Genomic DNA, 112,227 nt, shown 5'->3' on the forward strand with positions numbered 1-112,227 from the left:
GTCCCAGCTCAGTGGCGGCCAGTCGTGCATAACTCTGACGTGAGCGGGCGCTCATCAGATCAACGCCATCCGCGAACAACACCCCGCTTTGCCTGTCCAGCACCTGCACATTGAGTTTCATCGCCGCGGAACCTGCCTTTACTGATCCCATGCCGCGCAGACACCATTGCAGTGTGCCGACTGACACGAGCAGCTCGCCATGCTCACCCGACTCACAGACCACATTCGGCGTCACGCGGGGCGCCGGTTCGGCGGCGAAAGGGGAAGCGGGTTCGGGCACGGTGTCCGGCTCAGCCGTCTGGCGCTCAACCGCAACGATGCCGGCCACATCCTGCATCGGCATGGCACTCTCAATCAGCAGAGCAAAGGCGGTTTCGGGTTCCGCCATCTGACACAGATATTCATTGGCATCCCTGCCCGGCGGGAACACCACGCGCAGCGGTGTGATCCCTTTGGCAACCAGTGCTGACGCCAGTTTCACCGCCGCCTCATTGCCTGCGGTATCGTTATCAAAGGCGATCAGCACCTGCTTAATGTTGTGCTGTTCAAAGACCTGCCAGTGATCAGCGGTGACACCATGTACACCATAGGCCGCCGTGACATGGCGCTGCCCCGCGACCCAGAACGACATCGCATCAATGAGTGATTCACACAGGATAAGCGTTTTGGACGCACCCAGCGCCGCTTCATTCCAGACGCCGTGATGGGCCCCCGGCAGGTACAGATGGCGAACAACCGATGCCCGCAGATCATCACTGATCATGCGCCCGTACAGTTCGTGGATTTGCCCCTGTGCATCCATCACCGGCACAACCAATGAACCGCGCAGGTGCTCCCGCCCGTTCTCCCGTAGCACCCCAACAGCCTGTAAGCGGCGGCGGATCTCTGCCCCGGCCTTGTATTTGCTGGGCGGCAGGCGGTAAGCGAGGGTTCGGTTGGCAAAACCCAGCTTAAAATGACTGACCAGCTCAGGATGATTGAGCCGCCGTCTGGACAGATACGCCTGGGCTTCTGTCGCATTCAGCAGCGTATGGTGATAAAACTCAACCACCCGTGACAGCAACCCCTGTTGGCCGATGGCATCACTGGCCAGCTCTTCCGGCTGTACCAGCGGCTCAACCGCCGGATTGTGCCCCAGCATCGCCTTTAAGCGTTCGGCGGCATGGCGCAGGCTCAGATTTTCGGTTTTCATTACCCAGTCGATCACCGATCCGCCCGCACTGCAACCAAAACAGTGATAGAGATTCTTCGACGGAGTGATCACCATCGAGGGCGTTTTTTCTTCATGGAACGGGCACAGCACCGTCATATCTTTGCCGCGCTTAAACAACTGCCGTCCCTGCTGCTCAATGATGGCAACTAAGGAGACAGCGGATTTCAGGTGCTGTAATTCTGCGTCGGGAATGCGAGCCATATCTTAATCCTTTAAAACTGCGTCAAGATTCATATTGATGATATATATAGTCCCTTATATGATACTATCCGTCAAGCGATAAAAAAGGGAGGCTTATAGTGATGTCAGTTACAGCAACTTTGGAATTTCCTATGAGCTTTTCTGATAAATTAGCGGCTTCCCGTAAAGAGCTTGGTTTTACGCAACAACAGATGGCTGACAAGATTGGGATGCACGTTTCACAGTACAAGCGCTATGAGGCGGGCACTTCTCAGCCCACGATTGATGTATTCAGACGGATTGCATTAGCGTTGAATGTCAGTGCGGATATGCTTCTTTTCGAACCGGATGAACGTGGCCCTGATGATCGCCTTAAACTCCAGTTTGAAGCACTTTCGCAACTAGACGAGAAAGAGCGGGAAGCTGTTGAGACAGTGATTAGCAGCATTTTACATATGCACGATGCTAAACGCTGGACAGTGAAGAACAACTAAAGAAGAGACAGAGCTAACGCGGTATTGGGATGCTGAGAACATCCCGACACCGCTAACCACAACCAACTATCTAGGAGTTGAACATGGCTAAGGCGCATTCTAGGCAAAACCGTGCAGTAAATAAAGCGACGAAAACAGAACGTTATTACACCGTGGGATACGTGCCGCAAAATGACAAGGCCAAAGCCCCGCCCGCAATCCATCTTAAAGGCCAGTGGCTTAAGGCGGCTGGGTTTGATAAGGGTTGTACCCTGACCGTGAAGATTATGGATGGCTGTCTGGTGCTTATTCCTGACAGTGACGAGACCCGCACCATTAAGCAACAGTACCAGCGCCAGCAGGATCAGCTCAGTGAAATTAAGCTGAGAATGCGGGAACTGCTTGGCGACTACAATAGCAACTAAGGGCAGGGACTGAGCGGCTCTTAAAAAAGAAGAAAGCCGGAAGATCATGGGGATCTTTCCGGCTTTTTTTGTTCTGACTAACAATGAGTCAAATATTAATCCCACCTTTCATCTACATAGGGAGTAATACCGTCTATTGTCAAAAAATCTGCATTACACAATAAATAAAAATCTTTGTTGATTATTTCGATAGATGTAGAACTATCGGTGCTACTAATTTGAGGCGAACAAATAAAATTCACTTTATTTCCTTTGCTTTCAAATGAATTTATATTTGACATACTTAAAACTAAACTTATCGCATTAAACCCTTTTTCATCCCATTTTTTAGGATATACGAAAGGGGGTTTTTTACATATAAAACAAAGCTGTATCGATGAATGATGATGAAAGGTATAACTAATGAATTCAACATTATTTATGTCAAACTCATTATTAAACATATATTTTATTTGCTCATTTCTTATCGCATTACTAAACCACATAATTACTTCCCTATAGGAAAATTATAATGACCATGAGTACCAGGAACACTACCTGTATCCAATACTTGCCCAGTTATTTTATCAACTGGTCTAACATTAAAATGAGGTTCAGCTCCATGTAAAGGAGTTGCTTTTGCGTGCCCCAAACTATGTTCTTGAATAACTATTTCTGCACCGTTTTTATCTTTAAAGTGATATTGTCGAGTTTGAACTGGAGTACCATTAGCATTACGAACAGTACCCCCGAATCCGTCTCCCAAATCAACCCTTGAGGTTTTAAACGGATGCTGGCTATTTGGTATTCCTGCATCTCTTTTAGCTTCCCGTAATGCGTCTCGGCGGCTTGGCCCCTCATAAGTAGTTTTCTTGTTCTTAAGCAGCGCATCACAATCTTTACCCGCCAATCCAAAAGGATCAACCCAAGACAATGGATTATGCACATAGCCGTAAGGATTTACACCTCCTGCCAGCCCAATGGGGTCACTCGAGATATACTGCCCGGTCTCCGGCGAATAATACCTAAACCGATTGTAGTATAACCCGCTTTCCTCATCCTCATACTGGCCTAAAAACCGGAAGTTGCACTGAACATGGTGATCCGGATGATGGGACGGCACGCCGCCCCGGTTTTCGGCTTTGCCCCAGGTGCTCAGCCGCTGGTTCCAGATCAGTTCGCCCTGTTCATCCAGCAGCTCCCGCACCGTGCCCTGATGGTCGCTGATGGCGTAGTGCAGTTTGCCCCGCTCAACACGCGCCGCTGGCGTTAATGAACCGGGTTCATAGAGCCAGCGCACGCGTTTGTCTTCCCGCCTCGTGCCGTCCAGCTGGTACGGCACTTCCTCAATCAGTTGGTCCCCGCTCCACAGGTAATCGTAGCCACCCAGCGCTGCCGGATTTTCGGGCAGATCCGGTTTACCGTCCAGCCACAATTTTAAATTCGCCGAAGTGAGTTTTCCATCACGTTCTTTGATTTTACGAATTCGCCGGCCAAAAGGATCGTAGCAATACTGCCAGCGCGAGCCGTCCGGGGTTTCACAATGGGTAAGCTGGTTTTGCGTATCCCAGCGGTAACGCCAGACTTGAGGGCGGAAGCCGTCATATTGTTCAACTTTTTCGATTAACCGGCCGTTGTCATCATAACGATAATGTGTATCGCCCCGCTGCACCACCCGTCCGGCCTGCTGGCGTTGTGTGAACTGTTCCATCGCGCCCTGCGCATCGACCGGCAAATGTTGGCGCAGGTTGCCGTTGGTATCATAACTGAATTGCTCTTCATTTGAGCGGAATCCACTGAATTGGGTGTTCAGGATCTGGTCGTTGGTATTGTAACGATAACGGGTTTGCCCCCAGCGACTGTCGTCAATGACCAAAACGTTATGGGCACGGTCATATTGCCAGCTCCGGTTGACGGCAGTCGCCTGAGGCGGAAAGTGCGGATCGTTTTGTGACAGTGCTTCCTGGAAAAAAGCGCTGTCCCGCCCGGCTGACTGATGGGCTAGTAAGCCGGTTGCGGTGTAGCGGCTGGCGAGGATAAACCCGTTGGCACTTTCGCGCACCGTTTCCTGCCCCAGTGCATCGTGCCGGAGTGTCAACGGTGCATGCTGGCTGAACTGAAAATGATTGAGTGCCCCCGACAGCGGGTGATAGCCGAAGTGCAGGGTGTGACCATCCAGGCTTTCACTGACCGGGCGCCCCGTCAGGTTGTCCCATTCGCGGGTGATTGTCCGACCATTAATACGCTCACAGATCGGCAGGCCAGTGGTCTTGTCATACTCATATTCCACCACCGCATCGGCATTGGTGGCTTTCACCAGTTGATGCCGCTGGTTGTATTCGTAAGTGGTGGTGTCCTTCAGTACCGGTTGATTTTCTTCCGGCTGCCAGCTTTCCTGCCTGACCAGTAACCCCGCCGCCGAATAGTGCCAGCGGAGTTGCTGACCATCGGGGTATTGTACCTGTGTGCGACGTCCCAGTTTATCGTACTGATAATCAAGGGTGCGTCCGGTAAAATCGGTTTCGCGGATAATCTGCCCGGCCGCATCCCGTTCATAACGGTAAGTTTCGCCGGTGGAGGCCGTGACTGAATTTAAGCGGGTCAGGCGGTCATAGCCAAAACGCAGCGTCGTGCCATCCGGCCGGGTGACTTGCGTCAGCAGGTCAAATGCGCCGTAAGTGTAGCGTGTGGTGCGGCCTTCGCCGTCAGTCACCGCCACCACCCGCCGTTCACTGTCATAGGTCAGTTGCTGCGTGGTGCCATCCGGCAGTTCGACATCGGTCAGGCTGCCATTGAAGCTGGCATGGGTCTCGCTGTAACGGTAGCGGGTCTGTTGTTTCAGGGCATCGGTGAGTTGGCGCAGGCGACCCAGTTCATCCAGTTGTAAGCCGGTCGTCTGGCCGTCCGGCGTGATAACTGCGGCCAGCCGTTGTTGTTTATCGTAGGTATAGTGCCACTGGCGTCCATCCGGCAGCAGGCACTGGCGTAACTCCCCCTGTGTACCGTATTGGTATTCCTCCCTGTGCCCCAGTGGATTAATCAGCGCCGCCAGATTACCCTGCTCATCATAGTGGAATTGCCAGCGCTCGCCGGTCGGCAGAACACTTTCGATAAGCTGCCCCTGTTCGTCATAACCGTAAGCAAAAATTTCACCGGTTGACAGCTTTACTTCCGTCAGCGCACCATCCGGGTTGTAATCGAAGGTGGTAACATTGCCAGCGGGATCTTCTTCCCACAGTTTCTGGCTGTTGTGCCACTGGCGGCGGGTGATCCTGCCTAATGGATCAATTTCACGGAAAACCAGTCCATTGTGATCGTAATGGTGCTGCGTTTCCCCGCCCTCAGCATCCCGGTAGGTCGTGATACGCAACCGATCATCATAGTGAAAACTGTCACACCAGTAACCATGAGGCGTACTCGTTGTCAGCACCCGCCCGTGTTCATCATAAGTGAGGTTAACATCCGTCTGGTCGGTATCACGCCAGCGGGTCATCTGCCCCTGAACGTCATATTCATGCCACAGGTGATTGTGCTGGAAGGCATCACATTCATTGAGATAGCCTTGCGGATCATAATGACAGGTAACCAACCTCTGTTGTTTGTGCGGTTCAAGGTAATCGATGGTCTGGAGTTGCTGATCCTGATAACCCAGCACCAGGCGGAAACCATCAGTGCGCGTAACCTCAACTGGCTTTGATTGTTTATCGTAGATAAACTGGATAGCATTTTGGCGGCGATCGGTGATGGCAGACAGTTTGCGAATATTTCCAACGGAATGATTAAAATGGTAAATAAGCCGGGAGCGGCGATCGGTCAATTGCAGTTCGCCGTTCAATTCACCGGTCAGTACGTAATGAGGGATATGCTGGTTACGGGCGAGCACCGTGTTATCCGGTGTACTGAAATCATAGAGCACGCCGTCAGTATCGGTGAAATTCACTTTGCCCTCGGACAAGGCTAACTGGCATGACCAGTCATCCGCCCATTTCGGCCCAAACAGGCCGCTGTATTTGGCGGTGGAGCGATAGGTACGGGTCAGGGTAAGCGGCAATAATCCGGGAATGGCAAGCACTGGCCAGACTTGCAGGAAGTCGCCGGTGGCCATATCGACAGGCTCACCTTTTGTACTACACGTCCCGGTGCAACTCCCTTCCTTATTGCTGGACTGGTTGTCAACGGTCTCTTTTTCGGCATTTTTAGGTTTTTCAGGCGTGGGATTAGCCCTTTGCTGAGACTGGCCTTTGATTTTAGCCCCCGATGCTTCGGCGGCTTTGGCGGCCTCACTGTTTTTTGCCGCCATGACACCTGCTTCTGCGACTTTCGCGGCCTCACTGTTTTTTACCGCCCTTGCCCTTGCCCTTGCCCCTGCTTCTGCAACTTTCGCTATTTTGGGAGTTTTCGTCACTGAGCCGGCAGCCCCTGCGCCTTTTACCGGGCCAATAAGCATGGCAATATCAAATTCTGTACCGCCCACCCGTTGCCCTGGGGTATCCAGCGCCATTTTGTACTCATCCAGATTAAACTGGTTTGCATTCGTGCGGTTGGTATCCGCGACTTCGCCTATCATTTTAGCTTGCTTTTCGGCGTCACTATTGCCAAAGATTTTCCCCCAAAAAGCTAACGAATTTGCCGATTCGTCCATCTCACGGCTGGCGTTCAGCATACCACCCTGAACAGCCATTTCTGCCAGTCCAACGGCGGTATTACTGGCAGATTTGGCCACTCCTTTACTCTGCTCAATGGAGTCCCATCCGCTGGCGGTTGACAGATCTTGTTTGGTTTCTTTGGCTTTATCTACGACAGCGTTTCCCAACGCTTTTCCCATCGCTTTCAGGATTTCCCATCCCCCCATTTCGGGTTGATTTTCCGGTGTGAAAGCAGGATTCGCCTCATGAGGCGGATGAGCTGCCTGAGGTGCCTGCCCGACAATTTTCCCTATCGTGTTGCCTTCCCCCGTCGGGCTGTCATCCCGTACCTTTTGGGGTAACGGGGAGTTCGGTTTGGGCGGTTCAATAGGGGTATCAGGCGCTTTCGGGCTGGTCGATTCTTCTGCCTGAGTATCTGCACTGGCTTCGTTTTTTTCTGTCATGGTTTCCTTCCTTATGCCCCGTTCATCCAAAATTTATCCCCGTGGCGCAACACCAGTTTATTGCCGGCTCGCACCGTTTTGGTATGCTCCTGCGGATGGCATTTACCACCAACCGTGCCACTTTTAACACCGTTCGCTACACCGGGCTGGTCACCCATCGTGGTCGGCACAAAACTTTTGGCAAACACCACCACGGGCTGGCCGTTGGCACGCACAGAGGGAACAGGCGAGGAGCTGTCGGCCAGTTTCGCCACGACCGGGTAGGGGATCGGCGGCGTAGAAGAACCCATCGGGGTTTTGCACACATCCGGCAACATGCCGACAATCATCCAGTCACCTGCGGTACGGGCGGTGTAGTTATCAGCCATCTTTTTTCTCCTCTTCCCGTGGTGCCAGTTTGAGCAACGGCGCATCCGGGTTAATTTCAAACCGCGCTTCGGCGACCCGCACCGGCAAATCAGCCTTGAAACTCAGCCGGCCGGTCAGGTACAACGTTTTGGCATCACTATCGATAATAAGGGTGTCCGTGCGCATCGGCACCGGTAGCAACATGCCGTTGTGCATTCGCAGCAGGATAAACGGGCGGTGTCCCGGTAAGCGGATATGCAGCGTACCGTCGGGAGTCAGGTTGCTCAGGGTGAGCGTGATATCGGTCGCCGGCCAGTCAATCTGTTGGTCAGCCGGTGCGCCGTTCCAGTAGCCAAAATCAAAATCTTTCGGCAGATAAGGATGACGATGGGCCAACCAGTCATCATCGTAAGTGCCTGCCAATGCGCGGCGGGGCAGCCACGGGCGACCAATAAAGCCCATTCCCTGTGGCTGGCAGGTGAGTGTATCGGACGGTAACGTACCATTCAGTTGGGCCGTAAAATGCTCCGCAGTGAATGGTGCATCCGGCCGGGTAATACGGGGGGCCGGGTAATGGGTAAGCTGTTTAGCTTCGGCATACCACGGGATGATAAAACCGGTTCCCAGCGGATTGGTTTCGCAGGTGGCGTGGGCAAGTGGCGCTTTTTCACCGTCAGGATGCTGCTGGCGTTGTTCTGGGGTCAGACGGTCACTGTCCCTGATACGCTGGCTCGCTTCATCATTGGTGTAGATTTTGCATTCACCGCCAAAGGCGTAACGGTAATCCAGCGGCAGGGAAGTAAAGGGTTTCGGCTCACTCAGTTGCCAGTGACCACCGTCATCGCGGATAAATTCCCGTTCCCCGCTGACGGTGAGGGCTTTATCGAGCAAAGTTTGCCCTTGTTTGTTTTGCACCTGTAACCGCACCGGGAATTCAGTGCAGGGCTGGCCTTGCGGCGCATACGCTGTGCCGTTGACAATCACGTCACAGCGCGGTTTAAACGGGGCGAGGTCGCTTTCCTGCAACACCTGTGAAGCGTTCATCGTGCCGCGATATTCATCCTGTAAGCACAGTGGTGGCGCAGGCAACAGTTCAGCACTGTACTCCCCCTGTCCGGCAGGGATGAACTGGTAGCCGATTTTCATCACTGCGACATGATGTTCGGCGTCATCCACATCGAGCATCGAATAATTCATGACCGCAAACGGGGTCAGGTTACGAAATTCCATCTCAGGGTGTCCTTTTAGTTCAGATCGATATCTTTACCGGTGATTTGTACTGCCCCGCTGGCCTCAAATTTGAACTCACTGCCCTGTATTGTGATTTTGCCGGCACTGTCCATGCGCAGGACACTCGCGCCGCAGCGCAGTTCAATCACATCCCCGGCCGTGATGGAGAGGGTATTGCTGACGTTGACCTGCTTGTGCGTCCCGACCGTGATAATGTAGTCCTTGCCTGTGGTGAGTTTGCGCACTTCCTGCACCGTTTCCGTGCTGTTCAGGGTGACGGTCTCCGCTTTGTTCTCATGGATCTCGATGGTCTGGTTTTTCTCCACCGTTTCGCTGTGGTTGGCGAGCACATGGGTATCGCGGTTATTGAGTACCAGAGTCGTCATGTCTTTTTGTGCATGAAGCGACAACCGTTCACTGCCTTTCGCATCCTCAAACAGCAGTTCGTTGTAACCCTCGCCTTTATGGGTTTTGGAGCGGAAGGCCATCTGGGTTTTGCTGCCCGGTAAGGCACCCGGCGGAAGGTTGCTGGCATGGTAGGTGCGACCGGTGACGATAGGTTGATCCGGGTCGCCGTGCAAGAAATCCACCACCACTTCCTGCCCGATACGCGGGATAGCCAGCATCCCCCAGCCTTGCCCCGCCCACGGTTGGGTGACGCGGATCCAGCAGGAGCTTTGGTCATCACTCTTGCCATAGCGATCCCACGGGAATTGCAGGCGCACCCGCCCGTACTGGTCACAGAATATTTCTTCGCCGGCCGGCCCCACTACCTTGGCGATTTGCGGGCCATCGATGACGGGTTTGGGTAACGGCGCCGGGCGCCAGTGCTGGTTCTGGCGGATAAAGTAGAAGTGGCTGTTCAGCGTGGTGCCGTCGCCTGCGCTGCCCGTTTCCAGTGCCTGCGGCTGGCTGCCGCTGTGGCGGGTGGAGACGGTCTGCCATGATTGGTTCAGGTCTAAGCGGGGATGATTATCGAGGATGAACAGTCTGCCCGGTTGCAGGGCTATCGCATTGCCGCTGCCTTCTCCGGTCATGGCGTTGCTACGCAGCGCTTCAAGACGGTAGCGGGTGAAGGCCTTGCCGTGCGCCTCATCCTTGAAACGCCCCGGATAATCGTAGTGTTCGTAGTAGAGCTGTTGCAGGTTTTCGTCCCGTATCTGCTGATGAAATTCGGCTGGCCATGCGGGATTTTTGAAGGTGTAATCCTTAAGTTGCACTTGAGCCGGACGCACCTGGGCGCTGTGGGTCAGGCTGCTGACCGCCGGTTCACCCAGCGTGCTGCCCTCGCCCGGTTGATAGGGCAGGCGGATGCCCGGTGGCACCGAGCCGCAGTCATCGGCAAACACCAGCGTGTTACGCCCGTTGCTGCATTCGAAGAAGTAGAAAATCCCCTCTTCCGCCGTCAGCCGTTGCAGGAAATTGAAGTCACTTTCCTGGTACTGTACGCAGAATTCGCGCTCCGGGTGCGGGTGGCGCAGGTTGAACACCACGTCGCGGATGCTGTGCTCTTTGAGGATATTGGTGATGATGCCGGTGATATTGAGTTGCTGGAAGATACGCGAGTTCTGGCGCAGGGTGGTGCGCCACAGGTCGGGGCGGATGCTCATCCGGTAGGTGGTCTGGTGCAGGCCGGTGTTGCCTTGCTCAAAGCGGGTGACGATGCCCGTGACGCTGCGCTGTTCAACACCATTGAGCAGGACAGTGAGCGTTGCCGTGCGGTCAAGCACCAGCGGAAAGTCAATGGCGGAGTCGGCACTGGCCAGCCCCACTTCCAGCAGGAATGGGCGCGAGAAATGTTCGTCCAGACTGAAATCGGTGACGACAAAGGTTTGCGCCGGTAATCTGCCCGCCGTCAGGGTGAACAGCAGGCCGCTGGGGTCGGCTCCACCGCCCAGCCCCAGTATTTGGCCCAGTTGTTGCAGGATTTTTTCTGCCCCCAGATTACCCGCCACGGCTTTGGCGGCCAGCCCCGGCGCACCGAGTGCTTTGCTGGTCCCGCTGGCAAAACCCCCGCCGGGGAGCAGGCTGCCAGTACTGAGACTACCGAGTGATTTACCTGCCCCGCCGGCAAAGCCGCCGCCGCTGATCAGGCTGCCGGCACTGAGACCTTTGAGAACTTTGCCTGCCCCGCCAGCAAAGCCGCCACCGCTGATCAGGCTGTCGGCACTGAGACCCCCGAGTGCTTTGCCTGCCCCGCCGGCAAAGCCGCCCCCGTTGATCAGGCTGTCAGTACTGAGACCGCCAAGTGCTTTGCCCGCTCCGCCTGTCAATCCGACCTTGCCGGCAATTCCGCTCACAGAATCGAGCATAGTGGCGGCTTTGCCCACCCCATCCGGTAATCCGACTTTGCCGGCTATTCCTGTGACGGAACGGAGGAGATCGCTGGCGTTACCGCCTGCATCCGCTAACCGTTCTTTAGCCTGTTTTGTTATTGCGTCCTGTCCCTGTTCTAACAGCGTTTTTCCTGCCTGCAATGTTGTGAGGGGCTTTTTCTCTTTCTCTGACACGGTCTGTCTCCCTGAAGTCATGCCGATGGAATATAAAATGGCAATGGGCTTAACAGGCACATCGCCATATTCGGCAGGAAAGAGCTTATTCTGCGCACCTGCTTTTTCAGTCTGACAATAAGCTGAAAATAGGGCGCTTCCTGTTTTGAATAAGGCAGAAATGTCCGGTTAAGCCAGAATGATTTGTTCCGTTCGTGATAAAAAAATCTGCCGGAAATAATAAGGAATGGACAATTAAAAACCAAATAAAATCAAGTGGAGAAAAAAGGCGCTTTGTACAATCACAGCGTAAAAAGTTAAAAACATTGCCGTTGTAAAATAAATTTTCGCAAGATTCACTCTGGTGAGTGCATCATGCTGCGTGATTTCGTGCCAAAATCGAGGGGGTTTCTGTAACATGATGAATTATAAATAAAAAAATTAGGTCTAGTTTTTAGAATAACCCTGATCATTTCTATTTTGTGAGCTTATTCACAAAAAAGGTTATTTTGGAAAAAGATTTTGGCGAATTCAACGGCAAAGGGCATCACTCCAATAACTATCCCAATCCAACTTCAAGATGCGTGTTATATTTTCCCGCGCAGCGGGGAAATATAAGGCCTCGCGTCGTCTTGCGGATTGCAACTTGAAGTTTATCGAGTATAAACCTTATCTTTGATGAAGTGTTAAAGATCAATTTAAACACTTGTTATTAGTTTTCAGGAATTAACATACCCCTGATTGTAAGGATTAAACAAGTTATAATAACTCAAATTAATTATTTTTTGTTATTATAATTTGAGAAGGTTTTCTTAAATTGCTCAATGGCAGAATCCTGATTATCGAAACTTATAAAATAGGAAGATTGCCATTTTTGTGTTTGCATTGCTTGTTTTGATGCAGGGAATACCCATTCAGGATAGACCCGAATACCTCTTTTACCTGCTTTAGTTTGACTTGAGAAAATCCCTTGTTTTATCAAAATATGTGAGTCAAACAGAAAAAGACCTTTTCGATGTTCCGAAAAAGTCGCTATTAGACAAAAATCAATACCATCACTTTTTTCAAAAGGCATTATTTCTGCATCTGGCGTCGGCCTTTTCCAAAGAGTGACAAATTGCCCTTGTTTATTCGGCGTTGTTTTAGCTTGACGAAAAACTATCGATTTACCATCCAGTTGAAAACGCATAGCACTATAATCACGGCTTTCTGTTTCGAGGCAGGGAGTGGACGTTAATTTGTACTCAAAAGGAAATAGAAGATACTTCTTTATTTCAATAAAGGAATTGGGTTGATTATTTATATTTTGTTTTAATGATGACAATTTGTACTTCCTTTCTCTTCTTTATGGTATATACCAATCCAACTTTAAGATGCGTGTTATATTTCCCCGCTGCGCGGGGAAATATAAGGCCTCGCGTCGTCTTGCGGATTGCAACTTGAAGTTTATCGAGTATATAAAATAAACTCCCTATCCAAAAGGAAGGGAGTTATGTATTGGCGAGAATAAGATTATTTATTCAAGATAAAGTGTCAAAGCCATACCTGGTTTTATCTCTCTGACTTTGATGTTTTTATTCCAATTGATCAAATCATTAAGATTTACACCATGACGTTTGGCGATGCTGAAAAATGAATCACCTTTGCGCACTTGATAGGTGACTGGGTTGCTGTTATCGATTTTCAGCACTTGCCCGATCTTGAGCCGATCAGCCGTTTTTATGCTGTTCAGTCTTTGTAACTCTCGGTGAGTGGTCTTGAAGCGCTTTGCAATCGCTGACAATGTATCTCCGGCACGAACGGTATAATGACTTTGTTGCTGTAATTTGTAGGTATTGTGTTTAACCGCCAGGTTGATGTCATTCAAGACGTTTTTATTTGCCAGGGACGCCTTAAATTGATTAACGTTCTTCCTTGGTAGCATGATGTAATGCGGTCCATAAGGAGACGTCATACCTTGTTTATAGCCCGGGTTATATGCCCTGATTGATGTCAATGATAGCCCAGATAGTTCGGCCGCTTGTGACAACATGATCTGTTGCCCTACTTCAACCTTTGCCAAAGCGTGTTGGTTGTCAGGCTTAGGAAGTTTGAAACCAAACTGTTCGTTATGGCGAATGATATTACTCAGAGCCAATATCTTGGGAACATAGTGCATTGTTTCCCGTGGCAGTGACAGCGACCAGAAATCTGTTGGTTTTCCTTGTGCTTTATTGTCTTTGATTGCACGTATAACCCTGCCTTCGCCACTGTTGTAAGCGGCAATGGTCAAAAGCCAATCCCCATTGAATCGTGTGTTGAGATATTCAAGCATATCAAGAGCAACGGTTGTTGATGCCGCAATGTCACGGCGGGCATCGTACCATTTATCTTGTTTCAGGCCATAATGACGGCCAGTACTTGGGATAATCTGCCATAATCCTGCCGCCTTGGCGTAGGAAGTCGCATGGGGGTCAAAGGCACTCTCCACGATGGGCAGCAATACCAGCTCCATTGGCATATGTCGATTATCAAGCTGCTCAACTATCCAATAAATGTACGGTTCTGCACGCAATATTACATTTTGGATATGGCCTTTGTGTTTCAAATAGTAACTTTGTTGTTCGCTCACCCTGCTATTATCAGGAATTTCCATCTTCAACTCATCGCGAATATGTCCCCACAAATCTTGTTGGGCTGTCGGACTCACCTTCCAGTTTGCAGGATCATCTGATTCTGCAATACCGTTTGCTTTCTGATTCGTTGAAGACATCTTCTGTGCTTGTTGCTGGGAAGGAGCCTCTGTTTGCAGACTCGATTGACACCCAGCAAGAAGAACAGAGGTGAACAAGATCGTTTTTGTCTTCATGTTCTTTTCTAATGCCTGCCTAAAAGGTGAGCAATAATACTGGCCTATTACGTGGAAGACAACCCAATAAAATTAAAATCGATCTTTATAAGCCCTTAATCGCTGAAAAATAGAAGAAAGTGGCGTTGAATTAGGTTTGATACCGATATTTTTTTGTAAATCAATATCGTGGCAATTTAAGAAAACATTGATTTTTTTCTCTGTTTGTAAATCTGTTGGGATTGTTGCTTGGTTATTTTCACGTAATTTAAGCGTTTCTTGATAATAATCGTGAATAATCTGATTGTCAGGTAATACTGTTTTTGCAAATTTCATATTCGCCGCCGTGTATTCGTGAGCACAGCAGATCAACGTATCATTGGGTAATGATGAAATTTTTTCCAGAGAGGAAAACATTTGTTTGGCTGTACCTTCAAACAGTCGTCCACAGCCGCCAGAAAACAGCGTATCTCCACAAAACAGATAGGGAGCCTGATAGAATGCAATGTGACCAAGTGTATGTCCTGGTAGTGCTATGATCCGGAAAGAAAAATTTCCTATTTCAACGGTGTTCTCTTCATGGACAATCTGAGTAGCTCCTTTGTTTTGTGTCTCCTCAGAGCCATATACAGGTAATTCAGGGTATTGTTTGAGTAGCCCGGGAACACCGCCAACGTGATCATAATGGTGGTGTGTCAGTAGAATCGCAGCCGGAATAAGTTGATTTGCTGCTAGAATATCAATCACAGGTCGTGATTCAGCAGGATCGATAATGGCACAATGTTTGTTTTCATCACAAAGTAACCAAATGTAGTTATCTGAAAGGGCGGGTATCCTGATAAGCTCCATTATATGCCTCATTTTTATAGTAGGTTTATAAGTAGGTTGAAAGGAAGATGACATGCGATCAGCACGTTCAATTAAGCAAATAGCCCTCCCTGCTTCTTGGGCCGCATTACCGTGGGGAGAATATTACCGCGTCGCTCTGGAACGTCAATTGGAACCGTGGTGGCCCAAAATCTTTGGTTTTCATTTAGTGAAAATCGGCAACTTAAGTGCCGAAATTGATACTCGTTCCTGTTTGGTCAGCCATCAAGTCAATATAGGGTTACAAGGGCAAAATATGAATGTCATTACTGATCCCTGTTACCTCCCTTTTGCAACTAAATCTGTCGATGCTTGTTTGTTGGCGCATATGTTGACTTATAGTATTGATCCACATTGGCTTTTGAGAGAAGTCGATAGGATCATGATAGATGATGGTTGGTTGGTTATCAGTGGTTTTAATCCAATGAGTATATTAGGTTTCAAGAAAATGATTGCTCCGGTATATCGTCGGCAATCTTGCAAAGCTCAAATGTTTTCAACGCTGCGTCAATTGGATTGGCTGCGTCTTCTTAATTATGAAGTTATCCATCATGCCAACTTCCATGTTTTACCGTGGCAAAGCGGAACGCGTTTTGATAACTCCTGCATGTCAATATTGGGTTGTCTGAATGTAATTATTGCCCGCAAACGGACAATACCGTTGACATTAAACCCCATGCGGGCAACATTGATGAAACCAAGATTCAGTAATGCACTGGGGGCGGCGAAAAATATTCACCGACACGATGAGTGGGAGGGTTAATTTTCGCTTTCGATATAGCCATCATCCGTTTGAGTAGGGTTATTCGCGGCTGTGCGAGCCAGCTCATCACACCGTTCATTTTCCCGATGTCCGGCGTGGCCTTTGACCCAGCGCCAATCAATGTCATGCCGCGAGATAGTTTTATCGAGCCGCTGCCAGAGATCGACATTGACGACGGGAGATTTGTCTGCTTTTTTCCAGCCGCGTTTTTTCCAGTTATGGATCCATTGAGTGATCCCTTGACGCACATATTGGCTGTCTGTCGTCAAGATTACGGTACAGGGACGTTTGAGCGCTTCCAATCCTATTATGGCTGCCATTAATTCCATGCGGTTATTGGTTGTGTGAAAATAACCGCCACTCAACGTTTTTTCTTGCTGTTGGTAGCGGAGTAAAACGCCATATCCGCCAGGACCAGGATTGCCGAGGCAAGAACCATCGGTGAAAATTTCTACCTGTTTGTTCATTTTTGGTAGACTCTTCCTATATTATCTTTAATCAAAAATCTAAGTCTGACACAAAAAAACATTATGAGCACTGCTATTACCCGCCAAATAGTCCTCGATACCGAAACAACCGGTATGAACAAGTTAGGTGTTCACTATGAGGGACACAACATCATTGAAATTGGTGCCGTGGAGGTTATCAATCGTCGTCTGACAGGACGCCATTTTCATATTTATATCAAGCCAGAACGCTTAGTTGATCCCGAAGCGTTTGAAGTTCACGGTATCAGTGATGAATTTTTGCAGGATAAACCGAAATTTGCTGATATCGCTGATGAATTTATTGAGTTTATCCGTGGTGCTGAGTTGATTATTCATAACGCAACGTTTGATATCGGCTTTATGGATTATGAATTCAGTAAATTGAATCGAGATATTCCACCCACTGCAGAGTTTTGTACCATTACAGATAGTTTGGTATTGGCGAGGAAACTTTTCCCTGGTAAACGTAATAATCTCGATGCGTTATGTGACCGTTACCATATCGATAATTCAAAACGTACTCTCCACGGGGCATTACTCGATGCCGAAATTCTGGCTGATGTTTATCTGTCAATGACAGGTGGTCAGACATCATTGGCTTTTTCGATGGAAGGAGAAACGTCAGGCAGTACGCAGGTTGCAGAAATCCAAAAGATTACTCGCCCACAGGCAGGGCTGAAAATTGTTTATGCTTCCGATGAAGAATTAATTCAGCATGAATCTCGTTTGGATTTGGTGGAAAAGAAGGGGGGAAGCTGTCTTTGGCGTATAAAACCTGAGCAGATACATTGATAAACTGCGGCAAAATGGTGGTAAATGCATAGTTGAGGCTAAAAAACGTGCAAGCAAACTATTTTGTTATAAAAAGCGATTGACGGATTTTATCGTAACCCGTATTATCCACCCCGTTCTCAACCAGAACACCACGCGGTGCGGTAGTTCAGTTGGTTAGAATACCGGCCTGTCACGCCGGGGGTCGCGGGTTCGAGTCCCGTCCGCACCGCCAGAATTTATAAGCCCTGAGTTTTTGACTCGGGGCTTTTTGTTTTTTTACAGAACATCTTCAATCCATTTATAAAAATACGTTGTCCCTGAAAATTCTCCGTTGGAATCGATGACAAAATTGGGGATCTGCCCGACTTCAATAAAACCACATTTTCGATACAGTGTAGAAGCTGGATCGTAAGTGCGGGTGTCCAATACCAGTAAATGACGTTGATATTGTTTCGCCAGGCGCTCAAGTTCATTCATCAACTTTCTACCAAGCCCACGCTGGCGGTAAGCGGTATGTACCATCAGTTTTTCCACGTCGGCACGGTGCAGTCCATTCTTTTTCTTGCAGAGGGAAAGTTGCACTGAACCTGCGATATTTTCACCTTCCGGTGCGACAAGGAGTATTCGATGACCTGATATAAGATCTGCTTCGACATCTTGCCAATATTGTTCTGCTTCGTTTTCTTTCAATGGCGCAATAAAGCCGATAGAGGCATTACTTTCGACACAATTATGTAGTAATTGGATCAGCTCATCGCGTTTTGTATTGATGGAATCTAATTGTATGATGGCTGGAGTTAATATTGAATCAGGTATAGGTTTTGTCATTTGTTATTGATTTTAGAGTAAGAGGTAGTTAAATACCGTACAATAATATTTTTTCCATGTATATGAAAATAAATGAATATGTCAATAATAAAATGAAGCAGAACTGTTGAAATAATTTTATCTTAATCTGTTTTTCCCTTATTTTTTTCGAAACAATTGGCTGTTGAAATCGCATTGGCTACGATTTACTCGAACTTATCCAGTAATCAAAATGTATACCAATCTAACTTCAAGATGCGTGTGATTTCATATAGTGTTGTAAATTGCAACTTGAAGTTTAATGCGTATATTACAAATGAATTTCGTTTTTTATGATGAAATTATCAAAACTACTGTTCTTTGAAGTCAGTAAACGTTCGGAATTACAGGATGTTATTACTTTTGCATCATAAGCCCAATTGGGCCGAAAAACTCGCCTTTTTGACCTTGATTAACCTATTGAGTATCGTGTCTAATACGTAGTTTTTTATTGCGCAAGTCACGCTGGGAAATCATTCCTTATTTGCGCAATAACACCTTCAGTTGTCCGCTTTATCTCGATAGGGCACCAAAACAACGAGGTAAATCAAAGAATTATTGTCAAGGAGAAATTAAGATAGTTCTCCTTATCATCTGGCATTAATTTCTGGTATTAATGATTGCGGTTTGTATGCTGCGCTGCGAAAATTAGTTCTTAGTTCACTAACGCTTTTATCCGACTTGGAGTAAAGAATGACCACTCGTAAAACCCTTGCTAATGCTATCCGCTTCTTGAGCATGGACGCTGTGCAGAAAGCAAAATCAGGGCATCCTGGCGCACCAATGGGAATGGCTGATATTGCCGAAGTGCTGTGGCGTGATTATTTAAACCATAACCCTTCTCATCCTGGCTGGGTTGATCGTGACCGTTTCGTGTTATCCAATGGCCACGGCTCCATGCTGATATACAGTCTTCTGCACTTGACGGGTTATGATGTTTCTATTGACGATTTGAAGAATTTCCGTCAACTACACTCTAAAACTCCAGGCCACCCAGAATATGGCTATACTCCGGGCGTAGAAACTACGACTGGCCCATTGGGACAGGGTATTGCCAATGCAGTCGGTTTTGCGATTGCAGAACGCACACTGGCAGCGCAGTTCAATCGTCCGGGGCATGATATCGTCGATCACTATACTTATGTATTCATGGGTGACGGCTGTATGATGGAAGGCATCTCCCATGAAGTTTGCTCTTTGGCGGGTACACTGAAACTGGGCAAATTGATCGCATTCTATGATGACAACGGCATTTCTATCGATGGTGAGGTAGAAGGTTGGTTCACCGATGATACCGCAGCACGTTTTGAAGCCTATGGCTGGCATGTTATCCGTGGCGTAGACGGCCATGATTCTGACGCGATTGCGGCGGCTATTGAAGCCGCCCGTAAAGAGACAGGCAAGCCATCCCTGTTGATGTGCAAAACCATCATCGGCTTTGGCTCACCAAACAAAGCAGGCAAAGAAGAATGTCACGGTGCCCCGCTGGGGGATGCTGAAATTGAAGCAACCCGTAAGGCACTGGGGTGGGAATATCCTGCGTTTGACATTCCTCAGGGCATTTACGCTGGCTGGAACGCCCAGGAAGCAGGCAAGGTTAAAGAAGCCACTTGGGAAGAGAAATTTGCTGCCTATGCACACGCTTATCCAGAACTGGCTGCTGAATTTAACCGGCGTACCCGCAGTGAGTTGCCAGCGAACTGGGAAGCTGAGTCCAAGGCATTCATTGAAAAGCTGCAACAGAACCCGGCTTCTATTGCGAGTCGTAAGGCATCACAAAATGCACTGGAAGCCTTCGGTAAAGTTCTGCCAGAATTCATGGGTGGCTCTGCTGACTTAGCACCAAGTAATCTGACCATATGGTCTGGTTCTAAGCCTTTGAACGATGTGCAGGACGGTAATTACATTCACTATGGTGTGCGTGAATTCGGTATGTCTGCCATCATGAACGGTATTGCATTACATGGTGGTTTTGTGCCTTATGGCGCAACATTCCTGATGTTCGTGGAATATGCCCGTAATGCTGTACGCATGGCGGCTTTGATGAAAGTGCGTAGCATCTTCGTTTATACCCACGATTCCATCGGGCTGGGTGAAGATGGCCCAACTCACCAACCCGTCGAACAAATTGCCAGCCTGCGCGTAACGCCAAATATGAGCACATGGCGTCCATGTGACCAGGTTGAATCTGCGGTGGCATGGAAATATGCCATTGAGCGCAAAGATGGTCCAACTGCATTGATCTTCTCCCGTCAAAACCTGGCACAACAGGATCGTACTACTGAGCAATTAGCGAATATCGAGAAAGGGGCTTACATCCTGAAAGATTGTGCAGGCCAGCCTGAGTTGATCCTGATTGCTACGGGTTCCGAAGTGGAATTGGCGGTGAAAGCGGCTGAGCAACTGACCGCTGAAGGTCGTCAGGTTCGTGTGGTTTCTATGCCATCAACCGATGCTTTCGATAAGCAAGATGCAGCATATCGTGAAGCCGTATTACCAGCGGCCGTTTCTGCCCGTGTTGCCATCGAAGCGGGTATCTCTGATTACTGGTTCAAATATGTTGGTATCAATGGTGCTATCGTCGGTATGAATACTTTCGGTGAATCTGCACCTGCTGATATTCTGTTCAAAGAATTTGGCTTCACGGTTGAAAATGTAGTAGCCAAGGCAACGAATTTGTTGAAATAACCGGCAAATAACCCATATTAAGCGCATTCGTATCAATTTTAGAGCGAATGCGCTCTTTTTTTGTTCGATTTTTCCTCCATCATGTGACGAATGACGCTTGCCATCACTCTTGTTTTCTCGTAATCTGCTTCTATAGTGGCTGAACCGTTTCAGTTAACTGTGTGATTTAGTTTATAAAATGTCTTGTATGTCACAATCTGGTTAATTTTGTGATGAATTATCAGTACAAGCAGACATTGCTCAGTTATCCTAAGCGGTTGCGTAACTACAGAGAAATTCAGGGAGTAACATGACTATCAGGGTAGCGATTAACGGTTTCGGGAGAGTTGGGCGCAGCGTGTTGCGTGCTCTTTACGAATCCGGGCGTCAAGCTGAAATTTCAGTGATCGCTATCAATGAGTTGGCAGATGCACAAGGCATTGCTCACTTATTGAAATACGATTCCAGTCATGGGCGTTTTGCATGGGATGTACGCCTGAATAATGATTTACTGCAAGTAGGAGAAAACAGTATTCGGTTGTTTCATCAACCGAATATCTCAGCCCTGCCGTGGAAAGCGCTGGATATTGATATTGTACTTGACTGCACGGGTAAATATGGCGAGCGGGCAGACGGAGAGTCTCATCTCGCGAGTGGGGCTAAAAAAGTCCTGTTTTCACATCCAGGGGGAAATAATCTGGATGCGACCGTGGTATATGGTGTCAATCACCATTCATTGGTTGCCGAAGATCGTATTGTTTCTAATGCATCCTGTACAACAAACTGCATTATTCCAATCATCAAAGTGTTGGATGATGCGTTCAATATTGAATCAGGTACGGTGACAACCATCCACGCATCAATGAATGATCAACCCGTGATTGATGCTTATCACTGTGATTTACGTCGAACCCGGGCGGCTAGTCAATCCATTATTCCTGTTGATACAAAACTGGCTGCGGGGATCACACGTGTTTTTCCTAAATTCAATGATCGGTTTGAGGCGATTTCTGTTCGGGTGCCCACTATCAATGTGACGGCCATTGATTTAAGTGTCACCGTCCGCTCGGCAGTGAATGTTGAAGATGTGAACCAGATCCTGCAAAAATCAGCGGTCAGGGAGTTTCGTGGTATAGTGAATTACACGGATTTGCCGTTAGTTTCAACGGATTTTAACCACGATCCCCACAGTGCTATTGTGGATGGCACACAAACGAGGGTGAGCGGGAAACACCTGATTAAAACCCTGATGTGGTGTGACAATGAGTGGGGCTTTGCCAATCGTATGATTGATACGACGCTGGCAATGGCCGCAACCGGTTTCAAATAATCATTTGTTGTGTCACAAACGGCACACAGCAGAAGATTGAGTAATTTTATAAAGAATCAATGAGAGGATTCACCATGTCTGTAATTAAGATGACTGATTTAGATCTGGCGGGTAAACGTGTCTTGATCCGTTCTGATCTGAATGTGCCTGTAAAAGATGGCAAAGTTACCTCTGATGCACGTATCCGTGCATCTTTGCCGACGATTGAGGCTGCGTTGAGTCAGGGAGCCAAGGTCATGGTTACTTCTCACCTGGGACGTCCGACTGAGGGGGAATACAACGAAGCGTTCTCACTGCAACCTGTCGTTGATTATCTGAAAGAAGCACTTTCTTCTCCTGTTCGTCTGGAAAAAAACTATCTGGATGGTGTTGACGTGGCAGAAGGCGAACTCGTTGTTCTGGAAAACGTTCGCTTCAACAAAGGTGAGAAAAAAGACGATGAAATGTTGTCGAAGCAGTATTCTGCACTGTGTGATGTGTATGTAATGGATGCTTTTGGTACTGCACATCGTGCTCAGGCATCCACTCACGGCGTTGCCAAGTTTGCTCCAATTGCTTGTGCTGGTCCGCTGCTGTCTGGTGAGCTGGAAGCTTTGGGTAAGGCACTGCACAATCCTGCTCGTCCAATGGTGGCGATTGTGGGTGGCTCTAAGGTTTCAACCAAACTGACTGTTCTTGATTCACTGACCAAAATTGCCGATCAGCTGATCGTCGGTGGTGGGATTGCCAATACGTTTGTTGCCGCAGAAGGGCATAATGTTGGCCGTTCACTGTACGAAGATGATTTGATTCCTGAAGCGAAAAAACTGATGGAAAGCTGTGACATCCCGGTTCCTACCGATGTTCGTGTTGCGACAGAATTCTCTGAGACCGCGCAAGCGACGCTGAAATCGACCAGCGAAATTAAAGATGAAGAGCAGATCCTTGACCTGGGTGATGCTTCTGCCGAACGTCTGGCTGAAATCCTGAAAAGCGCCAGGACCATTTTGTGGAATGGCCCGGTCGGTGTGTTTGAATTCCCTAACTTCCGTAAAGGAACCGAAATTATCGCCCGTGCAATTGCTGAAAGTGATGCTTTCTCAATCGCAGGTGGCGGTGATACCTTGGCGGCAATCGATCTGTTCGAAATTGCTGACAAGATCTCTTACATCTCTACTGGTGGTGGTGCTTTCCTTGAGTTCGTTGAAGGCAAAAAACTGCCAGCCGTTGTGATGCTGGAAGAACGTGCTAAAAGTAATTAAGTTGTGATAACAGGCAGCATTGGCTGCCTGTTCAATGTCAATACAGGACCACGTAACATGTCTAAAATTTTTGATTTCGTAAAACCGGGTGTCATCACTGGTGATGATGTTCAAAAAGTCTTTGCCATCGCTAAAGAAAACAATTTCGCGTTGCCAGCGGTTAACTGCGTTGGTACTGATTCCATCAACGCAGTGTTGGAAACGGCGGCAAAAGTACGTGCTCCGGTCATTATCCAGTTTTCCAACGGTGGTGCCTCTTTCATTGCCGGTAAGGGTTTGAAAGCAGAAGGTCAGCAAGCGGCGATTATTGGTGCTATTTCGGGTGCTCACCACGTTCACCAGATGGCAGAACATTATGGTGTGCCGGTTATCCTGCATACCGACCATTGTGCCCGTAAACTGCTGCCATGGATCGACGGTCTGCTGGATGCGGGTGAGAAACACTACGCGCAGACTGGCAAACCGCTGTTCTCCTCTCATATGATCGACCTGTCAGAAGAATCTCTGGAAGAAAATATCGAGATTTGCAGTCAATATCTGGCACGCATGGCAAAAATCGACATGACACTGGAAATCGAACTGGGTTGTACTGGTGGTGAAGAAGATGGTGTTGATAACTCCCATCTGGACAGTTCTTCCCTGTACACTCAGCCGGAAGATGTGGCCTATGCGTATGAGAAACTGAACGCTATCAGCCCACGTTTCACCATCGCGGCTTCTTTCGGTAATGTTCACGGTGTATACAAACCAGGCAACGTTAAACTGACGCCAAAAATTCTGCGCAACTCACAGGATTACGTTTCTGAAAAATTCAACCTGCCACACAACAGCCTGGACTTTGTCTTCCACGGTGGCTCAGGCTCTACCGCAGAAGAGATTCAGGAAGCCGTGAGCTACGGTGTAGTGAAAATGAATATCGATACCGATACCCAATGGGCAACTTGGGAAGGTATTCTGAATTACTACAAAAAGAACGAAGGTTACCTACAAGGCCAGTTGGGTAACCCAGAAGGCGCAGATAAGCCTAACAAGAAATTCTACGACCCACGGGTTTGGCTGCGTGCTGCTCAGGCTTCTATGGTTATTCGTCTGGAGCAGGCCTTTAAAGAACTGAATGCGGTTGATGTGCTGTAATAAATTGTTATTTATATGAAATTTATTATTTATACTCGATGAACTTCAAGTTGCAATCCGCAAGACGACGCGAGGCCTTATATTTCCCCGCGCAGCGGAGAAATATAACACGCATCTTGAAGTTGAATTGGTATAGTTTATGTAAAAGCTGGCTAAGTTCTTTTTGAATTAGCCAGCTCAACTGAGTATTTCCCCACCTGTTATTTGACTTATCAACGTGCAGAACATTTGTTTAATCAAGCAGGGTTAGGCAAGTTACGCTTTCATAATCTTGTTCAACCACGGCACCATAAAGGCCATAATCACGGCGACAATCAGTGTGGCAATCCCAATTTTGCCAAATACACCAGTATAAATTGGCAGGGTTTGCAGTGGATCCGTCACGCCTTCCGGTGCGGCAGTAAAGGTTGCTACATAACTCCCCAATACTGATGCCGTAGCTTGTGACAGGAACCACATGCCCAGGATAAAACCAGTCAGGTAGCTAGGAACAAACGTTGCCACCATTGCCAATCCCAATGCACTAATCATTAACTCCCCGATGCTCTGGAACAGATACACCAGTACGATAATCCATGGGGATGTAATACCACTCTCATCGGCAAATAAACCAGAGGCGGCGGCGGTCAGGAAGCCTAGGGAGCATAAGAACATGCCGAAGGTGAATTTTGTTGGCATGGAAAAATCTTTACCTTTGTTACCCAGTTTAGTGTAAACCACGGCCAGGATAGGGCTGACGATGATGATCCAGAATGGGTTCAGTGCTTGAAAACTGATGGGATTGATATTAAAACCCAGAATCTGGTGGTGAACGTTATTGATGGCGAAGAAGTTGAGGGAGGTTGGCATCTGGTTATACAGGATAAAGAACACGATAGCCTGAAGCATCAGAATAAATGCCACAAACATTTTATTGCGACCGACTCTGTCTTGTTTGAATGCCTGCCAGAAGAAAATCACCACAACAATGGTGGAGATCGTCATGAGGGCAATATTGGCAATTTTGATGTTGTGCAATAACCATGTACAAATGCCAATCATAGTGACTGTACCAATCAAGACCAAAAATAAGGTGGTATAGCGCAAAGGGGCATGGTCTGGCTCTGAACCGATGTTATGTACTATACGACGGCAGGCGATATAAACCAGCAGGGCAGTAATCAGACCGATACCACAGATATTGTAGGTGACTGCATAACCATATTTTTCGGCAATAACGGGGGCAAAAGAGAGGGAAACCAGAGAGCCAAGATTGATGGACATATAAAATAGCGTGAATGCACCATCCAAACGTGGGTCTTGCGGCTGGTAACATTTTGCCAGCAGACTGGCAGGGTTAGCTTTGAAAAGGCCATTACCGACAGCGACGGTTCCCAAGGCATAAAAAATCAGCTCAGGATTTATGATGGAAAGGCCAATCATAAAATAGCCTATTGCCAGTATGATAGTCCCTAAAACAATGGTACGTTTTGTCCCCAGTAAGTGATCACCAACATAACCACCGATGGAAATCAGGCCCGTAGACCAGCGCAGTAAATGCACCAAAAGTGATAAATGATTGTGCTTCTGAAAAACCGAGCTGTTGAACGAAGTAAACAGCCAGAATGCCTTGAACACCGTAGTAGCCAAATCGTTCCCACAGTTCTACAAAAAATATCATGAAGAAAGGTTTGGGTTGATCCCATAAACCGATCGGCGCGGTTTTACTCATAGTGATGCCTCTGTTTGCTATCATTAGATGGGCAATACACTCAGATAAAAATATATTCAGATAATTATACTGTTGTTAACATATTTGTAACTTAAATGTATCACTTAGGTTGTGATTTTGTTTATTTATTCAAGGTGATCGTAAAACAAGGGAGGTTAATGTACTGGTATGACATCTTCTCAACGATTGATCACACTAACTAAAAAGAGTAATACCAGATCTGGCAAAATATTCACCAAATTAATATCAAAAATTATTAATAAGGGAGTTTTGTGCTCGCAAATAAATCAATTTGCTTGTCATTCAATCTCTGTTGTTTGTTATTTGTTTAAGAGAGGTAGATGAAATAAAAATGATTATGAAATTGAATTTCTTTTATTTATATATAAATTTTTAATTATGTATTTTGAAGTGAGATTGAGGATTTTCAGACTGAAATTTTTGGCCAATATTCAGTGCTAAGTCTATACCAATCCAACTTCAAGATGCGTGTCATATTTCCCCGCACAGCGGAGAAATATAAGGCCTCGCGTCGTCTGGCGGATTGCAACTTGAAGTTTATCGAGTCTATTAAATATCCATTAAAAAGATATTGATAAGAATTGAGAGATGAAAGCTCTTTGTTAAGGAGCCTTCATGTCAGGAGGTTGTGTTAAGAATTTTTCTGTTTTAATGCGCTGTTTTTAAACAACGGCTGCCATATTTTTATCCATCACTGGATGAAAATTACGCTTAAAGTAAATAAGGCCATGACCTTCTTCACGAACAAGGATCTGTTTTATTTCCACCAGATAGACATAGTGAGTACCGACTTCCTGTACTTGCTTAATACATCCCTCTAAATTGGCGAGTGCCCCTTGTAGCAAGGGTTGTCCCAGTATGCCAGTTTTCCAGATATCCCAATTAAAGCGCTCTTCCATGCTGATACCCGTCATGCCCGCGAAATGGCGTGCCATCAATTCCTGTTCATGATCCAAGATATTGACACACAGATGACCATTTTCCTGAAATACCGGATTCATGGCGCTATCGCGATTAATACATACCATCAGAGTCGGAGGCGTATCTGTCACTGAGCACACCGCCGTTGCAGTCATACCGCAACGTCCCGCAGGACCATCCGTGGTGATGATATTCACCGCAGCGGAAAGGCTTGCCATCGCATCCCTGAAACGCAAGCGATGTTTATTTTCTACAGACATACTAGCTCCTGCTCCTGATTTATTTCAGCAGCTTATCTAACAGGTTAATATCACAGTTATTGTGTAAGTGGGGACGGGTCCAACCCTTCACATCATAGTCAGAAAGGCAGCGATCGACCAATGCCATCATTTTCTTCATATTGCCGGAACCATGGGCGTGACGCAGGCATTGCAGGCGAATTTCGTCCTGACTGCCGGCATAATTGATTTCGTATAATTCATGGCGACCACCGAACTCACTGCCAATGGCATCCCACATTAATTTCAAGATTTTGATCCGTTCCACATGATCAATACCATTTGAGCCACGGACATATTTTTCAAGATACTTATTGATCTCAGGATTATTCATGTCACGCACACTGGATGGCAAATAAATCAAGCCGCTGGTGACATTGCTTTCAATAATATTCTTGATTTTTGTGTAAGCCATGGGAGCCATCACGCGATAAGTCTGAATTGCTTGAGTATCAGGCAAATAAGCGCCATTTTCCCACGGCTTGGCTTCTGCCCACATCGCATCTGTCAGTGACCAGAACAGATTGCGCCATGCAACGACTTCTCCCAAATCAGCCTGAACACCGCGGAATTCCACCACGCCAGTGCATTCAAGGCTTTTTTGCAACAGTGCCGTCATGAAATCGAGCTTAACGGCAAGACGTACACAGGCTTGCATGGGGAACAGCCGCGCAAAACCACTTTGCACCGCCCAATTACGGGCGCGATCAAAATCGCGATAAATTAACACGTTTTCCCACGGAATTAATACCTTATCCATGACCAGAATGGCGTCATTTTCATCAAACCGACTGGAAAGGGGGTAATCAAAGGGGGAGCCAGTTGCACCGGCCACCAATTCATAAGAGGCGCGGGAGATTAATTTCACGCCATCGGCATCCATTGGTGCAACAAACATAAGGGCAAAATCAGGATTATCTCCCATAACTTGTGCAGAGCCAAAACCGATAAAATTATAGTGCGTCAGGGCTGAATTGGTGGCAACGACTTTGGCACCACTGACAATAATTCCGGCATCTGTCTCTTTTTCTATCTGGATAAAAACATCTTTGACCTGATCTGCGGGTTTATGGCGATCAATAGGTGGATTAACAATCGCATGATTGAAATAGACACAGCTTTCCTGAATGCGCTTATACCAGATACGGGCATTGTCAGCGAATTGTCCATAATATTCAGGATAAGCACCCAGTGAGCAGCAGAATGCCGCTTTATAATCGGGTGAACGCCCCATCCAGCCATAATTTAGGCGTGACCACTCAGCAATAGCATCGCGCTGCTGGCGGATATCATCAGCGCTGGTGGCGAAACGGAAGAATTTGTGCGTGTAGCCACCACTGCCGGTATCGGTATCCCAGCAGAGTACATCGTGGGTTTCTGGGGCATGAAGGGCATCATACAGTTGACCGATTGAAGCAGCCGCATTGCGGAAAGCCGGGTGTGTTGTGACATCTTTGACCCGTTCACCATAGATGTAAATCTCGCGGCTATCCTGAAGTGAATTCAGGTATTCTTTACTGGTAAATGGGCGTTTATGATCAGCACGCAAATTTTCTAGTCTCATAGCAACCTCATGCTCCAAAAAATCCCCTTATTTTGATTTGTTATCCATATGGGGGAGTAGGTGTTAATTTTATGTTTATTTCACTGTTTGATTGAAGCGATTAAACGGCTCTTTTTGAAGAGACTTTCGGAGGATTTACTGGTACTTTTCGATAAAAGCAGGGAGTTTGTTGCGTAAATGTGACCGGCTTTGTGTTTTGGTAATCATTATTTTTTGCTTGCTTATCCCAATTACATAGTTGGCTATGTTTCTGATAGCTATTTCTTTTGTAATCGCCATATCTAATTGTTGGTTTTCCAATAACGCAGAAAGTACAGGTGATGAAGCTGCAGTGATCTCTATTTTCAATTCAGGATGTTCAGTCAGACAATAAGAAATAGCTTTGTGCAATTTTGTAATACTGAAATCGTTAGGTACACCGAGCGTAATTTTGCCTCTCAATTGGATATTTTTCACCAGGGCGAGAGCGTGAGTGCTTAAATTAAAAACAACACGAACAATATCCAAACTATTTTGATGACAGGATGTGTTGGGCTGCTTTAAATTTAATCTAACTGAGGGTTATTTTCGCTCCAATTGTGTTCATAAAACGTTCTACGCCCTCGCCCTGTTGTATAGACCTATCAGTGGGCGTATTGTTGAACAAGAAAATATGGGAGTAGCTAACATTCCTTCATTTCTTGGCGCTGCTCGTGATGTTTCTTATTTTTTGAACAGTATAGGATTACATGATGCAACATTACAAAAAATCATGTCTGATGAAGGATTGTTTGATGCTGCGAATGATCCTGGTCTTGTTCAGCAAGTAAAAGAAAGATTGGATAGCATGTTAGTTGAAATTTATTCACGAAAAGAACAGGAATTTGAGCAAATTAGAAATCAGTTAGATCAGTTCTATGCTACAGATGTCTTATATACATCTTCTGTTGGAAAATATACCAGGGAGTTCTTAAAATAACATACTCCCCCAGTTAAATCTGGGGGAGTATGTTGTCATATTTTTAACTAATATGAGGCTGGATTTAAATGTTTATGATAGTTGCGCCAATATTTCTGGTTATATTTATTGGGTATTGTTTTGGGCGTTTGCGTCCTGATAGTGGGCTTTCCGATAAATTAATCAATGATTATGTACTCTATATTGCACTCCCTGCCTTATTGTTTCTTGCCATTGCTCGTGCAGATATTAGTGAACTGCAACAGTGGGGTTTTATTGTTGCCACTCTTGCTGGTATTTGTGTAGTGTATGTTTTGGGAATGTTGGCGGCAAAAATCATGGGGGTTGGTTTACCACAATCATCGATTCTAAGTATGGGGGCATGTTATGGTACAACTGGATATATGGGGGTTCCAATACTGATTGCGGTTTATGGTGAATCCGCCGCGCTTCCTGCCGCTATTGCTACAATACTGCATAATATTCCTGCTATCATGGCTGTTATTATTTCTTACGATATTTTTTCTACCCGCCAATCAGGTGGAAGAATATCCATTAACCAAAGTTTCGTTGGGGCATTAAAGACGATACTGAGCAATCCCTTGACGATCTCAGTGGTTGCGGGATTGATCTTTGTTTGTTTTGGTATTCCCGTTCCGATATTTTTACAAACATTTGCTGAATTTCTTGGCAATGCCGCAGGTCCAACAGCCTTGTTCGCCTTGGGATTGGGGTTATCTCGGCTTAAGGTCAAAGAACATATCAACGGAGAAGCGTTAAAACTGGCTATACCGATGTTGTTACTCAAACTGGGGATACAGCCGTTGATGACGTTTATCTGTGCTTACTATCTATTCGGTATGCAGCAGGCAAATAATATTTGGCTGATTACCGCGATTGTCATGGCTGCACAGCCTATAGGAGCGGGTGTTTATGTTTTTGCTAATAAGTATGGTTTTAAACAGGAAATTATTTCTTTTTCCATTATCATTTCTCTGCTTATTGCATTGGTAACAATACCAACTATTTTACAGTTGCTGCCTGCGTGACTTCAGACACTTAGTACTACAGCCGTAAGAGATTTTATCAGCATTAACGTATTGTTTTTTTAGTGATGTCTGTAGTGCTAAAGTGATAACTGGTATGCCAATAATTTTGGCGGTCGTATATTCAACGCGTTGAATACGTAACTTGAATTTAGAGGTGTTCCCGCCAGACACTCGGTGAACACCCCACTAACCGATTAAAAAATCGGGTGAAGTAAGCAGGATCTTTAAATCCAAGCTGATACGCTATCTCAAATACGGGACTATCACTAAACAGCAATAACCGTTTTGCTTCCCGCAGTAGTCGGTCAAAGATCAGCTTTTTTGGTGGTCGATTGGCAAAGCGTCGGCACATATCCTTTAGGCGTGATTCTGTAATTCCCAATTTTTCTGCATATTCTGGCACGGCAAGATGCTGGTGATAGTGTTGATCAATCAATCGGTTAAAGCGCTGAAACAGTTTCAATTCTCCTCTGACACCACCGCAATGATGATCGTCAAGGGGAATACTACGTAGCAAAAAGGTAAACAGAGATTGAGCCAGGAAAGTTAGTGCTTGTTCTCGTCCGGTGAATTGGTTGGCAGACTCACGCCCAATCAGTGCCCAATAATGGTTGAATGTTTCCAATTCATCATATTTATCCGCGACGGAAAGACAGATAGCCGGAATATCAACCAGTTCTCGATGGGTGGGATAAAGTGAACCGAGCAATGGAGTGATCAGCTCCTGACGGACGGTCAGTACATAACCATCCGTATCTTCCTGCGTAAAAAAGGCGTGGGGAACAGAAGGTGGCGTCAGGATAAACAGAGGGGCTTGTACGGAATAATGCTGTGCGTCTAATTGCAGTTCGATTCGTCCTGTCACCAGATAATGGAGTTGGAAAAAACCGTTATGGCGATGCGCCTGCATATTACGCCCGAAAAATGCCGCCATATGACCAAAAGTTTGGTAGTGAACATCATCCGATCCCCGAGTTTCGTCATAGTCCTTGCTGATATCGATATTAGTGATGATGGATTTATTGGCTTTGGGCACATTGGATACAGTCATCAATTTCCTCCTGTATCTTATTGTTGGCTAAGGTATCAATAGTTGCTCGTTATTTATGCGCTTGCCTGTGGCCGTGAATGTTTCATCGGGATCAGAAAAACGATTAACGCACCGATGATGAGTAATCCGGCTACGAAATAAAGCCCGGTGTTAAAATGCCCTGTTTGATCTTTTAACCAGCCGATCAGTAAAGGACTGACGGCAGACCCCACATTACCCGTAGCATTGATCACCGCGATCCCCACGGCGCGGGCACGCAAGCTAATCGATTGATCTGGCGTTGTCCAGAATATCGCCATAGCGGTAAACGATCCGGTGGAAGCCATAATGATCCCCAACAGTTGCACTATGCTGTTATTAGTCAGTGAAGTTAAAATCCAACCTGCGGCGGCAAACAGGTAGGGTAAGGCTGTGTGCATTTTGCGTTCTTGCCAGCGGTCTGAGCGGCGGCTCCAGTAAACCATGCCCAAGATCGTGCAGAATTGTGGAATGGCAGTCAAAATGCCGATCATCACATGGCTGCTGCCCTGATTGAAACTTTGCATAATCTGTGGCGTCCAGATATTAATGGCACTTAAGGTGTTGGTCAGGCAGAAATAAGCGAAGGTGTACATCAATACCATTGGGGTAAAAACTTCGCGCCATAAGCGGTTTTTTTGTGGTTGAATCTGTTCATTGGGCTGGGTTATAGAAAGCTTATCGTTTTCTATCATCTCGTGAAGGCACTGCTTATCTTCACGAGTTAACCATTTGGCCTTTTCTGGTGAATCATCCAGATAACACCAGACAGCAAAACCAAGTAAAACAGAAGGGAAGCCTTCCAGCAAAAACAACCACTGCCAACCACGCAGATCCCAGATGCCATCCATTGCCAGAATATAACCGGAAATGAGTGAACCAAACGCCATCGTTACGGGCATGGCAACCATAAACAGCGCATTGGCACGCGCACGATAATAGGCCGGAAACCAATAAGTCAGATAAACCAAAATCCCCGGCAAAAAGCCTGCTTCCGCAATGCCCACCAGCATCCGCAGGATATACAGGCTCGTGGGACCCGTGGCAAACATTGTGGCGGTGGAAGCGATCCCCCATAACACCATGATGGTCGCAATCCAGCGACGGGCTCCCACAATACTCAACATCACATTGCTGGGAATGCCGAAAATAACGTAAGTGGTGTAAAACAGCGTAGCAGCCAAACCGAACATGGTGGATGTTAAACCGAGATCTTTTCCCATCGTCAAACCAGCAAACCCAATATTGATTCGATCCAGAAAAGAGAAAACAAACAGGACAAAGAGAAAGAGGATCAGGCGTCGGAATAATTTATTGATGACACTTTGCTGTTGGGCGGTCAGTTTTTTAGGTTGATGGGGGGGATTTTCGGATTTTGGTATAGTGTCAGGTGAAATGCTCATCGCTGTTTCCTTGTTTTGTGAGTGGCTTGATTTTCCTTTGGGCGGGGATTTGAAATCTATTAGTTATATGTGCTTGTTTGCTCAGAGATTAGGAACTTCAATTGCTATGGCTGGTGTCGTGATCAACATCAGCCATTCCGGGGCATTGTTTTTTGTCGATGATTAGCTGATTATTTGCCGAAATGCTTTGCCAAAGCATGGGCTGCTCCGGTTAATAGGATGGTATCAACCCCTACGGCAACGAACAGCGCCCCCAAATTAAGATAATGTTTAGCTGCATCGACATTGGTCATCAAAATGCCGGCAGCCTTGCCAGCAGACTGGATTTGAACAATGGCTTGGTCGATGGCAGCCTGAACTTCAGGATGTTGCGGGTTACCGATGTGGCCCATATCCGCACTGAGATCGGCCGGGCCGATAAACACACCATCAACGCCTTCGACAGCCGCTATCTCCGGTAGGTTTTGCAGGGCCTCACGGGTTTCTGCCTGTACTAATACACAAATTTCGTCATTAGCACGGGACAGATAGTCAGGAATGTGGTTCCAGCGGGAAGCGCGTGCCAGAGCACTGCCTACGCCACGAATACCCGTGGGGGGATAGCGAGTCGCCCTGACCGCGTCACGCGCTTGCGCCGCATTTTGAATCATCGGGAACAATAACGTCTGGGCACCAATATCCAGCAACGGTTTGACGATCACCGGATCATTCCATGCCGGACGAACAACCGGCTGGCTTGGGTAAGGGGCCATGCCTTGTAATTGGGCAAGAATGGTGGAAATCTCATTGGGCGCGTGTTCACCATCAATCAACAGCCAATCAAATCCTGTTCCTGCCAGTATTTCCGCGCTATACCCGCTGCATAACCCAAGCCATAATCCGATTTGTGGGTGCCCTGCTTTCAGGGCATGTTTAAATTTATTTGTTAGCTGATCCATGGTGTTACCTCGACAGATTTAAACAAAGTGACAGCTAATTGACCCTAACACGCCATAATCCACATGAAAGGTATCACCTTTACGTGCCGGGACTGGACGGGTAAAAGATCCAGCCAGAATAATCTGGCCTGCTTCAAGTTGAACACCATGTGGTGCCAGTTTATTGGCAAGCCATGCCACACCATTGGCGGGATGATTGAGAACTGCGGCCGCCACGCCGGATTCTTCAATCACACCATTACGGTAGAGCAGGGCACTAACCCAGCGCAGATCCAGTTCATCTGGCTTGATCGGCCGCCCCCCGATAATCACCCCACCATTGGCGGCATTGTCAGAAATCGTATCGAATACCTTGCGTGGACGCTGCGTTTCGGGATCGATGTTGTGACAACGGGCATCAATCAGTTCCAGGGCGGGAATGACGTAATCTGTTGCGTTATACACATCAAACAGCGTACAGTTCGGGCCTCGCAAGGGTTTTGCCAGCACAAAGGCCAGTTCGGTCTCAATACGGGGCACAATAAAGCGTTCACAAGGAATATCACCGCCGTCTTGAAAAAACATATCATCCAGCAGGGCACCATAATCCGGTTCATTAATCTGTGAACTGGCTTGCATGGCTTTGGAGGTCAGACCAATCTTATGTCCCTTGAGAATTCGGCCCTCCTTGATTTTTAAATTCACCCATTCACGTTGAATGGCGTAAGCATCCTCGATCGTTATCTCTGGATAGTCCAATGAGATTTGTCGGATTTGCTCACGGCTTTGCTCTGCCTGATGTAAACGGCGTGCGGCGCGTGATACGATTTCTTGCTGTAGCATAGGGGTTAAGCTCCTTTCGCTTCCAACCCGCCAAAACAGAGGTATTTCACTTCCAGATAATCCTCAATACCGTAACGTGAACCCTCACGTCCCAGCCCCGATTGCTTGATCCCGCCAAATGGCGCGATTTCGTTGGAAATCAAACCTTCATTGATACCTACCATGCCACTTTCCAACGCTTCCGCTACACGGTAAATTCGGCCAATATCACGGGAATAGAAATAAGCAGCCAGGCCAAATTCAGTACTGTTAGCAATGCGGATAGCCTCGTCTTCATCACGGAATTTGAACAGTGGTGCCAGAGGGCCGAAGGTTTCTTCGTGAGCAACTAACATGAATTCAGTAACATCTGTCAGTACCGTTGGCTCAAAGAACAACCCCCCCAGCGTGTGGGATTTTCCTCCCGTCAGGATGCGTGCGCCGTTGGAAACGGCATCACTGATATGCGCCCGTACTTTTTCTACAGCCGCCTGATTAATCAGCGGGCCTTGCTGTGATGCGCTATCAGTGGCTGGCCCAACCCGAAGCTGTTTGACTGCATGAGCCAGACGTTCGGCAAAAACCTCATAAATCCCTTCCTGTACCAGAATACGGTTGGCACACACACAGGTTTGCCCGCTGTTACGGAATTTCGCCGCCATTGCGCCCGCTACCGCCGCATCAAGATCGGCATCATCAAACACGATAAAAGGCGCATTGCCACCCAGTTCGAGGGAGAGTTTTTTCACCGTATCGGCGCTTTGTGCCATTAATAACTTGCCAACCCGCGTAGAGCCGGTGAACGAAAGTTTGCGCACGATAGGGCTTGAGGTCAGCACTTCACCAATGGCTTTGGCATCCATTCCCGTGACGATATTGAAGACACCAGCCGGAATGCCCGCCTGTTCCGCCAGGACGACTAAAGCCAGCGCAGAAAGGGGCGTTTCAGCCGCAGGTTTCAGAACCACCGTACATCCCGCCGCCAGTGCAGGGGCCACTTTACGGGTGATCATCGCATTGGGGAAATTCCACGGTGTAATAGCCGCAACGACGCCAATCGGTTGTTTGATGGTGGCGAGACGGCGGCCCGGCATTGGCGAAGGCAATGTTTCGCCATACATGCGTTTGCCTTCTTCCGCAAACCATTCGATAAAACTGGCACCGTAAGCAATTTCGCCCATTGCCTCGGTGTGGGGTTTGCCTTGTTCCATGCTCAGTATTTCTGCTAAGGCGGTTTGGTTTTCCATCACCAGATGGAACCATTGCTTGAGCTTTTGGCTACGCTGTTTTGCTGTCAACGACCGCCATGCAGGCAGGGCATTCTGGGCGGCTTCAATGGCAGACTGTGTCTCTTTGGCGCCCAGGTCACTGACATTGGCAATGATCTTATCATTGGCCGGGTTAATGACTTCAAAAGTCGCTTTATTTTCTGCATCAACCCATTGACCGTTGATATAGGCCTGTTGACGCAGCAATGGTATATCCAGATGATTCGTCATAGTTTCTTCTTCTCACTAAAATCGTTACTTTTTTGTTTTAAACAGGCTATGAATATTATTGGATTTATAATTCAGCTCCGGATCAAGTTCTTCCATCGTGAAAGAGAGGCCCAGATAACGCTGTGCCATCAATTCACTGAAATGCGCCTTGATTAAATCAAACAACATTTCTCCGACTTTTTGTTGATCCTCAAGGTTGCGTCCGGCACCTATTTTCAGTGTCATATGAACGAAGGCGTAATCCTGCTTCCCATCCGCCATTTGCCAGGTATCCAACCAAATGGCACGGCTGCGGATACCGCCCAGCGGAAAAATGCCTGTATCCGCCAGCGCCTGATTCACTTTAGCAAATAATGCCGGCAATCTGGCTTCATCACGGATATTTTCAGTACATTCAGCATAAAAATGTGGCACGGTTTTCTCCTGTCAGGCATCCGTTTTCTTTTGGTTAACAAAATAATCCGGCAGCGGGAAAACCGCGTTAACCTGCCCCGTCCCGGAACTGGCAAACAATTCCGTCAAAAATTCCACCTTGCCGTCATACTTGTCCCATCCGAGCAGTCCCAGCAACATCACGGTATCATGCATGTTGCCTTCTCCCCGGCAATATTGCGCATATTCCGGTAACATTTTGCAAAATTCCTCGAACTTGCCTTCTTTCCAAAGCTGCACGACACGGCGATCCATCTGCTCATCGAACTCACGGGTATAGCTGTTCATGCCTTCTTCGGCCCGTTGATCGTCAATGAAACTGTGTGACAGCGAACCGCTTGCCAGTACCGCAACCGTGCCATTGTATTTCTCAATCGCCCGTAAAATCGCTTCTCCCAGTTTACGGCTGTCGTCAAACGCATGGACAGTACAAAAGGCAGAAATTGAAATGACCTTGAAATGGCGGTCGCTGTTCATATAACGCATGGGCACCAACGTGCCATATTCCAGTTTCAGGCTTGGGATCTCGTGTGACTGAGCACGAACGCCCATCTGGCGCGCTTCTTCTGCAATCATTCTGCCTAACGCCGGGTTGCCGTCATACTCATAGGTCATATCGCGGATAAAATGTGGCAACTCATTACTGGTATAGATGCCGGAAAAATGGTCGGAACAGTTAATATGATAGGCGCTGTTAACCAGCCAATGCGTATCGAAAATAATAATCGTATCAACGCCCATCTCACGGCAGCGCCGGCTGATCTCTTTGTGCCCGTCAATAGCGCTTTGTCGGCAACCGTGATGCTTGCCTGGCAATTCAGACAGGTACATAGAAGGGACATGTGTAATTTTCGCTGCTAACGCTAACTTTCCCATAAACCCTCACCTGGTTATCAGGATGGCAGTTATTCAAGCACCCCAACGAGGAATTGGGTGCTCTCCCATTGAGATGCAAACGTTCTTCACTTCGGCAAACACGTCTAAACTGTATTCCCCACCTTCACGCCCGACACCGGAAGCTTTTATGCCACCAAATGGCTGGCGCAGATCGCGAACATTCTGGGCGTTGACAAACACCATGCCAGCTTCAATGCCACGTGCCAGACGCAAAACTTTGCTGACATCCTGTGTCCAGATATAGGAGGCAAGGCCATATTCCACATCATTGGCCAGACGCAGCCCGTCTTCTTCGCTCTTAAACGGCAGCAGACAAGCGACAGGGCCGAAAATCTCTTCCTGTGCCACCCGCATACGGTTATCCACATCCGCTAATACGGTAGGGCGCAAGAAGTGGCCATTTTTTAGAGGGGCAGGTAAATCGGCAGGTTTATCGGGACCTCCGGCCAGCAGCGTGGCACCTTCTTCGATCCCCAACCGAATATAATTGGAGACTTTTTCCCAGTGTGGCTGGCTTATCAGGCTGCCAACCTGGGTTTGCGGATCCTGGGGAGCACCGACACGTAGCCGATTAGCGCGTTCAGCAAAGCGTTTGACGAATTCGGGGTAGATACTTTCCTGGATAAAAATGCGGGAACCCGCCGTACAGCGTTCACCATTGAGAGAGAAAATGGTGAACAGGGCGGCATCCAGTGCGCGTTCAATATCTGCATCCTCAAAAATGAGGACAGGGGATTTTCCGCCTAATTCCATAGAGTATTTTTTCAGTCCGGCATTTTGCATGATCAGGCGACCCGTTGTGGTCCCGCCGGTGAAAGAGACCGCGCGCACATCATGATGTTTTACCAGCGCATCCCCTGCGGTGTTACCGTAGCCCTGTACCACATTTAACACCCCGGCCGGAATGCCGGCTTCCAACGCCAGTTCGCCCAGACGGTTGGCTGTCAACGGGGAAAGTTCGGACATCTTCAAAACCGCCGTATTTCCCAGCGCCAGACAGGGTGCGACTTTCCACGTCGCCGTCATAAAAGGCACGTTCCACGGGGAAATCAGTGCGCAAACGCCAACCGGCTGGATTAATGTATAGTTGAGCATGGTGTCATCGACGGGATAAGTGCGCCCGTTCATCTGCTGACAAATTTCAGCGAAAAAACTGAAATTCTGCGAAGCCCGTGGGATCAAGACATTTTGTGTCTGATGGATGGGAAGACCCGTATCCTTGGTTTCCAGCTCAGAAATAGCGGGAACATTTTGGTCGATTAATTCACCCAAACGGCGCATCAAACGGGCGCGTTCTTTCATTGGGGTATTTGCCCATTTGGGGAACGCTTCTTTGGCCGCCGCAACGGCTTGGGTAATCTCTTCCTGCCCGCCGGATGCAACCTCAGCCAGCACCTCACCTGTTGCAGGATTAGTCGTTGTGAAATAGGTTTTGCTGCCGATATTCTTGCCATTGATCCAATGGTTAATCATGGTCATGACAAACTCTCCTCATATTCTTGCGGGCTGACAATGCGATTGACCAGGCGCCCGACTCCTTCGACTTCCACGATAACTTCATCCCCGGGAACAACGTTGGACAACCCTTTGGGGGTTCCGGTGGCGATCATGTCGCCGGGTTGCAATGTCATAAAATCGCTGAGATAGGTGATTAAGAAAGGAATGTCGAAGATCAAAGCGGCGGTTGTACCTTGTTGACGGAGTTCACCGTTCACCCATGTTTTCAAGGTCAGATTATGCGGATCAGCGATCTGCTGCTTATCTATGATCCACGGACCGATTGGGGTGAGCGTATCGCGGCTTTTTACCCGCAGGTTAGGACGATAGTAATTTTCCAGATAATCACGAATGGCGTAATCGTTACAAACGGTATAACCCGCAACGTAGTTCATGGACTCTTCTCTGGAAACTTTGTGAGCAGGTTTACCCATCACGACAACCAATTCTGCTTCATAATGCATATATGCCACATTATCAGGACGGACAGAAACCTGACGGTGTCCGGTTAAGCTATTGGCTGCTTTGATAAATACCAGTGGCTCTTCTGGTGGCTTAAATTCCAGCTCTGTTGCGTGATCGGCATAATTTAGCCCCAATGCGAACAGTGTGCCGCTGGCGGGGGGAAGCCATATAACCTCTTCACCGCTGACCGTATTTCCATCTGGCAAGAAGACATTTTCCTGTGCGTCAACGGTAACAGTGAGATCCTGACCCTGATAATGAATTCTGGCGTATCTCATGCCTGACCTCCTGCCGATACAACCGTATTTTCTAAGTCAGGGAAGTCTTTGGCCTTGACCGTGACCTTATCGGCAGGATGAAGAGTAACGCGCTGATGAGGCGTTCCCAATAGAATTGCATCACCCTCGTTTAAGGTGGCGAATTCGCTTAATGCTGCCAATAATTCAGCGGCTGAACGGACGAGATCTTGAGTAGACCAACGATCAACTTCCTGGCCGTTGATTTCAGTCACAATATCGAGTGATTCTACCGAGCTGATCCTGGTCATTTGGCCTATCGGACAAAAACCGTCCCGACATTTTGCTTTAATGGCAGGACGGTAGAATGACGTTTCAGGCAGGCTAACTTCGTTTGCCAATGCGTAACCAGCAATATACTGTTCGGCATCCTGAACAGAAACTTTGCGGGCTGTTTTTCCAATCAACAGCGCCAGAGTTGCGCCGCTTTGTACCGTTTCCCCGACAGGATGCGGAATAATATCCCCTGAATTAATCACGGTATTGCGGGGTTTGATAAACCAAATAGGCGTTTTGGGGGGTGTTTTATAAGGTTCTTGGTTAAATGCCTCATGCCAGAAACGGATCTGGCTACTATGATTGAGGGCAACGGCAAAGACAGTGCCTTTCATGGACAGCTCCTTGAAACCTGAATGACGTGTTGCAAGATCACTTATTAATATATTAATAAGCCATGTATTGGCAATCTTCAATATGTTAAGAGGATTGTTAGTTTTAATTGTGATCTATGTAACAACACTTTATTGTTGATCATTTTTACTACATAAAGATCAGCCTGTTATATTTTTAATCAAGGTCATTTGGGATTGGATTTAACTTTTAATTAACTTTTTGCGGATGGGATGATTTTATTTATTTGTTAATGTTGAAATCTTTCCCCTTTGTGGATGATTTTGAGCGTGTTAGGCTTTTTGGTGTTCATGTTGTCTGTAATAAATAGCATGGGCGTTAAACTTATAAAGAATGACTGGCGATTAACTAAAGAGTCACTTTTACTTATGCATGAATCCTTGACAATTGCATTGCTTCAAGCGAGAGAAACCGCTATGGGTTTTTTTCGGCCTATTTTGAAGAGCTATAATTTAACTGAACAACAATGGCGTATTATTCGTGTACTTGCGAGTAGCCGTTCTATTGATTTTCATGACTTAGCTTGTCTTACTTGTATCTTGCGTCCAAGCCTGACAGGTATTTTGACACGTATGGAGCGTGATGGACTTATCTTCCGCATGAAGCCTATGAATGATCAGCGTAAGCTGTATGTTTCTTTGACTCCGGCAGGCCAGGAACTCTATGAGCAGGCAAAAGGGCAGATCGCTGAGGGATATAAGGCGATTGAGAACGCTTTTTCTCCAGAAAAATTGGCCCAACTTTTAGGGCTATTGGATGAATTTATTACTATCGGGAACCTCTCTCAAGCAGATTTGGATGAAGAATGCAAACTGTAGGTTGAAGGTTTATTAATAAGTTAACAAATCAAGAAATCAAGCGCAGTGCCAAGTACAGTATAAAGGCCGCCGTAATGAATTGCATAAGCGCATTGATGCAGTATATTGCGGCGGCTTTTCTGTATCAGTCGAATGGCAGTGTCATCATTTAGCTGGAAGAATTGTCTCCTGTTATACCCCCACTATGCCGACAAAACAATTTTCAGTGCTTTCTCTTGAGCTGCATTACCAAATATTTCATAAGCGGTCTCTATTTCACTCAATGGGTAATGGTGAGTGACCAGCTTTTCAGGTGCAATTTTGCCGGATTGAACACTTTTCAGCAGCATGGGAGTACTGCTTGTGTTTACCAGTCCAGTAGTAATGGTAATGTTTTTTATCCAGAGGCTTTCCAGATGCAGGTCAACAGATTTGCCGTGGACACCAACATTAGCAATGAATCCACCCGCTGCAATGATGTCCTGACATATTTTGAAAGTTGCGGGAATACCCACACACTCAATGGTGACGTCTACACCAATACCGTCAGTCAGTCTGTTGATGGTTTCTACGACGTTTTGTTTTGCCGGGTTGATAACCGTGTTAGCCCCAAGCTGCCGGGCAACACTAAGGCGGTTATCATCAGTATCGATCATGATGATATGTGCCGGAGAGTAAAATTGTGAGGCCAGTAATGCTGATAGCCCGACGGGACCCGCACCAATTAGGGCGATGGTCTGGCCCGGCTGGACCTTGCCATTGATAACACCCATTTCAAGACCTGTTGGCAGGATGTCACTGAGCATTAATGCCGCGTTTTCATCGACACCGTCTGGCAGACGATGCAGGCTATTATCAGCATGAGGAATACGCACTTTTTCTGCCTGTGTACCATCAATTTTATGCCCCAGGATCCAGCCACCCTCTTTACAGTGCGCATAAAGCTGGCGTTTACAATAGTTGCAACTCCCGCAGACGGTGATACAGGAAATAATGACCTTATCACCGACTTTGATATTGCGGACCGATTCCCCAATTGATTCAACGATCCCAATACCTTCATGACCCAATGTTCGGCCTTGCTCGACAGTAGGAACATCTCCTTTGAGGATATGCAGATCTGTACCACAGATGGTGGTTTTGACAATACGGACGATAGCATCTGTTGGTTCAATGAGTTGGGGTGGTGCTTTTTCTTCCCAGCGTTTTTTTCCGGCTCCATGATAAACAAGTGCTTTCATATAACCCCCTTCACAGGTAGTGGTTGTGATTTTATGGTGTTAAGAATGACAGTAACTCAGAGCACACGATTGACGTTATCTGTTGCCTAAAGTTTAGCAGATGTAAACATTTTCGATTTTCAGAGTACTCTCAGAGTCAGTCGTGAAATAAAATATGGCGAATATGTGCAGGAAAACGTTCGTATTTGAAACATGATTAACGTTTTTTCAGATAGTACAAAAACAGCACAAAACAGTAGGGCTATGGTGAAAATTATCAAGTAAGGTTGGTTTTCTAAACAGTAAATTATCAATAAACCTAACTGACAAAGTGACGGTTCCTCATCCAGCTTTGATAACTGATATAAGGAAAGCCAACATGATGTTTAATGAAGCCAGCGGAACAAGCAAATTAAAAGGTAAGCGTGTTGTTGTAACAGGCGGAGGACGCGATTTTGGGCAAGCAGTTTCTGTTTGGCTGGCGCGTGAAGGGGCATATGTTGATCTCTGTGCCCGTCAGTTAGCCAGTGCGGAAGCAACCTGTGAGATTATTCGCCGTGAAGGAGGCATCGCCAGAGGTTATCAATGCGATATGAGTAATGCTCACTCCGTTAGCGATTTTGCTATTCAGTTGCTACAAGACAATCAACCTATCGATATTTTGATCTTAAGTGCAGCTCAATGGCTGGAGGGGCGGTTAGGGGAAGGTGACAATGACGCCGATATTGTCAGTACGGTGAATTCAGGTATAACAGGTTCTATCTTGCTGACCAAAGCGCTATTGCCGAGCTTGCGTCAATCACAGGGTGCCGATATTGTTGCTATGGTATCGGTTTGTGGTATTCCCCAATTTACCGAATCTGTCGCTCATCCGGCATTCTTTGCCGCCAAACATGCCATGAGTGGCTTTAGCCAGAATTTAGCTCATCATTTAAGCAAAGAAAATATTCGCGTGACCGGGCTTTATCCGCCTGACTTTGAACTTAATGGTTTTGATGAAGTTCTGGATAACCAGAAAAAAATGGGGGGGCAATTGCTTAATGGCCGTTCAGTATGGGAAACCATCCGGTTTGTTATCACCCAACCCCGTCATTGTCACATTAAAGCTATTTATTTCCAAGGTCCGACTTTTCAGGATTTTGAATAAGTGGTGATCAATAAGCAGGTGTAATAATTTGGCGTGATTCATAGGCTTGGTTAGCATAACGATCACGCCGTTTTTTCACCTAACGGTTAGATTAACTCGCCTCTTTCAGAAAATCGTAGTTCTCTGTCCCCAGATATTCCAGCTCTCCATTTGGCAACCAGCGTACTTGCTCACCAGTGCGATAAAGCCATTTATCCTTGGTATATTGAACAAATGGATTGGTAATCAGCTGTTTTTCTGCCAATGCTGATTGCTCCAAATATTTATTATTCAATTCTGGCCCGGAGAGATAAAGTTCGCCCTTTAACCCCATTGGCACCATCTGTAATCGTTCATTCAACACATAGACTTGGATGCCTGATATTTCAGCAGATTGTGATTGTCCGATTGCCTGTTGATAATGTTTCCGTATCACATCGTTCACCCGGGGATTGTGTCGTTCTGACCTTGTGTCGCCTGATTGTTGTGGACTACCGTATTCCAGTAATGTCTGCGCCTGATCAGGTGTTAGCAAAGAAAACTGTGATATTGGCGTTTCGGGATGAGACAGGGCATTAACCAACAATTGCTGGAATTGTTCACCTAACGCTTTGATTTGTTTTGCATGGAAAAGGTTAGGATGGTAGCGGATACGAAAAGCCCAATGCCCCTCTTCCAGATGATATTCCAGTATCCATTCTGTAACGGCTAAATCGTTATTGAAACGACTACCGTAATGGACCTCACATCCGTCTAATTCCAGATCGAGATCCTTAAAACTGGCCTGATTGATACCGACATTGAGATTATTGATAAGATTGGTGGGCACAGCTTGGAATATAGGCAAACTTGACAAACGCAGATCAGGCTGCACCTTCAATGATGCACTATAATTTAACGTGGCCTGATAGAGAGAATTAAAACTATCCGTCTCATTAAAACGCAGAGGGAAAACAACGGCATTGATTTGTGCACCAAGCGAAACAGACTCCCCGCCGGCGACTGCAACGGGATAGATAAGGTGAGCGTCACCCGTTCCGGTATACTGGGCCACTAATGTTGCCCATAACGTTTTAAATACGAGGAACGGTTTACAAGGGGATAAAGATTTTGAGAGGTTCTCCCAATCTTCCAATGAAAAATTGAAACGAAATTCATTAGGTAATTCAGGTTCACCTATCGCTTGTTGAGGCAAATAGGGTAATGGATTACGGGTAGTCATGCCTGACAGGCACTTTTTCCAGTATTGTTCGGGGTTATATTTGCCCAACAACTGTAAAAGTTGATGATCTTGTACAAATTTTTCTGACGCTTGTTGCAGCGTCATGGGGGAATGGCGCAGAGGACGTTGGTTGTACAGATCAGCGATATTATGAAAAAACTCTTCTATCCCCTGCCCGTCACCGATGATATGGTGCAGTACAATGAATAAGTGAAATTGCTGTTTTGCCTCTTTGAGTAAACCAAAACGAACGACTGGCCCTTTTCTGAGGTCAAATGGCCGCAGAGCAAACTGATTCAATTGTTCTTCATTATTAGAAAGGTAGGTAAACTCAATATTATCTGAGCCTAATACCCAATATAATTCATCATTTTTTTCTTCAATCCGATATTTGAATAAAGGATAAATATTAATAAATTCTTGCAGAGCCAATTTTAATCTACTTTCATCTAGATTTCCTTTAATGCTCTGTTCTATAACGATATTGTATTTAGGTGATTGAGGTTCAAGAACCCATGATTTCCAAAAAAAATGAATAAATGGAGAGGCTAGAATCTTATCCATGTGAGTACTCCGCTATGATTCTAAATTATATTCAATACAGCTTGATATATTCGATAAACTTCAAGTTGCAATCTGCAAAACGACGCGAGGCCTTATATTTCCCCGCTGCGCGGGAAAATATAACACGCATTTTGAAGTTGGATTGGTATATCTGCTTATTGAGCATACTCAGCCTGTATTTTTGTTAGATGAAAAAACAGCTAGTTAAATCCATTCCAATAATGAAGCTAATCACTATTGCAGGAAGTCATTTATTGACATTAAATGTCATTGTTTCGGGACATTCTAATAATTTGATTATTTTGTCTGGCAAAGGAGGGGATTTTTTGTCAGTGCATTGATTTGTAATAAAATTATCCATTGATGCAGTTGTGCCATTATTAGCTATTTGTTTGGAAAGGATACCTATAGATTGAAAACAATTAAAGATTATTTTAAGTAAATCAATATCCATAAAATATTAAGAACTAGAATTTTAGGCGCGGCTATTTAATAGCGATGCTGATCATGATAGGCGTGATCAATATGCCTTATTTACCCGCGATGGTGAAACGGCTCATCAGTTCAATGAAGACGTTCAATCTGGTATGGTCGGTGTGAATATCCCCATCCCAATACCGATGGCATTTCATAGCTTCGGTGGCTTGAAGTGTTCCATTTTTGGGCCACTGAATATACATGGTCATGACGGGGGGCGCATCTATACCCGCATGAAAACCGTCACTAGCCGTTGGCCCGCCAGTGTGCGTTTAGAACATCACGATAGCCATTTTGTGATGCCGACGATGGAGTAGCTATGTCATGAAAAACAGAGCAATAAAGACGAAGAAAATGACGATGGCTCAAGCCTTGGTCAAATTTCTCAACCAGCAATATATCAATGTTGATGGGGAGGAAGCCCCCTTTATTCGAGGTGTGTTCACAATATTTGGTCACGGTAATGTGGTGGGATTAGGGCAGGCATTGGAGCAGGAGCCTGGGCATCTTCGTGTTTATCAGGGCTGTAATGAACAGGGGATGGCACATATTGCAACGGGATTTGCTAAACAGAAAAAACGTCGGCAGATATTTGCCGTCACCTCTTCTGTTGGGCCTGGCGCGGCCAATATGGTGACGGCTGCCGCAACGGCAACCGCGAATCGTATCCCATTACTGTTGTTGCCGGGAGATACCTTTGCTTGCCGCCAGCCAGATCCCGTTTTACAACAGATTGAACAATATGGTGATGGCACCATGAGTACCAATGATTGCTTCCGTCCAGTATCCCGTTATTGGGATCGCATTTCGCGCCCGGAGCAGTTGATGACAGCCCTGCTCCACGCCATGCGGGTATTGACGGATCCGGCAGATACGGGGGCTGTCACGATCTGTCTTCCGCAAGATGTTCAGGGCGAAATATGGGATTATCCAGATTACTTCTTCCAGAAACGGGTTCACCAAATTGAACGTCGTCCAGCTTCTCAGGTGCGCATTCAAGAGGCAATGGCACTGATTCAGCGCAAGAGAAAGCCGCTGTTAATTTGTGGTGGTGGCGTACGTTATTCCGACGCTCATGGAGCTTTCCGCCATTTTGCTGAAACCTTCCATCTCCCATTTGCTGAAACGCAGGCGGGAAAAAGTGCGATTGTGGCTGCCCATCCACTGAATTGTGGCGGCATTGGCACGACAGGTTGTTTGGCGGCGAATCAGCTGGCTAAAGAAGCCGATTTGATTATTGGTGTTGGCACCCGTTTTACCGATTTTACGACGGCCTCAAAGTCACTGTTCCAACACCCAGAAGTGGAATTTCTTACCATCAATGTTGCAGAATTTGACGCCGGCAAGCTGGATGCCGTAGGTGTTCTGGCGGATGCCAGAGAAGGACTCAATGCCATTGCACAGGCTCTGTCAACAACAGCATGGCGTTCGGCGTGGCAGCAAGAAATTGTTCAGGCGAAAGCAGCCTGGCAGCAGGAATTAGAACGATTGTTTTCCATTCAATATCAGGCTGGATTCAAGCCAGAGATTGCGGGGCATTTGGATGAAAAATTGGAAGAGTACAGTGCAACATTGCAAACCAATCTGACCCAAACCCGTGTACTTGGCTTGATGGATCAGTATCTGGAACCCAATGCCATCATTGTGGGGGCTGCGGGTTCTCTGCCGGGCGATTTACAGCGCGTTTGGCAACCGAAATTGCCTGATACTTATCACCTTGAATATGGCTATTCCTGTATGGGATATGAAATTGCTGCATCATTGGGGGCAAAACTCGCGTGTCCTGAACAGCCGGTTTACGCAATGGTTGGTGATGGTTCCTATTTGATGCTGCACAGTGAATTACAAACGGCTATTCAGGAAGGTATTAAGATCACTGTGCTGCTGTTTGATAATGCGGGATTTGGTTGCATCAATAACTTACAGATGAGCCAAGGCATGGGGAGTTTTGCCACGGAAAATCGTTATCGCAATCCGCGAAATGGCCGGTTGGATGGGGGGTTGATACCGGTGGATTTTGCCAAGAATGCGGAAAGCTACGGCTGCAAAAGTTATCGAGTGTATGATGAACAACAATTAATTGCTGCGGTGCAGGATGCGAAGAAGCAGCCCTGCGCGACATTAATCGACATTAAAGTATTACCCAAAACCATGACGCATGATTATGAATCATGGTGGAGGATAGGAACCGCGCAGATTGCTGATAATCCAGATATTACCGCATCAGCGGAAAAAATCAGGGACTATGTGGAGAAAAAAGTGCGTCAGTATTAGTTGCGATACGGGATTTATTGATCAGAGTTATTTGAGGGCTGGGCGAAAAAACCACAACGTACACATATGTACAAAGGAGCATTCATGTTCAATATTGCATTATTTGGCGCTGGACGAATTGGGCAGGTTCACGCGCTTAACATCGCTGACCATAAAGAAACTTGCCTCTATTCTGTGATAGATCCACATCTGACAAGTGCCAAGGCATTGGCACACCACTATCAGGCTAAAATACAGACCACTGAAGAAGCGATGTCAGATCCTGCTGTTCATGGCGTCCTGATTGCATCAGCAACGGATACCCATGCCGATCTGATAGAACTGGCTGCCCGACACAATAAAATGATTTTCTGCGAAAAACCGGTTCATCTTGATCTGGCACGGGTTCGTCAATGCCTGGCGACGGTAAAAGCGTGTCAGGTTCCTCTGATTGTCGGGTTTAATCGCCGCTACGATCCGCAGTTTCGTCGGCTGAAAAACCTGTTTGATGCCGGAACCGTTGGCAAGGCAGAATCGCTGCTTATTATCTCCCGTGATCCTTCTCCTCCACCCGCTGAATATGTGCGTGTATCGGGTGGTATGTTCAGGGATATGACCATTCATGACTTAGATATGGCTCGTTTTATCATTGGTGAAGAACCATGTGCTATTTATGCTCAGGGGAGCAATCTTGTCGATCCTGCTATAGGTACGGCGGGCGATATTGATACCGCGTTTATTGTGATGAAATTTCCATCGGGGGCAATGGCGACCATCACTAACAGCCGTCGTTCTGGATATGGTTATGATCAACGATTGGAACTGCATGGTGAGCAGGGGCTCCTGACCGCCGGAAATATCAAGGAAAACAGTGTGGCGTTCTGGGGGGAAAACGGTTGTACCACCGCCAAGCCTGTGCATTTCTTCTTGCAGCGTTATCGTGAAGCCTATATTGCGGAATGGGATCATTTTGTTGATGTCATGGCTGGCAGGGCAATACCTGAGACGAGCGGTATCGATGGAGAGCGGGCTTTATACCTCGCAGACAAGGCGCTCGAATCCCTGCAATCCGGTAAAGAAATCAGGCTATAACGATAAATTACAACAACAAACACTGTTGGAACATTTATTTCATAAAAGTCATCCTGTCTGTTCCAGCAGTCATAACTGTGGCAGACCGTTTTGTACCCAATAGATTTCAGGGAGGTATATGTCAGCTTTTCTTTCTTTTATGGGTTTTACCTTATTGGTCGCCGGATTTGCTTATTACAAAACGCGAAACAAAAACTTAAGTGATTCCACCGAAGGCTATTTTCTTGGCGGACGTTCCTTGACCGGAATATATATCGGCAGCTCCATGCTACTCATGAATCTGTCTACAGAACACTTGGTCGGCTTGAATGGGCTGGCGTTCAGAACCGGATTTATTGTTATGGCCTGGGAAGTGATTGCGGCTTTAACTATTGTTCTATTTGCTATTTATTTTTTGCCGAAATATCTGAAATTAGGCATTTCGACTATCCCAGAATATCTTGAGCGCCGGTTTGATAAAAACACGTTGCTGATCACATCCATCCTATTTTTGGCGATGTATGTGATCTCACTATTACCGATCGTGCTGTATACAGGCGCTATTGCCCTGGACAATCTGTTTCAGGTTTCCCGGGGTTTTCAGGTTGATAAAACCACGGCACTCTGGATTATGGTTTGGGGCGTAGGCGGATTGGGGGCAATTTACGCAATCTTTGGTGGGATCAAAGCAATTGCAGTTGCCGATACCATTAATGGCGTAGGCTTGATGGTGGGCGGCTTGATGGTAACGGTGTTTGCCCTGTTGTATGTGGGGGATGGCAGCGTATGGAAAGGGTTAACTGATGTCTATCAGACTCATCCAGAGAAGTTTAATTCCATCGGCAGTGAAGATTCACTTGTTCCATTCTCGACCCTGTTCACAGGACTACTTATCTCCAACATGTTCTTTTGGTGTACTAACCAATCCATTGTGCAGAAATCATTGGGCGCTAAAAATCTGGCGGAAGGGCAAAAAGGCGTAATGTTATGTGCTTTATTTAAGCTCATTATTCCTTCCATTATTATCTTACCAGGGATAATTGCATTCCATATTTTCAATGGCCAAATAGATAATCCAGATAATGCCTATCCAGCGTTAGTGCAACTGGTATTGCCCAAAGTGCTGGTTGGTTTCTTTGCCGCCGTGGTTGTGGGAGCCGTATTTTCGACATTCAGCGGTGGTCTCAACTCTTCCGTAACATTATTTACCGTCAATATTTACAAGCCACGGATCAACCCGAATGCCACTGAAGCACGGGCTGTGACAGTCGGTAAATATTTAGGCATCGGGCTTGCACTGACAACGATGCTCATTGCCCCACTTGTCGCTAACGCACCTGATGGCTTGTTCTACTTGATTCAGCAGCTACAAGGGATCTTCAATGCCCCGATCCTCAGTGTCGTTCTGGTTGGGCTGATGACAAAACGGGTTCCCCCGATTGCTGCAAAACTGGGGTTGTTGTTTGGTATGTCGGCTTACATCATTTGTCACTTTATCCTGGACTTTAATATTCACTTCTTCCACCTGATTGGCATTCTGTTTGTACTGAATATCATTTTCATGTTGACGATTGGGTATTTTTTCCCTGCCGAATCTTATCAGGAGGTGTATACAGAACAGGTGGATATTACCCCCTGGGCGATGGTTAAACCGGCAGGTTGCCTTATTACACTGATTGTTGTTTCCATGTATGTTTTCCTTGCCGAGAACATGCCAGCTTATGTGATGGCGCTCTACTATGTATTTGCCGCCAGCATATTGGGTTACGTTTTCTACCAGATAGGCAGGGCGTTATTTAAACATCCGGTAGTGGCAAGTACATCAGACAAAACAGGCGCATCGGAGAAATAAAAACTGATTTTCCCTATAACGCGTTCAGCAAAATAGCGTATCCGGTAAGAGGTGAATCAATGGAACAGCATAGAAAGTTGGATGTGATTTGCATGGGACGTATTGCGGTTGATCTGTACGGTCAACAAATGGGTTCCCGTCTGGAAGACATGGCAAGCTTTGCAAAATACTTAGGGGGTTCTTCCGGGAATGTTGCCTATGGAACAGCGCGTCAGGGATTAAAATCTTCAATGCTGGCAAGGGTGGGTGATGAACACATGGGGCGCTTTTTACGTGAAGAATTGGAGCGGGTGGGTTGTGATACCAGCCATTTGATCACCGATAAAGAGCGGCTGACGGCTTTGGTTTTACTCGGCATTAAAGATAACGATACGTTTCCGCTGATCTTTTACCGTGATAATTGTGCTGATATGGCGATCACCCGAGATGATTTCAGTGAAGACTATATTGCATCTGCCCGTTGTCTGGCGATCACCGGAACTCACCTTTCTCATCCACAAACGCGTGATGCTGTTTTGACTGCACTGACTTACGCCCGCCGCAATGGTGTCAAGACGGTTATGGATATCGATTATCGTCCGGTATTGTGGGGACTGACTTCATTGGGCGACGGTGAAACTCGCTATATCGCCTCAAAGCAAGTGACAGCACAATTGCAGGAAGTGCTCCCCTTATTTGACTTAATTGTGGGAACCGAAGAAGAATTTCATATTGCTGGTGGCTCTACGGATACTGTCGAAGCTTTGTGTCGAATACGGACACTGACGGCTGCAACATTGGTTTGTAAGCGGGGAGCATTAGGGTGTTCGGTCTTCACTGCCAATATTCCTGATACCTTAGACAAGGGGGTCACTGTCCGGGGCGTCAAGGTAGAGGTTTTGAACGTTTTGGGGGCTGGGGATGCCTTTATGTCCGGTTTATTGCGTGGCTATCTTAATAACGAAAGTTGGGAACAGGCTTGCACTTATGCCAATGCTTGTGGCGCTTTGGTTGTTTCCCGTCATGGATGTGCGCCCGCCATGCCAGATAAAATGGAGTTGGATAACTATTTAATGCGAGCAACTTTAATGCGAGCAACGGAAGTACGATGTCCAGATCTAGATCCACATCTCAGTCACCTGCATCGGGTTAGTCATCGTCATAAACAATGGGATGAATTATGTATCATGGCATTTGACCATCGTATCCAGTTTGTTGAAATGGCACGCCAGGTGAATGCCAGTCTCGATCGCATTCCGCAACTGAAAAAACAACTGTTCCGTGCCAGCCAGGAAGCCAGCACAGAAGCCCACTTGGCAGGAAAAGCAGGGATATTATGTGACAGCAGTTTCGGTCAAGATGTACTGAATGCTGCAACAGGGAAAGGGTTATGGATTGGTCGTCCGATTGAACTGCCCGGCTCCCGACCACTTTGCCTCGAACACGGTAATATTGGTTCCCAGCTGGTTAGCTGGCCGCAGGAACATATTGTGAAATGTTTAGTGTTCTTTCATCCAGAAGATAGTCACCCATTGCGTCTGGAACAGGAAAAAACGATACACGAAGTTTATGCCGCCTGTTGTCAGTCTGGTCATGAATGGTTGCTGGAAGTTATCTTGCCAGTCGATATGCCCCATTCTGATGGGCTTTATCTGCGAGCACTCCAGCGTTTTTACAATCTTGGTATTAAACCGGACTGGTGGAAATTACCACCGATGCAATCTGCAACCTGGGACCAAATCGCTGCATTAGTTGAACAGTATGATCCTTATTGCCGTGGGGTTGTGATCCTTGGCCTTGATGCACCGGAAACAATCTTAAAGGCCAGTTTCAATGCAGCGGCGGGTAAATCTATCGTCAAAGGTTTTGCCGTTGGCAGAACGCTGTTCGGGCAGCCGTCACTACAATGGCTGGCGGGAGAAATAGATGATGAAACGCTTATCCAGAAAATAAAAACTAACTATCACAACCTGATTAACAACTGGCGTCAGCGTGGATAGCGGAATAACAAAGCTAAAGAACATCCCTTTTTTCATCTTACAGGAGGAGCCTCATGGCTGTTCAACTTGGCATCAACCCCTTGACCTGGACTAATGATGACTTGCCGTCTCTGGGGGCAGAAACACCGTTGGAAACTTGCCTGACAGAAGGGCGACAGGCAGGGTTTGCCGGTTTTGAGCTGGGCAATAAATTCCCTCGCCAGGCACAGATTTTAGGTCCCATTCTGGCCGCTCATGATTTAAAACTCGTGTCTGGCTGGTATTCCGGTGAACTACTAACACGTAGTGTTGAAGAAGAGATTGGCGCAGTTCAGCCGCATTTGACTCTGTTGCGGGAATTGGGGGCTACTGTGATGGTGTTTGCCGAAGTGAGCTATTGCGTTCATGGTAATCAGGATAAGCCAGTGCATCTCCGACCACTGTTTCCGGCAGAGCGTTGGCAGGAATATGGTGAAAAACTAACAGAATTTGCCCGTTATACTCAGTCACAAGGCGTACAGGTTGCGTATCATCATCACATGGGAACGGTGATTGAAAGTGCAGAAGACATCGATAGCCTGATGGAAAATACGGGTGAAGAAGTGGGATTGTTATTGGATACCGGGCATTTGACCTTTGCGGGGGATGATCCGTTAGCTGTGGCAAGACGTTGGTGCTCACGTATTAATCATGTGCATTGCAAAGACATTCGTCCAGACGTGTTAAAAGATGTCAAAAACCGGAAAACCAGTTTTCTTGATGCGGTATTAAGTGGTGTTTTTACCGTACCAGGAGATGGCAGCATCGATTATCCCGCTATTTTTGCGATCTTGAAAGCGAATAACTATCACGGTTGGCTGGTGGTTGAAGCAGAACAAGATCCCGCTGTTGCCCATCCACTGACTTATGCCACGCTGGGATATCGCAATTTGCATAAATTTGCCAAAGAAGCGGGATTCATTTAAACGCGGAGATTGGGGGAGGTTAAATGTCTCAACTACTGTCAAAATACCACGCACCAAATCAGAGTAAACGGACGCAACATATTACGCCGGAAACAGCAAATTGGGGATATGTTCATTTTGCTGTTTATGAACTGAATGTAGGGGAAACTATCACCTTACCCGCTTCGGAAAATGAAACGTGTTTGGTGCTGGTGGCAGGAAAAGCCACGGTAGTGACGCCTCAGCAACGGTTTGAAAAAATAGGGGAGCGCATGGGACCATTTGAGCGCAAAAAGCCTTATGCCGTCTATGTCGCACCTCATGAAACGATGGAAATCGTTGCCGAGACTCGACTTGAACTGGCGGTATGTCAGGCGAAAGGAAAAGGCAGTTATCCCACCCGTTTAATCGCCCCACAAGATATTGGGGCTGAACAGCGTGGCAATGGTCATAATCGACGCTATGTTCATAATATCCTGCCAGATGATCAACCGGCGGAGAGTCTACTGGTTGTTGAAGTCTATACCGATGAAGGATGCACCAGTTCTTACCCTAGCCACAAGCACGATACTGACAACGAGCCGCAGGAAACTTATCTGGAAGAAACATACTACCATCGCCTGAATCCACCACAGGGTTTTTGTGTCCAGCGAGTCTATACTGATGACGGCTCGTTGGATGAAACAATGGCGGTTTATAACAAGGATGTGGTGATGGTGCCCAAAGGGTATCATCCCGTGGCGACCATCGCGGGTTATGACAGTTATTACTTAAATGTTATGGCTGGCCCGACACGTAAGTGGTTATTTACCTGGGAAAAAGATCATCAATGGGTTAATGGCAAAGAATATGCAGAGAAACATGCTGGCCGTTAGATATTGCTCCCCATTTGGGGAGCAATATCATAGATGCATTATGCTAAACGCGCTTACAAACTGATTTGAATAACCCATAGGCTAAACTTGCCAGCAATAGTGAATTAATTGCTGGAACACCCCATTCTGCCTCCAGACCAACCACGCTGCCGATAACACTGGCAATAATGGCAGCCCAGCCGATGGTTGGTGTTTCAGGCGGAAGTGCGCCTTGTTCTCGGCTCTTATCTAATATCTTGCGATGGGAACGCAGAATATAGTAATCAACCAACATGATCCCAATAATGGGCGGGAAAACAACGCCCAACACAGTCAGGAAATCCACAAATCGTTCCAGGATACCCAGAATAGAAAGTAGTGTTCCAAGTATGCCAATAACGACGGTCGTTGGAGGATAACGGAGTTTTTTGCCAGTAATACCCTCTGCGGCGCTGATAATGCCTAATGATGAAGAATACAGATTCAAGTCGTTGACCCTCAACGTGGAGAAAACGACAACCAAAAGACCTGCGCCGCCTGCCACTTGCGACATAATAGTGACAACATCTGACGTATTCAGGGCCTTTGCGATAAGGATCGCCAGGCCATTAATCACAAATTCTCCTGCAATAATGGTCAGCAAGGTGATCCCCAAAACATGCTTGCCTGATTTGGTGTAGCGAGTCAGATCAGGCGTCATCAAACTTGCAACAATTGCACCACCTACGACGATCGTGATACCTGCACTGATGGTTAAGGCATCACCAGAATGAGGTAATTTGATAATTTCATGTAGCTGTTGACCCGTATTACCTGACAGTACGGTAGTGGAGATATAAGCAACCAGCAAAATAAACAGAGGAACAGCGATCCTGGCGGTAAAACGTAATGCCTTAAAGCCAAAGGCGACCAGTGTTGTCAACAAAGTGCCGGAGAAAGCTGCTGACCAAGCAAACCCGAGTCTATCGCCGGAGGCAAAATTAAGGGAATGGGCGAAAATGGCGTTTTGGATACCAAACCAGCCTAATAAGCTGATTGCAACTACGAGGCCAATTAATACAGATCCTATGCGGCCAAAACCACACCACCGGGCTAACAGGCTGCCGGATAAGCCTTCGCGCATTCCCGCAAAACCGAGTCCAAACGTGACAATGCCAAAGATCAGGCTGCCGATGAAAATAGCAATAAAGGCATCGATCAAAGCCATAGAGTCACCGAGTACAGCTCCAAGCATAAATTGATCTAATGCTGTCAACATGCCCATATGCACAATAGCCACGCTTAACAGTGATACACGTTGTGTTTGTGGTACTCGCTTTAGTGGGCAGTGCTCAATTTTTAATACTCCCATCATTTTTGACTTCTTTAGAGAAATAGAACGCCTTTTTCAATTAGACGTTCTGGTATATAGCTATCTAATTGTAAGTGTCTGCAAAACTCCTCAAATTGCTGGAGTGAATGAACGTTCGCTTTTTGATAGATGTTATAAACTCTATTTTCTATCGTTTTGTGGCTAACGTTGTATATTTGGGCAATTTCCTTATTTGAGCGTCTTTGCAGCATGAAGAAGATAATATCCAGCTCACCACGAGTAAACAGGTTTGTGGTTGCTTCTGTAGTGAGTGTGCTGGGTTTGTGGCGATTAATGTATTTTAAGGGAGAGAAGCTACTTAATGGTTTAGCATTCCAGACTATCCCGATACATTCTTTTTCATCGTTATATACGGGAAATTTTTCACTGATGAAAGGAGCCAAACTGTTTTTCCCGTACCAATAATGTGTTTCGATAATGGAAACTCTATCTTTTGCTTCCTCGGTTCTCCGGTCATGCTCTTTGAGATCTTGTGAAAATTGGTCGTCAGACCAATCAGTTGGAAATTCACAGTCTAACTTACCTTCAATATCAAAGTATTCTGGTGTGTTGGTGTAAAGATAAGCCGCTTTATTCATATAGATATGTCTGGAATCCAAATCCTTAATACCCCAAGGATCGCTGAGATGTTCCATCATGGCAATTAGCCCCTTGAAATAGGGTTCATTATTTTTATAGGATAAACTCATCTCTATCTCAAATAATTGTTAGTTTATTCATTGTCAATAAGGACGTTTGTATTTATATATTTCTACTTGTATTGATTCCATATTCATCAAGGTTAATTTTCCACGGTAATTGTTAAGTTGAAATTTAAAATATCGCTGCAAGTCATGTTTCATCTGTTTTTGTCTGCTTTGGTGCTATTTATTATCTATTTTTGCTCATCTTTCCAAAAAGATAACTTACCCGATTAATATTTTCTATACTAATCCAACTTCAAGATGCGTGTTATATTTCCCCGCGCAGCGGGGAAATATAAGGCCTTGCGCCGTCTTGCGGATTGCAGCTTGAAGTTTATCGGGTATATATTAAATGATTCTACCCAAGAAAAAACTGTTATCACTTTTACTGTTCAATAGCAAGAGTGGTTTTCACCCTTTCCTGCGCTTACAAAAAGAGTTTAGTCTAAAAAATAATATAAATTATATAGTTATAAATTTCCGGGCGTGAGTATGTATAAGAAGAAAAAAATGGAACACCTGAGAAAAAACTTGCAATATTTACTCGATTCCAGAGGGGAAACAAGAGTATCGCTCTGTGAGCAAACAAATCTTAATCGTACGACTATCTATAACATCTTAGAAGATAGGGTTCAAAACGTTCACTCTTCCACAATACAAAAAATCTCCAATTTCTTTGGCATATCATATAGTGAAATAGAATCAACTGATATCGCAGAAAAAGAGCGTTTGGATGGAACCATTTCTTATGAAGGGAATATGAATCCCTGTGCTGTTCCGTTATTTATGCAATCTGAATGTATTACTTCTGAATTTTTGGTCAGTAAGATAGGCTCCCTGATGGTTGGACGGCAACTGACTTATTATTTTGGTACAGGGCCTAATATTGTTGCCGTTTTACTTGAGGATGATTTATCAGGCAAACATAATTCAGGAGATTTATTAATAATCAGGAGAGGTAATTACACGAGTAACAATCCAAAGCTATGTTTCGATCCAAAACTGCAACAGTTTCATATCAAAGAATCGAATAGAGAGAGTTTGGATAATTGGATAATCATTGGAGACATAATGGAAGAAAGGTTCGGATATGGAGAAAACGGCCTTATCACATAGATGTATCATATGAATATTTATACAACTTAGCGCTTAATAACCATGCTATACATAAGGTAAATAATATTCTTGATTTTTTCCTTGCTGTTAAGAACAGATATATTCTGATTTGAATAATATTTAACAATATCAATGGGTTAATTTTATTTATTTGTTTTTTTGTTTATTCATCCTTAAATAATGACACACGTATTCACCATTAAAATCAACATTTGTGTTTTTATGTGTTGATTTTGATATTTGTCTGGTGTATTAATTTCATCATCAAAACATAAGATAAAATTTATACTTTGTCTGGACGTTAGATTAGAGAGACTCTTCTCCTTCTATGTGGACAAATTATTTTCATTATTTTGAATTAAAATGTTACTCGCCCACACCAGGGAAATGTTAGTTCGTTTTTTAAACTGTTTTTTTGAATTAAAATAGAGTAGCCAGTCTCTTAATCGAAGATGTCTGATTAAGAGACTGGAGCTATCATTAAGCCAATATACGACAGGCTAATGTAGCAATAACTTGCAAGGTGTCTTATGCCAGAGGCAGGTAAATATCAGTGACGGCTTCGGCTTCAGTCACAGCTGGGAACAACTTTACGCGTTCAAAAAAGAGCGGGAAATCCCGAACTTCCTGATTGTGTTCCGATAACCAATTTGTATACAAATGATTGACTATGGAGGTGATTCCCTCATCTGAGCCTGTGTATCTAATATAAGCACATTTTCCTGATGGGATTGTTTTTAATGCAATTCTTGCATTCTTAACCGCAAACTTTGGTGAAACTTCTACACACAAATCAAACTGATATTCTTGCGGGTCAATGTTTGCGGGATCTGCATAAACAAAATTAAAAGTTCGGTGACGCTCTGGGGATAACTTATTCGTTATTCTCCACGCTTTGAACGCCCTAATTGTATTGCCAATATTTGATGATGAACCTTTATGTTCCATAACTGCCACGGTGGTTTCTGGAAAATTGACGATTTTTACTTCAACAGGAGATAATTTCTCATTCATCATTTTAGTCCTAATATTATTTATGATTTGGTAGTGTCTGTGCCAGACAGACCAATCAGGTTTTTTTCTGAACTCAATAGGACTTTGACCAACTGAACTTTTGAACGCCCTGGAGAATGCCTCCGGACTTTCATATCCACATGCAAGAGCAATATCTATTACTGAATCATCGTTATACGCCAACTTATAACTCGCTCTTTTCAATCGAATTTGCCTGATATATGCAGCAGCACCGATACCATAAGTTGCAGAAAACAATCTGTGAAAGTGATATTTAGAACAAGCTGCAATGTTACTCAAACTTTCTCCATCTATATGTGTATCGATATGTTCATCAATGTAATGAAGAAGGGCATTCAATCGTTGTTTAATCATCGCCATATATCCAACCTATCTGGTACAAGGAGATGTTATATAGTTTCCTGTAGCAGGACATGATGATTATTGCTGACTTATATTTTTCATGGATGTTCCTGCCAATAAATAGTCTCTCTTCGAGGTTTATTTATTGCACCATATTTAGATACAAAACAGGAAAAAATAGGAAACAAGCCAATAACAAACATGACCATTTTAAATTAATTCATTGATTTAAAAGGAAATTATTTTTCTGGATTGAAATTGATAATGATTATAGTATTGATAAGTATTACCTGGGGTTATCATATTTCTTGGTTATCTTGACTATGCGAAATTTTTTTTCACAGCCATAGAGATATCGTTAATGAATTTAGATTAACCCTCTTACGAATATGTTTATTTTTCCAATAACATGAGAATGGAATCACATGATGGGTGCTACGATTGATAAGGACAATATATCTACCGATCCGTTGTCTTCTGCCCTTGACTGTTGTCGATTATTGTTGCAGTTGATTAAAGGTGAAGCTCAAGAAACGCCTTCTTTATCCTCTGATAGCAAGCTGAAATTTGCAGTCAAAGAATACGGTAAAATACATAATGTTGATATGGCATTATGCCGTTTAAAATTCCATAAGCTGACACCAAAACAGTTACCTTTGGCCTTTCGAGACAAGCAGGGAGGATTTGTTGTATTAGTACGCCTCTCTCCTGATCAGGCTCTGATCCAGTCTCCTTATTCCGCTTCACCTGAAGTACTTCCTATTGATGAGCTTGAAGCCAGGTGGAGTTGCGAAGTGATCCAGCTGCGGGAGGGGTGCCACAGGTTCGATGTTTCCTGGTTTATTCCTGCCTTTATTCATCACCGCCACCTCCTCGGTGAGGTGCTGATTTTCTCCCTGATGCTGCAACTACTTGCTCTTGTTGCACCTTTGCTTTTCCAGGTCGTGATGGACAAAGTGTTGGTACACAGGGCATTGTCCACCCTGGATGTGCTGGTGATAGTGCTAATCGTGGCAGGGGTGTTCGAGGTGATACTCCGAGGATTACGTGAATACTTGTTCGCTCATACCGCTAACCGCATCGATATTGCCTTGGGCGTTAAACTCTTCCGGCATTTGCTGGGTCTGCCTCTGCTCTACTTTAAGCACCGTCAGGTAGGCTCTATCATCACTCGGGTGCAAGAGCTTGACAGTATTCGTGACTTTTTGACTGGCTCTATGCTGACCTTATGTGTGGATGTTGCATTCACCTTTGTCTTCTTCGGGGTAATGGCCTGGCTGTCATTGCCTCTGACTTGCGTAGTGTTAGCGTTATTACCACTCTATTTCTTGTTGGCCTGGCTGAGTTCAAAACCGCTGCAACAGCGGATTGAACAGCAGTTCCAGACTGCGGCCTGCAATACCTCCTTTTTGAACGAATCCGTTAGCGGTGTCGAAACCATCAAAAGTCTGGCGGTGGAACCCAATATGCAGCGGCGTTGGGAATCCCAGACCGCAAATATGGTTGAAGCCAGTTTTCGTACTCAGGTTCTTAATAGCTTCGTCAGCCACGGAGTGATGTTGCTACAGAAGGTAACGAGTGTCGGGATTATCTGGTTAGGGGCGAATATGGTTATTGCTCTGGAACTCACCATTGGTCAGCTAATCGCGTTCAATATGATGGTGTCACACATCAGCCAACCTATCGCTAAGTTGATCGACCTGTGGCAGCAGTTTGTCCTGACCAGAGTCGCTGTTGACAAACTTGGCGACATGCTCAACCTGCCTGTTGAGCAGGTACAGGGAGATATTTATCCCCGGAAGCCGCTCAACGGTGATTTACAGCTGCGTAATCTGGTGTTCCGTTACCAACCCGACCAAGAGCCTGTACTGAAAGGGATAACTCTGCATATCAGGGCTGGCGAGTCTTTGGGAATAGTCGGTCCTTCCGGCTCAGGAAAAAGTACCCTGGCCCGCCTGCTACAAAGACTTTATGCGCCAGACGGAGGAGAGATCTTGCTCGATGGCATTCCTCTACATCAACTCAATCCCACCTGCCTGCGTAGCCAGATCGGGGTTGTGTTGCAGGAGAATTACCTGTTCAAGCGCAGTGTGCGCCATAACATTGCACTCAAGGATCCCACCGCTTCGTTGGAGGAAGTGATAGCCGCTGCCAAATTAGCGGGTGCTCATGATTTTGTCCTTCAGTTGCCTCTGGGTTATGACACCGTGCTGGCTGAAGCGGGTAGCTCTCTGTCCGGGGGGCAGCGCCAACGCATTGCTATCGCTCGGGCATTGATGGCTAACCCCAGTATCCTGATTTTTGACGAGGCGACAAGCGCCCTTGATGATGAGTCTCAAGCCTTAATCCAGGCCAATATGGCTGAGATTTCCCGGGGACGCACCGTTATCACCATTGCTCACCGCTTGTCTACAGTGCGTGATTGTGACCGCATAATCACGTTAGAACAGGGCCGGATCACTGAATCGGGCAGCCATCACCAGCTGCTGGCTAAGGGAGGTTGCTACGCCAGACTGTGGCAGTTGCAACAGGCATTACGCAAGGAGGTGGTGTGATGTCGTTCAAGCATCTGAAAACCGTATTTTTGGCCTGGCGTCAAGAACGTTGTGCACCCGAGGCACCGAAGCGTACCCGTGACGAGTACGAGTTTCAGCCTGGCTATCTGGAGATCGTCGAACGCCCTCCGGCACCTTGGGCAAGGCTGACGGCGGGGGCACTGACTCTGTTACTGCTAATCGCTTTGATCTGGTCAATGGTTGGTCGTCTGGATATCCATGCTAATGCTGTGGGGAAATTACTTGTATCCAGCAATTCGAAGGTGATTCAGCCTGTTGAGGCTGGCGAAATTGCCGAGATATTGGTTCGTGACGGCCAGAAAGTAAAAGCGGGAGATGTACTTATTAAACTCAACACCCTGGGCGTTGAAGCTGAATTGAAGGAGTTGCAGGAGCAGATTAACGTCAAACAGTTGGAGCAGACGAGGTTACAGGCCCTGCTGACCGATGCCCCTATCGAAAATTTTGTCGTTCCGCAAAATATCCCGCCAGCCCAGGCCATGCAAGCGAGGGAGCATCTGGCGAGTATCTGGAAAGAAGTGATTGCCAATCTAAACGGTCTGGCTGGCGAAATGAAGGTTAACCAGGCGAACCAGTCCGCCCGTCGTGCCGACATCTCCGCGTTGGAGCATCTTGCAGCCAATATCAAGGTACGTCTTGAAGCGCACCGGCTCCTGGCTGCCAAAAAGCTGCTATCAAAAGTTGAGCTACTGGGGCAAGAGAAAGAAAGGCTGGAGGTAGAACGTTCTCTTTCTCAACAACATGCCGAATTGGCTGTCCTTGAAGAGCAATATCAGGGATTGCAGGAAAGCCGAGAGCGCTATCTGGCGAAGATCAACCGTGAATATTATGACCAGTTGAATGAAGCACAGGCCGCAATCGCTGTTATGGCACAGCAGTTAATTAAAACGCGTGAAAGGTTGCGCTTGTATACCCTGCGGGCACCGGTTGATGGGGTGGTGCAGCAATTGGCGATCCACACGCTGGGGGGCGTCGTGCAATCGGCCCAACAACTGATGGTGATCGTACCTGATGATACCCTGTTTGAAGCCGAAGTGATGGTGTTGAACAAGGATGTGGGATTTGTGCACGCAGGTCAGCCGGTGGAAATTAAGGTCGATGCTTTCCCTTATACCCGTTATGGCACCGTACGGGGCAAGGTGGCTCATGTCTCTAAGGATGCAGTTAAGGATGAGCAACTGGGGCTGGTATTCCCGGCACGGGTTCGAATGGAACGAACCTCTGTTGCAGTGGATGAGCGTGAAGTCCCATTACAAGCAGGTATGAGTGTTACCGCCGAAATCCGTACCGGGGATAGACGGGTAATCGACTACCTGATCAGTCCGCTGCAACAGTACCAGTCCGAAGCCTTGAAGGAACGATAATGCCAGCTATCGAATCTACCCGATTAGGGTCATTTAGCGGAGACGAGTCCACAGTCGTAGATAGTGGTCTTTTGGCTCTGGCCTACGCCGCCCGCCATTTCAATGTGGCAGTGGAGCCGAAGTTATTGAGTCACCGTCTCGCCCGTACCCAGGGGAACACAGACTACCAAGACCTTTGCCGTTGTGCCCAGTGGATCGGATTGAGGGCTCGCTATATCACCACAGATATGAGCCGTCTCGAACACCTTCCCCTGCCTGTCTTATTGGATACAGAACAGGGTTGGTTAGTACTGGAAAGGGTTGAAGGTGAGTTTGTTGTCTTGTATCAGCCAGACTTGAGTAAAGAGAAACATTATCCCCGGACTATTCTTGCTGACCATTGGCAAGGCAGGGTTGTGTTACTGGCGGAGGCAGTCGAGCAACCGAAACGACAGAAATTCGGCTTTAGCTGGTTTATACCTTCCATTCGTAAACATGCCGCCCAGTTTAGAAACGTGCTCCTCGTGTCTTTGATGCTACAGTTGATTGCCTTAGTCACCCCTATGTTGTTCGAGAATGTGATCGATAGGGTTCTGGTCAGTCGCAGCCTGTCAAGCTTACAGGTGCTGGGATTTGCCATGCTTATCCTGGCCGTGTGCGAGCCTGTTTATCGTTTTCTCCGCTCCTGGCTGTTCGCTAATCTTGCCAGTAAAGTCAATTCTGAGCTTTCCAGTCGTCTCTATCAGCATTTAATCACCCTGCCATTGGATTATTTCCGGCAGCGTCAAACGGGAGAAATCATCGCCAGAGTGCGCGAAATGAGCCAGATACAACAGTTTCTTACCGGTTCGGCACTGACAATGGTACTGGATTTGGCCTTTGTCGGCTTGTTTGTGGCGGTGATGTTCTTCTATGCCCCTGAGCTAACATGGCTGGTGCTCGGCTCTCTGGTGCTCTATTTCCTGTTCTGGATGGTTGTTGGACCTGTGCTGCGTACCAGGGTATTGCGGGAATATGAGTTAAGGGCTGACAACACGGCTTTCCTGATCGAATCAGTGACCGGCATTGAAACGATTAAGACCAGCGCTACTGAGGCGGGTTTCTCGCGCCGTTGGGAGCGCCAGCTATCTGCGTTTGTCCGTGCCTCATTTCGCGCCAAAGTAGTAGGACTCCTCGCCGGACAGGGGATAGGGCTGATCCAGAAACTGACCTCCGCCCTGCTACTGTGGTGGGGAGCTATTATGGTGATGGAGGGAAAACTCAGTCTGGGGGAGCTGGTGGCCTTTAATATGCTGTCGGAGCACGTTACCCAACCGATCCTGCGCTTAGCTCAGGTCTGGCAGGACTTTCAACACACTTTAATCTCATTGAACCGGCTCGGTGACATCCTCGATGAAGAGGGAGAAAACGGTAGCGGAGGTCTGGCTTCAATCCCCAGATTACAAGGAGGGGTGAGTTTCAGAGGTGTACGCTTTCGCTACAGCGAGGAAGGTCAGGAAGTATTGCGTAACCTCAATATCGAAATGAGTCCCGGTGAATTTGTTGGTATTACAGGGCCATCAGGTTCGGGTAAATCCACCCTGACGCGGTTGTTACAGCGCCTTTATATTCCCCAGCACGGACAAGTATTAGTGGATGGCATCGACTTAGCGATTGCGGATCCGGTGGAGCTGCGTCGCAACATGAGTGTCGTACCACAAGAGAGTTTGCTGTTTTCAGGATCGGTCGCAGAAAACATCCGTCAATGTCGACCGCAAGCCAGTGAGGCTGAAGTGATTCAGGTAGCAACGTTGGCTGGGGCAGACGAGTTTATTCGCAGCTTGCCACAGGGATACAACACGCAGGTTGGTGAGAAGGGCGTGCTCTTGTCTGGTGGACAGCGTCAGCGTATCGCTCTGGCCCGGGCCTTGCTAACGAATCCAGGCATTCTGCTGCTGGATGAGGCCACAAGTGCCTTGGATTATGAATCGGAAGCAGCGGTGATAGCTAACTTGCAGCACATTGCTCAAGGCCGCACTGTGATCAGTGTTGCTCATCGCCTAAATACCTTGCGCCATGCTGATCGGATTTTAGTACTCGATCAGGGGCAAATCGTTGAGCAGGGCAGCCACGAGCAATTGCTCGCCTTAGACGGGCTTTACGCCCGGCTGTGGGCCTTGCAGATGAAAGAAAAAGTAACCCCGTAAAGATCATCAGTAGGATTTTTTTATAAGGAGAATTGTCATGCCCAATAACAGCTACCTATCGCTGCTTGTTTCCGCTCAGGCGATACCCCGTCAGGGTAGCGCGAATATCCGGCAGTTTGCTATCAATCCTGAATTATTTGCAAAATCCAACACTATCAGTGCCGAGACACTGGTCAGAGCAGGGCGGCTTCCGGCAGAGGGAGATGCCAAATTGGTGAAAATTAAGTCAGGCTTATATGAGATTGAATACGCGGATCGAAGCCCGAATGAGATAGCCGGGAGTGATGCTGACAGCGTGCCAGCCTATTTCCTTGGCTACAACGGTGCAAACCAGGCTAATACGTTGCCAGCTTATGTAGATATTCCTAAGTATGCAATTCCGGGAAGTTTTCTGTTCACGGGATCGTTGTCAGGCTGTTCACTGGTGGTGACCGATCTTGATGCTGATACTTACCGGGTCTATCACGACGGACGGGTCAACAGTTCGTTGCTATATGATAACGTGGTCATGGCAGTGGACTTTAAGGATTATCAGGTAGCAAACACCGCCGAAGGTCTCGCAGCGGCATACATGCAATACGTTGAGGGTAAATGGCAATTGGTATTCCAGCGCCAGGAGTATCAACGGGACGGTCTGAATATCTGGCCGACATTGCGTCGTGGTGAGGAACCCCTATTGATTCAGGACGCTGACAGTCAGACGACTGAGCGTAGCAAGGCCCAATTCGCCACTTATCGTGAGAAGATCCATCAAAAACTGAAAAATGCGGCCACACACTTTAATGTGTCAGTTGAAGGGATCTCTGAGGGTGTATATGAACAGGGAGAATTTTCTCCCCATCATCCGGCAATTGCTGGATGGATTGGGTTGCGTGACCGGGTCCAGGTTGCGATCGGAGCAGATACTCAGCCGTTGGTGGATAGCCGGAATAAACTCTATGAAAATCGAAGAAAAACCAGAGACCGTTCTGAGATTTCTCGGATTGATGAAAAGATAAGGTATATCAATATCACGCTGGATCACTACAAGGAGCAATACGATTCAGTTTTGCGTGAGGTGTTTTCCGTGGAACAAAGCTGGTTATGGCAGCAGATCAAGTCCAAAAACGGTATAGATGCGGTAGTGCGGATTGATGATACCTCTATCCAAGGCGGCGGGCAGGAACGCGATTATAACGTGGGCGAGCGTTATGCTATTGCCGAAGCTTACCAGCGAAGTGGGCCGATGAGTCCTGAATTTTCCGATGGCTTGCAGAACGTTCAGGATACGACTATTCCAGGTTTTAACGATGGAATGTCAATCCTGGAGATGAAAAAACTGTTTCTTGACAGCCCGCTTACCCCTAAACAGCGAGGGGCTTTGAGCGCTCGCATCACTGAAGTTAGCCGGGCTGAATATATCGACAAAATATTGAAACAGACAGCGGTGTTCAGCGAGGACTTTCAGCGTGCCGGTAGCAGCTTCAGTCGTCTGATACCCCAAGATTTTTATCTGTCATTGGTTGGAGACGCATCTGGTGGTCGCTGTTATCCCCTGGTCAGAGCTATGGCGGTAGCACTAGCCAGCGGGGGTGAAGCACGTATCAATAGTCTGGTGGAAAAACTCTTCTTTGCCGCAGCTTCCCCTCAGGCAGGCAGTTCCACGCTGCTAAAAAACAGTCTGGTCAGGCTGCACTTTAATGTTGAGGCCAGTCAAGCGTCAAAAGCGCTGGAAGAGAAGGTTACCTTGTCTAAGGTTGTTTCTTTGTTGCAGGAAGCGACTGGAACTTCGACGTTCGCTCTCAATACCCAAAACCATGCCATGATGGTGGGGAGTACTGTCGGCGCTAAAGGGCATCGTTACTATTTCTATGATCCCAATTTCGGGATTTTTGCATTCGATAACTCAGCCAATTTTTTACGTGCTATGGAAAAACACTTAGTGAAGCGTGGCTTGGCTGTTCACTATAGTGCGTTTGGTAGTAAGTCTGCGCCTACCTTCAATCTGGTGGAGATCGATCCTGTCAAGATGGCAAGAGTACCCGTAGACAATGGCTTAGATGTTGCTGATTTGACCCGTCCTGACGAACTTGCCACTGTGATAGAACAACGCCAGTGGGTCAAGCAAGCCGTCAATGCCCAAGTGAACATTGACGAGGATACTCAGTTACGCACCGCATTGGCTACCCTTGATAGTGAACAGTGGGGAGCAAAATTCGATAAGGCCATGACAGCGCTGGCTCAGGAAAATAAGCTTGACTCGCGTTGGATGCCAGTCATTGGCAGTATTGAGGAACAAGGGGAGGGTCGTTACAGTGTCCAATTCATCAATCGCGATCACCTGGAAGAGACGCGTTTGGTGAGCAGTAACGATGCCACTTTTTTCGAATTCCGCCATTTCGTCGATGAACATATGCTCACGCTGGGCAAGCATTTTAACCTTGAACGCGGCCAGTTACGATTCAATGGCGTTGGCGGTGAAGCAGCTCCGGTTGATGGACTGAATGCCGGATTTGCAGTACAGACGCTAATCCAGTGGTTTGCCGACAAGAAGCGCAATGATGCGGCACACGGGAACGCTTCGCCTGATCTGGCCACGGCACTCAAGATCCATAGTTACCTGAACTACGCCCAGATGATCCACGCAGGCGTGAACGATGTCACCAACGTAATCAAGTTGGTGCGAACGGCATTACGCGGTGAAGTGATAGTTGCTGAAACCTCGCTCAATCAGTTTTCTTCAACTCTGGCTCATACTGCCAATGAAGGCATAGGTGTGCTGCTTGGTGGAGCCTTGGTTGGGTTGGATGCCTATGAGCTAGCCCATGCCGAAACGGATACCCAGAAGGCCGTGTTCGGAACCCAGCTGGCGTTCGATTCGGCCAGCTTCGTGACAGGTACTGCCGGGGTGGGTGCCGGGCTGGTTGGTGCCTCGACGGCCTCAGCTGTACTGGGTGGTGCCGGCGTGATCCTTGGCGGGCTTGCCGTGGGCTTTACTGCGCTGGCGCAAGCGTTTGGTGCCGTTGCTGAGGATGCAAAAGCGGTGGGCCGTTACTTCGATATGCTCGACAAAGCCTACAAGGGCAATGGTTACCGGTATGACAGTGAGAAAAAGGTGCTGATACCATTAGCCGGGGCTGTGATTAAAACGTTGGATCTGCGCAATAATCAGATTGATTTTGACAGCCAGTATATTTATCGCACCCATTCAGGCTCTACTGGTTCAGGAAAAATCAATTATTTCTTCTGGATCGGCGATTTTCCCAGGATAGTTCATGATCGCAGCCAGGCGATTGAAGTCCGTAGCGGCATCGGCTACAAGGATGTCTCTCATAAACTCGAGCACAGTGACAGTAACGTATTAATCCTGCCGGGGACACCTAAGTCCTTCATCAAGTACGAATATATGCAACTTCCCGGGGCAACAACGCGGCATGATACGGGTTTTGATGTTATTCGCAGACTCGAAGAGGATAAACGCTTCGATTACGATTTCTACATCTTCCCGGGAGAAGCAACGATCCGCAGGATCCATCAGGAGTATGTAGCAACACCGATCGAAGTCGTGCTCGATCAACACGACAGGAAACTGATAGTGCCTGAGCTTCCTAAAGAACTGCACGGCTATCTGCATTACGAGATTAAAGGTGCCGGTGGTGAATACCTGATCGGGTTGAATGAAGGCACCAGTGTGAAGCTCATCAGTGACGTCTCCAACGCGGATGGCAGCAGCAATGTTCCGTCGCGCTGGATCATCGATAGCAGCCAACTCGCCAGTGATACTCTCAGCGTCTCGAAGAGCCGATTGGTAGTCGGTGGCGTCGTGGTCGAACTCGATCCCTCTCAGAATGGTCAAATATTGGTAGTCAACGGCAAAAATGAAGTGAGTGAAGTCGATTTTTCCAATCTGACAACGCAGGTGATAAGCGAAGATGCGGGCAAGTGGCAAGTGCCCGGCCAGCAAATTGAGCAACATCTCAATTTGCTGGCCAAGGCGCATCAGTTGCACGGGCAGTATGTGGTAGTGGAGAACTACAATCACAACGGGCATGATGTTGGTCGGGCTTTCTATGACGTCTCCAGGAAGCGGATGCTATTCACCGATACTCCTCACGAGCAAGCTAAACATGCCCAACTGGGGGCGGTGATGGGTGACTATGCTTATTTCTACGACGCCGATAACGCGGTCGCGTGGCGGGTAGACATTGCCACTGGACAAGTTAACGCGCAGTTTGAGCCATGGTTCAACCAGAATGCAGGCAGGATTAGTCGGTTATGGCAAGAAGGTGATGCAGTCTACCTGGCGCGCCGTTATCAGTTGGAGGAGAGAGAAGCTGAGTTGAGCTACCGGATCATCGGTGACCGCATGGAGTTAGTTAGCGTGGTGGGTGATGATAAGTTACTCCGGCTTTCGGCAAACAGAGATCGGCATAGTGACGAGCTTAAGACTATACTTCGAGGTTACGAGAGCAATAGCACTCAACGTGAGACTTCGGTGTATACACTGGGCGCGCGGCTGATCCAACCGACCAGTGCCGAGTTGGTCACCCTATTCGGTACGGATGCGGCTGGTGTGGCCCATCGCTACTGGGTACGCACCAGCGATGGAACACTGATTAAACCTAATCTGGCACCACCGAAAGAACAAACCTTGTACTTTAAAGAGCATGAACAGACCCGCAGTGCCTGGCAGATCCCGGCTGACCTTGTGTTAGCGGGCACGATTTCCCGTCCCGCAGGTACGGAAGTGTTCTTCTTCTACAGTAAAGAGCAGAATGCTTTGTTCCGTCAGGAAGGCCCAGGTCAGGCTGTTCTTGACGCTAATCAACCCACTGCCTTGCGCATCAACACACCACCGTTAGCCAACGTAGTCAACCTGAATGGTAACCTGCTTGCCATCACTGAGGATGGACGTGTAGCGCAACTTGATGCATTGGGACAGCTCAACTACGAAGCGGTTAACGAGCATTGGCTCAAGGGGCGTACACACTGGTGGCAGGATCTGGCTGGTGTCACAAATGGTGGGACCACTCTGGCGGTGTTTGGAGTCAAGGGCACCGATGGCAAAAGCGTGTTGCCCGTGTGGTATCACAATGGAAAAGTGGTCGTGGCTTCAGCAGCACTACAGGATAAATCGCTACAGTTCCTGGGATTCGACGCTGATGGCACCGTTGCGCGGCTCTTTGAACCGGAAAGTGGTAAGTTATATCACCAACCTGCTATGACTACGAATGCATTGGCTACTGCCTTTGGTTCTGGCCTTGTACTTAATGCTTCGGCACAACTTCCCGTTGCCAGTGAGTTGACACCTGAGTTGTCTCTTAAGGCAGCACAACCGGTCGATGCCGGAATGCGTCTGATCACCGTCAAGGGTGAGATATTGGTACGAGCTAATAATGGTGAATTGCGGTTAGTTGGTGTTGATAAAGAGTGGCATCAGAACAATGCGGCTAATTTGTCACAGGCACTCACTGAACTTGCCGCTCGGTGGAATGCCAAAGGGGTACTGACCTTACAAAATAACAATATGCAAGACTGGTTTGATGTTGATAGCGGTCAGGTATTTTCAGGCAAGGGCATTCCCGTCTCAGGTAATCTGCGCTTCCTGGGAATCGACGCCAAAAATAAGGCGGCATATGTGTATAACCCGATGACTCAGGAGTTATACCAGAGCGATAGCCTTGGGGTAAAAATGCTCAATAAATCCATTGGAATAGGGAGAATCAGGTCATCCCTATTACTTCAAGGCGGTGAGAACAGTGATAATCTAACGTTACCGATCATCGATGGTGTCGATAGTCTGGTGCTGTATGGCGGAGCCAATCATGATACCTATCGATTCAGCAAAGAGATGTGGACTCACTACCGTACAGTGATCATCGACAATGACGATCCGGAACAGTCTTTAGATCGTCTGATCTTACCGATAGCGAATCCGAAAAGTATCCTCGTTAACCGACGCGATGATGATCTGATGTTGACTGACTCCGGTAATGGAACAGCATTGGTGGTGCGTCAGGTATTTGGTAACCAGGCCAAATCTCATCAGCATTTGCATATCAATTTTGAAGGGACTTCGTCGGCGATTAATGTGGCACATCTCGTCGAGAGCATGAGTAAGCAAGGAGATATGTTGATGGATTTATCTTGGGCCAGTAGGCAACCAAATCCAAATATTGCTGCTCATACCGTCACTACTGTTTCAGAGGCGGAAAGCCCGAGTCTGGTGAAGTTGAGCGAGGCGATGGCTTCATTCCCTGATATGGGCGGTGTTTACGAACACCTACAGCAAAATATACAACCGGCTAAGGCCGAACAGCCGCTTTTGTTGCCTAACTCCAACTCTGTCATAGGGTAAGAACGAGAAATAACAGGAGAGGCTAACTGTCTCTCCTGTTGCTATCAGGTCATGCTCCCAACGATCAGATATTGTGATAAACCCCCCCGCTTTTTATTGATCAACGTTTTTGCCTATGGGCGGACGGGAGCATCATTGGCAATATAATATTTTGCCTGGCTGCGTGGCAGAGGAGAAATTCCCCTGATTTTATCAGCAATCTTTTCAGCCATCATGATTGTCGTGGCATTTAAATTACCGGTAATAATGGTTGGCATAATAGAGGCATCGATAACACGTAGATTTTCAATGCCATGCACGCGTCCTTGACCATCCACGACCGCCATTTCATCAGTCCCCATTTTGCAACTGCATGATGGGTGAAATGCAGTTTCGGCATGTTCACGAATAAAAGCATCTAACTGCTCATCTGACTGATTTTCAACACCGGGACTGATTTCACGCCCACAATAGGGTGCCAGCGCAGGTTGTGCCATAATTTCCCGTGTAATACGAATAGCTGCGCGGAATTCTTGCCAATCCTGTTCTGTTGACATGTAGTTGAATAAAATACTGGGATGCAGACGCGGGTCTCGTGACTTAATTTTCACCCGACCACGGCTTTGGGAACGCATAGATCCGACATGAGCCTGAAAACCATGTTGATTGATGGCATTACTGCCATTGTAATTAATGGCAACGGGCAGGAAATGAAATTGAATATTTGGCCAGGCAAATTTTTCATCAGTACGAATAAAACCACCTGCTTCAAATTGATTGCTGGCACCAATACCTGTTCCTTTGAATAGCCATTCAGCGCCAATTTGAGGTTGGTTATACCATTTCAATGCCGGATAAAGAGAAATGGGTTTGAGGCATTCATATTGCAAGTACATTTCAAGGTGATCTTGCAAGTTTTGCCCAATGCCTGGCAAGACATGCACCGCAGAGATACCAAGTTCGTTTAATATTTCTTCGGGACCAATACCTGAACGTTGCAAAATCTGTGGAGAGGCGATCGCGCCAGCACAGAGCAAAACTTCTTTACGTGCTTTTGCCCGGGTTAAGGTTGCGCTATTACCTTGATAAAAATTGACACCAACGGCGGTTTTGCCTGCGAATTCGAGGGTATCAGTCAACGCATGAGTCATGATAGTGAGATTGGGGCGTGAACGTGCTTGATCCAGATAGCCACGGGCTGTGCTGGCACGGCGTCCTTTAGGGTTCACGGTGCGATCCATCGGCCCAAAGCCTTCTTGTTGATAGCCATTCAGATCGGCAGTACGTGGATAACCCGCCTGAACACCTGCTTCTACCATTGCGTGAAAGAGTTCATTATTTTCTGCTTTGGGTGTCGTGACACTGACAGGCCCGTCTGCACCATGATAGTCATTTGCGCCAATATCTCTTGATTCCGCTTTGCGGAAATAGGGAAGACAATCAAGATAAGTCCAGTCTTCCAGCCCAGATTGTGTTGCCCAATGATCAAAATCCAGTGCATTGCCACGGATGTAGCACATGCCATTGATGAGTGAAGATCCACCCAGCCCTTTACCGCGTCCACATTCCATGCGTCGGTTATTCATATGGGGTTCGGGATCGGTTTCATAAGCCCAGTTATAACGGGTTCCCTGCAAGGGATATGCCAGCGCCGCTGGCATTTGAGTACGGAAGTCGAATCGGTAATCGGGTCCACCTGCTTCCAGCAGCAGGACCGATACATTGGCATCTTCCGTTAAACGAGTTGCAAGCACGTTACCCGCTGAACCAGCACCGATAATAATGTAATCAAAAACCATTGTTATCTCCTCTGTTTCAGGCGTGGATTAAAATAGGGATTCAAAATTGCCTAATTCCACCTGTATTGATTTGGTTTGTGTGTAGTTTTGTAGTGTGACCAGCCCATTTTCCCGGCCAACACCAGAATGTTTATAGCCACCGACAGGCATGGCTGCCGGAGATTCTCCCCAGGTATTGATCCAACAAATTCCGGCTTCTAGCTGGTGGATCACGCGATGTGCGCGGGAAAGATCTTGAGTGACTAATCCTGCGCCCAGGCCATAATGGGTGTTATTGGCTCGGACAATGACTTCATCTTCCGTTTCATAAGCCAGGATAGACATCACTGGCCCAAAGATTTCTTCCTGTGTAATCAACATATCATCGGTACAGTCACTGAATACTGTCGGTGCAACAAATGCCCCTTTCGCCAATTCGCCTTCCATCAGACGTTCGCCACCACAAAGCAGGCGGGCATGGCTGTTTTTACCGCTTTCGATATAGCGTAAAACCGACTCCATATGTGGAAAACTTACCAACGGACCAAAGTTAGTGCTGGGATCAAGAGGTGAACCTATTCGGATGCGTTTAACACGCTCAAGAATTTTTGTTTCAAATTGTGAGAGTAATGCTTTGGGGACAAAGACGCGTGTCCCGTTTGTACAAACCTGACCTGAACTGAAAAAGTTTGCCATCATGGCAATATCAGCCGCACGATCCAGATCGGCATCATCAAAAATGATCAGCGGAGATTTGCCACCTAATTCCATCGTGACTTCTTTTAAAGTTGAAGCGGAAGCATTTGCCATCACTTTTTTGCCGGTCACAATACCGCCGGTAAAAGACATTTTGGCGATTTGAGGGTGAACAGCCAGATAATGTCCGACTTCATGGCCGGCTCCGGTCAAGACATTGAAAACACCATCTGGCAAACCGGCTTCGGTATAGATTTCAGCCAACTTCAAAGCGGTAAGGGAGGTGACTTCACTCGGTTTAAAAATCATGGCATTGCCGGCAGCCAGAGCGGGGGCTGATTTCCACAGGGCAATTTGGATCGGGTAGTTCCATGCGCCGATGCCGGCTACGATGCCCAATGGTTCACGGCGTGTATAGACAAAAGAAGATTCACGTAATGGGATCTGCTGACCCTCAAGGGCTGGGATCAGGCCCGCATAGTATTCCAGCACATCGGCACCTGTGACGATATCAACCTGCCGGGTTTCAGAAAGGGGTTTGCCGGTATCCCGTGTTTCCAATTCAGCCAGTTGATCATTGCGTTCACGCAGGATATTCACCGCCTTGTGTAAGATCCGTGACCGTTCCACCGCAGTCATGGCTGCCCAGATTTTCTGTCCTTTATGGGCGCTTTCAACTGCTAAATTAACATCTTGTTCTGTTGCAGACTGAAATTGAGCAATAACTTCACCATTAGCTGGGTTAATTGCATCAAAAATGGTGTTATTAGGATCGGTACTATCAACGTAAGCACCGTGGATATAAAGTTTTTGTAATCCAAAATGGGTCATAGATTCTCCTTAAGAGTCCTATCCATGAGGTGATAAGTCAGCACTTATCAGGTGCTCCGAGTTTATGTTCGATATAATCAATAGTAATTTTGAATGCCGCTGCTATATCAAAAGGCTTACTGCTTAATGCTCTTCGTAGCCAGATGCCGTCAATTAATGCAGCAAGACCTTGTGCGGCCAGCCGTGCCTCTGCTGCCAGCATGGCACGTTTAAATTCAACACAAAGATTGGAATACAAACGGCGTTCATTGATTTGTTGTAGCCGGTACAGATTGGGTTGATGCATACTACTGGCCCAAAATGCTAACCAGGTTTTCATTGCCGCGCTATTGATCTGGCTGGGATCAAAATTCCCTTCGACAATGGCTTTCAATCTTTGTACAGGCGTTGCATTATCGAGCAGTCGTAACCGACGTGCTACTGCCATTTCCAGTTGATGTAATAGATGGCGCATGGTCGCTTCCAATAGCCCGTTTTTATCCTTGAAATAGTGGCTGATAATGCCGTTAGAAACGCCTGCTTTTCGGGCTATTTGCGCAATAGTGGCTTCCTGCATTCCAACGTCATTAACAACGATTAATGTTGCATCAATGAGTTGTTGTTTTCTTATCGACTGTATTCCAATTTTTGGCATGATTTTATGCTCAGAAGATCAATCATTCGGGGAGTATTAAACTTTTTTTTAATTGAATGTTCAATCAAAATTAAATATGTTTTATTACAATAATTTTACAATGAGGGAGCGGTTTTGTTTAAGATATCTTAAATTTTATATTTAACTCAAAAGGTTATATGGATTATGCTTTTCATCTGTTTTAATGCTATTAATTTCAGGAACTGCCTATGAATACCCAAGACAGTCCAAAAAATACCCAGAAGGACACACTGAATTCTGTCGTTTTTTTCACCTCTGCCGGACTGATTATTGCATTTTCTCTGTTCACTTTTTTTTTCACAGATGCCACCAGTGCCTGGATAAAAAATACACTGAACTGGGTGTCTAAAACTTTTGGTTGGTACTATTTATTGGCCGCGACACTTTACATTGTGTTCGTTGTTTTTGTTGCGGCTTCCCGTTTTGGGTCAATCAAACTGGGACCGGAACAATCTAAACCGGAATTCAGTTTGCTGAGTTGGGCAGCAATGCTGTTTGCTGCGGGGATCGGCATTGATTTGATGTTTTTCTCGGTGGCTGAACCTGTCACGCAATATATGCGACCGCCAACGGGTCAAGGGGAAACCATTGAAGCAGCTCGTCAGGCGATGGTGTGGACGTTGTTCCACTATGGCCTGACGGGCTGGTCTATGTACGCCTTAATGGGAATTGCACTGGGATATTTTAGTTATCGTTATAATTTGCCCCTGACTATCCGCTCGGCACTTTATCCTATTTTTGGTGACCGCATTAAAGGGTTCATCGGTCATACGGTGGATATTGCGGCAGTAATAGGGACCATTTTTGGCATTGCAACGACGCTGGGAATTGGGGTTGTGCAGTTGAATTATGGTCTGAAAGTCCTTTTCGGATTACCGCAAGGATTGGGGGTTCAGGGAGGACTAATACTGTTGTCTGTGGTAATAGCCATTATCTCCGTGACTTCCGGCGTAAACAAAGGCATTCGGTTTTTGTCTGAATTGAATGTCCTGCTGGCTCTTGGCCTGGTTTTGTTTATTTTATTTATGGGCAATACTGAATTCCTGCTTAACGGATTGGTGCAGAATATCGGGGACTATATCAGCCGTTTTATGGGGATGACACTGAACAGTTTTGCCTTCGAACACCCAACGGAATGGATGAATAACTGGACACTGTTTTTCTGGGCATGGTGGGTGGCCTGGTCGCCGTTTGTCGGATTGTTCCTGGCACGTATTTCCCGTGGCAGAACCATTCGTCAGTTTGTTATGGGAACGTTAGTCATTCCATTTGTTTTTACCCTGCTGTGGTTATCGATTTTTGGTAACAGTGTATTGTATGAAATTATTCATGGTAATCGCCAGCTGGCTGAAACCGTGTTACAACACCCAGAACAAGGTTTTTATCGTTTGCTGGCACTTTATCCGGCATTTACGTTTAGTGCTTCTGTTGCCACCATTACCGGACTGCTGTTTTATGTCACATCGGCTGATTCTGGCTCATTGGTGTTAGGGAATTTCACTTCTAATCTAAGTGATATCAATAATGATGCACCGAATTGGTTACGTGTCTTTTGGTCGGTGGCGATTGGCGTATTAACGTTAGGTATACTTATGACGGATGGTATTTCTGCGTTGCAAAATACCACAGTCATCATGGGCCTGCCTTTTAGTTTTGTGATCTTTTTTGTGATGGCGGGACTATATAAATCTTTACGGGTAGAGGACTTCCGTAAAGCCAGCTCATTGCAAAATACCTCCCCCACGCTTGTGCATGATAATGGTTCATTGAACTGGAAGCAGCGTCTGAGCCGTATGATGCATTTCCCCGGTACAAAAAACGCTCAGCGAATGCTGGATATGGTGTGCCGTCCGGCGATGCAGGAGGTGGCTAAAGAGCTGGTGGTGCGGGGCGCGAAAGTTCAGTTTAATGCATTACCGACCGAAGAGAACAAACGGCTGAATCCATTGGAATTGGTTGTTGATTTAGGTGATGAGCAAAATTTTGTCTATCAAATCTGGCCACAACGCTATTCTGTACCCGGATTTACCTATCGAGCGAGAGCGGGTAAGTCTCACTATTATCGGTTGGAGACTTTTCTGATGGAAGGAACGCAGGGTAATGATTTGATGGATTATACGAAAGAGCAAATCATTAGCGATATTCTCGATCACTATGAAAAACATCTGAACTTTATTCACTTAAACCGGGAAGCCCCTGGGCAAACACTGATTTTTCCGAATGGGTAAGTAACCTCTGTCAGTCAGGCCTGATATCAGTATTCCACTGGACTCAGGCCTTACTCTACAAGATAAACAACAAAACCTTTGTCATGGAGACCTTTTTCACGTTCCAAATCGTGGTGATAGGTTTATATAAAAAAGCGGGCTTCATCATGTTCAATCCTCATCACGAATGGGTGTTTGTGCATACAAAAGATCTGCGGCACGATGGCAAAGTTCTGTAAATATGGCGATTTCACCTTGGGACATATTAGACGCCACAATATCAGCCATATTATGTCTGCTGGACTCGGCCCTCTGCAAAAATGTTAGCCCCTTTGGACTTAATTTGGTGACCAGTTCGCGTTTATCGTTTTCCCCCGCTTCTTGTTTAATAAGCTCTTTATCTTTTAACAATCGCAAAATTTTAGACATTTTAGAGCGGGTAAAGCCGAGCTTTTCGCCAATTACAGTAGGATTCATCGGCTGATATTGTCGAAGTAAATATAGAGTATCATACTGTGCCCATGAAATACCTTCAGGGTTTGTGATGGTTCTTCTCGCGACAAGAACACACTGAAGCCTACTCAATGCATTTTCAAAAGGTGTGACGGTAGTGTCATTATCTGTCTTCATGTGTTTTTTTATAACCTGAGTATTAAATAAGAAACCAAGCTAATCGCCTGTTCCATAAATAAAAATGATTATTTATGGAACAGGCTTGTAAATATCCACTTATTTACAATTAAGAACAGCCAAAATCAAGAGAAAATGGCTTCTCGGTTAAGAACATCCTCATAGTCATGTAATTCTTTAATTTTACCGTTGTTTAATTTAAACACATTAATATATAAACAATGGAAATCTTTTTTATGTGGCAATGTCTTACCATTCAGTCGATATTCGACGATAAAAATATCAGGATTATCTGTTGAGTACAGTTCTACATCCTGAACAGAAGTAAAAATCAGAGGCGCCTGGCCAAAACTTGCTGAATAATGCTCAAGTATCTGTGACTGGCTCTCAATTGTATCTCGACTGGTACGGAATGGTAACTTCAGAATACCATCATCACAAAATAGAGCGGCAAGTTTTGTGGGTGACTTTTCTAAAACTGCTTCTATATATTTATCGAACACAACGTTAAACATCATTTCTCCTTAGTATTTTACATGTTGCTGACTTTCAGGTTGATATGACGGGATGATTGCTTTATCCATAAAATAAGAAATTAATTTTGAGAAAGTTTTCACATTAATATCTGGAAAATCGAAACCTAAGGTTTTAAGGGCCTCGCGTGTACTCTGATTGTTGTAGATGTTATTACCAATATTCAGCGCATTTTCTTTAAAAAGGTGGATCACTGAACCCAGTGCCACCTCATCGCCATTGACAACCCTTTGTTCGAGTTTTTCTAACCACGCTGATTCAGAAACTGGTGTGATGTCATGCCCTGTCTGTTTAATAGCCAGATATGCCGGGGTAAAATCAGTACCTTCCGGATGAAATAAGTGGAAGTTCTGTTGCTCATGTATCTTATTAGCGGTTGATAAGGTCACAATAGCCTGACTGACGAAATCGACCGGCAATAGATCTGTACTCAGCAATTCAGGGTAGGGTGCAATTCCCATTTGGATAAAGCTTTTAATTTGCAGCCATAAAAAATCATCTGCTTGACATGCCCCGGTCACACTGTCACCTGATATACGCCCTATCCGATAAATATTGATATCAACACCTTGATATCTGGCTTGCTGTACATACTGTTCAGCCACCCATTTACTTTGGGTATAACCGATAGAGAGTGAGTGCGGGTAGTCCGGGAGGCTATCTTCTGTTATTGGCTGTTGAGGATAGTCCGGTGCAAATACGGCAATAGTCGAAATATACTCCAGCTTCTTACGCTCATGGTGACAACAAAAATCAATGATTTCTACGATACCATCGACATTCGTTCCCTTAACAGAACTGTACGGGAGAACAAAATTAATATGAGCTGCGGCGTGATATATTTTAGAGACTCTTTCTGATAATGACTGATATTCTGCCTCAGTTAAATCAAATTTCGCCTTGGCAATATCGCCCACCACAATTTCAACGCGTGAAAAATCAATGTCATGGTCAATGCCATAACAATGAGCATTTTTTATGATACGGCTCAATCCGGCACGGTTATCGGTGGCCCTGACTAAACAAATGATTTTACCCGTTAGTTGTTGCAGTAAGGCGCGAAGCAGATAGATACCTAAAAAACCGGTAGCACCGGTGAGTAAGACCTCATCGCTTTTTGAGGGATTTAATTGTCGCGTATACGTCCAATCATGCGGGAAGAAAGCATCGTTAATAAATGGACTCTGTATTTCATCATCTGATTTTTTATCATTATTCAGATAGGTATCAACCGAAGCGGCCATATCACGTAAGGTCGGGGTACTAAATAGTAATTTGAGCGGAAAATCGACATTAAATTGTTTGCGTAGTAAATATACTAACTGTGTAGCTAACAGTGAATGTCCGCCGATATTGAAGAAATTATCGCCTAATTTAATCGACCGGTTCGGAAAAACTTTTTGCCAGAGTAATTTTACTGTTTGTTCGGTTGAGGTCAGCGTCTCTTCAATGCCGTTTTTTGCAAAATTATCCGACATTTTCGTTATTTCAATGTGATGCAGTGCTTTTCGGTCAATTTTACCGCTAGGGGTCGTTGGAAGATCAGGCAAAAATACGAACTCATTTGGGATCATATAATCCGGTAGATAGCTGCGTAATCGAGTTAATAGTTCAACACGTTCTAATGGCACTGTTGTGATTATAAAAGCCACCAGCATCTTGTTGCCGGCTGATATTTCTTTTCCAATAACCGCGGAGACTTTCACTTCATCCAATGAATTGATAACGGCTTCTATTTCTGATGGTTCAATGCGAAATCCCCTGATTTTTAATTGATTATCCAGACGACCAAGGTATGTGAAGGCGTCACTGGATTTTAGTTTTATGAGATCACCCGATTTATAAGCCTGTTTGCTCAGTGCACCTGGCCAGTTTTCGGTTAAAAACCGTGCTTGAGTTTCATGATCTTTGTTGTGATAACCTGGAGAAAGGAAATCACTGATAATCCAAAGTTCGCCTGCGACACCGGCAGGAACCATACGTCTGTGTTCGTCCAATACAAGCATAGTAAATCCGGGCAGTGGATATCCTATTGATGCACTGTCTCCCCACAAAGAGATATCTGCCGGCATGACATAAGCAGAACAAACATGACTCTCTGAAGGGCCATAAAGGTTAATCAATCTTCGGTTGGCATTAAACATATGTTTGATATCAGCAGTGAGAACCAACTGTTCACCTGTTGAATAGACTTCATCAAGCATTGATAGCCGGGCTTTATTCGAGGCGGTTAATTGAGCCAGATGTTGAAGTGCCACATAGGGAAAATAGGCTCTGCGGATCCCGTTTAACTCAATGACATTTTGCAAATGATGCAGATCCTGACGCTCCTCTTCATCTGCAATATATAACTTTCCGCCGGTACATAAGGTGCCGAATATTTCCTGTACAGAAACATCGAAAGATAAAGACATATAATGAAGTGTGCAATCACCTTCACCACACAGAGTGATCTCTTTTTGCCATGTAAGAAGATTGGACAGTGTCTTATTCAGTAAGCGTACTCCTTTGGGTTGTCCCGTTGAACCGGAAGTGTAAATAACATATAGCTCATCTTCTGGCTTTCGTTGCACTGATTGCCAGTTAACATCCTGTATAAATACCGTTTCATCTAACACGATTTTGTGGATGGTCGCAGATAATGTTGTGACAAACTCACTGATGGTTACAATACAATCCACCGCTGCGTCCCGGAGCATATATTCAATCCGTTCCTGGGGATAACTGGGGTCAATGGGAACATAAGATGCCCCTGTTTTCAAAACGGCCAGCAGAGCTGCAATAGCGTCTTCATTTCGGTTTAGCAATAAACCGACCCGTGAACCCACACGGAGGGTATAATGTGTATACATGAATTCAGCGAGCTGGTTGGCGCGATGATTTAACCATCCATAAGTCCGGTGACCGTGACGTGTTATTAATGCAATATTGTTCGGATGCGTTTTTGCATATTCCTCTATCTCATCAATAAAACATGGGATGTTTATGTCAGCGAATGAGGTACTTGAACGATTGACGATGGACAGTTGTTCATCTTGAGTGAGTATTTCAACTTCATCTAAAGTTTTTTCACCCCGTTCCCCCATACATAAAGCGGTTTGCCTGTAGAGTTCCAGCCAATATTGAATGGTGTTGCCTTCGAAGAGTCCGGCATTAAATTCCATAATTAAACGATGGGATGTACCCGTTTCGACAAATAGGGTTAAATCATATTTAGCGGATTGAATATACTGTTCGGTGACGTTTATTGAGTAAGGGAAATCCTGAAATGCATCATTAATGGTATCAAGATTGACAAGTAATGTTTGAAAAACAGGGTTATCTAAGCCAAAGTTCTGGCCTGTATCTGCAACAATGTCAGTAAACGGTAATTGCTTATTAAAATGAGCCTGAATAAAGCGGTTACGAACTGATACGGCAAACTGATTCACGGTACTACCTGAATCTAAATGAGATCTGAATGGTAGAGTATTAACCAAATATCCCACCGTTTCTTCAAATTCACTGTTATCCCGCAGCGCAAAAGGGATACCAATGGTGATATCTTTTTGACCCGATAAACGATACAGCAAAAACTGCCAGCACAGGGTCATATACATGAAAGGGGTCATTGCAAGATTTTTTGCCTGCTCAGATATTTTCAATACATCATCATGGCTAAGTTGCAAATGACGATAACCTGCTTTGGTTCCTTTGCACTCCTTCCTGGGGTAATCAGTGGGGAGGTCTATCATAGAAGGGTACGGAGTAAGTACTTTCTTCCAATAATCTTTCATGGTGGCAATTTCAGGTTTAGCTAATTGCTCTTTTTGCCATTGGGTGAACTCCAAATAATCAGCACTGATTTTCCGATAATGAAACTCTCTGTTTTCAGCCAAATGAGCATAACATGCGAGAATGTTCTTGATAAAAATAGTCACTGATGGTGCATCAACGATAATATGATGAAAACAACACGCCAACCAACATCGTTTTAATTCTCCTGTTATCAAACAGATATCGAATAACGGCCCTTTTGCCAAATCATATTGTTTTGACGCCATTTGTTGAATAACGTCTTCTGGATGATTCACTTCAGTGATAGTTTTGTGCGTAATATGAATGTCATAGGGGGGTTCTATGACTTGATACAGCTGATCTTGAGTAAACGTAAAATGTGTGCGTAAAACAGGGGTGACGTTGACAAATTGAGTAACGGCTTTTTCCAGCAAATGGTGATCTAACTGAGTCCCTACTTCTATAAGTAATGGAATATTGTAACTTTCGGGTTGGTTCAGTACCTGATCAAGTAACCATAACCCTTTTTGTCCTTGTGTACTGGGTAGGTATGTTCTGTTATCCCATGTATCCTTGACTGTTTTGTTCAATGATTCATTGTCCATTTCTGCTCTCCAAGTCGTTTCCACCAAACTGAGCGGCTAATTTTCCGACACTATCCACTGAAAACACATCGGCAGATGAAACATGAATACCAAGTGTTTTACTGACCAGAGAGGCTAATTTGATTAGATGAAGAGAATTTATTCCCTGTTCCCAAAACGAAGTTGCGGGATCAAGGTTCTTATAACCCGTGATCTCTTCCCATATTGAGAGAATTTTTGATTCTACGTTGTCATCTTGTTGCTTGTGCATCTCATCAGCAATAAGCTGAACCATTTGATTTCGGTCGCGTTTACCATTTTGATTCATTGGCAAAGCATTAACATGTGTAAACCGTTCTGGAACCATATAGGATGGCAGCCTTGAATGCATAAATTCTCGAAGATCGGTGCTGGATAGCGAACCTGACTGACTCAGATAACAGGCATGTAACAGAGGCTCATTATCCGTCTGCTCTATGGTGACAATGACATCTTCTATTTGAGGATGTGAACGTAGTGTATGTTCCACTCCGGTGATTTCGACCCTGAAACCCCGAATTTTACACATGTGATTACTGCGTCCCAGTAATGTGATATTGCCAGATTTATCTCTTTTAGCCTGATCATTAGTGCGGTAATAGCGCTCATGATTGCCATTAAGGGCCAGCCAGACAAAACGGTCATGGGTTAATTCAGGATCTGAATATCCTTCCGCAAGCCCTGCGCCGCTGATGCAAAGTTCCCCTGGTATATCTGGCGCACAGATTTCTAAATTATCATCCAGTACGACCATATTGACGAGAGGCAATGGGTAACCAACAGGCACTGGCGAATCAGCATCAGGTCTCTCATCGGGTAACACCTGATAAGCAGAAGTAAGCGCTGAATTTTCCGTACATCCCATTCCATTGAATATGCGCCCCTTACCTGCTTTGGCTGCAATTGAAAACAGTTTGGGGTTAACAAAATCACCTGAAACGACGACACAATCAGGTTTATGTAAAGTATCAGGAGAAACTTCTACAAATAGCCGGAATAGCCCACCGGACAAGAAAAGAATAGAAATATGCTGATGACTAATGATGTTATCGATTTCGACCAAATCAGGAGCCTCTTTTGGATAAACAACGAGTGTGGCTCCGGTCAGAAGACTTATCCAAATTTCATTGGCGCTGGCAGCAAATGACAGCGCTGCAAGTTGTAAATAACGATCCTTGTCTGTATTACCTAACTGGCGGATAGGGATTGCAAGGCGGGTTAATCCACAATGACGGATAATCACACTCTTTGGTTTACCTGTAGAGCCTGATGTCAACAAGATCATCACAGGGTCTGTCGCCACTAACGTTTCGGTTAGGGTTTCAAATTTTGTGGGTATGTCATCTAACTCGCGGGTTTGTGAAAAAAGGGTTTTTACAGAGATAATTGGATAATTTACTTGTGAATTAATTAATTGTGAACTGTTTATTTTAAATTCGGCGCTTTCAGCGTTATCAGCATCTGAAATCAGTAAATTGATGTCAGCAGCCTCGATGCAATCTGTTATGTACTGTTCTGGGCTATTATTGTTAAAAGCATTGCTTAACGGAACAATAATAGCACCCAGACGAATTACCGCTATCAACACCAGATATAATTCCAGGCTGCGAGTTATCTTAATGGCTACTTTATCTCCCTTTTTTATCTTCATTTTTTGTAAAACAAATGCTATATGGGTTGATTGCTCCCAAAGTTCACGATATGACAATGTTTCTGAGTTAAATATTAACGCAGTTTTATTTGGATATTTATTGACTATTTCACTCAGAACATTTGGTATAGTACGCAACTGTTCAGTCTGTTTTTTGATCATGCAGAAGGCCTCATCATATTTAATATAATTTAAAGTAATGACGATATATTAAATAACTGTTTTAAGATATTTTGGAAAAATGATCTTGATCAATGTACGTTCATTTTTAATTTATTTTTGTTGCCTAATATGCTGATGAAACAAAGTCTACAATGGAATCCTAAAATCAGTCAAATGATTTCCATAATGAAACCATATCATCATTATTTTGTTGCGAGTTTTTATTTAAATCCTTTAAAAACATAATATTATGCTTATTATTATCAATAACTTTACTTGAGTAGTTGACAAAGTGCAGGTGAGTTATGGATGATTAACGTCACACGTTCGATTTATCTATTGATATAAAATCGTATCTATTGTGATGTCAGAGTTTATCGTTTTTATTTAAACACAAGCTAAGGCTGTACTTATTTTACTCTTGCTTTCTTTAAAGAAAACGCCAGTACGCTGCTTTTATTATTAATAGATAATATGCTTTCGATTGTGAATTATTAATTTACCCTTCATTAGAAGTGGAGTATGAGTCAGATGGATACATTAGAAACTCTCAGTTCTCCGTGGCAACAACCGATCTGGAACAATCCGGAAACATTGTCCACCATAAAAAAAGAGTTATTGGGATTACCGCCATTAATTAATCATAAAAAATTGATACATTTTTATAAACAATTGGAAAAGGTTTGGTTACACAAAGCGGTAATAATTCAAATTGGTGATTGTGCTGAACGGATTATCGAATGTGATCAACAATCGGTTATTCCGAAAGTTGATTTTTTACATGACTTATCAGACATTTTTTCTACTTTGCTGAATAAGCCTGTGATCACAGTTGGCCGCATAGCGGGCCAATATGCAAAACCGCGTTCGAATGCAATTGAAAAATACCGGAATACGACGTTACCTGTATGGCGCGGTGACTGTGTAAATAGCCCGGAACCTGTTTCGGATGCCAGAATAAATGACCCTAAACGGATGTTAATCAGTTATCACGCAGCGTCACAAACCCTGTCTACGATTGATAATTACATCCGAAGTAGGCCAGATATGAATTTACAGGTCTGGACAAGCCATGAGGCTCTGTTGTTGGACTACGAATATTCTCAGTTGAGAACCACACCGGACGGGCGGCGATACCTTGGCAGCACCCATTGGCCCTGGATTGGTATTCGTACCCTTGATTTAAATAGTCCTCACGTTGAGATGTTATCAAATATAGATAATCCGGTAGCATGTAAAATCAGCGATAAAGTCTCCCCTGATTTAATCACGGGATTATGCAAAAAACTCAACCCTCAAAAAATCCCCGGGCGACTGACATTTATCACCCGTTTTGGCCATAAACATATTCATAAACTCACTCCTCTCATTGATGCTGTACTGGAGACCGGTATCCCCGTGCTTTGGATGTGTGACCCCATGCATGGAAATACAACAAAAACAGCGAATGGAAATAAACAACGAATTTTTGAAGAGATGGTGGATGAAGTTACTCATTTTCAAATCCAGTTAGCCGAACGCCATGCTTGTTGTGCTGGCATTCATTTAGAAACGACGGCTGAAGATATCGCTGAGTGTTTTGGTTGCGGCTTCCATCCTAAAGAATCTGAATTATCAAACATTGTATGTGATCCACGATTGAACAAAAAACAGGCAATTAAACTTATTCAACAATGGGCAATTAATCAGGAGGCATTATGACTTTTGACAAAAAGTATGTTGCAGTAATTACCGGCGCATGTGGTGGCATCGGTGAAGCCATCGCCAGACGATTGGCAATAAAAGGAATAACCTTAGCACTTATTGATAAACAGGCAGAGGCGTTACAACCTCTGGTGGACAAACTTCGCTATGAATATCCTCAATCTATTATCGGTTTTCCTGTGGACGTGACCGAACCTCAACAAGTTGACAGCGCATTTCTTGCCATTAGAAATCAACTCGGACCCATCGGCTATTTGGTGAATGGCGCGGGTGTATTACACCATGCTTCTGTTGAAAACACAGATATTGATGGATGGAACCGTAGCTTTGCTGTTAATGCGACGGGGGTATTCAACGTCAGCAAAGCCGCAGTCGGTTATATGAAGGAGCAGAAAAAAGGCAGCATCGTGACTGTTGCTTCAAATGCCGCACGAGTACCCCGGGCAATGATGGCCGCATATTGTGCCTCAAAAGCGGCTGCCCAAGCCTTTACATATGCACTTGGGTTAGAAGTGGCTCCATTTGGGATCCGGTGCAATGTTGTTGCTCCTGGTTCAACAGATACCCCCATGCTACGCAGTATGTGGGGAAATGAGGCTGATAAAAACTGCACATTGTACGGTAATCCAGAGCAATTTCGCATTGGTATCCCATTACACAAGATTGCTGCACCAGACGAAATTGCCGCCGCGATTTGTTTCTATCTAAGTGAAGAATCCAGCCAAACGACATTGTCGACTTTGCTGGTCGATGGCGGTGCCGCATTAGGTAGCTGTTAATGCATAGCAAGCAAGAGATATAACATGGAAAAGATATTATCGTACCCATTGCCAGGCTATGTTGATTTACCCAAATCTACAGCAAATTGGCTCCCGGATCGTCATCGCACAGCTTTGTTGATCCATGACATGCAAAAATACTTTGTAAATTTTTTTGAAGCCGGAACAAGCCCGATAAAGGGTGTAATGAGCAACATCTGCATGCTATTGAGTGTGGCCAGAAATTTTAATATTCCTGTGTTCTATACTGCCCAGCCCGGCAGTATGACCTCAGAACAACGTGGATTATTAAAAAATATATGGGGTGAAGGCATGCAAGCAACCGATGAACATCGGGAAATTATTCCGCTCCTGACACCCACTAAAGATGAAACCGTACTGACTAAGTGGCGTTACAGTGCATTTTTTAAATCTAATCTGCAACACCATTTAAGGGATTTGAAGCGCAATCAACTGATCATTTGTGGGGTCTATGCCCATATAGGATGTCTGACTACGGCTATTGATGCTTACTCACATGATATCGAAACCTTCTTTGTATCAGATGCTGTGGCTGATTTTTCAGCGGAAAAACACCATCTGGCGTTGAAGATGGCAGCGGAAATATGTGCCGTAGTGGCATCGACGGAACAAGTCATTGCAAATCTAAGAAAATAACATGTCAGGGAGACTAAAAAGCCTGACAAGACAAATTCTAAGGAGAAATGATGTTGTTGAAAGAATTACCGCAGGGAGAGCTGCAATCAGAGGATGCGAAAAATCTCTTTAGCCATTTAGTGACGGCGGATAAACCTTTTGCATGTATTTATCGCCCATTATCCGATGCTAAGGACTCATTTTTATTATTTGAGGGGAAAATAGAATACAGCCATTCACTCTCAGCTCTAGAGCCAATTTCGTTGGAGCCTACGCTTTCATTGAAATCAGACCGTTTAGGCGTAGCAGGTATAACATCGCCTGAAAAGCTGAATGTTTCTCAATTAATTATCATTCCATTCAATCAGATTGCCGAAAAAGGGTTTGCATGCCATAACGACAACGAACCTGTCATTATCATGAATATTGAAACACAAGCCCGTTACCAAATAGATAACTGGGGATTTATTGAGAGTGGTAAGCCAATAAAAGCCGCTAATATACATTTCGATATCACAGACAAGGCTTATAGCCAGATGGTGGAACAGGTGATCAACGATGAGATTAGTGCCGGAGAAGGCAGTAATTTCGTTATATCGAGAAGTTTGGAAGGTGATATTGAAGACTTTGCATTGGAAGATGTACTCGCGCTATTTAATCAATTACTGATAAACGAATGTGGTTCTTATTGGACATGGGTTGTTTATACCGGTGACCGCTATTTTGTTGGTAGCAGCCCGGAGCAACATATTTTGGTGGATGGCAAAGAGGTTGCCATGAACCCAATAAGTGGCACGTTAAAATATCCAGAAAAAGGGATAGAGCAGGCTTTATACCACTTCGTTAACGACAAAAAGGAACAGAATGAACTCTTCATGGTCGTTGATGAAGAACTGAAAATGATGAGCCGCATATGTGACAGTGATATTACGGTGAGCGGTCCCCAGTTAAAGATGATGTCCCGGGTTGCACATACGGAATATTTTATCCGTGGCTCAACATCACAGACAATTCAAACTATCCTGAAAGAGTCTTTGTTCGCCCCAACGGTTACCGGAAGCCCTGTGCAAAATGCGTCTCAGGTCATTAAACGCAGGGAAAATCGTGGTCGTGGTTATTACAGTGGTGTTGTCGGCATGATTGGTGTTAAGAATAATCAACGCTATCTGGATTCCACTATATTAATCCGGGCGGCAGATATTACGAAAAAGGGGCATTTCCGATTGACATCAGGGGCCACAATTGTTCGTGATTCAGCGCCGGAAAATGAAGCTGAAGAAACCAAAGCAAAATTGAGTGGTTTAATGCGTTCTTTTTTTGATGAGAAGAAAAATATTAATTCAACCAATAATACCCCATTATCTGAACATGTGTTGAGTAATATCACGGCAATATTGCAGCAGCGTAATCATAAAGTTTCTTCTTTCTGGTTAGGCGATGCTAAAAAAATAGTATTGGCGCCCAATTTTCTTCCCTCCATTACGCTTATTGATATGGAGGACTCATTTACTGAAATGATTGCCTATCAGTTACGTTATATCGGGCATGATGTAACGATCGTTTCATGGTCTGAGACGGATGCGCGTTTGCCGCAATTAATGAGTTCAGGTAAAACAGATATTCTGTTTATTGGCCCGGGACCAGGAGACCCGAATGCTGTCAGCCATGACAAGATAGCAACCGCACGGGCACTGATTGCAAATCGTCTAAAACAGAATTTACCACTAATTGGAACCTGCCTGGGGCATCAACTTATTTGTGCTGAATTTGGCTTGCCCATCAGACGGCTTCCAAAAACACGGCAAGGAACGCAATATAAAATAGCCATTGAGAATATAATCTGTCATATCGGGTTTTATAATAGTTTTGCCGCGATGCACAAATTACCGCATTGGTTTACGCCAAAATACAATCGATTGGTTTATCTTGAACGATTAGGTAAGCGTGAAATTATTGCATTGAAATCTAATAATGTGGCATCAATACAGTTTCATAACGAATCTTTTTTAACTACCGATGCATTTTCTATTTATAATTGGATGATTAATAATGCTATAGGTGATGCAGATAAAGTGTTATAAAATAACATACCGTAAGGCTTTGTTGGGACAATCTATGTAATATGCTAAAAATACACTTGGTTGTCCCGCTTAATGAATGGAGTACTTTATTTTTTACCGGTTTTATTTAGCGACAATGCTGACGTAAATGATCAGCGGTCAATGAGTTACCCTCTTCAAACATCGCCTGTGGTGTACCGCTGAACATCACCTGACCACCATCAGTCCCTGCCCCTTCGCCTAAATCAATAATCCAGTCTGCTTCTGCAATAACTTCTATATTGTGTTCAATGATCAAGACAGAATTTCCCTGCTCGACGAGGCGGCGAAACAACGTAACAAGGACTGCGACATCAGAAGGATGAAGACCGGTTGTCGGTTCATCAAAGACATACACATCACCTTTATTGTTAAGGTAAGATGCCAGTTTCAGTCTTTGACACTCTCCCCCGGACAGGTGATCAAGCGATTCACCGAGGCGCATATAACCCAACCCAACATCCTGAATGCGCATTAATGTTGGATGAATTTGACTGTCGCCTTCAAAAAAATGTGTTGCCTGAGTAATACTTAGGTTCATGAGTTCAACAATCGTTTTTCCTTTATATTTATAATCTAAGGCTCTTTTATTGAATTTTTGCCCCTGACAGGCTTCGCAAGGTAAGGATATCGAATCCATAAAAGCCAAATCGGTTTCAATCACGCCTAACCCTTTACACTCTGGACATCCGCCCTTAGCATTTGGAGAAAACCATGATTTATCCACATGATTAGCCAGCGCAAAGCGCTCTCGAATGTGTTCAAAAACCCCGCTCCACGATGCAATATGGGAGCGTTTCGAGGTATGAATGGGTTTTTGGTCGATAACAACAGCATTTGGACATTGAGGGACAACCTCTCCCATAATTAAGGAGCTTTTTCCAGAACCCGCCACGCCGCTGACAACAAGCATTATTCCCAGTGGGATCTCGATAGTGATCTCTTTAAGATTATGCAGTGTTGCGTTCCTGACAGAGATATAACCAAGCGGCTTTTTGGGATTTTGATTAAGGCGGGTTGTTTGAGACAGGTATTTTCCTGTTAATGTGTCAGAGGCACGTAACCCAGTCAGATCACCCTGATAAGTGATAGTTCCTCCGTTATCGCCTGCACAGGGACCTAAATCAATGACATGATCTGCGATTTTAATGACATCAGGGTCATGTTCAACCATCAAGATAGTGTTGCCCTTGTCACGTAATTGCTGGATCAGGGTATTAAGTTTAGTGATATCAGCCGGATGTAAGCCGGTACTGGGTTCATCAATGATATAAGTCATCCCGGTGAGGCTGCTGCCTAAGTGTCGCACCATTTTTAATCGTTGTGACTCTCCACCTGATAATGTTGGGGTCGGACGGTTAAGATTCAGATATCCCAGACCGACAGAGCACATGGATGCTAAACGTTCTTTTAAGGCACCAATGAGCGTACTCACGGAAGGATCAGCCAATGTAGCGATAAACTGGCCCAGCTCGATAATCGGCATATCGACACAATCACCGATACTTTTGCCTTGAATTAAGCATGACAGGATCTGTTTATTAAGCCTCTGTCCATGGCAGACAGGGCACTGTTTCATTGCAACAATGTTCCGAAATTCTTCACTTTTGTATTCTTTGTTATCTTTCACAAGATAACTGCGCGTGAATCTGGGAATGAGTCCTTCAAATCGGGCAGATTTAGGCCAGTCAGGGGATGGGGTCGCCGGCGCGATGTTATCCGCGTAAAGCAAAAGCTGGCGTTCTTCTGCCGAGTAATCAGCGATTTTCTTATTATTATCAAACAAACCAGAATGAGCATATCGGCGCCACCGCCAGGTTCCTGGCGCAAATGAGGAATATGCAATTGCCCCTTCATTCAGAGATTTGTCTTCATTCAGCAGTTTTTTTACATCTATCGTACTGGCAATGCCCAGCCCTTCACAATTGGGGCACATACCTGATGGGTGGTTGAAAGAGAAGACATTGGAATACCCGACAAAGGGCTTACCGATTCGGGAAAACAGAAGGCGCAACAAAGTGTAAATATCTGATGCTGTACCCACTGTCGAGCGTACATTTTCCCCAATCCGCTTTTGGTTAATGATAATTGCGGTGGTCAGGTTATTTATCTCATCGACATCAGGCTGGCCATAGTACGGTAACCGGTGCCGGATATAAGGCGGAAAAGTATCATTGAGTTGTCTTTGGGATTCCGCTGCGATTGTACCGAATACAAGGGAGCTTTTACCTGAACCAGAAACACCAGTGAATACAGTGATGACATTCTTAGGAATACGCAAATCAATGCCTTTAAGGTTATTTTGCCTCGCACCACGAATTTCAATAGTGTTTTGTTCATGACTTCTCATTTCATTTATCTCCTTTGCGCACCAATATCAGGGAAAACAGAGTGATAAGCCCACATCCGATTAATACGATAGATATAGGAAACAGAGACACCGATTGGCCAAGACCGGTTAAAAATGCCGTCAAAGAAGCCGTTCCAAACTGAAGAGCACCGAGGACAGCAGAGCCTGCCCCTCTTACATCAGGAACGGCGGTTAATGCCAGACTCGCGGCATTGCCAAAAATTAACGCCATTGTAAACATAAGCATCATGAAAATTGCTGTCGTTAACACAAACTGATAGAGGTTGAGATAATTTACAACCAAGAGCAGACACGCTAAGACGAAGGTGGTTACAACACCAATGATGACAAGCGATTTGGCACCGATCCGCCCAACCCACCGCGCACTCAGTATGCTGCTGAACATCATAATGCCGGCATTAATCGCAAACACAATGGAGAAAAATCCGGGGGTGAATTTGAACATAGACTGGTATATAAAAGGTGATGCTGAAATATAGGCAAACAGTGCCCCAAACGTGGCGGAGAAGATTAATGTATATCCCATATAGGTTCTGTTTTGGAACAGTTTTAAAAACGGCTTAGCCAAACTGCTTTTACTCTCGCCAGATTCTGATTTATCCGGCAAACTTTCCGGCACATAAACGAACGTTAAGAGGGTAATTATCAGAGAAATAAGCGCCATAAAGACAAACACAACCTGCCACGGGAAATAAGCAGCCACGCCTCCTATCAATGGAGCAACTATTGGTGCTGCCCCTTGTATTGCCAGAATCAGGTTGAAATAGTAGGCGGCTTTGTTACCAAAACTGAGGTCGGAAACAATGGCGCGTGTCAGGACAATACCGGATGCGCCTCCGGCACCTTGAAAAAAGCGGCTAGTGATTAACATTTCAATGCTTGAAGAGAATGAACAGGCAATTGAGGCTACAGTCAGCAAAACCATACCGCCGAGTAAAAGTTTTCTCCTGCCGATGGCATCCGACCAGGGACCAATGATTAATTGTCCAATAGCGAGACCAGCCATAAATGAGGTTAGACTTAATTGAACACCCGCCTGAGTCGTGATTAGTGCGTGTGATATGGCGGGAAATAAAGGAAGGTACATGTCGGTTGAAAGAGCGCCAATGGCACTCAACATTCCCAGAACCAGAACAAGTTTGAATGCCAGTTCACCTTTTTGGTTAGATGGAATAGTTTGATCTAAATAACTATTATTCAGTGTGTTTTCTGATTTTTTCACTGTTGTTCATCTCATATAATAAACAGATTATGAAGACTATAACACCATAGAAAATGATTTCAAAATGGAAATCATTATATTAATGTAGTTGACAGATTTCATTCAAAATTGAATTCTGTTTAATTTTTTATTTGATGTGTTTTTGTAATAACTGAATGTTATATATTATATTTTATGATTTACAAATGCCGTTTATTTCGTGGCGTAAACATCTTATAAAGACTATAGCACTATGTAAAATAATTTCGTAATGGAAATTATTTTCTTATCCTATAAAGGTATTTGAGAAATCAACGCATTGAAGTTTTGCTGAAAAATTAACTAGAATTTCATGATCTCTTTCTGTATATTTATACAGTTGTTTGGCATGGGGGATCAGATGCGCAAAATCATTCATATTGATATGGACTGCTTTTTTGCCGCCATTGAAATGCGGGATAATCCGTCACTTCGTCATGTTCCCATTGCTGTCGGGGGAAGTGCTGATCGCAGGGGCGTAATTAGTACGGCAAATTATCTTGCCCGCCGTTTTGGGGTGCATAGTGCGATGTCCACAGCGATGGCATTAAGACGTTGCCCGCAATTGAAAGTTATCCCCGGCAGGATGGCGTATTATAAAGAAGTATCCCGACATATCCGTCAAATTTTATCCCGTTACACTGAGTTGATCGAACCTCTTTCTTTAGATGAAGCTTATCTGGATGTGACAGATTGCCGTTATTGCCACGGCTCTGCCACGTTGATTGCCCAGGAAATCCGTCAGGCCATTTTTGATGAATTGCAGTTAACGGCCTCCGCCGGTGTGGCACCAGTGAGGTTTTTAGCCAAAATAGCCTCTGATATCAATAAACCCAATGGACAATATGTTATCTCTCCTGAACAGGTTGAAACTTTTGTTAACTCGCTGCCATTGCGCAAAATTTCCGGTGTCGGAAAGGTCACGGCTAAACGTTTGTCAGACCTGGGGTTGGAAACCTGCTCTGACGTGCAACGTTACGATAAGCTGGCACTCATAAAAAGCTTGGGTAAGTTCGGTTTGGCGCTCTGGCAGCGTTGCCACGGCATTGATGAACGACAAATTACGCCAGAACGCTTGCGTAAATCCGTTGGGGTGGAGAAAACCTTAGCGCAGGATATCCATGAGTGGCATGAATGTGTTGAACTGATTGAAAAACTTTATCCTGAGTTGAAAAAACGGCTGGAAAAGGTAAAACCCGATCTCCATATTGCCCGTCAAGGTATTAAATTAAAGTTTGACGATTTTCAATTGACGACACAGGAACATGTCCATCCGGTATTGGATAAACGCGATTTGATTCAGGTAGCCAGACAGGTTTGGGAAACTCGCCGGGAAGGGCGAGGTGTCAGGTTAGTTGGGCTGCATGTGACATTACAAAACCCACAACTGGAGCGTCAGCTTTTATTGGCGTGGTGAGGTGCAAAGAACGAAGTCTCCCCTACAAACAGCAAACAGAACAGATAGCAGGGGAGAACCAATATATTTTCTATTATTCTTTAACCGGAATAGCTTTCAGAATTGCAGTGAGTAACTGCCAATATTGACCAACACTCTTAATGTGAACTTTCTCGTCAGGGGAATGGGCACCCCGAATGGTTGGGCCGATAGAAACCATGTCCATATCAGGATACGGTTTTTTGAATAAGCCACACTCTAAACCCGCGTGGATCACCATGATATTCGGCGTTTTATCGAAGAGTTGATGATAAGTTTCACGGACTAAATGCATGATTGGAGAATTGGCGTCAGGTTGCCAGCCCGGATAGCTGCCACTTGCCACGGTTTCTGCTCCAGACAGTTTTGCCAGGGAATGCAATATTTCAGTAACATAAACCTTGCCACTTTCGATCAGTGAACGAATCAGGCAGATTACCTCTGCTTTATCTTCGTCCATCGTTACAATGCCTACGTTCAGTGAGGTCTCTACAATACCTTTGGCGACATCACTCATACGAATAACGCCATTAGGCATGCTATTGAGCATGGATACCAGGCGAATCTGGCAATCTGTTGTTAGTGCCTGTGATGATGTTTCGGTTTCATCCAACAACAGGGTGAGGTTTTTTTCAACGACAGCGTATTCATTTTTCAATGTTTCCAGATAGCTATCTCTCAATTGATAGAGTTTTTCAACTTTATCGGCGGGAACAGCCACCACGGTAGAACCTTCACGCGGAATGGCATTGCGCAGGGTTCCGCCTTGCAGATGTATTAATTTCAGTTCCAACTCATCGGAATACGCCGCCAGAAAACGCACCAGTAATTTATTGGCGTTACCCAATCCCAGATGAATATCGCCACCAGAGTGACCACCTTTTAATCCTTTAATAGTCAGTTGCAGCGTTTTATAGTGAGTTGGCAGAGTTTCACGGGTCAGTGATAAAGTTGTGATGAAATCAATACCCCCCGCGCAACCCATGTAAATTTCGCCTTCTTCTTCTGAATCGGTGTTGATCAGAATATCGGCTTGCAACCAGCCGGATTTCAGGCCAAATGCACCATCCATACCCGCTTCTTCGGTCATGGTCAGTAAGACCTCTAATGGACCGTGTTTAACGGACTCGTCCGCCAATACCGCCAGAGCAGAAGCCATGCCGATACCGTTATCCGCACCCAAAGTTGTACCATCAGCCGTCACCCAATCATCCTTGATATAAGGACGAATCGGATCTTGTGTGAAATCGTGTTGGGTATCGTTATTTTTCTGTGGAACCATATCAAGGTGTGCCTGAAGTACGACAGCTTGACGATTTTCCATTCCTTTTGAGGCGGGTTTTCTGATTAAAATATTGCCTGCTTCATCCCGTTCTACATGGAATCCTTTGTTTTTGGACCACTCAATGATATGGGCGGTGAGTGCTTCTTCATGATAGGAAGGGTGGGGGATGGAACAAATTTGGGCAAAAATATCCCATAATGGTTGCGGGGATAATGTTGATAATTCGGACACGGCGAATCTCCTATAATTGCATCTTAGTGAGAAGAAAAGAGTCATGTTTTGACACATCAGGGCGTTTTGTCATCGGCATTGACCTACTATCCATGCGAAATTTGAGAATATCATTTTATTGTCAGCAATGGGCAGTCAGAATGAGGGCTTACCCTGTTTTTACTGGTTTTTGTCGGTTCAAATCACTATAATCCCGCGCAACCTTTTTGCCGCAAAAAGCACTTTTCTGAAATATTCTTTAGTTTCCAGGATCTAATTTTATGAGTGAAAAATATGTTGTAACGTGGGATATGTTGCAAATACATGCCCGTCAATTGGCGCAACGTTTACTTCCCGTAGAACAGTGGAAAGGCATTATTGCCGTTAGCCGTGGTGGCCTTGTTCCGGGCGCGTTACTGGCTCGTGAATTGGGTATTCGCCATGTCGATACTGTCTGCATTTCCAGCTATGATCACAATAATCAACGCGAGATGAACGTATTGAAAAGGGCGGAAGGTGATGGTGAAGGGTTCATTGTGGTTGATGATCTGGTTGATACCGGAGGAACTGCTCAGGCAATTCGTGAAATGTATCCGAAAGCGCATTTTGTAACGATTTTTGCCAAACCCGCCGGACGTCCTCTTGTGGATGATTATGTTGTTGATATTCCCCAAAATACATGGATTGAACAGCCATGGGATATGGGCGTCGTGTTCGTTCCGCCTATTTGTGAGAAACAGTAAGATTTTCTTTTGTCATGACGAAAAAAAACCTTTCAGAATCGTTGTTTAAGCCCCGGCTTAAACAACGTGAGACGTCTACACTGGTAAAATATATTCGCCCACAATCTGTAACTGCCAGTGCTGGTAAGTTGGGTGGGGAGCGCCGCGAGTGCTGGTATCGCATGATTAATTGGCTCGCTTGGATCTGGAGGGGAGTCAATCCGCTGGAAATTCAAGATGTTCTCAGCCGGATTGCGGTGACAGATGCCGAGCGCAGTAGTGAACATTTGTTGGATACTGTGGTCGGCTATCGTAAAGGAAACTGGGCATTTGAGTGGTCCCAGCAGGCAATGTACTGGCAACAGGAAGCATTGCATACTGAGGATACAGAAAAAGCCGGAGCATGTTGGTTAAAGGCTGCAACGCTATACAGTATTGCGGCTTATCCTCATTTGCGTGGTGATGAACTGGCCGATCAGGCCATTGTGATGGCTAATAAAGCCTATGAAAATGCCGCCCGTTTTTCTGATTATGAATTGAAAAAACTGGAATTCCGGCTGGAAGGGGGCAAAAGTGTGACTGGATTATTGCACTTTCCTGCCCATGTACCGGGACCTTATCCAACAATATTAGTTTGCGCCAGTCTGGATAATGTACAGAGTGATTGCTGGCGGTTATTCCGTGAATACTTCGCACCTCTTGGTTTTGCCATGTTAACGGTGGATATGCCTTCTGTGGGGTATTCCGCTAAATTCGCATTAACGCAGGATACATGTGCACTTCATCAACAAGTTTTACAACAGCTAAACAGCGTACCGTGGATTGATCATACTCGTGTCGGCGTATTTGGTTTTCGTTTTGGGGCAAATATCGCTGTCCGCCTTGCCTATCTGGAACCGAAACTGATTAAAGGCGTATCGGTGGTAGGTCCGATTGTCCATGAATTACTGCATGATGAAAAATTACAGCAGAAAATCCCGTCAATGTATATTGACGTGTTAGCCAGCCGCCTGGGAATTTATCATGTTGATGAAAAGAGATTGCGTTCAGAACTGGCTTGTTATTCTTTGAAAAAACAGGGTTTATTGGGCCGTCGCTGTTCTGTACCCATGTTTTCGGTGTATTGGGAAGATGATATTTTCAGCCCAAGAAAAGATTCGAAGTTAATTGCCCTGTCATCAATGGATGGCTCATTGCGGGCTATTCCTGCCACGTCAGTTTATAGTGGTTTTAATAAGGCATTACACGAAATAAGTGTATGGTTGAAAGATAAAATTTTATAAAACGAAATTTATTACTTGATATTTTTTAATCATTTGATACAAAGGTGTCCTGTATATAAGGAGACCTTTGTATGACTTTACCTGCAAGTTATTCTAAAAATAGGTTGTTGAAGCGTTTTTCTGCATTAGGGCCGTATGTACGTGAATTAAAATGCCAAAATGGTTATTTTTTCTTTGATTGTTTAGCCGTTTGTGTCAACGCAAAAGTGGCACCGGAAAAACGGGAATTTTGGGGATGGTGGTTAGAGCTGGAAGAGCAAAAGCAAGGTTTTATTTATCACTATCAAATAGGTTTATTTGATAAAAATGGTGAATGGCGCGCTATGAAGATCAAAAAAAAGGCCGATCTCGAACACCTTGAGTCAACTTTGCAAGTATTCCATAAACGTCTGGTTGATTCTTTTGACGTTCTTAAACTGACATTGATCCCATCTGCAAATACTGTCACTTTGCAAACGCAAGTGGTGGCATAATTTTGTTTATTACCCGCTTTTATTAAATTTTGCGTTATGTCAGTTGGCATAACGCCTCTCTCCTGTTAAAACTGAACACTGTTTTTTCAAATTAACTGTAATGGCAGAAATATGATGAATGGCAGCCAAACATTGGTTGTGAAACTGGGGACGAGTGTATTGACCGGTGGCTCTCGTCGTTTGAATCGTGCCCATATTGTGGAACTGGTTCGCCAATGTGCGCAACAGCATGAAAAGAGTCATCGCATTATTATTGTGACTTCTGGTGCAATTGCTGCCGGGCGTGAGCATTTAGGATACCCTGATCTTCCGGCTACGATTGCTTCAAAACAGTTGCTGGCAGCCGTTGGGCAAAGTCGTCTGATCCAATTGTGGGAGCAGCTTTTTTCTATTTATGGTATTCACGTCGGGCAAATGTTACTGACCCGCGCAGATTTGGAAGATCGTGAACGCTTCCTGAATGCAAGGGATACCCTTCAGGCTTTGCTTGATAATCACATTGTTCCCATTATTAATGAAAATGACGCCGTTGCGACAGCAGAGATTAAAGTGGGTGACAATGATAATCTTTCTGCACTGGCTGCTATTTTGGGCAGTGCAGATAAATTGTTGCTTCTGACAGATATAGCAGGGCTTTATACCGCAGATCCGCGTAGTAACCCAGAGGCAAAATTGATCTCTGAAGTTCATGATATCAGTGATGAGCTGAAAATGATGGCCGGAGACAGTGTGTCGGGGTTAGGTACGGGAGGAATGGCAACAAAACTTCAGGCAGCAGGCGTGGCCGGACGGGCTGGAATTGATGTCATTATTGCCGCGGGTAACAGGCAGGATGTTATCGCTGATGTTATTGCCGGAAAACCGGTTGGAACACGCTTTCATGGCCTGGCTAGCCCAATGGAAAACCGTAAACGTTGGATCTTTGGAGCACCTCCGGCAGGGGAAATTATTGTCGATCATGGAGCAGAAGAGGCAATTGTTGGAAAAGGTAGCTCGTTGTTACCAAAAGGAATTAAAAACGTTAAAGGTGATTTTTCCCGTGGTGAGGTTATTTGCGTCCGTAGCTTATCAGGCAAAGATTTGGCCCATGGTGTTTGTCGTTACAACAGTGATGCGTTACGTATGATTGCAGGCCATCATTCACAGCAAATTAGCCAGATACTGGGCTATGAATATGGTGCGGTTGCGGTGCATCGTGATGATTTGATCGTAATTTAATGAATTGATTGAGGGTTAAGGATTTCATCATGCTAGAGCAGATGGGAAAAGCCGCCAAAGCAGCATCGTGGCAGCTGGCGCAATTAAGTAGCAATCAGAAAAACCAGGCGCTGAATCACATTGCTGATTTGTTAGAGACAGAAATAGAAGTGATTCTTGCCGCTAACCAGCAAGACATGCTGCAAGCCCGCAAACAGGGGATGAGCGAGGCGCTGCTCGATCGGTTATTACTGACACCGGAACGGCTGAATACCATTGCCAATGATGTGCGACAGGTCTGCCGCTTGGCTGATCCTGTAGGGCAAGTTATCGATGGGCAATTATTGGATAATGGACTGCAATTGAGCCGTCGCCGAGTTCCGTTGGGTGTGATTGGTGTGATTTATGAAGCTCGTCCCAATGTTACCATCGATGTGGCCTCTTTATGCCTGAAAACCGGTAATGCGGTGATACTGCGTGGTGGCAAAGAGACTCATCATACAAATCAAGCTATGGTTAAAGTTATCCAGCAGGCACTGGAACAAAGTGGGTTACCGGCAGCTGCGGTTCAGGCTATCAATAAACCCGATCGTGAATTGGTCGCTGAATTACTGAAAATGGATCGTTATGTTGATATGTTGATCCCCCGAGGTGGGGCTGGGTTACATAAATTGTGCCGGGAACAATCAACTATTCCCGTGATTACTGGCGGTATTGGGGTTTGTCATACATTTGTGGATGAAACCATCAATATTGCAAAAGCACTGGAAATCATTACTAATGCGAAAGTTCAGCGTCCGAGTGCCTGTAATTCACTGGAAACGTTGTTAGTGCATGAAAAGATAGCCGCCGATTTCTTGCCAGTTTTGAGTATCAGAATGAAAGAACAGGGGGTGACACTGCATGCGGGCAAATCAGCGATGGCATTCCTGAAAGATGGCCCTGCAACGGTTGTTGAAGTGGCAGAAGAAAATTACTGCGATGAATGGTTATCTTTAGATATGAATGTGGAGATTGTGAGTGACATCGATCGCGCTATTGAGCACATTCGTACTTATGGTACAGCTCACTCTGATGCGATCCTGACCGAATCTTTGCAGCAAGCTGATTACTTTGTGCGCCATGTTGATTCTGCCGCAGTATATGTGAATGCCAGCACGCGTTTTACAGATGGGGGGCAATTTGGTTTGGGAGCTGAAGTGGCGGTCAGTACTCAGAAATTACACTCCAGAGGTCCAATGGGGCTTGATGCACTGACAACGTATAAGTGGATTGGCTATGGTGATTATTTACCCCGTAGTTGATTATATTCTGTTTTAGTTAGACTTTGTTGAACTATGTCAGGTCACACTTAATTTTAAGTGTGGCTTTTTGCTCCATTAAAAATATCTTTTTACACGAGTGTAAATATTTAGTTACTATACTTTGCACTCAGGCTTAATTTTAAAACTCTTTGGGAAAACAACGAAATGAAACAAACTCTATTCATCGTAGGTGCACGAGGTGCAGGGAAGACGACAATAGGTAAGTTGTTGTCTGAAGCGTTGTCGTATAAATTTGTTGACACTGATGAAAGTATTCAGGCTATTAGTAAAATGACGATAGCTGAACTTGTTGAACAATATAGCTGGGAACATTTCAGAAAATTAGAAAGCCAAACGTTACAAGCGGTTAGTCAAAGTGAGCGTGTCATTTCAACCGGCGGAGGAATGATATTGTCGTCTGAGAATCGCCAGTATATGCAACAAAATGGCATTGTGATTTATTTACAGGCATCCGCAGAAGTTTTGAGTAAACGGTTATCTCTTAATCCAGAGAATTCACAGCGCCCCAGCCTGACAGGGAAATCCATCATAGAAGAAATGGAAGAAATATTGGTTGAAAGGGAGCCATTATACCGGGCGTGTGCCAATTTCATTGTCGATGCTAATCTTGCAGCAGAAGATATCGTATCTTGCGTTAAATCTTATGTTTTAAACCAGAAAAATAAACTAATTTGATATATTAAGGATGTTTGAGTTTATTTTCTAACAGAAAGGAAAATCTTATATAACAAATTGCTTGTACAACTTATAGTATCATTCTATTTACTCACTTTAATTTTATTAATTATATTTGAGATATGGATATGCTCTTAAATTTTATTCGGATACTTGTTCGTGTACTCTTCAGGGTTACAATCGAAGGTGATATCAAGCAGTTACAACACTCTAAATGCATTATTACTCCCAATCATGTTTCGTTTCTGGATGGCTTGTTAATTGGACTATTCCTGCCAATAAAGCCTGTATTTGCTGTTTATTCTAATATTGCAACCCACGGTTTTCTCAAATTTATCAAACCTTATGCGGATGTTGTGCCTCTGGATCCTACCAATCCAATGGCAGTCAGGACATTGGTCAAAGAAGTGGATAAAGGGCGCCCGCTTGTGATTTTCCCCGAAGGGAGGATCACCATAACCGGCTCCCTTATGAAAATTTATGATGGCGCCGCTTTTATTGCCGCGAAATCAGGCGCAAAAGTAGTAGCAATCCGAATTGATGGTGCAGAACAAACGATTTTTGCTCGGTTAAAAGGAATTATGAAATTGCACTGGTTCCCGAAAATCACCCTCAAGATTTTACCGGCCGTCGATCTGCCCATGCCAGATGCACCTGATTCAACAACACGTCGTCGTTTAGCAGGAGAACATCTCCATGCCATTATGATGGAAGTGAGAATGCAGACACGCCCAAAGGAGACGTTGTTCAGCGCTTATCTTACTGCGCAAAAACGCTTTGGCCGCTTTAAGCCCTGCATTGAAGATGTGAATTTTAAAGAAGATAGCTATCACTCATTGCTGAAAAAAATATTGGCTATCAGCCGAATCTTAGAACGTTTTACACAAGAAGGTGAACGAATTGGCCTGCTGTTGCCAAATGCGACCGCAATGGCGGCTACCCTATATGGCGCTTCGTTAAAGGGACGAGTGCCGGCGCTTTTAAACTATACGGCAGGAAGCAGCGGCATTAAGAATGCTATGCAGGCTGCAACTATCAAAACCATCGTAACATCCCGCCAATTTCTGGAAAAAGGACAATTGACTCATCTGCCAGAACAGGTGACTGAAGCCAATTGGGTATATCTCGAAGATTTGAAAGAGACAATCACGCGGGAAGATAAGTTGTGGATATTGTGGCATTTAATTTTCCCTTCCAAAGCCATTTTGGTTGCGCAAAAGCCGGAGGATGATGCATTGATCCTGTTTACGTCAGGCTCAGAAGGTGCCCCAAAAGGTGTTGTCCACAGCCATACCAGCCTATTGGCGAATGTTGAGCAGATAAAAACAATTGCTGATTTTACTCCACGGGATCGCTTTATGTCTTCTTTGCCACTGTTTCATGCTTTTGGGCTGACAGTTGGCCTATTTACCCCATTAATGACAGGCAGTCGCGTATTCCTTTACCCAAGTCCGCTACATTATCGTGTTGTGCCTGAGCTGGTTTATGACTGTAATTGTACCGTTTTGTTCGGAACATCGACTTTTTTAGGCAATTATGCTCGCTTTGCCCATCCTTATGATTTTGCCCGTCTGCGCTATGTGGTGGCTGGCGCAGAAAAACTATCAGAAAACACCAAACGCGTTTGGCAGGATAAATTTGGTATCCGTATTCTGGAAGGTTATGGCGTGACAGAATGTGCGCCGGTAGTGGCAATCAATGTACCGATGGCAGCAAAACCAGGAACTGTCGGGCGGATCTTGCCTGGCATGGAAGCGCGTTTGTTGCCGGTACAGGGCATTGAAGAAGGGGGGCGCTTGCAGCTACGTGGGCCAAATGTCATGAAAGGATATCTGCGGGTTGAAGCGCCTGATCGTTTGGAGCAACCATCTGCTGAAGACGAAGAAGGGAATAAACAAGTCGGCTGGTATGATACCGGCGATATCATTTCGATTGACAAAGAGGGTTTCTGTACGATCAAAGGACGTGTGAAACGGTTTGCCAAGCTTGCAGGGGAAATGGTTTCTCTCGAAGCGGTAGAACTAATAGCTTTTCACGTATCTACGGATGCGCTACATGCGGCTACAACCAGAAGTGATCGAAGCAAAGGCGAAGCACTAGTATTGTTCACAACAGATGTGAGTCTAAATAGAAACAGAATGCTGGGAGTGGCTCGTGAAATCGGGATGCCGGAGTTGTCGGTTCCACGAGATATTCGTTATGTGAAGCAGCTTCCTTTGCTTGGCAGTGGCAAACCGGATTTTGTCACACTAAGAGAAATGGCTGAACAGGGGTAAAGAAATGGATGTCACTGTGGAAACTCAACCGCTGTTAACTCGTGGAATGAAAGCAGTATTGCTGTCACAATTTCTCTCTGCTTTTGCTGATAATGCCCTGTTCTTTGCCATTCTGGCTCAATTAAAGGCGGAATTTTATCCTGAATGGAGTTGGCCAGTACTGCAAATTGTTTTTGTCCTGACTTATATCATACTTGCCCCTTTTGTGGGGCAAATTGCTGATCGGTTTTCAAAAGGGCGTGTCATGCTCTTCTCTAATGGCGTCAAATTGCTTGGGGCCATCAGCATCTGTATCGATATGAATCCTTTTCTGGGATATACCTTAGTAGGAATTGGGGCTGCGGCTTATTCCCCTGCTAAGTATGGGATCTTGGGGGAGTTGACTGATGGTGGGCGTTTGGTAAAAGCCAATGGCATGATGGAAGCTTCTACCATCGCAGCTATTTTGATTGGTTCAGTTGCTGGCGGTTTCCTTTCTGATATCAGTCTGATATTGGCACTAGGGCTTTGTGCCTTATTGTATGGTGCGGCGGTCGTATCTAATTTCTATATACCTCGTCTGGCGGCGGCTCGTGAAGGCAAGGGGTGGAATCCTAAAAAAATGTTGGTGGATTTCATCGCGGTTTGTACTTCACTTTGGCGTAATCAGGAAACACGTTTTTCGCTGGTAGGCACGAGCCTGTTTTGGGGGGCGGGTATCACATTGCGCTTCCTGTTGGTGGCATGGGTTCCTGTGGTACTGGGGATTGATGGCAATACGACTCCGACATTGATGAATGCAGTAGTTGCGATTGGTATCATTGTTGGAGCAGGTTTGGCTGCGCGGTTTATTACATTGAAAACTGTGCGTCGCTGTATGCCTGCTGGGATCTTAATCGGGTTCATGGTCATTCTTTTTGCTACTCAGCAATCAATAGTATTTTCCTACTTAATTTTGATCGTCCTTGGGGTATTTGGTGGGTTTTTTGTCGTTCCATTAAATGCGCTATTGCAAGAACATGGAAAGCATTCAATGGGGACAGGTAAAGCTGTTGCTGTGCAAAATCTGGGCGAAAATAGTGCTATGCTGGTAATGCTGGGGCTTTATTCAGTTTCCATCATGTTGGGAGCTTCGGTCGTTGCGGTTGGCATTGGCTTTGGTATTTTGCTTTCTTTGGCAATTGGGGGGCTATGGATTTGGGATCTGCTTCGGAAAAATTAATTTCTTATAGAGTTGAAGGCCTGTTATGGATGAAAAAATTCTCAACCAGCTTAGTATTGAACTCGGAAAGAGATTAAAACAGAGAAAATTATCCGTGACCTGTGCAGAATCTTGCACAGGAGGCTGGATAGCTAAAGTAATCACAGATATTACGGGAAGTTCGGCCTATTTTAATCGTGGTTTTGTGACTTACAGTAATGACGCTAAACATGAAATGCTGGGGGTTTTACCAGAGTCATTAGCGCAATTTGGTGCAGTAAGTGGGCAGGTTGTAAAAGAGATGGCAGCAGGAGCATTAACCGTCGCTAAGGCAGATATTTCTGTTGCTGTCAGTGGTATTGCTGGTCCTGCGGGAGGGAGTGAAGAAAAACCAACCGGTACAGTTTGGTTTGGATTTGCCTTTTATGTTGATGAAAACATCCAGACTGTAACTTATCGCCAGCATTTTTCAGGTGATCGTAATGCCGTGCGTCTACAGGCCGTCATTTTTTCTTTAAAAACCTTATTGGAAGAAATCGTAAAAAATTAGCTTGATACTGTATGATTATACAGTATAATCATGCGGCACTTTGGTATCAAAAACAGTTTATCAGCAGTGAGGCAGCCCCTTCATTGCTTGCGAAGGAGTAAATATGGCTAACGATGAAAACAAACAAAAAGCACTAGCAGCAGCGCTGGGCCAAATTGAGAAACAATTTGGTAAAGGTTCCATCATGCGTTTGGGTGAAAATCGCTCAATGGATGTTGAAACCATCTCTACCGGTTCCCTGTCACTGGATATTGCATTGGGTGCAGGTGGTTTGCCAATGGGGCGTATTGTTGAAATATACGGGCCAGAATCTTCCGGTAAAACAACGCTGACACTGCAAGTTATTGCCGCTGCCCAGCGTGAAGGCAGAACTTGTGCTTTTATTGATGCCGAACATGCTCTTGATCCAGTTTATGCGAAAAAGCTGGGCGTAGATATTGATAATCTGTTGTGTTCTCAGCCTGATACGGGTGAACAGGCATTGGAAATCTGTGATGCCTTATCACGTTCTGGTGCTGTTGATGTGATTATTGTTGACTCTGTTGCCGCATTAACACCGAAAGCAGAAATTGAAGGTGAAATTGGCGATTCTCATATGGGCCTGGCGGCACGTATGATGAGCCAGGCTATGCGTAAATTGGCGGGGAATTTGAAAAATTCAAATACCCTGTTGATCTTTATCAACCAGATCCGCATGAAAATTGGCGTCATGTTTGGCAACCCTGAAACGACTACTGGTGGTAATGCATTGAAATTCTATGCATCTGTCCGTTTGGATATCCGCCGTACTGGTTCAGTGAAAAATGGCGACGAAGTGGTGGGTAGCGAAACGCGTGTGAAAGTGGTCAAGAACAAAGTTGCTGCACCATTTAAACAAGCCGAATTCCAAATTCTCTATGGTGAGGGTATTAATACTTTTGGTGAATTAATCGACCTGGGTGTTAAACACAAAATGGTGGAAAAAGCAGGTGCATGGTATAGCTACAATGGCGATAAAATTGGACAAGGTAAAGCTAATGCCACCATCTATTTGAAAGAACATCTAGAAATTGCATCCGAGTTAGATAAGAAACTGCGTGATTTACTGTTGAATAATACAGGCGGGTTCAGTAGTGCTGCCACGGATTATGTGACAGATTCTGAAGAAAATGGTGAAGAAGTGAATCCCGAAGAGTTTTAATGACTTTTCGTTATTAATTTAACTTCCTTATTTTGGTCATAATATAGAGCTGACTTAGCTTTTAAAAACCACATCCATATCGGGTGTGGTTTTTGCTTTTATGTCTGTTATGTCTGTTATGTCTGTTATGTCTGTTTTTATAGAGGAAATAAACATCCTTGAAATAGGCGTATTGAAACAGGTATAACGAACAGACTTTCAGAAAATTCCCAGACGAATTACAATGCTGGAAAGCGAATGGATTTATATGGGATTTTACTTCTTATGGAAGACACTCTATCTTAACCCTACTTTAATTTATTCGTGAGTTGAAATGGTGATGCGATATACCACCTCAACCATTCATAAATCTGTTTTTTCAGCTTGATTTCGGGACAATTATGAGCAAAAGCACCGCTGAGATCCGTCAGGCGTTTCTTGACTTTTTTCATACTAAAGGGCACCAGATAGTGCCAAGCAGCTCGTTGGTGCCAACCAATGATCCAACATTGTTGTTCACCAACGCAGGGATGAACCAGTTCAAAGATGTCTTTTTAGGATTGGATAATAGGCCTTATTCTAGAGCAACAACGGCTCAGCGCTGTGTTCGTGCGGGCGGTAAGCATAACGATTTAGAAAATGTGGGTTATACAGCCCGCCACCACACTTTCTTCGAAATGTTGGGTAACTTCAGTTTCGGCGATTATTTTAAACAAGATGCAATTAAATACGCATGGGAGTTACTGACCAGCGAAGCATGGTTTAACCTGCCAAAAGAAAAACTGTGGGTTACTGTCTATGAGACAGATGATGAAGCTTATGACATTTGGCATAAAGAAGTCGGGATTCCAGCAGAAAGAATCATCCGTATAGGCGATAACAAAGGTGCACCATATGCGTCAGATAATTTCTGGCAAATGGGGGATACTGGCCCGTGTGGCCCTTGTACGGAAATTTTCTACGACCACGGTGAACATATTTGGGGGGGGCCTCCAGGCAGCCCAGAAGAAGACGGTGACAGATATATTGAAATTTGGAACATCGTTTTCATGCAATTCAACCGTCATGCCGATGGCTCTATGGAGCCGTTGCCAAAACCTTCCGTTGATACCGGCATGGGACTGGAGCGTATCACAGCCGTCTTGCAACACGTTAACTCTAACTACGAGATTGACCTATTCCAAAGCTTAATTGCTTCGGTTGCAGAAGTGACAGGAGCGACAGATCTTACCAATAAATCTTTGCGTGTTGTTGCAGACCATATCCGTGCATGTGCGTTCCTGATTTGCGATGGGGTTATTCCATCCAACGAAAACCGTGGCTATGTACTTCGCCGTATCATTCGCCGTGCTGTTCGTCATGGCAATATGTTGGGGGCAAAAGAGGCCTTCTTTTACAAGCTCGTTGCACCATTGATTAAATTCATGGGTGCTGCTGGTGAAGCGCTGAAACAGCAGCAGACTTTGGTTGAGCAGATATTAAAAACCGAAGAAGAACAGTTTGCTCGTACTTTGGAACGTGGTTTGCAGTTGCTGGATGAAGAGCTGGCTAAATTATCTGATGATACGCTCGATGGTGAAACCGCTTTCCGCTTGTATGACACCTATGGTTTCCCTGTTGATCTGACTGCGGATGTTTGCCGCGAACGTAATATCAAAGTAGATGAAGCGGGTTTTGATGCAGCGATGGAAAACCAGCGTCGTCGTGCTCGTGAATCCAGTGGCTTTGGTACTGATTACAATGAATTGATAAAAGTTGATGGACGCAGTGATTTTTGTGGTTATGAGCATAATTCACAGCAAGCTACTGTTATTGCTCTCTTCCGCAATGGCCAAGCCGTTGAGCAAATTCACGCTGGTGAAGAAGCGATTATTATACTTGATAAAACGGCATTCTACGCTGAATCTGGTGGACAGGTTGGTGATACGGGTAAATTGTCGAATGACAATGGGGTATTCGACGTCGTCGATACACAAAAATATGCTCAGGCAATAGGGCACATTGGTAAATTGATCAGTGGTAGTTTGAGCGTTAATTATACAGTTAATGCTGAAATTGATGGGGGGCGCAGAGGTGCGATTCGTTTGAATCACTCAGCGACCCATTTATTACATGCGGCATTACGTCAAATTTTGGGAGAACACGTTGCCCAGAAAGGTTCTTTGGTAAATGATAAGTATCTGCGCTTTGACTTCTCTCACTTTGAGGCGATGAAGCCAGAACAGATCCGTCAAGTCGAAAACTTGGTGAATGAAGAGATTCGCAAAAATTCGCCAATTGTTACAGAATTAATGGAGCTGGAAGAGGCAAAAACCAAAGGTGCTATGGCGCTGTTTGGCGAGAAGTATGACGAAAAAGTGCGTGTACTTAGCATGGGAGGCTTTTCTACCGAACTATGCGGTGGTACTCATGCAAGTCGCACAGGTGATATAGGTTTGTTCCGTATATCCGGTGAATCAGGTACAGCAGCAGGAATTCGCCGTATTGAAGCTATTACAGGGCAAGCTGCATTAAACTCTATCTATCAGCAGGCTGATTTACTGCAAGACATCGCTCATCTGGTGAAAAGTGATATCAGTAGTCTGAATGAGAAAGTGAGAACGACACTGGACAGAACGAAACAGTTGGAAAAAGAGTTGCAACAGTTGAAATCTCAGCAAGCAGTCCAGGAAAGTTCTTCCTTGGCAAACCAAGCCAAGGAAATCCAAGGTGTTCGTCTACTGGTGACACAATTAGGTGATATAGAACCGAAAATGCTTAGGACGATGGTTGATGATCTAAAAAATCAGTTAGAATCAGCAATTATTGTGCTTTCTACAGTGACTGGTGATAAAGTCAGTCTAATTGTTGGTATAACGAAGGATTTGACTGCTAGAATAAAAGCAGGCGATTTAATCTCTTTTGTTGCCCAACAGGTTGGCGGTAAAGGAGGGGGACGTCCTGATCTGGCTCAGGCTGGTGGGAGTGATGTAACAGCTCTTCCTTCCGCATTAGCTAGTGTAGAAGAGTGGGTAACATTGCGGTTATAGTTGGTATTGCCGTGACAGCAGTGGCACCATGAAAGCATTTTTTTATGGTGCCAAATGTTTTTTGTTGTGAAATTGTTGAAATGTTGGGCACATACTTATATTTTAGCTATCCTATAGATATAGGAAATGTGTTCAAAACTGCTTATACTTTAAGTAGATATCATTGCTTTACGTTTTCACGGTGTTTGATGGATAATAGCGGGGAAACCTAGAGACCCGACTCTTTTAAATTTTCAAGGAGCAAAGAATGCTTATTCTGACTCGTCGAGTTGGTGAAACGCTCATGATAGGCGATGAGGTAACAGTCACAGTACTGGGAGTTAAAGGCAACCAAGTTCGCATTGGTGTAAATGCGCCCAAGGAAGTTTCTGTTCACCGTGAAGAAATTTATCAACGGATTCAGGCGGAGAAATCTCAGCCTACAACTTTTTAATTCAAGAATGGCGTCCACGCTTTTTTAAGACTTGGGCGCTACTCTACTCTCTTTTGTTTTCTTTTTTCTGTTTCTTTCTACTTCTCTTTTTATGTTTATCTCTTTTCTACACCTTGATTCTATTCTCTCATGTCTTTTTATTTTCTATCTGTTGAAAAAGCATCGTTCATGAGGCTATAGAGATGAATAATTATTTTCATAAATTTTAACGGTTCTTAGACAATTTCATTGTTGATAAAAGAGTCTCTTAGATGACAGATCAAGCATTTTGCGCGCTAAGCGTTCAGTTGGAAAAAAGTTTCGAAAAATTGTTTGACTTATCAGGCAGGAAAAGTATTATGTGCGCCATCGCAGCGACGAAGAGCTTGAAGAAAAGATTCGAAGAGCTACGAAGTGGAAACTTCTAAGTTGCAGGTTTTAAAAATGGTGAGGTGGCCGAGAGGCTGAAGGCGCTCCCCTGCTAAGGGAGTATGTGGTTAAGAGCTGCATCGAGGGTTCGAATCCCTCCCTCACCGCCATTAATATGCATCCATAGCTCAGCTGG

Annotated in this window: 79 protein-coding genes, 2 tRNA genes and 3 pseudogenes; 44 read left to right on the forward strand and 40 right to left on the reverse strand. The window is 45.5% G+C overall.

Going from position 1 to position 112,227, the window contains the following annotated elements; translation table 11 throughout:
• Positions 1-1,414: CHC2 zinc finger domain-containing protein (locus ABLA76_RS02875; protein ID WP_348986787.1), on the reverse strand; the 1,414-nt coding region annotated here is incomplete at its 3' end.
• Between the two features lie 131 nt (positions 1,415-1,545).
• Here ABLA76_RS02875 and ABLA76_RS02880 point away from each other — a divergent pair.
• Positions 1,546-1,887 carry a helix-turn-helix transcriptional regulator gene (locus ABLA76_RS02880; protein WP_348986846.1) on the forward strand — a complete coding sequence of 114 codons (342 nt, stop codon included), beginning with the start codon at positions 1,546-1,548 and terminating at the stop codon, positions 1,885-1,887.
• 83 nt (positions 1,888-1,970) lie between these two features.
• Positions 1,971-2,291, forward strand: coding sequence for a SymE family type I addiction module toxin (locus tag ABLA76_RS02885; protein WP_348986788.1), 321 nt, complete (start codon positions 1,971-1,973; stop codon positions 2,289-2,291).
• 95 nt (positions 2,292-2,386) lie between these two features.
• Here ABLA76_RS02885 and ABLA76_RS02890 read toward each other — a convergent pair whose 3' ends face one another.
• The 8 genes from ABLA76_RS02890 to gloB all read right to left on the reverse strand — a co-directional run bounded on the left by ABLA76_RS02890 (position 2,387) and on the right by gloB (position 15,102).
• The gene (locus ABLA76_RS02890) at positions 2,387-2,776 is read right to left on the reverse strand and encodes an Imm50 family immunity protein (RefSeq protein ID WP_348986789.1); all 390 of its coding nucleotides are present in this window, start codon (positions 2,774-2,776) and stop codon (positions 2,387-2,389) included.
• A 2-nt stretch (positions 2,777-2,778) separates the two neighbouring features.
• A complete protein-coding gene (locus ABLA76_RS02895; RefSeq protein ID WP_348986790.1) occupies positions 2,779-7,359 on the reverse strand; it encodes an RHS repeat-associated core domain-containing protein in 4,581 nt (1,526 codons plus the stop codon).
• Positions 7,360-7,370: 11 nt separating this feature from the next.
• Positions 7,371-7,727: a DUF4150 domain-containing protein gene (locus ABLA76_RS02900; protein ID WP_047768207.1), complete on the reverse strand. Its 357-nt coding sequence runs from the start codon at positions 7,725-7,727 to the stop codon at positions 7,371-7,373.
• Positions 7,720-8,937, reverse strand: coding sequence for a DUF2169 domain-containing protein (locus ABLA76_RS02905; protein WP_348986791.1), 1,218 nt, complete (start codon positions 8,935-8,937; stop codon positions 7,720-7,722). Before ABLA76_RS02905 ends, ABLA76_RS02900 begins: the two co-directional genes overlap by 8 nt.
• Before the next feature lie 14 nt (positions 8,938-8,951).
• Positions 8,952-10,865 (reverse strand): type VI secretion system tip protein VgrG, encoded by a 1,914-nt coding sequence (locus tag ABLA76_RS02910; RefSeq protein ID WP_348986847.1) that lies wholly within the window; start codon positions 10,863-10,865, stop codon positions 8,952-8,954.
• A gap of 1,339 nt (positions 10,866-12,204) precedes the next feature.
• On the reverse strand, positions 12,205-12,750 hold the full coding sequence (locus ABLA76_RS02915; RefSeq protein WP_348986792.1) for a MepB family protein: 546 nt from the start codon (positions 12,748-12,750) through the stop codon (positions 12,205-12,207).
• A 192-nt stretch (positions 12,751-12,942) separates the two neighbouring features.
• The gene (gene mltD, locus ABLA76_RS02920; protein WP_348986793.1) at positions 12,943-14,274 is read right to left on the reverse strand and encodes a murein transglycosylase D; all 1,332 of its coding nucleotides are present in this window, start codon (positions 14,272-14,274) and stop codon (positions 12,943-12,945) included.
• Positions 14,275-14,346: 72 nt separating this feature from the next.
• Positions 14,347-15,102, reverse strand: coding sequence for a hydroxyacylglutathione hydrolase (gloB, locus tag ABLA76_RS02925; protein ID WP_348986848.1), 756 nt, complete (start codon positions 15,100-15,102; stop codon positions 14,347-14,349).
• 52 nt (positions 15,103-15,154) lie between these two features.
• Between gloB and ABLA76_RS02930 the strand changes: the two genes are divergently transcribed.
• A complete protein-coding gene (locus ABLA76_RS02930; protein ID WP_348986794.1) occupies positions 15,155-15,883 on the forward strand; it encodes a methyltransferase domain-containing protein in 729 nt (242 codons plus the stop codon).
• On the opposite strand, the pseudogene rnhA reads toward ABLA76_RS02930, so the two are convergent.
• Positions 15,880-16,412 (reverse strand): annotated as a pseudogene (rnhA, locus tag ABLA76_RS02935) (ribonuclease HI). The gene ABLA76_RS02930 and the pseudogene rnhA sit on opposite strands and share 4 nt — an antisense overlap.
• A 1-nt stretch (position 16,413) precedes the next feature.
• Here rnhA and dnaQ point away from each other — a divergent pair.
• A complete protein-coding gene (dnaQ, locus tag ABLA76_RS02940; RefSeq protein ID WP_348986795.1) occupies positions 16,414-17,163 on the forward strand; it encodes a DNA polymerase III subunit epsilon in 750 nt (249 codons plus the stop codon).
• A gap of 137 nt (positions 17,164-17,300) precedes the next feature.
• Positions 17,301-17,377 (forward strand) — tRNA-Asp (locus tag ABLA76_RS02945).
• Between the two features lie 44 nt (positions 17,378-17,421).
• Here the strand turns inward: ABLA76_RS02945 and ABLA76_RS02950 are convergent.
• Positions 17,422-17,973, reverse strand: a complete 552-nt coding sequence (locus tag ABLA76_RS02950; protein ID WP_348986796.1) for a GNAT family N-acetyltransferase — start codon at positions 17,971-17,973, stop codon at positions 17,422-17,424.
• 711 nt (positions 17,974-18,684) lie between these two features.
• Here ABLA76_RS02950 and tkt point away from each other — a divergent pair.
• The 4 genes from tkt to fbaA all read left to right on the forward strand — a co-directional run bounded on the left by tkt (position 18,685) and on the right by fbaA (position 24,363).
• Positions 18,685-20,679, forward strand: coding sequence for a transketolase (gene tkt / locus ABLA76_RS02955; RefSeq protein WP_348986797.1), 1,995 nt, complete (start codon positions 18,685-18,687; stop codon positions 20,677-20,679).
• A 289-nt stretch (positions 20,680-20,968) separates the two neighbouring features.
• A complete protein-coding gene (gene epd, locus ABLA76_RS02960; RefSeq protein ID WP_348986798.1) occupies positions 20,969-21,988 on the forward strand; it encodes an erythrose-4-phosphate dehydrogenase in 1,020 nt (339 codons plus the stop codon).
• Between the two features lie 74 nt (positions 21,989-22,062).
• Entirely contained in the window at positions 22,063-23,229 is a 1,167-nt protein-coding gene (gene pgk, locus ABLA76_RS02965) for a phosphoglycerate kinase (protein ID WP_348986799.1), read from the forward strand.
• Between the two features lie 57 nt (positions 23,230-23,286).
• Entirely contained in the window at positions 23,287-24,363 is a 1,077-nt protein-coding gene (fbaA, locus tag ABLA76_RS02970; protein ID WP_285811498.1) for a class II fructose-bisphosphate aldolase, read from the forward strand.
• Between the two features lie 255 nt (positions 24,364-24,618).
• Here the strand turns inward: fbaA and dtpB are convergent.
• The 4 genes and pseudogenes from dtpB to ABLA76_RS02990 form a co-directional block, all read right to left on the reverse strand.
• Positions 24,619-26,074: pseudogene (dtpB, locus tag ABLA76_RS02975) on the reverse strand (dipeptide/tripeptide permease DtpB).
• Positions 26,075-26,757: 683 nt separating this feature from the next.
• Positions 26,758-27,276 carry a 4-hydroxyphenylacetate 3-monooxygenase, reductase component gene (gene hpaC, locus ABLA76_RS02980; protein ID WP_047768183.1) on the reverse strand — a complete coding sequence of 173 codons (519 nt, stop codon included), beginning with the start codon at positions 27,274-27,276 and terminating at the stop codon, positions 26,758-26,760.
• 19 nt (positions 27,277-27,295) lie between these two features.
• Positions 27,296-28,858, reverse strand: a complete 1,563-nt coding sequence (hpaB, locus tag ABLA76_RS02985; protein ID WP_047768181.1) for a 4-hydroxyphenylacetate 3-monooxygenase, oxygenase component — start codon at positions 28,856-28,858, stop codon at positions 27,296-27,298.
• A 135-nt stretch (positions 28,859-28,993) separates the two neighbouring features.
• On the reverse strand, positions 28,994-29,365 hold the full coding sequence (locus ABLA76_RS02990) for a LysR substrate-binding domain-containing protein (RefSeq protein WP_348986800.1): 372 nt from the start codon (positions 29,363-29,365) through the stop codon (positions 28,994-28,996).
• 145 nt (positions 29,366-29,510) lie between these two features.
• On the opposite strand from ABLA76_RS02990, the gene ABLA76_RS02995 reads away from it, so the two are divergent.
• Both ABLA76_RS02995 and ABLA76_RS03000 read left to right on the forward strand, forming a co-directional pair.
• Positions 29,511-29,816 carry a hypothetical protein gene (locus ABLA76_RS02995; protein ID WP_348986801.1) on the forward strand — a complete coding sequence of 102 codons (306 nt, stop codon included), beginning with the start codon at positions 29,511-29,513 and terminating at the stop codon, positions 29,814-29,816.
• A 68-nt stretch (positions 29,817-29,884) separates the two neighbouring features.
• Positions 29,885-30,844 (forward strand): AEC family transporter, encoded by a 960-nt coding sequence (locus ABLA76_RS03000; RefSeq protein WP_348986802.1) that lies wholly within the window; start codon positions 29,885-29,887, stop codon positions 30,842-30,844.
• A gap of 148 nt (positions 30,845-30,992) precedes the next feature.
• On the opposite strand, the gene hpaA is transcribed toward ABLA76_RS03000, so the two are convergent.
• From hpaA to ABLA76_RS03050, 10 genes are all read right to left on the reverse strand, one after another.
• On the reverse strand, positions 30,993-31,895 hold the full coding sequence (gene hpaA, locus ABLA76_RS03005; protein WP_348986803.1) for a 4-hydroxyphenylacetate catabolism regulatory protein HpaA: 903 nt from the start codon (positions 31,893-31,895) through the stop codon (positions 30,993-30,995).
• Positions 31,896-31,948: 53 nt separating this feature from the next.
• Positions 31,949-33,316 carry a 4-hydroxyphenylacetate permease gene (hpaX, locus tag ABLA76_RS03010; protein WP_348986804.1) on the reverse strand — a complete coding sequence of 456 codons (1,368 nt, stop codon included), beginning with the start codon at positions 33,314-33,316 and terminating at the stop codon, positions 31,949-31,951.
• A 170-nt stretch (positions 33,317-33,486) separates the two neighbouring features.
• Positions 33,487-34,254 carry a 4-hydroxy-2-oxoheptanedioate aldolase gene (gene hpaI / locus ABLA76_RS03015; RefSeq protein ID WP_348986805.1) on the reverse strand — a complete coding sequence of 256 codons (768 nt, stop codon included), beginning with the start codon at positions 34,252-34,254 and terminating at the stop codon, positions 33,487-33,489.
• Positions 34,255-34,272: 18 nt separating this feature from the next.
• A complete protein-coding gene (gene hpaH, locus ABLA76_RS03020; RefSeq protein WP_047768172.1) occupies positions 34,273-35,076 on the reverse strand; it encodes a 2-oxo-hept-4-ene-1,7-dioate hydratase in 804 nt (267 codons plus the stop codon).
• A 5-nt stretch (positions 35,077-35,081) separates the two neighbouring features.
• Positions 35,082-36,554 (reverse strand): NAD-dependent succinate-semialdehyde dehydrogenase, encoded by a 1,473-nt coding sequence (locus ABLA76_RS03025; RefSeq protein ID WP_348986806.1) that lies wholly within the window; start codon positions 36,552-36,554, stop codon positions 35,082-35,084.
• A 24-nt stretch (positions 36,555-36,578) separates the two neighbouring features.
• The gene (locus ABLA76_RS03030; RefSeq protein ID WP_348986807.1) at positions 36,579-36,968 is read right to left on the reverse strand and encodes a 5-carboxymethyl-2-hydroxymuconate Delta-isomerase; all 390 of its coding nucleotides are present in this window, start codon (positions 36,966-36,968) and stop codon (positions 36,579-36,581) included.
• Positions 36,969-36,980: 12 nt separating this feature from the next.
• Positions 36,981-37,862 (reverse strand): 3,4-dihydroxyphenylacetate 2,3-dioxygenase, encoded by an 882-nt coding sequence (gene hpaD, locus ABLA76_RS03035; protein ID WP_047768167.1) that lies wholly within the window; start codon positions 37,860-37,862, stop codon positions 36,981-36,983.
• 33 nt (positions 37,863-37,895) lie between these two features.
• Positions 37,896-39,362: a 5-carboxymethyl-2-hydroxymuconate semialdehyde dehydrogenase gene (gene hpaE, locus ABLA76_RS03040; RefSeq protein ID WP_348986808.1), complete on the reverse strand. Its 1,467-nt coding sequence runs from the start codon at positions 39,360-39,362 to the stop codon at positions 37,896-37,898.
• The gene (locus ABLA76_RS03045) at positions 39,359-40,123 is read right to left on the reverse strand and encodes a fumarylacetoacetate hydrolase family protein (protein WP_348986809.1); all 765 of its coding nucleotides are present in this window, start codon (positions 40,121-40,123) and stop codon (positions 39,359-39,361) included. The genes hpaE and ABLA76_RS03045 overlap by 4 nt, the downstream gene beginning before the upstream one ends.
• Positions 40,120-40,752, reverse strand: a complete 633-nt coding sequence (locus ABLA76_RS03050) for a fumarylacetoacetate hydrolase family protein (protein ID WP_348986810.1) — start codon at positions 40,750-40,752, stop codon at positions 40,120-40,122. Before ABLA76_RS03050 ends, ABLA76_RS03045 begins: the two co-directional genes overlap by 4 nt.
• 387 nt (positions 40,753-41,139) lie before the next feature.
• Here ABLA76_RS03050 and hpaR point away from each other — a divergent pair, with 387 nt between their 5' ends.
• Positions 41,140-41,589 (forward strand): homoprotocatechuate degradation operon regulator HpaR, encoded by a 450-nt coding sequence (gene hpaR, locus ABLA76_RS03055; RefSeq protein ID WP_047768160.1) that lies wholly within the window; start codon positions 41,140-41,142, stop codon positions 41,587-41,589.
• 182 nt (positions 41,590-41,771) lie between these two features.
• On the opposite strand, the gene ABLA76_RS03060 is transcribed toward hpaR, so the two are convergent.
• Positions 41,772-42,809 (reverse strand): zinc-dependent alcohol dehydrogenase family protein, encoded by a 1,038-nt coding sequence (locus tag ABLA76_RS03060; RefSeq protein WP_348986811.1) that lies wholly within the window; start codon positions 42,807-42,809, stop codon positions 41,772-41,774.
• 358 nt (positions 42,810-43,167) lie between these two features.
• On the opposite strand from ABLA76_RS03060, the gene ABLA76_RS03065 reads away from it, so the two are divergent.
• Positions 43,168-43,935: an SDR family oxidoreductase gene (locus ABLA76_RS03065; RefSeq protein ID WP_348986812.1), complete on the forward strand. Its 768-nt coding sequence runs from the start codon at positions 43,168-43,170 to the stop codon at positions 43,933-43,935.
• 91 nt (positions 43,936-44,026) lie between these two features.
• Here the strand turns inward: ABLA76_RS03065 and ABLA76_RS03070 are convergent, their stop codons facing one another.
• Positions 44,027-45,700, reverse strand: a complete 1,674-nt coding sequence (locus ABLA76_RS03070) for a condensation domain-containing protein (protein ID WP_348986813.1) — start codon at positions 45,698-45,700, stop codon at positions 44,027-44,029.
• A gap of 527 nt (positions 45,701-46,227) precedes the next feature.
• On the opposite strand from ABLA76_RS03070, the pseudogene ABLA76_RS03075 reads away from it, so the two are divergent.
• The 7 genes and pseudogenes from ABLA76_RS03075 to iolB all read left to right on the forward strand — a co-directional run.
• Positions 46,228-46,494, forward strand: a pseudogene (locus ABLA76_RS03075) (aldehyde dehydrogenase family protein); the annotation flags it as partial.
• 22 nt (positions 46,495-46,516) lie between these two features.
• Positions 46,517-48,451 (forward strand): 3D-(3,5/4)-trihydroxycyclohexane-1,2-dione acylhydrolase (decyclizing), encoded by a 1,935-nt coding sequence (gene iolD, locus ABLA76_RS03080; RefSeq protein ID WP_348986849.1) that lies wholly within the window; start codon positions 46,517-46,519, stop codon positions 48,449-48,451.
• Positions 48,452-48,535: 84 nt separating this feature from the next.
• Positions 48,536-49,522, forward strand: a complete 987-nt coding sequence (iolG, locus tag ABLA76_RS03085; RefSeq protein ID WP_348986814.1) for an inositol 2-dehydrogenase — start codon at positions 48,536-48,538, stop codon at positions 49,520-49,522.
• Between the two features lie 118 nt (positions 49,523-49,640).
• Positions 49,641-51,353, forward strand: coding sequence for a solute:sodium symporter family transporter (locus ABLA76_RS03090; RefSeq protein WP_348986815.1), 1,713 nt, complete (start codon positions 49,641-49,643; stop codon positions 51,351-51,353).
• 59 nt (positions 51,354-51,412) lie between these two features.
• A complete protein-coding gene (gene iolC, locus ABLA76_RS03095; RefSeq protein WP_348986816.1) occupies positions 51,413-53,332 on the forward strand; it encodes a 5-dehydro-2-deoxygluconokinase in 1,920 nt (639 codons plus the stop codon).
• A gap of 53 nt (positions 53,333-53,385) precedes the next feature.
• Positions 53,386-54,276, forward strand: coding sequence for a myo-inosose-2 dehydratase (gene iolE / locus ABLA76_RS03100; RefSeq protein ID WP_348986817.1), 891 nt, complete (start codon positions 53,386-53,388; stop codon positions 54,274-54,276).
• A gap of 23 nt (positions 54,277-54,299) precedes the next feature.
• The gene (iolB, locus tag ABLA76_RS03105) at positions 54,300-55,130 is read left to right on the forward strand and encodes a 5-deoxy-glucuronate isomerase (RefSeq protein ID WP_348986818.1); all 831 of its coding nucleotides are present in this window, start codon (positions 54,300-54,302) and stop codon (positions 55,128-55,130) included.
• Between the two features lie 43 nt (positions 55,131-55,173).
• Here the strand turns inward: iolB and ABLA76_RS03110 are convergent, their stop codons facing one another.
• On the reverse strand, positions 55,174-56,460 hold the full coding sequence (locus ABLA76_RS03110) for a cytosine permease (RefSeq protein ID WP_348986850.1): 1,287 nt from the start codon (positions 56,458-56,460) through the stop codon (positions 55,174-55,176).
• 14 nt (positions 56,461-56,474) lie between these two features.
• Positions 56,475-57,170 carry a PAS and helix-turn-helix domain-containing protein gene (locus ABLA76_RS03115; RefSeq protein WP_047768144.1) on the reverse strand — a complete coding sequence of 232 codons (696 nt, stop codon included), beginning with the start codon at positions 57,168-57,170 and terminating at the stop codon, positions 56,475-56,477.
• A 486-nt stretch (positions 57,171-57,656) separates the two neighbouring features.
• Here ABLA76_RS03115 and ABLA76_RS03120 point away from each other — a divergent pair, with 486 nt between their 5' ends.
• Entirely contained in the window at positions 57,657-58,280 is a 624-nt protein-coding gene (locus tag ABLA76_RS03120; protein ID WP_348986819.1) for a helix-turn-helix transcriptional regulator, read from the forward strand.
• Positions 58,281-58,808: 528 nt separating this feature from the next.
• On the opposite strand, the gene ABLA76_RS03125 is transcribed toward ABLA76_RS03120, so the two are convergent.
• A complete protein-coding gene (locus ABLA76_RS03125; RefSeq protein ID WP_348986820.1) occupies positions 58,809-59,675 on the reverse strand; it encodes a GyrI-like domain-containing protein in 867 nt (288 codons plus the stop codon).
• Between the two features lie 407 nt (positions 59,676-60,082).
• Between ABLA76_RS03125 and ABLA76_RS03130 the strand changes: the two genes are divergently transcribed.
• Genes ABLA76_RS03130 through ABLA76_RS03145 form a run of 4 tightly spaced genes read left to right on the forward strand, consistent with a single transcriptional unit; the run spans position 60,083 to position 72,099 of the window.
• Positions 60,083-62,212 (forward strand): type I secretion system permease/ATPase, encoded by a 2,130-nt coding sequence (locus ABLA76_RS03130; protein ID WP_348986821.1) that lies wholly within the window; start codon positions 60,083-60,085, stop codon positions 62,210-62,212.
• Positions 62,212-63,597, forward strand: coding sequence for an HlyD family type I secretion periplasmic adaptor subunit (locus ABLA76_RS03135; protein WP_348986822.1), 1,386 nt, complete (start codon positions 62,212-62,214; stop codon positions 63,595-63,597). The genes ABLA76_RS03130 and ABLA76_RS03135 overlap by 1 nt, the downstream gene beginning before the upstream one ends.
• Positions 63,597-65,762, forward strand: a complete 2,166-nt coding sequence (locus ABLA76_RS03140; protein WP_348986823.1) for a type I secretion system permease/ATPase — start codon at positions 63,597-63,599, stop codon at positions 65,760-65,762. Before ABLA76_RS03135 ends, ABLA76_RS03140 begins: the two co-directional genes overlap by 1 nt.
• 37 nt (positions 65,763-65,799) lie before the next feature.
• A complete protein-coding gene (locus ABLA76_RS03145) occupies positions 65,800-72,099 on the forward strand; it encodes a TcdA/TcdB pore-forming domain-containing protein (RefSeq protein ID WP_348986824.1) in 6,300 nt (2,099 codons plus the stop codon).
• A gap of 113 nt (positions 72,100-72,212) precedes the next feature.
• On the opposite strand, the gene betA is transcribed toward ABLA76_RS03145, so the two are convergent.
• Genes betA through betI form a run of 3 tightly spaced genes read right to left on the reverse strand, consistent with a single transcriptional unit; the run spans position 72,213 to position 76,017 of the window.
• On the reverse strand, positions 72,213-73,877 hold the full coding sequence (betA, locus tag ABLA76_RS03150) for a choline dehydrogenase (protein WP_348986825.1): 1,665 nt from the start codon (positions 73,875-73,877) through the stop codon (positions 72,213-72,215).
• A gap of 27 nt (positions 73,878-73,904) precedes the next feature.
• Positions 73,905-75,383: a betaine-aldehyde dehydrogenase gene (betB, locus tag ABLA76_RS03155; RefSeq protein WP_348986826.1), complete on the reverse strand. Its 1,479-nt coding sequence runs from the start codon at positions 75,381-75,383 to the stop codon at positions 73,905-73,907.
• A 37-nt stretch (positions 75,384-75,420) separates the two neighbouring features.
• On the reverse strand, positions 75,421-76,017 hold the full coding sequence (gene betI, locus ABLA76_RS03160; RefSeq protein WP_348986827.1) for a transcriptional regulator BetI: 597 nt from the start codon (positions 76,015-76,017) through the stop codon (positions 75,421-75,423).
• A gap of 209 nt (positions 76,018-76,226) precedes the next feature.
• On the opposite strand from betI, the gene ABLA76_RS03165 reads away from it, so the two are divergent.
• Positions 76,227-78,266: a choline transporter gene (locus tag ABLA76_RS03165; RefSeq protein ID WP_348986828.1), complete on the forward strand. Its 2,040-nt coding sequence runs from the start codon at positions 76,227-76,229 to the stop codon at positions 78,264-78,266.
• A gap of 150 nt (positions 78,267-78,416) precedes the next feature.
• Here the strand turns inward: ABLA76_RS03165 and ABLA76_RS03170 are convergent, their stop codons facing one another.
• The 4 genes from ABLA76_RS03170 to ABLA76_RS03185 form a co-directional block, all read right to left on the reverse strand.
• Entirely contained in the window at positions 78,417-78,875 is a 459-nt protein-coding gene (locus ABLA76_RS03170; protein ID WP_285811465.1) for a MarR family transcriptional regulator, read from the reverse strand.
• A 125-nt stretch (positions 78,876-79,000) separates the two neighbouring features.
• Positions 79,001-79,390: a nuclear transport factor 2 family protein gene (locus tag ABLA76_RS03175; protein ID WP_348986829.1), complete on the reverse strand. Its 390-nt coding sequence runs from the start codon at positions 79,388-79,390 to the stop codon at positions 79,001-79,003.
• Positions 79,391-79,399: 9 nt separating this feature from the next.
• Complete coding sequence (locus ABLA76_RS03180) at positions 79,400-83,791, reverse strand: amino acid adenylation domain-containing protein (protein WP_348986830.1); 4,392 nt, start codon at positions 83,789-83,791, stop codon at positions 79,400-79,402.
• Positions 83,781-85,622 (reverse strand): non-ribosomal peptide synthetase, encoded by a 1,842-nt coding sequence (locus ABLA76_RS03185; RefSeq protein WP_348986831.1) that lies wholly within the window; start codon positions 85,620-85,622, stop codon positions 83,781-83,783. The genes ABLA76_RS03180 and ABLA76_RS03185 overlap by 11 nt, the downstream gene beginning before the upstream one ends.
• A 531-nt stretch (positions 85,623-86,153) precedes the next feature.
• Between ABLA76_RS03185 and ABLA76_RS03190 the strand changes: the two genes are divergently transcribed.
• Genes ABLA76_RS03190 through ABLA76_RS03205 form a run of 4 tightly spaced genes read left to right on the forward strand, consistent with a single transcriptional unit; the run spans position 86,154 to position 90,822 of the window.
• On the forward strand, positions 86,154-87,323 hold the full coding sequence (locus ABLA76_RS03190; RefSeq protein ID WP_348986832.1) for a 3-deoxy-7-phosphoheptulonate synthase: 1,170 nt from the start codon (positions 86,154-86,156) through the stop codon (positions 87,321-87,323).
• On the forward strand, positions 87,320-88,105 hold the full coding sequence (locus ABLA76_RS03195) for an SDR family NAD(P)-dependent oxidoreductase (protein WP_348986833.1): 786 nt from the start codon (positions 87,320-87,322) through the stop codon (positions 88,103-88,105). Before ABLA76_RS03190 ends, ABLA76_RS03195 begins: the two co-directional genes overlap by 4 nt.
• 24 nt (positions 88,106-88,129) lie before the next feature.
• Positions 88,130-88,762, forward strand: a complete 633-nt coding sequence (locus ABLA76_RS03200) for an isochorismatase family protein (RefSeq protein WP_348986834.1) — start codon at positions 88,130-88,132, stop codon at positions 88,760-88,762.
• Between the two features lie 50 nt (positions 88,763-88,812).
• Complete coding sequence (locus ABLA76_RS03205) at positions 88,813-90,822, forward strand: chorismate-binding protein (protein WP_348986835.1); 2,010 nt, start codon at positions 88,813-88,815, stop codon at positions 90,820-90,822.
• Between the two features lie 106 nt (positions 90,823-90,928).
• Here ABLA76_RS03205 and ABLA76_RS03210 read toward each other — a convergent pair whose 3' ends face one another.
• Both ABLA76_RS03210 and ABLA76_RS03215 read right to left on the reverse strand, forming a co-directional pair.
• Entirely contained in the window at positions 90,929-93,190 is a 2,262-nt protein-coding gene (locus ABLA76_RS03210; protein WP_285811452.1) for an excinuclease ABC subunit UvrA, read from the reverse strand.
• A 1-nt stretch (position 93,191) separates the two neighbouring features.
• Entirely contained in the window at positions 93,192-94,433 is a 1,242-nt protein-coding gene (locus tag ABLA76_RS03215) for a multidrug effflux MFS transporter (RefSeq protein WP_348986836.1), read from the reverse strand.
• Between the two features lie 379 nt (positions 94,434-94,812).
• Between ABLA76_RS03215 and dinB the strand changes: the two genes are divergently transcribed.
• Complete coding sequence (gene dinB, locus ABLA76_RS03220) at positions 94,813-95,868, forward strand: DNA polymerase IV (protein WP_348986837.1); 1,056 nt, start codon at positions 94,813-94,815, stop codon at positions 95,866-95,868.
• A gap of 73 nt (positions 95,869-95,941) precedes the next feature.
• Here the strand turns inward: dinB and pepD are convergent, their stop codons facing one another.
• Entirely contained in the window at positions 95,942-97,402 is a 1,461-nt protein-coding gene (gene pepD, locus ABLA76_RS03225; RefSeq protein ID WP_348986838.1) for a beta-Ala-His dipeptidase, read from the reverse strand.
• 260 nt (positions 97,403-97,662) lie between these two features.
• Here pepD and gpt point away from each other — a divergent pair, with 260 nt between their 5' ends.
• The 13 genes from gpt (at position 97,663) to ABLA76_RS03290 (ending at position 112,201) form a co-directional block, all read left to right on the forward strand.
• Positions 97,663-98,124, forward strand: a complete 462-nt coding sequence (gpt, locus tag ABLA76_RS03230; RefSeq protein ID WP_047770442.1) for a xanthine phosphoribosyltransferase — start codon at positions 97,663-97,665, stop codon at positions 98,122-98,124.
• A gap of 14 nt (positions 98,125-98,138) precedes the next feature.
• Positions 98,139-99,386: an esterase FrsA gene (gene frsA, locus ABLA76_RS03235; RefSeq protein WP_285811449.1), complete on the forward strand. Its 1,248-nt coding sequence runs from the start codon at positions 98,139-98,141 to the stop codon at positions 99,384-99,386.
• Positions 99,387-99,457: 71 nt separating this feature from the next.
• Entirely contained in the window at positions 99,458-99,859 is a 402-nt protein-coding gene (gene crl / locus ABLA76_RS03240; protein WP_348986839.1) for a sigma factor-binding protein Crl, read from the forward strand.
• 114 nt (positions 99,860-99,973) lie between these two features.
• The gene (proB, locus tag ABLA76_RS03245; RefSeq protein ID WP_348986851.1) at positions 99,974-101,077 is read left to right on the forward strand and encodes a glutamate 5-kinase; all 1,104 of its coding nucleotides are present in this window, start codon (positions 99,974-99,976) and stop codon (positions 101,075-101,077) included.
• 29 nt (positions 101,078-101,106) lie between these two features.
• Complete coding sequence (proA, locus tag ABLA76_RS03250; RefSeq protein WP_348986840.1) at positions 101,107-102,360, forward strand: glutamate-5-semialdehyde dehydrogenase; 1,254 nt, start codon at positions 101,107-101,109, stop codon at positions 102,358-102,360.
• Positions 102,361-102,525: 165 nt separating this feature from the next.
• Positions 102,526-103,056, forward strand: a complete 531-nt coding sequence (gene aroL, locus ABLA76_RS03255; RefSeq protein WP_348986841.1) for a shikimate kinase AroL — start codon at positions 102,526-102,528, stop codon at positions 103,054-103,056.
• 128 nt (positions 103,057-103,184) lie between these two features.
• Positions 103,185-105,332 carry a bifunctional acyl-ACP--phospholipid O-acyltransferase/long-chain-fatty-acid--ACP ligase gene (aas, locus tag ABLA76_RS03260; protein WP_348986842.1) on the forward strand — a complete coding sequence of 716 codons (2,148 nt, stop codon included), beginning with the start codon at positions 103,185-103,187 and terminating at the stop codon, positions 105,330-105,332.
• 4 nt (positions 105,333-105,336) lie between these two features.
• Positions 105,337-106,533: a lysophospholipid transporter LplT gene (lplT, locus tag ABLA76_RS03265; RefSeq protein WP_348986843.1), complete on the forward strand. Its 1,197-nt coding sequence runs from the start codon at positions 105,337-105,339 to the stop codon at positions 106,531-106,533.
• 25 nt (positions 106,534-106,558) lie between these two features.
• Positions 106,559-107,062 (forward strand): nicotinamide-nucleotide amidase, encoded by a 504-nt coding sequence (gene pncC / locus ABLA76_RS03270; protein WP_348986844.1) that lies wholly within the window; start codon positions 106,559-106,561, stop codon positions 107,060-107,062.
• Between the two features lie 103 nt (positions 107,063-107,165).
• On the forward strand, positions 107,166-108,242 hold the full coding sequence (recA, locus tag ABLA76_RS03275) for a recombinase RecA (RefSeq protein ID WP_047770457.1): 1,077 nt from the start codon (positions 107,166-107,168) through the stop codon (positions 108,240-108,242).
• A gap of 380 nt (positions 108,243-108,622) precedes the next feature.
• A complete protein-coding gene (gene alaS, locus ABLA76_RS03280) occupies positions 108,623-111,250 on the forward strand; it encodes an alanine--tRNA ligase (protein ID WP_348986845.1) in 2,628 nt (875 codons plus the stop codon).
• A gap of 247 nt (positions 111,251-111,497) precedes the next feature.
• The gene (gene csrA / locus ABLA76_RS03285) at positions 111,498-111,683 is read left to right on the forward strand and encodes a carbon storage regulator CsrA (protein WP_010845367.1); all 186 of its coding nucleotides are present in this window, start codon (positions 111,498-111,500) and stop codon (positions 111,681-111,683) included.
• Between the two features lie 425 nt (positions 111,684-112,108).
• Positions 112,109-112,201 (forward strand) — tRNA-Ser (locus ABLA76_RS03290).
• The last annotated feature ends 26 nt before the right edge of the window (positions 112,202-112,227 follow it).

This window comes from Xenorhabdus sp. SGI240 (assembly GCF_040081915.1).
Classification (GTDB): Bacteria; Pseudomonadota; Gammaproteobacteria; order Enterobacterales; family Enterobacteriaceae; genus Xenorhabdus; species Xenorhabdus bakwenae.

Excerpts from the sequence above, each read along its gene's own strand:
- hpaC (WP_047768183.1), bottom strand. The coding sequence starts at position 27,276 with ATGTCTGTAGAAAATAAACATCGCTTGCGTTTCAGGGATGCGATGGCA.
- gpt (WP_047770442.1), top strand. The coding sequence starts at position 97,663 with ATGAGTGAAAAATATGTTGTAACGTGGGATATGTTGCAAATACATGCC.
- ABLA76_RS02995 (WP_348986801.1), top strand. The coding sequence starts at position 29,511 with ATGGGAGTAGCTAACATTCCTTCATTTCTTGGCGCTGCTCGTGATGTT.
- ABLA76_RS03065 (WP_348986812.1), top strand. The coding sequence starts at position 43,168 with ATGATGTTTAATGAAGCCAGCGGAACAAGCAAATTAAAAGGTAAGCGT.
- hpaH (WP_047768172.1), bottom strand. The coding sequence starts at position 35,076 with ATGCTACAGCAAGAAATCGTATCACGCGCCGCACGCCGTTTACATCAG.
- ABLA76_RS03180 (WP_348986830.1), bottom strand. The coding sequence starts at position 83,791 with ATGGACAATGAATCATTGAACAAAACAGTCAAGGATACATGGGATAAC.
- iolB (WP_348986818.1), top strand. The coding sequence starts at position 54,300 with ATGTCTCAACTACTGTCAAAATACCACGCACCAAATCAGAGTAAACGG.
- dinB (WP_348986837.1), top strand. The coding sequence starts at position 94,813 with ATGCGCAAAATCATTCATATTGATATGGACTGCTTTTTTGCCGCCATT.
- ABLA76_RS02885 (WP_348986788.1), top strand. The coding sequence starts at position 1,971 with ATGGCTAAGGCGCATTCTAGGCAAAACCGTGCAGTAAATAAAGCGACG.
- pgk (WP_348986799.1), top strand. The coding sequence starts at position 22,063 with ATGTCTGTAATTAAGATGACTGATTTAGATCTGGCGGGTAAACGTGTC.
- ABLA76_RS03165 (WP_348986828.1), top strand. The coding sequence starts at position 76,227 with ATGAATACCCAAGACAGTCCAAAAAATACCCAGAAGGACACACTGAAT.
- ABLA76_RS02900 (WP_047768207.1), bottom strand. The coding sequence starts at position 7,727 with ATGGCTGATAACTACACCGCCCGTACCGCAGGTGACTGGATGATTGTC.
- ABLA76_RS03190 (WP_348986832.1), top strand. The coding sequence starts at position 86,154 with ATGGATACATTAGAAACTCTCAGTTCTCCGTGGCAACAACCGATCTGG.
- hpaD (WP_047768167.1), bottom strand. The coding sequence starts at position 37,862 with ATGGGAAAGTTAGCGTTAGCAGCGAAAATTACACATGTCCCTTCTATG.
- dnaQ (WP_348986795.1), top strand. The coding sequence starts at position 16,414 with ATGAGCACTGCTATTACCCGCCAAATAGTCCTCGATACCGAAACAACC.
- recA (WP_047770457.1), top strand. The coding sequence starts at position 107,166 with ATGGCTAACGATGAAAACAAACAAAAAGCACTAGCAGCAGCGCTGGGC.
- ABLA76_RS03175 (WP_348986829.1), bottom strand. The coding sequence starts at position 79,390 with ATGTTTAACGTTGTGTTCGATAAATATATAGAAGCAGTTTTAGAAAAG.
- ABLA76_RS02905 (WP_348986791.1), bottom strand. The coding sequence starts at position 8,937 with ATGGAATTTCGTAACCTGACCCCGTTTGCGGTCATGAATTATTCGATG.
- ABLA76_RS03130 (WP_348986821.1), top strand. The coding sequence starts at position 60,083 with ATGATGGGTGCTACGATTGATAAGGACAATATATCTACCGATCCGTTG.
- ABLA76_RS03170 (WP_285811465.1), bottom strand. The coding sequence starts at position 78,875 with ATGAAGACAGATAATGACACTACCGTCACACCTTTTGAAAATGCATTG.
- proB (WP_348986851.1), top strand. The coding sequence starts at position 99,974 with ATGAATGGCAGCCAAACATTGGTTGTGAAACTGGGGACGAGTGTATTG.
- ABLA76_RS03135 (WP_348986822.1), top strand. The coding sequence starts at position 62,212 with ATGTCGTTCAAGCATCTGAAAACCGTATTTTTGGCCTGGCGTCAAGAA.
- proA (WP_348986840.1), top strand. The coding sequence starts at position 101,107 with ATGCTAGAGCAGATGGGAAAAGCCGCCAAAGCAGCATCGTGGCAGCTG.
- ABLA76_RS03210 (WP_285811452.1), bottom strand. The coding sequence starts at position 93,190 with ATGAGAAGTCATGAACAAAACACTATTGAAATTCGTGGTGCGAGGCAA.
- ABLA76_RS03195 (WP_348986833.1), top strand. The coding sequence starts at position 87,320 with ATGACTTTTGACAAAAAGTATGTTGCAGTAATTACCGGCGCATGTGGT.
- ABLA76_RS03200 (WP_348986834.1), top strand. The coding sequence starts at position 88,130 with ATGGAAAAGATATTATCGTACCCATTGCCAGGCTATGTTGATTTACCC.
- ABLA76_RS02895 (WP_348986790.1), bottom strand. The coding sequence starts at position 7,359 with ATGACAGAAAAAAACGAAGCCAGTGCAGATACTCAGGCAGAAGAATCG.
- ABLA76_RS03205 (WP_348986835.1), top strand. The coding sequence starts at position 88,813 with ATGTTGTTGAAAGAATTACCGCAGGGAGAGCTGCAATCAGAGGATGCG.
- ABLA76_RS02890 (WP_348986789.1), bottom strand. The coding sequence starts at position 2,776 with ATGTGGTTTAGTAATGCGATAAGAAATGAGCAAATAAAATATATGTTT.
- betA (WP_348986825.1), bottom strand. The coding sequence starts at position 73,877 with ATGGTTTTTGATTACATTATTATCGGTGCTGGTTCAGCGGGTAACGTG.
- gloB (WP_348986848.1), bottom strand. The coding sequence starts at position 15,102 with ATGGAGCTTATCAGGATACCCGCCCTTTCAGATAACTACATTTGGTTA.
- ABLA76_RS03045 (WP_348986809.1), bottom strand. The coding sequence starts at position 40,123 with ATGAGATACGCCAGAATTCATTATCAGGGTCAGGATCTCACTGTTACC.
- ABLA76_RS02930 (WP_348986794.1), top strand. The coding sequence starts at position 15,155 with ATGCGATCAGCACGTTCAATTAAGCAAATAGCCCTCCCTGCTTCTTGG.
- mltD (WP_348986793.1), bottom strand. The coding sequence starts at position 14,274 with ATGAAGACAAAAACGATCTTGTTCACCTCTGTTCTTCTTGCTGGGTGT.
- iolE (WP_348986817.1), top strand. The coding sequence starts at position 53,386 with ATGGCTGTTCAACTTGGCATCAACCCCTTGACCTGGACTAATGATGAC.
- tkt (WP_348986797.1), top strand. The coding sequence starts at position 18,685 with ATGACCACTCGTAAAACCCTTGCTAATGCTATCCGCTTCTTGAGCATG.
- ABLA76_RS02880 (WP_348986846.1), top strand. The coding sequence starts at position 1,546 with ATGAGCTTTTCTGATAAATTAGCGGCTTCCCGTAAAGAGCTTGGTTTT.
- iolG (WP_348986814.1), top strand. The coding sequence starts at position 48,536 with ATGTTCAATATTGCATTATTTGGCGCTGGACGAATTGGGCAGGTTCAC.
- ABLA76_RS03025 (WP_348986806.1), bottom strand. The coding sequence starts at position 36,554 with ATGACGAATCATCTGGATATACCATTGCTGCGTCAACAGGCCTATATC.
- alaS (WP_348986845.1), top strand. The coding sequence starts at position 108,623 with ATGAGCAAAAGCACCGCTGAGATCCGTCAGGCGTTTCTTGACTTTTTT.
- ABLA76_RS03090 (WP_348986815.1), top strand. The coding sequence starts at position 49,641 with ATGTCAGCTTTTCTTTCTTTTATGGGTTTTACCTTATTGGTCGCCGGA.
- betI (WP_348986827.1), bottom strand. The coding sequence starts at position 76,017 with ATGCCAAAAATTGGAATACAGTCGATAAGAAAACAACAACTCATTGAT.
- hpaE (WP_348986808.1), bottom strand. The coding sequence starts at position 39,362 with ATGACCATGATTAACCATTGGATCAATGGCAAGAATATCGGCAGCAAA.
- lplT (WP_348986843.1), top strand. The coding sequence starts at position 105,337 with ATGGATGTCACTGTGGAAACTCAACCGCTGTTAACTCGTGGAATGAAA.
- hpaA (WP_348986803.1), bottom strand. The coding sequence starts at position 31,895 with ATGACTGTATCCAATGTGCCCAAAGCCAATAAATCCATCATCACTAAT.
- ABLA76_RS03110 (WP_348986850.1), bottom strand. The coding sequence starts at position 56,460 with ATGGGAGTATTAAAAATTGAGCACTGCCCACTAAAGCGAGTACCACAA.
- fbaA (WP_285811498.1), top strand. The coding sequence starts at position 23,287 with ATGTCTAAAATTTTTGATTTCGTAAAACCGGGTGTCATCACTGGTGAT.
- pncC (WP_348986844.1), top strand. The coding sequence starts at position 106,559 with ATGGATGAAAAAATTCTCAACCAGCTTAGTATTGAACTCGGAAAGAGA.
- ABLA76_RS03060 (WP_348986811.1), bottom strand. The coding sequence starts at position 42,809 with ATGAAAGCACTTGTTTATCATGGAGCCGGAAAAAAACGCTGGGAAGAA.
- ABLA76_RS03000 (WP_348986802.1), top strand. The coding sequence starts at position 29,885 with ATGTTTATGATAGTTGCGCCAATATTTCTGGTTATATTTATTGGGTAT.
- epd (WP_348986798.1), top strand. The coding sequence starts at position 20,969 with ATGACTATCAGGGTAGCGATTAACGGTTTCGGGAGAGTTGGGCGCAGC.
- ABLA76_RS03115 (WP_047768144.1), bottom strand. The coding sequence starts at position 57,170 with ATGAGTTTATCCTATAAAAATAATGAACCCTATTTCAAGGGGCTAATT.
- ABLA76_RS03050 (WP_348986810.1), bottom strand. The coding sequence starts at position 40,752 with ATGAAAGGCACTGTCTTTGCCGTTGCCCTCAATCATAGTAGCCAGATC.
- aroL (WP_348986841.1), top strand. The coding sequence starts at position 102,526 with ATGAAACAAACTCTATTCATCGTAGGTGCACGAGGTGCAGGGAAGACG.
- hpaI (WP_348986805.1), bottom strand. The coding sequence starts at position 34,254 with ATGGATCAGCTAACAAATAAATTTAAACATGCCCTGAAAGCAGGGCAC.
- iolC (WP_348986816.1), top strand. The coding sequence starts at position 51,413 with ATGGAACAGCATAGAAAGTTGGATGTGATTTGCATGGGACGTATTGCG.
- ABLA76_RS03185 (WP_348986831.1), bottom strand. The coding sequence starts at position 85,622 with ATGATCAAAAAACAGACTGAACAGTTGCGTACTATACCAAATGTTCTG.
- hpaR (WP_047768160.1), top strand. The coding sequence starts at position 41,140 with ATGCATGAATCCTTGACAATTGCATTGCTTCAAGCGAGAGAAACCGCT.
- aas (WP_348986842.1), top strand. The coding sequence starts at position 103,185 with ATGCTCTTAAATTTTATTCGGATACTTGTTCGTGTACTCTTCAGGGTT.
- ABLA76_RS03120 (WP_348986819.1), top strand. The coding sequence starts at position 57,657 with ATGTATAAGAAGAAAAAAATGGAACACCTGAGAAAAAACTTGCAATAT.
- ABLA76_RS02950 (WP_348986796.1), bottom strand. The coding sequence starts at position 17,973 with ATGACAAAACCTATACCTGATTCAATATTAACTCCAGCCATCATACAA.
- csrA (WP_010845367.1), top strand. The coding sequence starts at position 111,498 with ATGCTTATTCTGACTCGTCGAGTTGGTGAAACGCTCATGATAGGCGAT.
- hpaX (WP_348986804.1), bottom strand. The coding sequence starts at position 33,316 with ATGAGCATTTCACCTGACACTATACCAAAATCCGAAAATCCCCCCCAT.
- ABLA76_RS03145 (WP_348986824.1), top strand. The coding sequence starts at position 65,800 with ATGCCCAATAACAGCTACCTATCGCTGCTTGTTTCCGCTCAGGCGATA.
- betB (WP_348986826.1), bottom strand. The coding sequence starts at position 75,383 with ATGACCCATTTTGGATTACAAAAACTTTATATCCACGGTGCTTACGTT.
- ABLA76_RS03125 (WP_348986820.1), bottom strand. The coding sequence starts at position 59,675 with ATGGCGATGATTAAACAACGATTGAATGCCCTTCTTCATTACATTGAT.
- ABLA76_RS03070 (WP_348986813.1), bottom strand. The coding sequence starts at position 45,700 with ATGGATAAGATTCTAGCCTCTCCATTTATTCATTTTTTTTGGAAATCA.
- ABLA76_RS03140 (WP_348986823.1), top strand. The coding sequence starts at position 63,597 with ATGCCAGCTATCGAATCTACCCGATTAGGGTCATTTAGCGGAGACGAG.
- crl (WP_348986839.1), top strand. The coding sequence starts at position 99,458 with ATGACTTTACCTGCAAGTTATTCTAAAAATAGGTTGTTGAAGCGTTTT.
- frsA (WP_285811449.1), top strand. The coding sequence starts at position 98,139 with ATGACGAAAAAAAACCTTTCAGAATCGTTGTTTAAGCCCCGGCTTAAA.
- hpaB (WP_047768181.1), bottom strand. The coding sequence starts at position 28,858 with ATGAGACTAGAAAATTTGCGTGCTGATCATAAACGCCCATTTACCAGT.